89 protein-coding genes and 1 pseudogene (2 of these 90 running past the window's edge) are annotated in these 115343 nt (G+C 63.4%); 20 read left to right on the forward strand and 70 right to left on the reverse strand.

Annotated features, from left to right (window positions below; translation table 11 throughout):
• The 3 genes from ONR57_RS00805 to fgd form a co-directional block, all read right to left on the reverse strand.
• Positions 1-1088, reverse strand: the 5' portion of a protein-coding gene (locus ONR57_RS00805; RefSeq protein WP_265120913.1) for an acetate kinase. Its footprint begins 97 nt before the window's first position; 1088 of the gene's 1185 nt are visible here — the first part of the coding sequence; it begins with the start codon at positions 1086-1088; the stop codon falls past the left edge of the window.
• 16 nt (positions 1089-1104) lie between these two features.
• Entirely contained in the window at positions 1105-3177 is a 2073-nt protein-coding gene (gene pta, locus ONR57_RS00810) for a phosphate acetyltransferase (protein WP_265120914.1), read from the reverse strand.
• 89 nt (positions 3178-3266) lie between these two features.
• Positions 3267-4283 (reverse strand): glucose-6-phosphate dehydrogenase (coenzyme-F420), encoded by a 1017-nt coding sequence (gene fgd / locus ONR57_RS00815; protein ID WP_265120915.1) that lies wholly within the window; start codon positions 4281-4283, stop codon positions 3267-3269.
• Positions 4284-4490: 207 nt separating this feature from the next.
• Here fgd and ONR57_RS00820 point away from each other — a divergent pair, with 207 nt between their 5' ends.
• A complete protein-coding gene (locus ONR57_RS00820; RefSeq protein WP_265120916.1) occupies positions 4491-5057 on the forward strand; it encodes a hemerythrin domain-containing protein in 567 nt (188 codons plus the stop codon).
• Positions 5058-5061: 4 nt separating this feature from the next.
• Here ONR57_RS00820 and ONR57_RS00825 read toward each other — a convergent pair whose 3' ends face one another.
• A complete protein-coding gene (locus ONR57_RS00825; RefSeq protein ID WP_265121040.1) occupies positions 5062-6255 on the reverse strand; it encodes an O-succinylhomoserine sulfhydrylase in 1194 nt (397 codons plus the stop codon).
• 2 nt (positions 6256-6257) lie between these two features.
• Positions 6258-6671: a rhodanese-like domain-containing protein gene (locus tag ONR57_RS00830; RefSeq protein WP_265120917.1), complete on the reverse strand. Its 414-nt coding sequence runs from the start codon at positions 6669-6671 to the stop codon at positions 6258-6260.
• A 170-nt stretch (positions 6672-6841) separates the two neighbouring features.
• On the opposite strand from ONR57_RS00830, the gene ONR57_RS00835 reads away from it, so the two are divergent.
• Positions 6842-8215 carry an FAD-dependent oxidoreductase gene (locus tag ONR57_RS00835; protein WP_265120918.1) on the forward strand — a complete coding sequence of 458 codons (1374 nt, stop codon included), beginning with the start codon at positions 6842-6844 and terminating at the stop codon, positions 8213-8215.
• A gap of 75 nt (positions 8216-8290) precedes the next feature.
• On the opposite strand, the gene ONR57_RS00840 is transcribed toward ONR57_RS00835, so the two are convergent.
• Both ONR57_RS00840 and purT read right to left on the reverse strand, forming a co-directional pair.
• Positions 8291-8773, reverse strand: a complete 483-nt coding sequence (locus ONR57_RS00840; RefSeq protein WP_265120919.1) for a DUF456 domain-containing protein — start codon at positions 8771-8773, stop codon at positions 8291-8293.
• Entirely contained in the window at positions 8764-9960 is a 1197-nt protein-coding gene (gene purT / locus ONR57_RS00845) for a formate-dependent phosphoribosylglycinamide formyltransferase (RefSeq protein WP_279347309.1), read from the reverse strand. The genes ONR57_RS00840 and purT overlap by 10 nt, the downstream gene beginning before the upstream one ends.
• Positions 9961-10050: 90 nt before the next feature.
• Between purT and ONR57_RS00850 the strand changes: the two genes are divergently transcribed.
• Complete coding sequence (locus tag ONR57_RS00850; RefSeq protein WP_265120922.1) at positions 10051-10482, forward strand: hypothetical protein; 432 nt, start codon at positions 10051-10053, stop codon at positions 10480-10482.
• Positions 10483-10615: 133 nt separating this feature from the next.
• Positions 10616-11548, forward strand: coding sequence for a DUF368 domain-containing protein (locus ONR57_RS00855; RefSeq protein WP_265120923.1), 933 nt, complete (start codon positions 10616-10618; stop codon positions 11546-11548).
• Position 11549: 1 nt separating this feature from the next.
• Here the strand turns inward: ONR57_RS00855 and ONR57_RS00860 are convergent, their stop codons facing one another.
• Together ONR57_RS00860 and ONR57_RS00865 are read right to left on the reverse strand one after the other, a co-directional pair.
• On the reverse strand, positions 11550-12347 hold the full coding sequence (locus ONR57_RS00860) for an NAD(P)H-binding protein (RefSeq protein WP_265120924.1): 798 nt from the start codon (positions 12345-12347) through the stop codon (positions 11550-11552).
• 22 nt (positions 12348-12369) lie between these two features.
• The gene (locus tag ONR57_RS00865) at positions 12370-14136 is read right to left on the reverse strand and encodes an ABC transporter ATP-binding protein (protein ID WP_265120925.1); all 1767 of its coding nucleotides are present in this window, start codon (positions 14134-14136) and stop codon (positions 12370-12372) included.
• Between the two features lie 93 nt (positions 14137-14229).
• On the opposite strand from ONR57_RS00865, the gene ONR57_RS00870 reads away from it, so the two are divergent.
• Positions 14230-14790, forward strand: coding sequence for a TetR/AcrR family transcriptional regulator (locus ONR57_RS00870; RefSeq protein WP_265120926.1), 561 nt, complete (start codon positions 14230-14232; stop codon positions 14788-14790).
• Positions 14791-14859: 69 nt separating this feature from the next.
• On the opposite strand, the gene ONR57_RS00875 is transcribed toward ONR57_RS00870, so the two are convergent.
• Together ONR57_RS00875 and ONR57_RS00880 are read right to left on the reverse strand one after the other, a co-directional pair.
• The gene (locus ONR57_RS00875) at positions 14860-15582 is read right to left on the reverse strand and encodes a haloacid dehalogenase type II (RefSeq protein WP_265120927.1); all 723 of its coding nucleotides are present in this window, start codon (positions 15580-15582) and stop codon (positions 14860-14862) included.
• 63 nt (positions 15583-15645) lie between these two features.
• Entirely contained in the window at positions 15646-17028 is a 1383-nt protein-coding gene (locus ONR57_RS00880) for a PLP-dependent aminotransferase family protein (protein ID WP_265120928.1), read from the reverse strand.
• Positions 17029-17097: 69 nt separating this feature from the next.
• On the opposite strand from ONR57_RS00880, the gene ONR57_RS00885 reads away from it, so the two are divergent.
• Positions 17098-17784 (forward strand): pyridoxamine 5'-phosphate oxidase family protein, encoded by a 687-nt coding sequence (locus tag ONR57_RS00885; protein WP_265120929.1) that lies wholly within the window; start codon positions 17098-17100, stop codon positions 17782-17784.
• 220 nt (positions 17785-18004) lie between these two features.
• Positions 18005-18310 carry a glutaredoxin family protein gene (locus tag ONR57_RS00890; RefSeq protein WP_265120930.1) on the forward strand — a complete coding sequence of 102 codons (306 nt, stop codon included), beginning with the start codon at positions 18005-18007 and terminating at the stop codon, positions 18308-18310.
• Positions 18311-18313: 3 nt separating this feature from the next.
• Here ONR57_RS00890 and ONR57_RS00895 read toward each other — a convergent pair whose 3' ends face one another.
• Together ONR57_RS00895 and ONR57_RS00900 are read right to left on the reverse strand one after the other, a co-directional pair.
• Positions 18314-20041: an FAD-dependent oxidoreductase gene (locus ONR57_RS00895; RefSeq protein ID WP_265120931.1), complete on the reverse strand. Its 1728-nt coding sequence runs from the start codon at positions 20039-20041 to the stop codon at positions 18314-18316.
• Between the two features lie 6 nt (positions 20042-20047).
• Positions 20048-21100, reverse strand: coding sequence for a diiron oxygenase (locus ONR57_RS00900; protein WP_265120932.1), 1053 nt, complete (start codon positions 21098-21100; stop codon positions 20048-20050).
• Positions 21101-21444: 344 nt separating this feature from the next.
• On the opposite strand from ONR57_RS00900, the gene ONR57_RS00905 reads away from it, so the two are divergent.
• Positions 21445-24519, forward strand: a complete 3075-nt coding sequence (locus ONR57_RS00905) for an RND family transporter (RefSeq protein ID WP_265120933.1) — start codon at positions 21445-21447, stop codon at positions 24517-24519.
• A gap of 28 nt (positions 24520-24547) precedes the next feature.
• Positions 24548-25585 (forward strand): hypothetical protein, encoded by a 1038-nt coding sequence (locus ONR57_RS00910; RefSeq protein WP_265120934.1) that lies wholly within the window; start codon positions 24548-24550, stop codon positions 25583-25585.
• Here ONR57_RS00910 and ONR57_RS00915 read toward each other — a convergent pair.
• Both ONR57_RS00915 and ONR57_RS00920 read right to left on the reverse strand, forming a co-directional pair.
• Entirely contained in the window at positions 25566-26462 is an 897-nt protein-coding gene (locus tag ONR57_RS00915) for a ribonuclease Z (RefSeq protein WP_308198626.1), read from the reverse strand. The two genes, ONR57_RS00910 and ONR57_RS00915, sit on opposite strands and share 20 nt — an antisense overlap.
• Positions 26463-26508: 46 nt before the next feature.
• Positions 26509-27798, reverse strand: a complete 1290-nt coding sequence (locus ONR57_RS00920) for an adenylosuccinate synthase (RefSeq protein WP_265120936.1) — start codon at positions 27796-27798, stop codon at positions 26509-26511.
• Between the two features lie 115 nt (positions 27799-27913).
• Here ONR57_RS00920 and ONR57_RS00925 point away from each other — a divergent pair, with 115 nt between their 5' ends.
• The gene (locus ONR57_RS00925) at positions 27914-28570 is read left to right on the forward strand and encodes a hypothetical protein (protein WP_265120937.1); all 657 of its coding nucleotides are present in this window, start codon (positions 27914-27916) and stop codon (positions 28568-28570) included.
• Here the strand turns inward: ONR57_RS00925 and ONR57_RS00930 are convergent.
• The 5 genes from ONR57_RS00930 to eccB all read right to left on the reverse strand — a co-directional run bounded on the left by ONR57_RS00930 (position 28560) and on the right by eccB (position 34837).
• Positions 28560-29486, reverse strand: a complete 927-nt coding sequence (locus ONR57_RS00930; protein WP_265120938.1) for a cation diffusion facilitator family transporter — start codon at positions 29484-29486, stop codon at positions 28560-28562. The two genes, ONR57_RS00925 and ONR57_RS00930, sit on opposite strands and share 11 nt — an antisense overlap.
• Positions 29487-29656: 170 nt before the next feature.
• Positions 29657-30805 (reverse strand): aromatic acid exporter family protein, encoded by a 1149-nt coding sequence (locus ONR57_RS00935; protein WP_374116362.1) that lies wholly within the window; start codon positions 30803-30805, stop codon positions 29657-29659.
• 16 nt (positions 30806-30821) lie between these two features.
• Positions 30822-31238 carry a DUF3151 domain-containing protein gene (locus ONR57_RS00940; protein WP_265120939.1) on the reverse strand — a complete coding sequence of 139 codons (417 nt, stop codon included), beginning with the start codon at positions 31236-31238 and terminating at the stop codon, positions 30822-30824.
• A gap of 17 nt (positions 31239-31255) precedes the next feature.
• Positions 31256-33160: a CocE/NonD family hydrolase gene (locus ONR57_RS00945; protein WP_374116363.1), complete on the reverse strand. Its 1905-nt coding sequence runs from the start codon at positions 33158-33160 to the stop codon at positions 31256-31258.
• A 195-nt stretch (positions 33161-33355) separates the two neighbouring features.
• Positions 33356-34837: a type VII secretion protein EccB gene (gene eccB / locus ONR57_RS00950; RefSeq protein WP_308198627.1), complete on the reverse strand. Its 1482-nt coding sequence runs from the start codon at positions 34835-34837 to the stop codon at positions 33356-33358.
• A 104-nt stretch (positions 34838-34941) separates the two neighbouring features.
• On the opposite strand from eccB, the gene ONR57_RS00955 reads away from it, so the two are divergent.
• Complete coding sequence (locus ONR57_RS00955; protein WP_265120942.1) at positions 34942-36612, forward strand: type VII secretion protein EccE; 1671 nt, start codon at positions 34942-34944, stop codon at positions 36610-36612.
• On the opposite strand, the gene truA is transcribed toward ONR57_RS00955, so the two are convergent.
• The 33 genes from truA to ONR57_RS01120 all read right to left on the reverse strand — a co-directional run bounded on the left by truA (position 36551) and on the right by ONR57_RS01120 (position 55148).
• Positions 36551-37378 carry a tRNA pseudouridine(38-40) synthase TruA gene (truA, locus tag ONR57_RS00960; protein WP_279347325.1) on the reverse strand — a complete coding sequence of 276 codons (828 nt, stop codon included), beginning with the start codon at positions 37376-37378 and terminating at the stop codon, positions 36551-36553. The genes ONR57_RS00955 and truA overlap by 62 nt on opposite strands.
• Positions 37379-37465: 87 nt before the next feature.
• Positions 37466-38059 (reverse strand): 50S ribosomal protein L17, encoded by a 594-nt coding sequence (gene rplQ, locus ONR57_RS00965; RefSeq protein WP_265120943.1) that lies wholly within the window; start codon positions 38057-38059, stop codon positions 37466-37468.
• Between the two features lie 61 nt (positions 38060-38120).
• Positions 38121-39182, reverse strand: coding sequence for a DNA-directed RNA polymerase subunit alpha (locus ONR57_RS00970; protein WP_265120944.1), 1062 nt, complete (start codon positions 39180-39182; stop codon positions 38121-38123).
• A gap of 87 nt (positions 39183-39269) precedes the next feature.
• Positions 39270-39875, reverse strand: coding sequence for a 30S ribosomal protein S4 (rpsD, locus tag ONR57_RS00975; RefSeq protein WP_265120946.1), 606 nt, complete (start codon positions 39873-39875; stop codon positions 39270-39272).
• A 20-nt stretch (positions 39876-39895) separates the two neighbouring features.
• Positions 39896-40309: a 30S ribosomal protein S11 gene (rpsK, locus tag ONR57_RS00980; RefSeq protein WP_265120948.1), complete on the reverse strand. Its 414-nt coding sequence runs from the start codon at positions 40307-40309 to the stop codon at positions 39896-39898.
• Between the two features lie 3 nt (positions 40310-40312).
• Positions 40313-40687: a 30S ribosomal protein S13 gene (gene rpsM, locus ONR57_RS00985; RefSeq protein WP_265120949.1), complete on the reverse strand. Its 375-nt coding sequence runs from the start codon at positions 40685-40687 to the stop codon at positions 40313-40315.
• 182 nt (positions 40688-40869) lie between these two features.
• Entirely contained in the window at positions 40870-40983 is a 114-nt protein-coding gene (gene rpmJ, locus ONR57_RS00990) for a 50S ribosomal protein L36 (RefSeq protein ID WP_074390888.1), read from the reverse strand.
• Between the two features lie 73 nt (positions 40984-41056).
• On the reverse strand, positions 41057-41278 hold the full coding sequence (gene infA / locus ONR57_RS00995) for a translation initiation factor IF-1 (RefSeq protein ID WP_005443304.1): 222 nt from the start codon (positions 41276-41278) through the stop codon (positions 41057-41059).
• 229 nt (positions 41279-41507) lie between these two features.
• Entirely contained in the window at positions 41508-42302 is a 795-nt protein-coding gene (map, locus tag ONR57_RS01000; protein ID WP_265120953.1) for a type I methionyl aminopeptidase, read from the reverse strand.
• A 17-nt stretch (positions 42303-42319) separates the two neighbouring features.
• Positions 42320-42865: an adenylate kinase gene (locus ONR57_RS01005; RefSeq protein ID WP_265120954.1), complete on the reverse strand. Its 546-nt coding sequence runs from the start codon at positions 42863-42865 to the stop codon at positions 42320-42322.
• Positions 42862-44175: a preprotein translocase subunit SecY gene (gene secY / locus ONR57_RS01010; RefSeq protein ID WP_265120955.1), complete on the reverse strand. Its 1314-nt coding sequence runs from the start codon at positions 44173-44175 to the stop codon at positions 42862-42864. The genes ONR57_RS01005 and secY overlap by 4 nt, the downstream gene beginning before the upstream one ends.
• 238 nt (positions 44176-44413) lie before the next feature.
• Positions 44414-44854, reverse strand: a complete 441-nt coding sequence (rplO, locus tag ONR57_RS01015) for a 50S ribosomal protein L15 (RefSeq protein WP_265120956.1) — start codon at positions 44852-44854, stop codon at positions 44414-44416.
• Positions 44855-44856: 2 nt separating this feature from the next.
• Entirely contained in the window at positions 44857-45036 is a 180-nt protein-coding gene (gene rpmD / locus ONR57_RS01020) for a 50S ribosomal protein L30 (RefSeq protein ID WP_265120957.1), read from the reverse strand.
• A 2-nt stretch (positions 45037-45038) separates the two neighbouring features.
• A complete protein-coding gene (gene rpsE / locus ONR57_RS01025) occupies positions 45039-45680 on the reverse strand; it encodes a 30S ribosomal protein S5 (protein WP_265120958.1) in 642 nt (213 codons plus the stop codon).
• 52 nt (positions 45681-45732) lie between these two features.
• Positions 45733-46146: a 50S ribosomal protein L18 gene (gene rplR, locus ONR57_RS01030; protein WP_265120959.1), complete on the reverse strand. Its 414-nt coding sequence runs from the start codon at positions 46144-46146 to the stop codon at positions 45733-45735.
• Positions 46147-46148: 2 nt separating this feature from the next.
• On the reverse strand, positions 46149-46688 hold the full coding sequence (gene rplF, locus ONR57_RS01035; RefSeq protein WP_265120960.1) for a 50S ribosomal protein L6: 540 nt from the start codon (positions 46686-46688) through the stop codon (positions 46149-46151).
• A gap of 13 nt (positions 46689-46701) precedes the next feature.
• Positions 46702-47100, reverse strand: coding sequence for a 30S ribosomal protein S8 (rpsH, locus tag ONR57_RS01040; RefSeq protein ID WP_265120961.1), 399 nt, complete (start codon positions 47098-47100; stop codon positions 46702-46704).
• Positions 47101-47180: 80 nt separating this feature from the next.
• Positions 47181-47366 carry a type Z 30S ribosomal protein S14 gene (locus tag ONR57_RS01045; protein ID WP_265120962.1) on the reverse strand — a complete coding sequence of 62 codons (186 nt, stop codon included), beginning with the start codon at positions 47364-47366 and terminating at the stop codon, positions 47181-47183.
• A gap of 7 nt (positions 47367-47373) precedes the next feature.
• Positions 47374-47958 (reverse strand): 50S ribosomal protein L5, encoded by a 585-nt coding sequence (gene rplE, locus ONR57_RS01050; RefSeq protein WP_265120963.1) that lies wholly within the window; start codon positions 47956-47958, stop codon positions 47374-47376.
• 2 nt (positions 47959-47960) lie between these two features.
• Positions 47961-48278 (reverse strand): 50S ribosomal protein L24, encoded by a 318-nt coding sequence (rplX, locus tag ONR57_RS01055; RefSeq protein ID WP_265120964.1) that lies wholly within the window; start codon positions 48276-48278, stop codon positions 47961-47963.
• Complete coding sequence (rplN, locus tag ONR57_RS01060; RefSeq protein WP_265120965.1) at positions 48278-48646, reverse strand: 50S ribosomal protein L14; 369 nt, start codon at positions 48644-48646, stop codon at positions 48278-48280. The genes rplX and rplN overlap by 1 nt, the downstream gene beginning before the upstream one ends.
• Positions 48647-48809: 163 nt before the next feature.
• The gene (gene rpsQ / locus ONR57_RS01065) at positions 48810-49103 is read right to left on the reverse strand and encodes a 30S ribosomal protein S17 (protein WP_265120966.1); all 294 of its coding nucleotides are present in this window, start codon (positions 49101-49103) and stop codon (positions 48810-48812) included.
• Complete coding sequence (gene rpmC, locus ONR57_RS01070; protein WP_265120967.1) at positions 49100-49345, reverse strand: 50S ribosomal protein L29; 246 nt, start codon at positions 49343-49345, stop codon at positions 49100-49102. Before rpmC ends, rpsQ begins: the two co-directional genes overlap by 4 nt.
• Positions 49345-49761 carry a 50S ribosomal protein L16 gene (rplP, locus tag ONR57_RS01075; RefSeq protein WP_265120968.1) on the reverse strand — a complete coding sequence of 139 codons (417 nt, stop codon included), beginning with the start codon at positions 49759-49761 and terminating at the stop codon, positions 49345-49347. Before rplP ends, rpmC begins: the two co-directional genes overlap by 1 nt.
• A gap of 2 nt (positions 49762-49763) precedes the next feature.
• On the reverse strand, positions 49764-50564 hold the full coding sequence (rpsC, locus tag ONR57_RS01080) for a 30S ribosomal protein S3 (RefSeq protein WP_265120969.1): 801 nt from the start codon (positions 50562-50564) through the stop codon (positions 49764-49766).
• A complete protein-coding gene (gene rplV / locus ONR57_RS01085) occupies positions 50564-50971 on the reverse strand; it encodes a 50S ribosomal protein L22 (RefSeq protein ID WP_265120970.1) in 408 nt (135 codons plus the stop codon). Before rplV ends, rpsC begins: the two co-directional genes overlap by 1 nt.
• Positions 50968-51249, reverse strand: coding sequence for a 30S ribosomal protein S19 (rpsS, locus tag ONR57_RS01090; RefSeq protein ID WP_265120971.1), 282 nt, complete (start codon positions 51247-51249; stop codon positions 50968-50970). The genes rplV and rpsS overlap by 4 nt, the downstream gene beginning before the upstream one ends.
• Positions 51250-51262: 13 nt before the next feature.
• Positions 51263-52096 carry a 50S ribosomal protein L2 gene (gene rplB / locus ONR57_RS01095; protein ID WP_265120972.1) on the reverse strand — a complete coding sequence of 278 codons (834 nt, stop codon included), beginning with the start codon at positions 52094-52096 and terminating at the stop codon, positions 51263-51265.
• A gap of 51 nt (positions 52097-52147) precedes the next feature.
• Entirely contained in the window at positions 52148-52465 is a 318-nt protein-coding gene (gene rplW / locus ONR57_RS01100; RefSeq protein ID WP_265120973.1) for a 50S ribosomal protein L23, read from the reverse strand.
• Positions 52462-53151: a 50S ribosomal protein L4 gene (rplD, locus tag ONR57_RS01105; protein ID WP_265120974.1), complete on the reverse strand. Its 690-nt coding sequence runs from the start codon at positions 53149-53151 to the stop codon at positions 52462-52464. Before rplD ends, rplW begins: the two co-directional genes overlap by 4 nt.
• A gap of 2 nt (positions 53152-53153) precedes the next feature.
• Positions 53154-53813: a 50S ribosomal protein L3 gene (gene rplC, locus ONR57_RS01110; RefSeq protein ID WP_265120975.1), complete on the reverse strand. Its 660-nt coding sequence runs from the start codon at positions 53811-53813 to the stop codon at positions 53154-53156.
• A 30-nt stretch (positions 53814-53843) separates the two neighbouring features.
• A complete protein-coding gene (rpsJ, locus tag ONR57_RS01115) occupies positions 53844-54149 on the reverse strand; it encodes a 30S ribosomal protein S10 (protein ID WP_003938093.1) in 306 nt (101 codons plus the stop codon).
• 495 nt (positions 54150-54644) lie between these two features.
• Positions 54645-55148 (reverse strand): hotdog fold domain-containing protein, encoded by a 504-nt coding sequence (locus ONR57_RS01120; RefSeq protein ID WP_265120987.1) that lies wholly within the window; start codon positions 55146-55148, stop codon positions 54645-54647.
• Between the two features lie 142 nt (positions 55149-55290).
• Between ONR57_RS01120 and ONR57_RS01125 the strand changes: the two genes are divergently transcribed.
• Genes ONR57_RS01125 through ONR57_RS01135 form a run of 3 tightly spaced genes read left to right on the forward strand, consistent with a single transcriptional unit; the run spans position 55291 to position 57032 of the window.
• Positions 55291-55470: a DUF2273 domain-containing protein gene (locus ONR57_RS01125; RefSeq protein WP_265120988.1), complete on the forward strand. Its 180-nt coding sequence runs from the start codon at positions 55291-55293 to the stop codon at positions 55468-55470.
• 28 nt (positions 55471-55498) lie between these two features.
• Positions 55499-56443, forward strand: a complete 945-nt coding sequence (locus tag ONR57_RS23255; protein ID WP_265120989.1) for a DUF6286 domain-containing Asp23/Gls24 family envelope stress response protein — start codon at positions 55499-55501, stop codon at positions 56441-56443.
• Positions 56444-56447: 4 nt separating this feature from the next.
• Positions 56448-57032 (forward strand): hypothetical protein, encoded by a 585-nt coding sequence (locus tag ONR57_RS01135; protein ID WP_265120990.1) that lies wholly within the window; start codon positions 56448-56450, stop codon positions 57030-57032.
• Here the strand turns inward: ONR57_RS01135 and ONR57_RS01140 are convergent.
• Positions 57010-57813 (reverse strand): alpha/beta fold hydrolase, encoded by an 804-nt coding sequence (locus ONR57_RS01140; protein WP_265120991.1) that lies wholly within the window; start codon positions 57811-57813, stop codon positions 57010-57012. The genes ONR57_RS01135 and ONR57_RS01140 overlap by 23 nt on opposite strands.
• A 254-nt stretch (positions 57814-58067) precedes the next feature.
• Between ONR57_RS01140 and ONR57_RS01145 the strand changes: the two genes are divergently transcribed.
• Genes ONR57_RS01145 through ONR57_RS01155 form a run of 3 tightly spaced genes read left to right on the forward strand, consistent with a single transcriptional unit; the run spans position 58068 to position 60709 of the window.
• Positions 58068-59045: an ATP-binding cassette domain-containing protein gene (locus ONR57_RS01145; protein WP_265120992.1), complete on the forward strand. Its 978-nt coding sequence runs from the start codon at positions 58068-58070 to the stop codon at positions 59043-59045.
• Positions 59042-59872 carry an ABC transporter permease gene (locus tag ONR57_RS01150; protein ID WP_265120993.1) on the forward strand — a complete coding sequence of 277 codons (831 nt, stop codon included), beginning with the start codon at positions 59042-59044 and terminating at the stop codon, positions 59870-59872. Before ONR57_RS01145 ends, ONR57_RS01150 begins: the two co-directional genes overlap by 4 nt.
• Positions 59873-59875: 3 nt before the next feature.
• Positions 59876-60709 (forward strand): ABC transporter permease, encoded by an 834-nt coding sequence (locus ONR57_RS01155; protein ID WP_265120994.1) that lies wholly within the window; start codon positions 59876-59878, stop codon positions 60707-60709.
• A 354-nt stretch (positions 60710-61063) separates the two neighbouring features.
• Here ONR57_RS01155 and ONR57_RS01160 read toward each other — a convergent pair whose 3' ends face one another.
• On the reverse strand, positions 61064-61489 hold the full coding sequence (locus ONR57_RS01160) for a hypothetical protein (protein ID WP_265120995.1): 426 nt from the start codon (positions 61487-61489) through the stop codon (positions 61064-61066).
• Between the two features lie 300 nt (positions 61490-61789).
• On the reverse strand, positions 61790-63181 hold the full coding sequence (locus tag ONR57_RS01165) for a wax ester/triacylglycerol synthase domain-containing protein (protein WP_265120996.1): 1392 nt from the start codon (positions 63179-63181) through the stop codon (positions 61790-61792).
• 365 nt (positions 63182-63546) lie between these two features.
• On the opposite strand from ONR57_RS01165, the gene cysC reads away from it, so the two are divergent.
• From cysC to ONR57_RS01180, 3 genes are all read left to right on the forward strand, one after another.
• The gene (gene cysC / locus ONR57_RS01170) at positions 63547-64068 is read left to right on the forward strand and encodes an adenylyl-sulfate kinase (protein ID WP_374116360.1); all 522 of its coding nucleotides are present in this window, start codon (positions 63547-63549) and stop codon (positions 64066-64068) included.
• A gap of 58 nt (positions 64069-64126) precedes the next feature.
• Positions 64127-65080, forward strand: a complete 954-nt coding sequence (locus tag ONR57_RS01175; RefSeq protein ID WP_265120997.1) for a sulfotransferase domain-containing protein — start codon at positions 64127-64129, stop codon at positions 65078-65080.
• A 162-nt stretch (positions 65081-65242) separates the two neighbouring features.
• Positions 65243-66781 (forward strand): wax ester/triacylglycerol synthase domain-containing protein, encoded by a 1539-nt coding sequence (locus ONR57_RS01180; protein ID WP_265120998.1) that lies wholly within the window; start codon positions 65243-65245, stop codon positions 66779-66781.
• A gap of 50 nt (positions 66782-66831) precedes the next feature.
• Here ONR57_RS01180 and ONR57_RS01185 read toward each other — a convergent pair.
• The 14 genes and pseudogenes from ONR57_RS01185 to ONR57_RS01250 all read right to left on the reverse strand — a co-directional run.
• Positions 66832-81846: pseudogene (locus tag ONR57_RS01185) on the reverse strand (amino acid adenylation domain-containing protein); the annotation flags it as partial.
• Positions 81847-81972: 126 nt separating this feature from the next.
• The gene (locus ONR57_RS01190) at positions 81973-102243 is read right to left on the reverse strand and encodes a non-ribosomal peptide synthase/polyketide synthase (protein ID WP_265121000.1); all 20271 of its coding nucleotides are present in this window, start codon (positions 102241-102243) and stop codon (positions 81973-81975) included.
• Between the two features lie 448 nt (positions 102244-102691).
• Complete coding sequence (gene tuf, locus ONR57_RS01195; RefSeq protein ID WP_265121001.1) at positions 102692-103882, reverse strand: elongation factor Tu; 1191 nt, start codon at positions 103880-103882, stop codon at positions 102692-102694.
• A 169-nt stretch (positions 103883-104051) separates the two neighbouring features.
• A complete protein-coding gene (fusA, locus tag ONR57_RS01200) occupies positions 104052-106169 on the reverse strand; it encodes an elongation factor G (RefSeq protein WP_265121003.1) in 2118 nt (705 codons plus the stop codon).
• Between the two features lie 159 nt (positions 106170-106328).
• Positions 106329-106799 carry a 30S ribosomal protein S7 gene (gene rpsG, locus ONR57_RS01205; RefSeq protein ID WP_265121004.1) on the reverse strand — a complete coding sequence of 157 codons (471 nt, stop codon included), beginning with the start codon at positions 106797-106799 and terminating at the stop codon, positions 106329-106331.
• Entirely contained in the window at positions 106799-107173 is a 375-nt protein-coding gene (gene rpsL, locus ONR57_RS01210) for a 30S ribosomal protein S12 (protein ID WP_013805256.1), read from the reverse strand. The genes rpsG and rpsL overlap by 1 nt, the downstream gene beginning before the upstream one ends.
• Before the next feature lie 330 nt (positions 107174-107503).
• A complete protein-coding gene (locus tag ONR57_RS01215; protein ID WP_265121005.1) occupies positions 107504-108058 on the reverse strand; it encodes a DUF3558 domain-containing protein in 555 nt (184 codons plus the stop codon).
• Positions 108048-108581, reverse strand: coding sequence for a DUF3558 domain-containing protein (locus tag ONR57_RS01220; protein WP_265121006.1), 534 nt, complete (start codon positions 108579-108581; stop codon positions 108048-108050). The genes ONR57_RS01215 and ONR57_RS01220 overlap by 11 nt, the downstream gene beginning before the upstream one ends.
• A gap of 296 nt (positions 108582-108877) precedes the next feature.
• On the reverse strand, positions 108878-109489 hold the full coding sequence (locus ONR57_RS01225; RefSeq protein WP_265121007.1) for a TetR/AcrR family transcriptional regulator: 612 nt from the start codon (positions 109487-109489) through the stop codon (positions 108878-108880).
• A 2-nt stretch (positions 109490-109491) separates the two neighbouring features.
• The gene (locus ONR57_RS01230) at positions 109492-110295 is read right to left on the reverse strand and encodes an enoyl-CoA hydratase family protein (RefSeq protein WP_265121008.1); all 804 of its coding nucleotides are present in this window, start codon (positions 110293-110295) and stop codon (positions 109492-109494) included.
• A 12-nt stretch (positions 110296-110307) separates the two neighbouring features.
• A complete protein-coding gene (locus ONR57_RS01235) occupies positions 110308-111465 on the reverse strand; it encodes an acyl-CoA dehydrogenase family protein (protein ID WP_265121044.1) in 1158 nt (385 codons plus the stop codon).
• A 2-nt stretch (positions 111466-111467) separates the two neighbouring features.
• Positions 111468-113489, reverse strand: a complete 2022-nt coding sequence (locus ONR57_RS01240; protein WP_265121009.1) for a biotin carboxylase N-terminal domain-containing protein — start codon at positions 113487-113489, stop codon at positions 111468-111470.
• Positions 113490-113494: 5 nt separating this feature from the next.
• Positions 113495-115093: an acyl-CoA carboxylase subunit beta gene (locus ONR57_RS01245; RefSeq protein WP_265121011.1), complete on the reverse strand. Its 1599-nt coding sequence runs from the start codon at positions 115091-115093 to the stop codon at positions 113495-113497.
• Positions 115090-115343: the 3' portion of an acyl-CoA dehydrogenase family protein gene (locus ONR57_RS01250; RefSeq protein ID WP_265121012.1), read on the reverse strand. The gene runs 916 nt beyond the window's last position; the window shows 254 of its 1170 coding nt (coding positions 917-1170); its start codon lies beyond the right edge, outside the window — the gene reads right to left on this strand; the stop codon is at positions 115090-115092. Before ONR57_RS01250 ends, ONR57_RS01245 begins: the two co-directional genes overlap by 4 nt.

Raw genomic sequence — 115343 nt, forward strand, 5'->3', positions numbered from 1 at the left:
CGCGGCCCCTTCGCGCGCCGCTCGTTCGCTGCCGCATCGACCACAATCCCGAGCTCTGCCAGGTTCGCGAGAGCATCAGCCCGCACTTGTGGCGCGTTCTCGCCAACGCCCGCGGTGAACGTTATGACGTCGAGCCGGCCCAGCGCCACCAGGTACGCCCCAATGTATTTGCGCAGCCGGTGGACATACACGTCGTACGCGAGTGCCGCCTGCTTGTCCTCTGCCGCAACAAGCTCGCTGAGAGCGCGAAAGTCGTTGACGCCAGAGAGACCCTTCAGCCCGGAGTGGCGGTTGAGCAGCGCATCGAGGTCATCCACTGTCATGTCCGCGGAACGACGCAGATGCAGCAAAATTCCAGGATCGATGTCACCGGACCGCGTACCCATGACGAGCCCTTCGAGCGGTGTCAGCCCCATGGACGTGTCGACGGCGACGCCACCTCGCACAGCTGACGCGGACGCACCGTTGCCGAGGTGCAGAATTATCTGGTTGAGTTCGCTTCCCGGACGGCCCAGAAAACTTGCGACCTGCTGCGAGACGTACTGGTGTGACGTGCCATGAAAGCCGTATCGCTGCACGCCGTGCTTCTTGGCGAGTTCTGCGTCGATCGCGTAGGTGCTGGCCGCAGGGGGCAGCGTCTGGAAAAAGGCCGTATCGAACACGGCGACGTGCGGCACATCCGGCAGCAGCGCCCGCGCTACCTCGATACCAAGCAGATTCGGGGGATTATGCAACGGCGCCAGTGCGGATAGCTTGTCGACTTCCGCTATCACGGCGTCCGTGACGACTGTCGGTTCGGTGAACACCTTGCCGCCATGGACGACTCGATGCCCGACAGCGGTGATGCCGAGCGATTCGAGGGGAGCGCCGCCGCGAGCGAACATTGCGAACGCGAGCTGCAAGCCCGCCCGGTGATCCGGTATCGGCTCGGTCGTTTCGGTGGAACCAGCGCGATCCGAATGCTCGATTCGCCCCTCGGGCTCACCGATTCGTTCGACCAGCCCGGACGCCACAATTGCACCGTCGTCGGGTTCTACGAGCTGATATTTGATGGAGGAGGAGCCAGAGTTGATGACGAGGACTGCCACGGGCTGACCTTACTGCTTACTTCGCTGCGGTGATGGCTTGAGCCTGGATTGCAGTGATCGCAACCGTGTTGACGATGTCCTGCACCAGCGCGCCGCGGGAGAGATCGTTGACCGGTTTGTTCAGTCCCTGCAGCACCGGCCCGATCGCGACAGCGCCAGCGCTGCGCTGCACCGCCTTGTACGTGTTGTTGCCGGTGTTCAGGTCGGGGAAGATCAGCACCGTTGCCTGCCCGGCGACGGGGGAGCCCGGCATCTTCGACCTCGCGACCGACGGCTCAACTGCGGCGTCGTACTGGATTGGCCCGTCCACAAGAATGTCCGGGCGGCGTTCCCGCACCAAGCGGGTTGCCTCGCGCACCTTTTCGACGTCCGCACCCGAACCGGACTCCCCCGTCGAGTACGACAGCATCGCCACCTTCGGGTCGATCCCGAACTGCGCGGCCGTCTCCGCGGATGAGATGGCGATGTCGGCGAGCTGGCCGGCGTCTGGGACCGGAACCACAGCGCAGTCGCCGTAGGCGAGCACCTTGTCCGCCAGGCACATAAGAAAAATGCTGGACACAGTCGAGCACCCGGGGACTGTTTTGATGACCTCAAACGCTGGACGGATGGTGTGCGCGGTCGTGTGAACCGCCCCGGACACCATGCCATCCGCGATGTCCATATGCACCATCATCGTGCCGAAGTACGCGACGTCTACCATGAGTTCGAGCGCCCGGTCGGACGTCATGCCGCGGTGTTTACGCAGCCCCGTGTATTCCGTTGCGAACGTCTCCAGCAGCTCCGACGTCGCCGGGTTGATCACTTCGGCCGCACCCAGGTCAAGACCTAGTTCCGCAGCGCGTTTGCGAACAGGCCCCTCCTCACCGAGCAGCGTCAGGTCAGCGACATCGCGCTGCAGCAGGCGGCTCGCTGCCCGCAGGATCCGGTCGTCACTCGCTTCGGGGAGGACGATGTGTTTGCGCTCAGCTCGTGCGCGGTCGATCAGTTGGTATTCGAACATCTGTGGTGTCACCACCGAGGGCATCTCTAGTCTGAGCTGGTCAATCAGCTCAGCACCGTCGACATGTCTTTCCATCAGCCCGATCGCCGTGTCCACCTTGCGCTGGGAGCCAACACCAACGCGCCCGCGTGTCTCCGCGGCGATGCTCGCTGTCTGGAAAGTTCCGTAGTCGGTTTTGATGATCGGCAGTTTCGGCCGCAGCCCCTCCACGAGCCGCGCGATGCTTTTGTGTGGCAGCAGCCCGCCGTTGAAGATGATGCCCGCCAATGACGGAAACCCCTCCGCCTCATGCGCCATAACGAGGGATAAGAGGACGTCAGAGCGGTCAGCAGGTGCGATCACTGCCGCACCCTCTTTGAGCCGCTCAAGCAGGTGCTCAGCGGTCATCGCACCGACCAGCACCGACGTAGCTTCGCGCTGCAGCAGCTCGCCGTCTCCGGAGTACAGTTCACCGCTCAGCGCATCTAGCAGTTCCTGCATTGTGGGTGCCACCATCAGCGGAACTTCAGGCAGCGCCCATGCAGCGACACCGGTCCTCTCGAGCGTCTCTTTCACGTCATTGAGCCGGGCAGGATCGCACCGGTTCGCGATAATCGCAACCGAATGCGCTTTCACAGCACGCAGTTCAGCGAGACACAGGTCCGCTGCCTGCCGGATCGTCTCAGGATCCCGGTTACGGCCGGTCAGCGAGAGGATGACCGGTGCACCCAGGTTGACCGCGACCCGCGCGTTGAAGGTCAGTTCCGTGGGACTCTCGACGTCGGTGTAGTCCGATCCGACGATAACCACGGCATCACACTGTTGGGCCACAACGTGGTAGCGGCGAACAATTTCCGACAGCGCGCCGTCCGCGTCGTTGTGCACGTCGCCGTAAGTGACACCGATGCACTGCTCATAGCTGAGATCCGCAGTGGTGTGCTGGAGCAGCATCTCCAGCAGATAGTCGTTCTCCTGGCTGGAGCGGGCTACCGGGCGGAAAACTCCCACCCGCGCCGCCGTCGTCCCCAGAAGATGCAGCACCCCCAAAGCGATCGTTGATTTACCTGTGTCTCCCGATGGGGCTGCGATGTACACACTCGACGGCATAAGCCCCATTCTTACGTCATTCGCAGCGTCAGCGCTCGCTTAGCACCGCGATTCGGGCGGCGACACCTGGGTGCGCTCGCGACGTGCCACTACCCGAGTTCACGCAGCCGCGGTGCGAGATCCCGTTCGAACAGGTCGAGGAAGCGCTTCTGATCGTGCCCTGGGGCGTGAAACACCAGGTGGTTGAGCCCAGCGTCGACGTACTGAGCGATGTGCTTCACCGCGTCATCGGGATCGGCGGACACAATCCACCGTTTCGCGACCTGCTCGAGCGGCAACTCATCGGCAAGGCGTTCCATTTCAGCTGAACTCGACACGGAATGTTTCTGCTCCGGAGTGAGGCTAAGTGGGGCCCAGAAGCGCGTGTTTTCGAGCGCTTGGCCGTAATCGGTGTCGTACGAGATCTTGATCTCGATCATCTTGTCGATACTCGCGGCATCCCGGCCCGCAGCACTCGCACCCTCGCTGACCGCCGGAATCAGCTTGTCAGTGTAAAGTTCCATCCCTTTACCGGAGGTGCAGATGAAGCCCTCCCCCGCGCGGCCCGCGTACTTGGCGACGACCGGCCCGCCCGCCGCCACATAGACGGGAATCGGTGTTTCAGGGCGATCGTAAATCGTGGCATCCACCGTGTGGTAGTAGTCGCCCTCGAATGTGACGTTGTCTTCCGTCCACAGTTGCCGCATGAGACGAATAGCTTCGCGCAGCCGCGCGAAGCGCTCCTTGAACTCGGGCCACGGATGGTCGTCGGTGACGTTGAAGCCCGTCGCGATTTCGTTGAGCGCTTCTCCAGTACCGACACCGAGCATGATGCGTCCCGGGTAGAGCACTCCCATCGTTGCGAAGGCCTGGGCGATCACCGCGGGGTTGTAGCGGAAGGTGGGCGTCATGACCGAGGTGCCGATGAGAACACGGTTGGTGCGCTCACCGACCGCCGTCATCCAAGCGAGGGAAAACGGCGCGTGCCCGCCGGTGTGGCGCCATGGCTGGAAATGGTCACTCACCGTGACGGAATCCAGGCCGCGCTGCTCGGCATAGACAGCGAACTCGACGAGGTCGCGCGGGGCGAATTGTTCGGCCGAAGCCTTGTAACCCAACTTCAACACTCAAAGCTCCTTAGTCATGCGCACATCATGTCAACGGGTTCGGCGCTGATCACCGCGCCCCTCCTCAGCCTAGACGTGCGAAAACCCGGGAACCCGCACTCAACGGCACGACAGCGGTTTCCCGCGAGGTGTCGCGGGTAGCCGGACCGGAACGCAGACACGCCTGTACAGCAGCGCGCCCGGCAGCCCAGGAAAGGAAGCTCTGCAGTGAGTGAACAGCAGCGCGACGTCATCGAGATCCTGATGCACGACCACCGCGCAGTCGAGGAGATGTTCTCCGAACTCGAATCTCTGCCCAATACTCGAGATAACGCGACACGGCGCAAAACTCTCGCAGATAAAGTGATCATTGAACTCGTCCGTCACTCTGTTGCCGAGGAGACGGAGGTCTATCCGGCGGTAAAAGAGAAGGTCAGCGCGGAAGAGGCCGAGCGGGCCAAGCACGAGCACGCCGAGGCCGAAGAAACCATGCACATTCTCGACAGCCTCGACGCTGACGACCCCGACTTCGACGCCCAGCTTGTGCTGCTTATGCGAGAAGTTCGCGCGCACGTGGCGGAAGAAGAGAACGAGATCTTCCCGCACATGCGCCAAATATTCAGCCCGGCCGAACTCGTCGAGCTCGGCCGCAGGGTGGAGCGTGTGAAAGGCAAAGCGCCGACCAGGCCGCACCCCAGCGCCCCCGACGAGCCGCCAGCAAACAGGCTCGCCGGGCCCGCGACCGGACTGCTGGACCGCCTGCGCGACAGCCTTACCGGACGCGGCCGGGACTAGCGCGCTACTTGAGTGCCTGCTCGAGGTCGTCTAGCAGGTCATCGACGTGCTCGAGACCCACCGAGATGCGCACAACTCCATCTGACACACCGATCGCGGCCCGCCCTTCCGGCCCCATGGCCCGGTGGGTGGTTGTGGCCGGGTGTGTGATGAGAGTCTTTGAATCCCCTAGGTTGTTCGAGATGTCAATGACCTTCAGTTTGTCGAGTACCTCGAACGCCTTCGCCTTGCCGTCCGGCGCGTCAAGTTCGAATGTGACGACCGTGCCACCACCGAGCATCTGGCTTTTCGCTAGGTCATGCTGCGGGTGCGAGGGCAAGTACGGGTACCGCACCCAGCGCGTCGCGTGATGCTCATCGAGGTAACGGGCAATCTTCAGCGCCGATTCGGTTTGCTGCCGCACCCGGATTCCGAGGGTTTCCAGGCCTTTTAGCATCACCCACGCGTTGAACGGGCTCAGGGCCGGTCCCGTGTGGCGCATCAGCGTTTGCACGGGGCCGTCGATGTATTCCTTCGGCCCCAGCACCGCGCCGCCAAGCACACGTCCCTGACCGTCGATGTGCTTCGTGCCCGAATACACAACGATGTCCGCGCCCAGCTCGAATCCGCGCTGCAGCAGCGGTGTCGCGAAGACGTTGTCGAGCACGACTTTCGCTCCTGCGGCATGCGCCATCTCGCTGACTCGCCGCACGTCGACAAGCGTCTGCATGGGGTTCGCGGGCGTCTCGAAAAACACTGCGTCAGCCGGTTTCGAGAGCGCGCGCTCCCACTGATCGAGATCCTCGCCGTCGACGAACTCGGTCTCTATCCCCCAGCGCGGCAAGATTTCGTTGCACACGACAAAGCACGAGCCGAACAGGCTGCGCGCCGCGACCAGCCGGTCCCCCGCCTTCAGCAGCGCCCCCAGCGAGACGAAAACGGCAGCCATGCCGCTCGCGGTGCCAAAGCACGCTTCAGCACCATCGAGCTGCCGCAGCCGCTCCTCGAACATCGCCACAGTCGGGTTGCCGTAGCGGGAGTACACGTAGCGGTCACCGTTGATAAACGCCTGTTCCGCGGCACCTGCTGACTCGTAGACGTACCCCGAGGTGAGGTACATCGCTTCAGCTGTCTCTTCGAATCCCGATCTGGTGAGACCACCGCGCACCGCGATAGTGTCAGGGCGCACAGTGTCCGGGAGTTCCCGGCGCGGCGGCATGCTCACGACTGCCTCCACGGAAATCCGAGCGCGCGCCAGCCCGCTTTACCGCGGTGGCCGTCCTCGTCGAGCGCGCCTTCGAAGCCATCGAGCATGTTGTACGACGGCCCCAGCCCCGCCGACGTCGCAAGCTGGGCAGAGCCGATCGAGCGCTGCCCGGAGCGACAGATGAACACGATGGGCTGTTCGGGTGTGATTCCTGCCGCCGTGAGCTCATGGAGGAAATCCGCGTTGCGTGCCCCAGAAGGGAACTTCAGCCACTCCACAAGGACGGTGCGCTTACCCAAAGATGAGATATCGGGCACACCTACGTAGTTCCACTCTGCCTGGGTGCGTACATCCACAAGCACTGCCTGCGGATTATCACGCAGCAGTTCCCAGGCCTGTTCAGGGGTCAAATCACCTGCGTAGCTCACCTCTACAGGGTTTCATACGGAGGGCAGGTGATGCACATTAGGGCGCGAAAATTGTGAGCCGGAGCTGCGGAGCAAGTATGGCGATACTAACGTGCAGTGCCGCAACCCAAGGATCTAATCTACACTGATCAGTCGACTGTCCGCTTCGGAACGAGGAAAAGCGCTTGACGATGACTGACCAGAATCGGCCCTTGCGTGTGGGGATCGTCGGCTCCGGCCCGGCCGGTATTTACGCCGCAGATGCCCTGATGAAATCAGATGTCGCGTCCGATCGCGGGGTCAGCATCGACATTTTCGAACGGATGCCTGCGCCGTTCGGGCTGATCCGTTACGGCGTCGCGCCTGACCACCCGCGCATCAAAGGCATCATCACCGCGCTGCATAAGGTGCTGGACAAGCCCGAGGTCCGGCTGTTCGGCAACGTCGACTACGGCTCCGACATCGACCTCGGCACGCTGCACTCGTACTACGACGCTGTGATTTTCGCGACAGGCGCGAACGCGGACCGGGCGCTGAGTATCCCCGGTATCGGACTTGACGGCAGTTACGGCGCCGCCGATTTCGTGTCCTGGTACGACGGACACCCTGATGTGCCGCGCGAGTGGCCGCTCAACGCGGAGAAAGTCGCTGTCCTCGGCGTCGGCAACGTGGCCCTCGACGTGGCCCGGGTGCTCGCCAAGACCGCCGACGAACTGCTCGAGACCGAGATCCCGCACAACGTTTACGAAGGCCTGAAGACGAACAAGGCCACCGAGGTTCACGTCTTCGGCCGTCGCGGGCCCGCCCAGGCGAAGTTCACGCCACTCGAACTCAAAGAACTGTCCCACTCGCCGAATGTCGAAGTGATTGTCGATCCCGAAGACATCGACTACGACGAGGCGTCCGAGGTGGCGCGCCGCTCATCGAAGATCGTCGATCAGGTCGCGAACATCATTCAGGACTACGCGATCCGTGACCCGCAGGGCCTGCCGAACAAGATCTACCTGCATTTCTTCGAGAACCCGACCGAGATCCTCGGCGAAGACGGCAAGGTTGTCGGGCTACGCACCGAGCGCACCGAACTCGACGGCACCGGCAATGTCCGCGGCACCGGCAAGTTCAACGAATGGGAAGTAGGCGCCGTCTACCGCGCGGTCGGTTACTTGTCGGAGAACATCGCCAAGCTGCCGTTTGATGAGCAAGCAGGAACCGTGCCGAACGAAGCCGGCCGCGTCATCGGTGACAACGGCGAGCCGCTCAACGGGATTTACGTCACCGGCTGGATCAAGCGCGGCCCGATCGGCTTGATCGGCCACACCAAGGGTGACGCCAACGAAACGATTGCCTGCCTCATCGAGGACATTCCGAATCTCGATACCCCTGAATATCCTGGCAAGGATGACATCATCGAGTTCCTCGACAAGCAGCGTGTCCCCTACACCACGTGGGACGGCTGGTACCGCTTGGACGCGCACGAGCGCTCACTTGGCGAGCCGCACGGCCGCGAACGGATCAAAGTCGTCGAACGCGACGAAATGCTCCGCGCCAGCGGTGCCGAAGGCTGACTTTCCGCAACCTCCCGCTTTACGCACAAAACACCCGCTCTGCGCAGAGCGGGTGTTTTGTTTGGCGGAGCGCAGTCAGATCACCCACGCGCCGATCACCCACGTGGCCGCTGCCGCCAGCGCACCGAGCAGCTGAATCAGCGTGGACACCACAACAGCCTTGGTAGCGTGAATCGTCGCGTGCCATGCCGCGCTGGGCTCTCGCATCCGCGCCGCCTCGGCCAGGAAAGTACCGCCAATGAACCCGATGAACAGGCCGATCACCGGAATCACGAAGAAACCGATCACCGCCGCCACCAGCCCGGCGACAATAGATCGCATCGGGATCCCGGCCGCACGCAGAGACCGGCCCGGCCAAAGGTACTGCAACACACCGGTCACGACCAGAAAAGCAGTGGCGACGAGGAGCACGATCCAGCCCGTCTGCGTGCCCTCGACCAGCGCCCACACCAAGATCGCACCGAAGACGACAAACACGCCAGGCAGCACCGGCAAGATAATGCCGGCGATGCCGACCGCGATGACGAGGGCGACAACAATCTCGCCAGTCAGCCCCATGCGATTGTTTTCACGCAAGCTGCCGCGTCACGCGCCAGCTTCCGGGCCGTGTCCACAGTGTCAGCACTCGCGACAGCCACCCCCATGCGCCGGAACTCATAGCTTTCCGGTTTCCCGAAAAGCCGCACATCCACGCCGGGCATTGCGAGCGCTTGCGGCACCCCCTCGAAACGGACGGTCTTCGCATCAACGCCCCCGTAAATCACCGCAGAAGCGCCTGGCGAGCGCAAAGCCACATCAACAGGTAAGCCCAGGATCGCGCGCGCATGCAGTTCGAATTCGGAGAGGCGCTGCGTCGCCAGGGTAACCAGTCCTGTGTCGTGTGGGCGGGGGCTGACTTCAGAAAAGTACACGTCATCGCCAGCGACAAACAGTTCGACTCCGAAGATGCCGCGTCCACCGAGCGCAGTGGTCACTTTCTCCGCGATATCCCGCCCAGCGGCCAGCGCAGCCTGGGACATCGGGTGTGGCTGCCACGACTCGACGTAGTCGCCGCGCTCCTGTTTATGGCCGATCGGCTCACAGAAGTACGTTCGCGTTTCACCCTCGTCCAGGGCACGGACAGTCAGCTGTGTGATTTCGTAGTCGAAGTCGACGAAGCCCTCGACGATGACCCGGCCGCCCTTCACACGTCCGCCCGCCATCGCATAATCCCAGGCAGACTTCAGCATGTCAGGATCGCTCGCGACCGACTGACCCTTGCCGGACGACGACATGACGGGCTTCACCACGCATGGGTAGCCAATCCGCTGGACCGCCTCCTCCAGTTCAGCGAAGGAATCCGCAAATGCGTACGGAGACGTCTTCAGCTCCAGTTCTTCAGCCGCGAGACGGCGGATGCCCTCACGGTTCATCGTGAGCTGCGTGGCGCGCGCCGTCGGGATGACTTCTGCGAGACCGCGCCGCTCCACCTCAGCGAGGGTGCCCGTCGCTATCGCCTCGATTTCCGGCACGACGTACGTTGGGCGCTCCCGCTCGATGAGCGCGAGCAGTGCGTCCGCGTCCGTCATGTCAATGACGTGCCCGCGGTGCGCCACATGATGGCCGGGTGCGTTCTCGTACCGGTCCACAGCAACCACTTCGATCCCAAGCCGCTGGAAAGCGATGATCACTTCCTTGCCCAGTTCGCCGGCGCCAAGCAGCATGACACGCGTGGTGCGCTGACTAAGGGGCGTTCCGATGATCAACGTTGACTCCTCCGCGACGGCCACATCGACGTGTCGAGACTAGCGCCTGTGGTGCGTGGATGTGAGGCCCGGTGAGTTATTTTCAGGGTGATGGAAATCCAGCTTGCACTCGAGACACAAGTGGCCCTCACAGCGGCGGGCCTCATCTTTCTGGGCGCGCTCGTGTTAGGCGTGTGGAAGTATGCGCAAATTGCGAAGTCGCCCCGCCATCAAGCCCACCCGTACGTCGACATCGCGCATCGCGCCGCCCTGATGTACGCATTCGCCACCTTGCTGCTCGCGCCGTTTGCGGAACTCAGCGCATGGCCGACGGCGGTCAACCTGGCGAGCGTGCTGGCAGTGGTGTTCTTCTTCGTCGCGGCGATCACGACGTACGCCGTTCACGGCTGGCGGCAAGACACGGACAATCAGTTCGCCGCACCGGTCCGCGGTACTCACGCATTCATGTTCGCGCTGATCGCCGTGGAGATCGGTGGGTTCGCGATCCTGTTCGCTGGTTTCCTCAGCAGCCAGTTTCTCTAGCCAGCTGAGCTAGACGTCACAGCGGACGAAATCGCAGGTGCGACAGGCCAAAGCGGGTATATGACCGCGTCGCCGGGGCTGTGCGTGACACACATCCCACCGATTCCGCCGCTCGCCGCATACCCTAGACGCCATGTCGAACGGTACGGGCACCCACCTGTTGAATGTCGCCCGCGGTGGTCTCATGGGCACCGCGGAGGTGATCCCCGGAGTCAGCGGCGGCACGGTCGCGTTGATCACGGGCATTTACGACCGACTGATCACGTCCGCTGGGCACGCGGTAAGCGGCATTCGGATCGCCGCCACTGACCTTCCGCGCGGTAAAGGCAGCGAGCGCGCTCTCACCGAGTTCCGGCGAGTGCACTGGCAACTCGTGATCGGCGTCCTGGCTGGGATGGCTGTGATGCTTGTCGTTGCTGCCCGCGTCGTCGCTCCGCTCGTGGAGAACTACCCGCAGTATTCGTTCGCCCTATTCTTCGGGCTTGTGCTGGCCTCCCTCTGGGTTCCGTACACCGGCTCGGGGCGGCCCTGGACTGCGGCGAACTACGGCGTGGCATTCCTCGCCGCAGCGGCCGCGTTCTTCCTCACGGGGTTGCCACCAACCGAGATCACCGATCCCAACCCGTTGCTCATCATCGGCGCGGCAGCGGTCGCCATCTGCGCGCTCGTGCTCCCGGGTGTTTCGGGCTCGTTCATGCTGCTGGCCTTTGGCATGTACACCGTGACGATTAACGCCGTGAACGAACGCGACTTTGGATATCTCGCACTGTTCGCGTTCGGCGCCGTCATCGGCCTGTCGCTGTTCGTAAAACTGCTGCAGTGGCTGCTCGAGCACTACCACCATCTGACGCTGGTCGTCATGACAGGTCTGCTGCTCGGGTCACTGCGGGCGCTGTGGCCGTGGCAGCCGTGGGAAGAGGAGCGCCGCGAAATCCTCGCCCCCACCGACAATGTTGTCGCCACGTCGGGTTTGATTCTGCTTGGCATGGCGATCGTTATTGGCATTCTGATAGTCGCGCACCGGCACGCAACGCGTGAGCACGAGCCGGGCGCGATCGTTCAGTAAGCTACCGGAATTGTGCGACGTTGCGCCGCGCCCATGCGGCGAACGTCGTGCCGGGGCGCCCGAGGATCTCCTCGACCACACCGGAAGGCTGCTGGGGATTGCCGACGAGCTCCCCATGAGTGTCGACGAACCACTCCGCAAACTCCCCCATGCCGGGCCGCAGCCGCTCGATTGCTTCCTCCCGGCTGATCTTCACCATCGGGATGTCGCGTCCGAGGGCTGCAGCGATGTGGCTGAGCATCTGCGCGCGAGTGAGCGTTTCGGGGCCCGTCATGTCGTAGTACTTGCCCACATGCCCGTCCTCGAGCAGGGCGGCCGCCGCAACGTCAGCGATGTCGATTTCATCGATCGGGGCGTTGGCTGCCTCGGGGTGCGGGTCACGTACCTCGCCGTCCGCGCGAATTTCGTCAGCCCACATCGCGAAGTTCCACATGAACTCACCGGGTCCTAGGTGTGTCCACGGGATACCGGACGCCTCCACGGCGTCTGCCATCTCCTGCCAGTGGCCGCCGCCAGAGAGATCGACGACACGGGAGACACCAGCGGTCCGGGCCACCTCCAGCGCCTGAGCTGCAGTCTCTGGGACCGGCGCGAGATACATGCGCTCGACCCCTTCGAGCGCGGCAGAGAGCGTCTCGGGTTTCCCCACGTAGCCGCGTGCGACTTCGACCCCAGGCGGCAGCTGCGCCCGTTCCGGATTAACTGTCAGCGCGCGGATGCCGGTGGCGCCGCGCCGTATCAGTGCGTCCACGACGAGCCTCCCGATCCCTCCGGTAGCTCCGGTCACGAGAATTGTCATCTGTTGATCCTCCCTTACTCGGCTAAACAGTGGCCCCTTCGAGCTGGGCTGCGGTCACCAGTCCGCGGTACAACTCATCGGTGCGGAGCAATTCATCGTGCGTCCCACGGGCACGGATCACCCCGTCGGCCAGGACGATGATCTCGTCAGCATGCTGAACCGTGGACAGCCGGTGAGCAATCGTGACGACCGACCGCTCCCGCGCGATCTCCTCGACACAACTGACGATCGCGGCTTCCGTCAAAGCGTCCACTTGAGCAGTTGCTTCATCGAGAATGAGGAGATCAGCGGGGCGGAGAATTGCCCGAGCCATCGCGATGCGCTGCCGCTGTCCGCCAGAGAGCGACGAGGCGGTGAGCATTGTGTCAAGACCATCCGGGAGTTCCCGCACGACATCTGCGAGGCGCAACCGCTCCAGCGCCAGCCAGATCTCCTCATCAGCGGCGTCCGGGTAGGTGAAAGCGACGTTGTCCCGCACCGAGCCCGGAATTACTGGCGTGTCCTGTTCGACGTAGGCCATGTGGGCGCGGATCTCGCGGTGTGACAGTGTCCCGTATTCGCGCCCCGCGAGACTGAGTGATCCGCTGGCTGGTTCAAGCAGGCGCAGCAGAAGCGAGACAAGGGTCGTCTTTCCTGCCCCTGAGGGGCCGACGATCGCGAGATGACCGCGCCGCGGGACTGTCAGCGTGACCTTCTCCAGCGCATTGCTCGCGGCGCCGTCGTAGCGGTGCGTGACGTCGTCGAGTTCGACGATCCCCCGCCCGCCGCGCACACCGGCTGGTGTCGCTATCGAACGGCCAGTCGTTGCATGTTCAGTCTCCTGAGTAAGGGCGTCCATCTGCCGGATCCGCACGGCAGCGGCGATCCCGGACTGTAGCGACGAGACGTTCTGCGCGAGCTCGGAGACCGGGCCGAGCAAGGTGAACGCGTAGAGCAGGAAGGCGATGAGCGTCGAGACGGATAGCTCCCCCTGCCCTACCCGCCACGCCCCGAAGCCGAGGATCACGATGACCGCAGCTTGCACACCGGTCCAGGCGATGGTCCACGCCGTGGCCGTGACTTTCACCGCCGTAATCGAATGCGTCCGTGCGTCCTCCGCATCGCCGCGGGCGCGCTGCAAGATGCGCTGTTCAGCGCGTGACACTTTGACGGTGCGGATCGCACGCAAGCTGCCTTCGATAAGTCCGCCGAGCCGGCCAACAGATTCCTGCGTCTTCGCCTCCGCGACGGCGATCCGCGGCATCAGGACCCCAAACATCACGATGACGACGGTGATTGCCGCAGCCGTCGTCGCGAGCAAGGTCAGGTCGAGCACCGCCATCATCACCAGCGTGCCAATGCCGAGCACCACGGCGTTGATGATGCCGACGATTGATGATGACGCGGCTTCCCGAAGCAGTACAGTGTCCGACGTCGTCCTGGTCACGTACTCTCCGACGCTTCGTTTCTGCAGCGCCGGGACTGTTGCGCCGAGGAACCGGCCGATCAGCGTGGTGCGCGCACCGAACACAACGTGCTCCGCAGCGGAGCCTAGTACGACCCATTGCCCCCACCCAAAGGCAGCACCGAGCACCAGCAATACGAGCAGTGCGAGGATCGGCGCCCGGAGGGAGACGCCTGCCTCCAGGGAATCCAGCACCCATTTGGTGATCATCGGCGTCGCGAGTTCTGCCGCTGAGCCACCGAGGGCAAGTAGCAACCCCAGAGCTAGCGCGCGTGACTGGGGGCGTGCGAACGCGATCAACACGCGCAGGTTGCTCCAGCGCTCCTCTTTACCGAACGAAGTCATACCCCAATGGAACACTATTGTTCCATTAGGGTCAATCAATTTACCTTACAGAGATGACATGTTCCGCTTTGAGAAGCCTTTACACTATGACGTGTGCAGACAACATCCGGGAGCCGGGTTCGAACGCAGCAGGCAATCGTCGACGCTGCGATCCGCGTCCTCGCCACCAGCCCGACCGCATCGCTCGGCGAGATCGCCGAGGCGGCACAGGTTGGGCGGACCACTCTGCACCGGTACTTCCCCGATCGTGCTGCCCTGATCAAAGAACTCAGCACGAGAGCAGTGAGCGCGATCACCGACGCCACCCATCAGGCCCGGCTGGAGCGAGACACCGGACGCGAGGCGGTCGTGCGCTTGCTCCAAAGTTACTTCGAAATCGGTGATCTGCTGAAGGTCCTGCTGCTGACGCCGGGCGTCTATGAGGAAGAGGAGTGGGCCCAGCACGGCGACGTCGACCAGGAACTGATCGACGTCGTTCTGCGCGGGCACCGCGACGGCACAATCGACCCGGAACTGAGCCCTGAGTGGGTGCAGAACCTCATTTGGGCGCTGCTCTACACCTCTATCGATCTCGTGAATCGCAATCAAGGCCCAGCGTTTGCGGTACTCAGCCAGGCGGTGACGAGTCTTCGTCGGGCGGTAACCCCGGATTGATCTCTCCGTCTCCCAAATCTGCCTCCGTAAGTCATCCAAAACCCCTCGATTTCGGGGGTTTCCGTTGACTTACACAGATGAATTGGGGAGGGGCGGGCAATCTAGCTGGTCCGCCAGGTCGAGGAAGTCCCGCGCATTGATGTCGAACTCATCTTCGAACTTTGTGTCTGCGTGCACGCTGGGACCGTACTCGTGCGGCCGAGCGACGAACGCTGTCCGAAAGCCGAGTGCTGCCGCTGCCCGGATGTCGTACTTATGGGACGCGACCATCATGATGTCTTTCGGCGGCAGGCCGAGAAACCGCGCGGCTTCGAGGTAGATACGCGGATGTGGCTTGAACGTCCCAAACATCTCGGCCGCGAAGATCACGTTCCACGGGATGCCCCCGCTACGAGAAATCCGCACAACCGCGGAGACATCGGCATTCGACAGCGTCGCCGTCACGAATCGCTCGTTAAGGCGCCGAATTCCTGGCACCACGTCGTCCCACGGCGTGAGCGTCTGCCAGGCACCAGCGAGCTTCTCACACTCCTCATCGCTGAAAATGGTGATGCTGTACGCCATGAGGAGCTCATCAAGCGCTGCGCGGTAAACGGCGTGGACGCTCACCCAGTCGTCCCGGGACTGCTGGATATCATCGACCGCTTCGAAATACATCGACCGCCACTCGTTGACGAACGCGCCCCAGTCCGTCTCCGGGCTGCGCCCGCCACTTGCCTCTTCGAGGGCGGAAAGGACGGGTGTGTAGAAGTCGGTGGCCGTCCCCTGGACATCAAACATGAGCGCCTTCATCGCCCCAGCTTCGCACTCCACCGCCCCAATCCGCCTATGCAGGTCAAGCAAAACCTCGTGATTTCACGGGTTCTGGTTGACGTACGCAGGTGGATTTGGGAAGTCGAGGGCGGCTTTCACCGCAGCCAGACCGCGCTGAAGATCGTCCCTACTCACCCCGGCATACCCGAGGACAAGTCCGCCCGGCGGCTCCCCCGCCCCAGACCAGTAGTGCGCCAGGGTGTGGACCAGCACTCCCTGACGCTCCAGTTTCGCCGCAATCGGCGCAGCGAGGCGAGACGGTACGGGCACAACGACGTGTGAGCCGGACGACGCCCCAGTGACTCGCCCGGCGCCAAGGGATCGGAGGAGTGCGTCACGCCGCCACGCCAGTTCAGTACGCACACGCTTGAGGTGCCGATCAAGGTCTCCGTGCACGCCCAATGCGGCGATCACCCGCTGTCCAAGCACAGCGGGACGGAAGCCGGTGCGCACTCGATGGTCACGCAACACCGCCATGACGCTTGCTGGCGCCAGCAGCCATCCAGTGCTGAGTTCGGGACTCAGAATCTTACTGAAACTCCCCAGATGGATGACGCGGTCGGGCGCGAGCGAGATCAACAGCGGCAGCGGCGCTGAGTCGTAACGGATTTCGCCGTCGTAGTCGTCCTCCACGATCCAGGCCTCGTGCCGCCGGGCCCATTCCACCAGCTGGCTGCGGCGCGGCGCGCTCATACGTACACCCGCCGGGAACTGATGCCCCGGCGTCACGACGATGGCATCGAGTTTTCCTGTTGGCACCGTGGCCCCGTCCTCATCCGCGGGAATGGGTATGGCTTCATGTCCGCAGCGCCGCAGGATACGGGCAACCCGCTGCCATCCCGGATTTTCAATGCCCACACGGAGGCAGCGCCCCGCTGCCAGCGCAAGTTCATGGATCACGGCGGCGGTCCCCGCTGTCGCAAACACCTCGGACTGCGCGTACCCGCGGTGCCGGATGAGTTGCTGGCTCACCACGTCCGCGAATTCCGGCAAAGCAATGTCACACGGCCAGGGCTGAGCCGCGGTGTCGGCCGCCGCACGGAGGGCGCGCCTCCAGGCTGCTTTCGCAACCCCGCCCGGCAGCGCAGCGCCAGGCACAAGCCGGATCAGCTGTGCGGTCTCTGACTCACCAGCGGCCTGAACAGGTCGTGACGCTGGGGCGGGCGGCTGCGGCGAACGTGCATCAATGAATGTCCCGGCTCCGTGCTTCGATACAACCCAGCCTTCAGCTATGAGCTGGTCGTATGCGGCCGCAACAGTGTTGCGGGAGACGCGCAGCGCATCTGCGAGCCCGCGGGTTGACGGCAGCTTGTCACCGAGCTTGAGCACTCCGGCAGTACAGAGGCGATGAACCTCAGAGACCACCTGCGCGGGCAGGGGCGTGCCAGACGATCGATCAATGGCTATGGGTAAATCCACCGGCATAAGTGGCCCCCTGAAATAGCGGCGAATTGGCCCGTGCACAGCACCACTGCTGCTTGGGAAGGTTAGCTTATGACGACGAGTTATACGCCGCTCTCACCTACTCCCCGCAGCACGCCACGCCGGCGTGACCGCACCCGCACGGACCGGAGGGAGCTTTATCGGCTGCTCGATGACGCAATAGTCGGACATCTCGCGGTTTGCATCGACGGCGCGCCGCTCGTACTCCCCACCATATTCGGACGCAACGGCGACAGTGTGTACATTCACGGCTCGAGCGCGGCACGCAGCTTGCGTGAGGGAAGTGCACCCGGCGCCGCTGTATGTTTCACGGTGACTCACCTCGACGGGGTCGTGTTTGCCCGCGCCGCCGCGCACCACTCGATGAACTTCCGCTCAGCTGTCATTCACGGGCACGCCCGCGCGGTTACCGGGCGAGAGCAGAAGCTAGCCGCCCTCGAGACCATCGTCGAGCATGTGACTCCCGGCCTATGGACGCATTCACGACCGCCCACGAAAAAGGAGCTTGCCCAGACACAAGTGCTCGAACTTGACACTTCTGAAGCGTCGGTAAGGGTTCGGCAAGGACCACCCGCGGATGACCTCGCCGATGTCGAAGCCGACGATTACTGGGCAGGGGTAGTCCCAATGCGACCCGTGTTCGGACCGGCCGAACCGAGCCCTGACCTGCGGCGGCACCGCGCTGCACCCGCATATATCAACAGTTGGTCGCAAAACAAGTCTCGGGTGATTTGCTGAGCGCGAGTCGTAAGACGATTCTGTGGATTATTGAAGAATCGTTATCTAGCCGTTGTGCAAGAGGTCCCTGACAGTTAAAACTGAACAAAGCAGGCCGCATTTTGTTGTTGAGTACGACAAACGGCGGCGTGTCACTGCAAGACCTGAAGCGGACGAGCGCAACAATGAAGGTGCGCGCGACTGTGAATGGAAATGAACACTCTGAAGTCAGGCGAAGCGTATGCATGTCGGCGTCTACACATCCCCAGGCTCCCTTGCCTGTCACCGGACCAAAAAGGCACTGGACAGGTACGGGGTCCACTACGAGGTTTACGACGTCACCGAGGACGCGGCTGCGGCCCGCATGGTTCAGTCCCTCGGCTACTCAGAGCTGCCCGTCGTCTACGTCCGCGACACGCTCGCTGAGCCCGAGCATTGGTGCGGCTACCGGCCGGAAGAGATCAATGAACTCGTCCGCTTCGCAGCCGATACCGCACTTTTCGCACCGCTGGATAAAGCCCACGGGAGCCTATCCGTCGCCCAGTGACCGTCAGCGGCGCGCCATGCGCTGCACGAACCTGCTCACGCCGCGCGTTTCGGCACCACGAGCGGACTCTACCAACTCGGCGACATCCGTGATCTTCCATCGGATAGCGCCCGCAGCCTCGCCACGTGCGCGTTCTGCCTGATCAATCCGGGCCCATCCGTCACTATCAATGACGTTCGGCTGTCGCCTGCGGAGGATCCGCTGAAACTCCCTTGGCGCTGAGGCTGGCTCTGGGAGCAGGCCAGCGTTGAAATCGGCGATCAGGTTGTCGACGGTTTCTTTCGCGCACGACTTGTTCGTGCCAATGAACCCGGACGGGCCGCGCTTGATCCAGCCACACGTGTACTGGCCGGGCACAGGCGAACCGCCTGGCCGTCCGAGAACCCGTCCGCCCTCGTTCGGGATCACAAACCGCTCGTCGTCGAACGGCACGCCGTCCAGTCGCTTGCCGCGATAACCCACGGAGCGGAGAACCAGACCGGTTTCGATCACCTCGCTGGTCGCGGTTGGCTGGGCGCGGACAGTCCCGTCGTCTGCAGTGACGAGCGTGTTGTGGACAACGCTCACCCCAGTAGCATGGGAATCGCCCAAAATGCCCGTCGGTGACGTCAGATAGCGGAAAACAATACGGCGATCGCGGTCCGTTCCAGGAACATGGAGCGCAACCTCTTCAGCCAGGCTGAGTTTCCGTTCGAGTTGGGGGTCGAGCGCCCCTTCGCTGCGCAGCCGTGTTGTCTCAGCGTCGAGGGCGAGTTCATCTTTGTCGATGACCAGCGTGGCGTTGTGCTTCCGGATCAATCCATGAAACTCCGGCAGGGTGTATGCGGCTTGCGCGACACCGCGGCGGCCGAGGATCACAACTTCGCGAATCTTGGATTTGCGAAGCGCGGCAAGCGCGGGGCGCGCGATGTCCGTGGCTGCGAGTTCCTCCGGATTGGTGGTGAGGATGCGCGCGACATCGAGCGCGACGTTACCGTTGCCGATGATAACGGCGCGTTCGGAACTGAGATCGAACGTACGGTTGGCATGTTCGGGGTGTCCGTTATACCAGGCGACGAACTCGGTCGCGGCGACGCTCCCGGGCAAGTCTTCCCCCGGAATAGCGACGCTGCGGTCACCCGAGGCGCCGTAGGCGTAGACCACCGCGTGGTGATGCTGAGCAAGTTCCGCCGCACTGACGTCTTTGCCGACCTCAACGCCCAGGTAGTACTCAAAATTGTCCTGGTCGGCGATCTGAGCGAAGAGCTTGGTCACCTTTTTCGTCGACTGGTGGTCGGGGGCGACACCGTAGCGCACCAGGCCGTGTGGTGTCGGAAGCTTCTCGAACAGGTTCACCTGCACACCGCGCTGTTTGAGCAACTCGTCTGCGGCATACAGCGCGGCGGGTCCGGATCCGACGACAGCAACTCTCAGATTGGCCGCGGGATCCGATTTCACCTCGGAGATCGGTATCAGCGCCAGCGGTGTCCGGGAGCGCGGCTCACGATAGAACTCCGCATTAATGCCTTCGTAGTCGCTGAACTGTGGCTGGAGCTTCGTGTGCGGGACGATCGCGTCGACGGGGCACGCTTCAGCGCAGGCTCCGCAGTCGACGCACGCCTCCGGGTCGATGTACAACATCTCCGCCTGGAGGAAGTCCGGTGCATCGGGAGTTGGGTGAATGCAGTTGACTGGGCATGCGTAGACACATGACGCGTCACTACAACACGACTGGGTGACGACGTGGGGCATTCGCTATCACGCCGCCCGGGTGATGTTGGCGATATGGGCTTGATCGCGTGACGGCTCGCTGCGAAAGCGAGATTCGCGACCGTCAATGCCGAGCACCTTCCACACAACCTTGCCGACCGGCGTCATCAGTCCTGTTTTTTTCGCAAGAGCGCGCACGTCGCCAAAGATTCCGCGCAGTGTCTCTCCGGACTCCTCCGTGCGCCAGTAGAGGTCTTTGATCACGGATTTCGGGATATCGAATTCTTTGCGGAACTCGGCTGGCGGCACGAGGATCATGTCGCACATCACACGCATGGTGGCAGGGAACAGCACGGAGAGGACTTGCCGCTTGATAAAGCTGCTTTGCGGGATGCTGCGGGTCAAGTGCTCATGCGCGAACGAGATATGACGAGCCTCCTCGGCGACGTGAATCTGCATGATGCGCTGCAGCATCGGGTGCAGGTCACGCTCCGCGCGCAGAACCGACTTCTGCATGTGGTCGATCGGCTCTTCGCCACCAAGGACCATGGTGAAGAACCAGTCCGGGTAGTAGCGCACAGCAGGCCAGATCGCGAGGGTCAGTTTGCGCGTAACGCTATCCATGCCAGGCACGTCCGCACCGATCCGGTTGATCGCTTCCTGGAACATCTGAGTGTGGTTGCACTCTTCGGTGGCCTCGTGCGTGAGGTAACGGTATTCCGGATCACCGTTGGGCAGGTCGAAAACGTACTGCATGATCCCGCGGATCAGCAGATTCTCGAACTGCAGGCCCACCTTCATCATGTTGGCCTGCCGCCACATACCGATGGCGATTTGCTTGTCCTCCGGCTGCGCGAGGTACCACGGGTGGCGCCCCAGCGGGTCAGCTTTCGGCAGTATCCAGCGCCGGTCGGTCGGGTCGACCCGGAAGTCCGGCGAATCCCAGTCGATGTCTTCGAACGGGTCGAAGTGCTTGCGTACGGAACCCTCAGAGAGGGTCTTTAGCGTCTCTGCGTACGCGTCGCTGGGTGCCGCAGCGTCCTTGCTTGCGGCTGCCGGGTACTGACCGGTGTTCACAGCGTTCTCCATGGAAAGCGTCATTGCTACCCCTCGCAGTGTATTGGTCACGATGTCCCACATTGGACTGACTACGAGAGTAGGTTGCCGCGACAACCGTGTCAACGCACATTGGCACAATCTGGATTGCCTGTAATCGGATCGTGCCCCGAGCCTGTGGGAGGCCCGCAGTTTCGCACCTGGCAAGCCTCATCCCTGTGAGCCCCGACACTCTCGTGTGGTGCTTGTGAATCGCGTTCCGATTCCGCTCGCAAACACGCTACCCGAGCCCCCATTTCATATGCTGTCCAACATACTATGCAGCGTCGCATAGTACGCGGTATTGGCTGTGCGAGCGGATGCCGCCTCCTTCCCTTCAGGAGACTTCTATGGTCAGCGCTCTTAACTCCGCCTTCCGCAGCCTCGGCAAAGCCGCTGCCCAATTCGCCTGGTGGATCGCCGCCTTCTGGGTTGTCGCACTGATCGCCCTGAACGTCGGGTTTCCCCAGCTGGAGCGGGTCATTGCCGAAAACTCCGCAGCATTCATACCGGAGAGCAACCAGGCCAGTATCGCTATCACAGAAATGTCACGTGACTTCGGAAACCCAGACTCCTCGGCGGTGGGTTTCTTCGTCATGGCAAGCGACGAAGGTTTCGGCGATGCCGAGCGCGCCTATTACAACCAGCTCGCGCAGCGCCTCCTCGACACCCCTGAACATGTGGCGTACATCCTTGATCTGCAGACCACGCCCGAAGCGCGCGAGCTTACTACTAGCGCAGACGGCAAGGCAGTCACACTCATGACCGTTCTACACGGGGACAATGGGACAACCGAAGCGACCCAAGCTACCAATGCGGTGCGAGATATCGCGGCGTCACTCGACAAGCCCGAGGGCCTAGAGGTGAAGTTCAGCGGTCCGGTCGCGACGACGTCAGACCAGCTCCAGGCAGTCGAGCACAGCATGGCGGTGATCACCGGGGCCAGTGTCATTCTCATTAGTATCGCGCTCCTCTTCGCGTACCGGCGCACCTTCACTGTTGCCTTCGCACTGCTCATTCTCGGTTTTAGCCTCGGTCTCGCGCGGCCGGTGGTGGGGCTGCTCGGCGCAGGCGGCATCCTCGAGATGTCGATGTTCACCGCAGCACTGATGACTGCGCTCGTCATCGGAGCAGGTACCGACTACGCCGTATTCATCGTCGGCCGGTTTCATGAAGCGCGCCGGCGCGGACTCTCGCTGACTGACGCCATCGGCGATGCCATTGGGGGCATATCACCGGTCATCATCGCGTCCGGACTCACAATCGCCGCGGCATGCATGGCGATGCTGTTCACGGAAGTTGGCATCTTCCGCACCGCTGGACCGCCCATCGCGGTGGGCATTCTGGTGTCGCTCGTGGTTTCACTTACGCTTGGACCGGCGCTGCTCGCGATTCTCGGTCGGCGCGGGCGCCTCGACCGGCGTAATACAGCAAGCACCTCAGAAAGCCGGTGGCGCCGCCTCGGCACGCGCGTGGTCCGCCACCCGCTGCCCGCTTTCTTTCTTTCCATCGCGGTAATGCTGCCGCTTGTTGCACTCGCGTTCACCCATCAGACCAACTTCGACGAGTTCAGCGCTCAGCCTGCAGATTCCGAAAGTAACCAGGGCTACCAACTCGCGAGCAAACACTTTCCGAACAATGAACTTCTGCCGGAATACATCATCGTGCGCTCCGACCACGACATGCGGAACACGGCGGACCTCGCTGCGCTCGAACTCATCGCGCAATCCGTGGCTCATGTCGACGGAGTAACCGTCGTACGGTCGATTACCCGTCCCGACGGCACGCCGCTCCCCGCGGCTTCGCTGGGGTACCAGGCCGGGGTCGTGGCAGACGGACTCACGGAGGCATCCAGCCGGATAGCGGCATCACGCCCCGATCTGCTCCTCCTTGCTCAGGGAACCACCGAGTTGGCTGAGGGCGCAGGTTTGGCGAATCAGCGCATTCCCGAACTCGTCGCGGGTACGGACGAAGTCACCGCGCTCGCACATGATGTCCTGACGACGGTCGACCTGCTTGAAGTGACAATCAGCGAAGCTTCCGGCGGTGACATGGACCTTCGCGGCGCCGTCAGCGAACTCCACACGACGGCCTCGGCACTCTCCGGAATCTCTGCGCTACTGACCGAAAATGTCGCAACAGTTTCCAGTGCGTCGACCGCGCTCGCCACCGTCTTCGGTCCCGCGCTGAACGGCGACTGCGGTGACACCGTTGGATGCAGCGCGATGCAAGCCGCGCTGCGCGGGGTCGACGACGTGACCGGCGGTGCCGCATCCCAGGCACTGCGGTCAGCGATAGCAGCAGGTCCCGGCCTGCGAGACTCAGCGGCACAAATGTCCGCGCTCGCCGGGCGAATGCACCAGGTAGCCGACCAGTTCGGCGCTTCCCTCGACAACCTAGCCGCCCAAGGCTCAACCGCAGGCGCACGTGAACGCCTCAGCCAACTCACCGACGGCGTCCGCGAGCTCGCGGACGGTATCGCCGCGCTTGCTGACGGCGCACGCGAGATAGCAGCCGGTACCCAACGGATACCGGGAACGCTCGACGAACTCGCCGAAGGGCTCCAGCTCGCGACAGACCACCTCGGCGGAATGCACGCGCATGCCCTCAACGGGCCTGGCTCGGGCTTCTATCTGCCGGAGTTCGCGCTCAGTGATCCTCGCTTCGTCACGGCCAGTCAGTTTTTTCTGTCGCCCGACGGGAAGACAGCACGCATGGTCGTGCTGACGGAAGGAAGTGTGCTGACTCGCGAGTCGTTCGACCGAATCGACGCGATGCGAGCAGCCGCAAAAGCTGCCACCGACAACACGGTGCTCGCCGACGCCGACATCACATCAACCAGCTTTGCGGCTGTTTACAGCGACATGGAAGGCGAAATCAACCGGGACTTCATGCTGGTCGCGCTCACTGCGCTCGCTGCGGTGACGCTGATCCTCATCGCGATGCTGCGCAGCGTCGTTGCACCCCTGGTAATCATGGTGTGGGCACTCGTCTCGTACATCGCGACGATCGGCATCGGGGTCGCTGTCTGGCAGCACATGCTCGGTATACCGTTGCACTGGTCGGTGATTCCGATTGCGTTCGTCGTTCTCGTCGGCGTCGGGGCCGACTACAGCATGCTGGTCATCACCCGTATCAGGGAAGAGTCCGCCGCGACGCTGCGGGGTGTACGCTCACGCAGCGGCGGGCTGGAACTTGGGGTGATCCGTGCGCTCGGCTCAACCGGCGGGGTGATTACGACAGCGGGAATCGTGTTCGCAGCGACAATGTTCGCACTGATGTCGGGCGGTCTATACCTGCTGGCGCAGCTTGGTTTTGTCGTCGGAATCGGCCTGATTCTCGACATCCTGCTTGTGCGTGCCGTGCTGGTGCCCTCCACATTGTTGCTGCTGGGGCGGCTTTCCTGGTGGCCTGCTAGAAGTTAACAAGAAACAGGTATAGAGAAAGGAGCACATGGCAGGCGAAAGCACAGTCCGGGTCGGCGTTCTCGCGGATCCGGGCATCGCTGCGCGGCTGGCGCACAGCGTCGAAGATGAGCTTCCCGGCCTTCTCCGGGAGCGGATTGACGGTGCGCACAGCTTCACCGTGGAAGTGGTTTCACACGCCGTCCCGTTAAGTCCGGAAGGCGAAATCGACCTCCGCGAGGCGGCGACAGAGACGGCTCGCGACAACGAGTGGGATCTCACCATCGTCGTGACGGAACTCCCCCGGCGGTCCGGCACACGGCCTCTTGTCGTCGACGCGGAACCTGCCCTGCAAGCCGCGATCGTGTCAGTGCCTGCTCTTGGTGTCATTCGGCTGCGGACGCGGGTCAGGGCCGCGATCGTGCGCGCCGCGGCAGAACTGCGAATGGCGAGAATACCATCGGCACCATCAGAGGACACTCGGGTGTTTCGGACATCGTCACGCGTCCTGGGACGTACCCGGCTGGTTCTGGGGATGATCCGGATCAACCGGCCGTGGCGGCTAGTACCCAGCCTGTCGACAGCGATGGCCGCGGCAGCCGCAGCCTCAGCGTTCGGCATCTTCTATTCGAGCATCTGGGAAATGGCTGTTTCACTCAGTCAGCTGCGGCTCGCATTCATTTCAGTCCTCGCGATTACCGCCATGGTCGCATGGCTCATTGTGTATAACCGCGTGTGGGAGCGCTCGTCCGCCTACCGCAGCAAGGGTCAGGCCACGCTGTACAACGTCGTGTCCGTCCTCTCAATCGGGACGGGGGTCGCCCTTATGTACGCGGCGCTTTACGTTGCGACGGTCGCGGCGTCGCTCACGGTTATTTCGGAAGATTTCCTTGGTACCACGCTGGGACGGCCAGCCCAGTTCAGCGACTACCTCGTCTTGTCCTGGCTTTCCGCGTCCCTCGGCACGGTGGCCGGTGCGCTCGGTTCAAGCGCCGAGGACGACGAGGACATCAAACGCGCAACGTTTGGGCACCGGGAGTGGGAGCGTCGCAAGGTGCGGTCTGAGACTAACGAGCCGGAAAACTGACCCGGTCAAGGTCGCTGGCCACAACGATGTCACCGCTGAACTCTCTGGCGGCTTCCTCACCGAATCGTTCGAAGCCGCCCGCGGTGTAACGCTCCGAAAAGTGTGTAAGGACCATCTTCCGCACTCCAGCTTCGGCCGCGATCTCACCAGCCTGGCGGGCAGTGAGGTGCCGGTACTTCGCGGCCAGCTCACTTTCAGACGACAGGAATGTTGCCTCGATGAGGAGCAGGTCAACACCGCGGGCCAGTGCGATCGCTTCGTCACACCACCCGGTGTCCATGACGATCGCGAATGACCGGCCCGGCTCGCGGACGCAGTAGTCATCGAGGTACAGCGTCTCGCCGTCCGGCAATGTCAGGGCGCCGCGTTCCTTCAGTTCACCAACCGGCGGGCCGGTCACCCCCTTCGCCGCGAGAGCCCCGGCGCGCATATGGACCCGTTCGGGCTCTTCCACCCGGTAGCCGTAGACGGGGATGCTGTGCCGCAGCGGCAAGGCGGTGACAAGTGGCTCACCGAATGGCGCTGGCGCCGGACCGGAAAGTGGCCGCGGCACGACCACACTCGTGGGCACGAACTCACTGGCCCAGCGGAGCTTTTCGAAGAAGGCTTCGCCCGCCGCGGGATACGCGATCTCGACCTCATGGGTGACGCCGTCGCGCGCGATGCGCTGGATGACACCAGGCAGCCCGAGGCAGTGGTCGCCGTGGAAATGGGTGATGCACACCCGAGTGATGTCGTTCGCGGACAGTCCCGAACACAGCATCTGCTGCTGTGTGCCTTCACCTGGGTCGAACAATATGCCTTGCGCACCCCATCGCAGAAAGTAGCCGTTGTGGTTGCGCTGACGCGTCGGTACCGCACTTGCGGTACCGAGCACGAAAAGTTCCCTGGGCGACACGCTGAAAGCTCTCGTGCCGGGCGAGTCAGCCGAGGATGTCGCGGCGCACGATCGTCTGGTCGCGGCCGGGCCCCACACCGATGCACGAGATGTGTGCACCCGAGAGTTCCTCGAGCCGCAGTACGTAATTCTGCGCGTTCTTCGGGAGGTCTTCGAAGCGGCGTGCCTGCGAGACGTCTTCCCACCAGCCCGGCATCTCTTCGTAGATCGGCTTGGCGTGGTGGATGCCCGTCTGCGTCATGGGCATTTCGTCGCAGCGTTCCCCGTCGACGTGGTAGCCGACGCAGATCGGCACCGTCTCGAGCCCAGACAGCACATCCAGCTTGGTGAGGAAGTAATCCGTAATCCCGTTGACACGCGTCGCGTAGCGGGCGATGACAGCGTCGAACCAGCCGCAGCGCCGGGCGCGGCCGGTTGTCACGCCGACTTCGCCACCGTGCTTGGCGAGGTACTCACCGAACTCGTCGAATAGCTCTGTCGGGAACGGGCCGGAACCCACACGTGTCGTGTACGCCTTGAGGATGCCCAGCACCGTGGTGATCTTGGTCGGCCCGATACCCGAACCGACTGCCGCACCACCCGCGGTCGGGTTCGAGGACGTGACGAAGGGATAGGTGCCGTGGTCGACGTCGAGCATCGTGCCCTGTGAACCTTCGAGGAGCACGATCTCGTCGCGCCCAAGCGCCTGATCGAGCAGCAGACGAGTGTCAGCGATCCGGTGTTTGAAGCCTTGTGCCTGCTCGAGCACACCGTCGACGACCTGATCTGGATCCAGAGCCCGGCGGTTGTAGATCTTGGTCAGAATCTGGTTCTTCACCTCGAGTGCGGCCTCGACCTTGCGGCGGAGGATGCTCTCATCGAGCACATCCTGTGCTCGCACGCCCACCCGGGCAATCTTGTCCTGGTAGCACGGCCCGATACCCCGGCCCGTGGTACCGATCTTCCGGTTGCCGAGGAATCGCTCCGTCACCTTGTCGATCGCGACGTGATAGGGCATGAGCAGATGCGAATCCGCGGAGATCAGCAGCCGGGACGTGTCGACGTCCCGCTTTTCCAAACCGGAAAGCTCCTCGAGCAGCACCGCGGGATCGACGACGACACCGTTGCCGATAACGTTCGTGACACCAGGCGTGAGGATTCCGGACGGAATGAGGTGCAGCGCGAAGTGGTCACCATTCGGCAATACGACCGTGTGCCCCGCGTTGTTGCCCCCTTGGTAGCGGACCACCCATTGGACCCGCTCCCCGAGCAGGTCCGTTGCTTTGCCCTTACCTTCGTCACCCCACTGGGCGCCGATCAGGACGATTGCCGGCATTCCCTCACTCCTGTTGTTAGCATCTGGCTGCTGCCACGGCCCGCCGCTTCCCGGTCAGGCATTAAGGTCGTTATTCGCACACAACCAGACGTCAACCTTATCCCAGGAGTGCGTGTTGACCATTGTTGTCCTCGCATGCGGCGAAGTACCCGTCCCTGCAAACCTATCGGCGCTGCCGCATCATGCGCTCGACACGGTACCAGGGCGGGCAGCGATTGACCCACTGATCGCCGACGCCAGCCGATTCATCGTCGCCGGGAACGACGCGGCGTTCGCGGCCGTCGTCACCCGGCTGATGCGCCGCGAACGGCTCGACGTCGAAGTCGCCTACGTGGCGCCCCGGCGGACTCCTGCGACACGGCGCTATGGTCTGCCAATAGGTACTCGCGCCGCAGCGCTGGCTCTCACTGGAGAGGCGCACAAGCTGCCACTCATCCGCGATGATGCGGGAATAGCACTTGTCGGCCAGGCCAGCGTGTCTGGCCCGCATGGCGCCGAACTGTTCGGTGAGGCGTACGTCGACGATACTCGGCTATTCCTGGGCGAGATCGCTGGTGTAGAGATCCACCCCACCGCCGAGATGCCTGGGTTAAGGGCTTGTGTCGTCCGGAACCGGCTGATGCGCCGCCGCTGGGTCGCTGGACGCGCCATCCAGATGGGCGCCCACGAACTGGCCTTAGTGCGCGATGGTGTTCCGCATCCACGCATCGTGACTCGCTCCACGTTCTACCGCCACACGGAGGCGCTGCGCCTGGTCCTGCCTACCAAGTGACGGTCTCCTCGCACTGCTTCGTTTCCCCAGGCGAGTCGATTTGCACCGTCGCGTGGTCGAGGCCATAGCTGCCGAGCAGCTCCTTCGCTGCGCGAAGCACAGCCTGGTTATACGAGCGGGTCGTCAAGTGCACGGTAACCACATCCATCCCGGTCGTCAGGGTCCAGACGTGCAGGTCGTGCACATCGTCGACACCGGGAAGTGCCCGCAAATCCGCCTCAAGCGCTGCGACGTCAACGGTCTCAGGTGATGCCTGAGTGAGAATGCGCAGCGCAGTGCGGGCGAGTGCCAGCGCCCGGGGCACAATCCACAGCGAAATCAGCACACCCACGACAACGTCCGCGTAGACCCAGCCGAACGACAGGGTAAGGATGCCCGCGACAAGAACGCCGACACTGCTCACCGCATCCGCAAGCACCTCCATGTAGGCGCCCTTCATCGCGATGCTCTCTTTCGAACCACTTCGCAGCAAGCCGAGGACGACGATGTTGGCCGCGAGCCCCGCGAGCGCAACGAGAATCAGTGGCAGTCCGGGCACTTCCGGGGCGTCACCGATGCGGCCAATCGCTTCGATGAAGATGTAAACAGCGATCCCCATCAGCAGTGCGGCGTTGGCGACGGCAGTCAGCACCTCGGCGCGATGCCAGCCGAACGTCCGTCCAGGCTTGCGGCTGCCGCGGTGGGCGAGCATCAGGGCCGTCACACCCATCAGCAGCGCAACCACATCGGTCAGCATGTGGCCCGCGTCCGCGATCAGCGCGAGCGAGTTGATGAGCAGACCGACAGTGAGTTCGAGCGCCAGGAAAACCACGAGAATCGCGAGACCGATGAGCATCCGGCGAATCCGTGCACGGGTCGGCTTTTCTGCGGTTCCCCCGCTCCCGAGCCCGTGCCCGTGGCCGTGTCCGGCACCCATGCAGCCTCCTCTGTCGCGGTTCAGATCTTGACCCAAGTATGCACAGATGCGCATTAATTTATCAATGCTAGGGTGCTAGGCGTCACTACGCGGCCCAAAACGACATTGAGACCAGGGAAGCCCCCTGCCGCGTCGTTTAGCGCTGCAGAGTGCGGAAAGGGACCGGACCCCTAGTCTGGCCTTTCCTCCGGCTCAACCGCGGGATGCGGGACGGTCGGCGGCAGCGTCGCAAGCGCCGAAATCCGCGACATTCCGGATACCTGGAAAAGGTCGACTAGCACGGAACGTGTCTGAGCCAGGACAACACCGGCGGAGAGGCCGCCATCTGCGACGATTTCGTGCTTGGCACGACGCGCCACCGTGCGCAGGCGCCGTGCGGCCTCCGCCTCGTCGGGGGGCTGACCAGGATCAGCAAGCACCATGCGGCGTACGACATCCGTCGCTTCGGCAAGTTCGCCAACCAGACGCACCATGTCGGGGTTCAGCGCCTCGCCGTCCTTGACGAGTGTCAGCGCGCGCCGCGTGAGGACGCGGATATTGCGCAACGCCGCATCGATAGGATCAGCGGTGTCTGCAAGCCGCTTGTGCCGCTCACGGGCACCCCAGTAGATGGGAGCGAGACGGCTGATATCCCGCCCGCCCTTGAGGTCAGACCGCAACTGGTCGATACCCGGCTGGGTGGCCCTCGCCTCCCGCAGCGCCTTTTCGAGGACGGCTTGGTCCATCCGTTCGAGGCCGTCCGCCACCTGATGCAACACGTTCCCCGCGACCGCGAGGAGTGCGCCCGCATCGCGCCGGGCGCGTCGCACGGGGTGGGTAGGAACGAGCGCAACCACGACCACACCCACCGCGCCGCCGATGAGGGCGTCGAGCATCCGCGTATAGCCGGCCTCATCGCCCGGCGGTATCAGTGTGACAACGAGGACGCCCGATATCGCCGCTTGCATAGTGATGATCGGCCCGCCATCTACCAGCACAGCCACCGCCATCGCGAGCCCGACGACAAGCGCAATCTGCCACGGCCCCGAACCGATCCACGTCACCAGAACATCGCCGACACCGATCCCGACGACCACACCGGCCAGCAGTTCGAAGACACGGCGAATCCGCGTTGCGAGCGTCAGCCCCAGTGATACGACCGCCGCGATCGGTGCGAAGAATGGCTGTGGATTGCCAACGATTTCCGTCGCGAACCACCACGCCAAGCCTGCCGCGATCGCGCATTGCAGGATCGGCACAGCCGAGAGCACAAACCTCCGCGCTGGGACGCGCAGGGGCCGCGGCAAGCGGGTCGCGACGCGCGTCGCGACCCGGCGAATCAGCCGATCCGCGTCGCTAATCGAGACCAAGGTGTCCGGCCGCTCGAGGGTCACAGTCTTCGAGCAGATCGAGGCAGCGCGCGTACTCTTCGTTCTCACCAATTCCCTGCGCTGCCCGCGCCAGCGCACCTACCGCACGAAGGAAGCCCTGGTTGCCCTCATGGCTCCACGGGACTGGCCCGAAGCCTTTCCAGCCATGCCGGCGCAACTGATCGAGACCGCGGTGGTATCCCGTACGAGCGAACGCATACGCCGTCACATTCTGCCCATTGTCGAGGGCGCGCTCAGCAAGCGCGGCCCACGCGATCGATGCAGACGGGTGCGCACCCGCGACCTGCTCTGGGTCCACATGGTTGAGCAGCTGCGATTCCGCCTCTTCGTCCCCAGGCAAGTACACCGGCTGCGGACCAAGAAGATCACCAAATGAAGTCATGCACTCATGCTATGCGCCTACTTCTCGGTGAACAGCAGCCAACTCGGCTCAGCCGGGTCGAGGTCGATGTGCTGGGGCCGCAGGCCGGTCGCTGCGAGGTCCGGAATGAGCGGAATGTAACGCACAAGACTTGACGCGAAAACGCTGACCCGCAGCCGATGGCCGGGTTTGAGCAGCGCGTCGGTGTGCCGCAGGTCGATGTCGAGAACGGTCCGCTCCCCCGGAACGACCGGCAGCCGTGACTCGCGGGTTAGTGGGTGCACCGCGTCGATGTAGTCGCCGTCCGGCGTGGTGGTGCTGCGCGCCTGATCGATGGCGCGCCGAGACGACACAAGGCCGCCACTGGTCACCGTGGTCGAGGTTCCGTCTGGCGCAACATCAGACACCGTGACGTGCCAGAACCCTTCGGGCGCGTCGTGCCTTGTCACCAGCCGCAAATTCATCGGCCCGGATATCTGGGTGGGCTGTGCGACCGGCGCCGTGGTGAAGGTGACGGCATCGCGTTCGGCCGTCCGTCCGTCTCGAGTGCACTGCGAACCCAGCAAGGCCAACAGGCCTGCCGTGCCGAGCGCGGAGTCGCGCGAACACACGTTTTCAACACCCGGAGCCACACTCAAACGGGCCTGGCCGCTTGCTGTCTCTCTCAGCGAGCCGTCGTGTGCGGAATGTCCCGCCGAACCGCTTGGCGCCGCATCCAGAAACAGCTTGCGGTACTCCGAGCCCGGGTGCGGGATCGACGTGGTCGTAACCCAGCCACCACCCATCTGATCCGACACCACCGGGCCGTAGTTGTCGATTCCGTTCGGCACCCCTCGAACCCAACGGTCGAACCACGCCCGCGCCAGCACATCCAGCCGCGGTGGCTGGCCCGCTTCTCCCATCCGCCAGCCTGGGTTAGCGTGATAGTTCTCCCCCATGACGAGCTTCTTGTGGGTGGGAGGCAATTGGAGCCGGTCGAAGATCCGCACCTGCCCGCGCGCAAAAATGTCCTGGTACGAGCCGAAAACGAAGGTCGGCACCTGGATCCGCTCAACTTGCGGATTTATGCCCGCGAAGAAGGGACCGTCATAAGCGGCGATACCTTCAGCCAGGAAGGTAGCTTCCAGGAATTCCTCGCCCAGCACGTATGGTTCAGCCATCCTGTCCGCAAGCCACGCTGGATCGAATTGACCCGTCAGCAACGCTTCGAGGGATGGCAGAAACTTGAGCGTGTTGACCAGGGTCAGCCACAGCGGCATGAAACCAATGCCGCCGGCGCCGCCGGTCATCACAATGTCGTGCGCGAGGTCCTCGGCCGGTTCCACCGCAAACACTGCTTTGAGTGACGGCGGGCGGTGTGAAGCCGCCTGCAGACCGTTGATCGCCGAGTACGAGATCCCCGCGATGGCAGCGTCGCCGTTGGACCACTCCTGCGCACTGATCCAGTCCAGAATCTCCACACTGTCCTGCTGCTCGCGCGCCTGCAACACCTGCCACACGCCCTGCGAGTAACCAGTGCCGCGAACGTCGGCGACGACCTGCACGTACCCGTTCTGGATGAGGTTGCGGTTGATTCCGAGCAGTCGCGCTCCACCGCCGAGCAGGACGCTCGCGACCTCTTCGACCCCGTCGAATGGGGTTCCTGTGAGGTCAGCGTCGCGAACCACGGCCTGCAGCAACGGGCCTAGCTCCGGGTGTTCGCTAATTGCGTCGACGAGCGTGTTGACAAGCCGGGTGTAGGGCGTGAGGTTGACCACCACCGGCAGCGGCTCATTGATCGGCTGGCCAGACGCATCCGCGGGACGGTAAACAGTGGCCCGGATCGTCACGCCGTCACTCATCGTGATCGGCACGTCTTCCTGCGCGACGATCGACGGGTACATCGGCGCAGCATCCGTGGTGCTACCCCACTCGGCGCCTGCTCGACCGCCATCGGCAGGCATCGCGGGCTGCGCCTGTGCGGGCACAACCGGAATGAGCAACGCCACGATGAGAAGCAAAGCCCCCCTGAGACTTACCGCAGTGACAACGCGCCGCACGCTCAGCCTTTCGCCGGGGATGCCACACGGTTCAGTCACAATTTGACGTCATAATGGCATCGATCACAGAAAAAGATAGCACGCGCTCTCTAATGACGGTTAACGAATGGCCCGACTATGTGGGCGAAATGCACTGACACTGTCGTGGGCCACCATGGCCTCGCCGTGCCCGAGAGCAGGCCCCGGTACGAGCAGCCGCAACATCACCCCCGGGGCCGGTGCCGATTCCCCCGCAAGGCCAAGGGATTCCGCGTCCGCACGGGAGTTCAGCCCGAAGCGCACGCCTGTGTCGGACACGAACACCGCGCTGCCCGCTGGCCTGCCCGCATCAGCGCTGCGAATCGCCACGGGATGGACGAACCTGCCGCCACCCGGCGCAACGTACACATCATCTGCGAGACCTTCCTCCGCTGCTGTCGGACTGACGCGAGCAACCATCCTGGAACCAGCGGGCACTGGGACCCCCGCACCAGCGAGAACAGACACTCGCCCGCCCTCGTCAGGCTGCCACGACAGGCAGATCACCGGGGCGTCTACCACTTCAGGCGCGCTGCGGGGGTAGGTCTGCACAGGTAATCCAGCGCCAGCCGGGACGTTTTTTAGCGCGTCCGGCGGAACGACAGGAATTTCCCCCGCACCGAGCGAATCCGCGAAGCGGATCAGATCAGCCACAGCCTCCCCCACCGGCTGCACGCCGTCACGCAGAACGACGTAGTGCTGCACGCGGTCCGCCTGAACTACCCGAACAACCGTGCCGACTTTGCGGCCGCTAAGAAAGGGGGAGGCCTCGCCGCTCGCCTGAATCACCGGCGGCGTAATCGGCGGTGCTTCGGGAATCGCGTTGAGCAGACCGGCGCTGACCATGTTCGGCCGCAGTCCCTCAAGCCCGAGTGCGCGTACCACCGCCAGGTCGGACAGATCGATTCGCGATCGCGCGCCGTTGTACACAAAGTAGTCCTGGCTGTCTCGGCGTACCAGCATGGCCTGGCTTCGGGTGAGCGCACGGGCCTGACCACCCGCGGGCGCGCCAACGACGACGGCGGTCCGCGGCGAATCACCGATGGTGTCGCACACAGTCCACGCGGAACCGTCAGACTCATCAACTCGCAGCGTCTGCGGTGCGCCAGGGATGCCCAGTAACGGGCCGCGCGGATACTTCGCCAAGTCATCTTCGCTGACGATCGACGGCTCGGCTGGGTCCTGCAGAATAAGCCGTGCAGAAGCCAGGTTCAGCACGGGGTGAAACGTGTCATCCACACGGACGAACATCGCGCCGGAATCCCGTCCGACAGCGATCACCGAGTCCTTGACCTTGTCTTGCGGCTTGAGAAGCGCGAGTATCCCCGCACCGCCGATACCCACCATCGCGAGTACCAGTCCCACCGCGAGCGCGCGGTTCTGAGAGCGCAGCGGATCTGCGAGCATGCGTGCATCCCGCCGGACAAGTGCATGCTCCATGCGCCGTAGAAGAAAGCGATACCCACTGATTTGGGTACGCGTCGTAACCTGGCCCGCCACCGTTCCTCCCCTGAACTTGCGGTTGACGCCCGCGAACCCCGATAATTCCCCCAAACGAGGCACGCTCGTAGCGAGGGTAGAACGCTGGGGGGCGATTTACCATTCGCGCAGGTCACTTGCCGTGGTGGCGGCGCCGAGCGCGAACGTGTGCCATAAGGGGGGAACATATGGACGCGCTCGTCGCGCGCCTCATCCGCAGAGCACCTCTGCGCAGCGTCGTCGCCGCGCAGGCCGCGGCGCTCAGCGTAGCGCTCGCAGCCGCACTCGCGGGGTGGTCGACGGCCGCTGTCGCCGCATCCGCCTGCGCCGCCGCGGGCGTGTGTTTCGTGACCTGGCGGGCCCGCCTCCTGATCGACCTGATACCGGGCGCCCTCGCCAGCCCGCTCACCGCGCCCGGTTCCGCGCATCTTCTGGACTTTCCGCTATCCGCGGTCACCAACACGACCGATCCGTACGCAACCCACCGCATCGGCGTGTGCTGTTCCGGCACGCAAGTTTCCGCCGCGCTCGAAGTCACCGTCGCGCCAATTGCTCCCACCGCGTTCGGCCGCGATTCCTATGCGGGAGCAGTCTCGCTGCCCGTGGAGCTACTGGGCGAGTTTCTGCACAAGCACAGCGAGACCCTGCACGGCATCGACATTGTCACCCACGGCTTCAAGAGCACGACTGCGCATGCCGCGGGCACCCCCTACGCCCGGCTCATCGCGCCGCTCCCAGCGGCGTCACACCGGAGCACGTGGCTGGTTATCACGGTCGACCTAGTGGCGGCGCAGAGCGAGATAGACCGCCGCGGCGGGGGTGTGCGGGCGGGCGCGCAACTGCTCGCGCTCGCGGCACTGCGGCTGCATCGGCACCTTGCGGCCAGGGGGTTTCGGTGCGGTCCACTGACCTCCAGTGAACTCCGCACCATTGAGCAGACAGCACCGCACTGGGACCACAGCTACGCAATCAGCGGCTCTGGACTGACAGCGGAACGGCTACTCCCCCTGTGGCAGCCGACAACCGCGCTGACAGCCCTCGCGGTGCAGGTACGCCGGGCCGAACCCGGCGCTGGGGCGCGCTTCACGCTGAGCGCAGTCGCCGGGCACGCGTCGCTGCGCGGCGTCAAGCCGTTTGCAGCTCCTGTCAGGGGCGCGGTGGCGCTTCCGCGCCGCAGCCCGGTTATCCAGCGGGCACTGCTACCACTCGGCGCACCTGACATCAGTCATCTTTCGGCGACGGCTGGCGCGCTGCTGTGCACGGCAGAAGAACTGCACGATCTGCATCTTCCTGCGTCCGGGTGCGGGCAGCTGATCGGCACCGACGCGAGTGGCCGCGCAGTCACCGTACCGATCGCGGCACCGTCGGTGTCGCGATGTGTGGTCTCCGGTCACATACAGCTGGCACAGCAAATCGTGCTTCGCGCGCTCGCGACGGGAGCTCAGGTTCGCGTCAGCACCAACCGTCCCCACGCGTGGTCTCAGCTAGTGCATCCGTCCGATCCGCAGCGCGCCACATTCGCGGATGAACCCTGGCAGCCGCGCACTGGCTCAGCGGCGCTGGCTGCACCGCGCTTATTTGTCATTGACGACGGCGAAGACGGCGACGGTGCGTGCGTCACCGCGCATGCAGGTGTGACTGTGCTCGAGGTCCGGGGTGTAGGCGCGCCACCACCGCGCGTCGAACCTGATGTCCGGATCGATCAGTCCTGGCAGACACCGAGCGAACTGCGCCTCACTATCGGCACCAAATCGATGCAGCTGACCGCAGTCATCCTCCCTGAGGAGCGCGATTACCTCACTCGGACGACGGCGGCTGGAGATCCCCCAGCTGGACAGGTTCTCGTACCCGCCGGGTAGCCTCCGAGCGGGCCTGCAACTGATCGTTGGGCGGGTAATCGACGGCCCGCAAACTCAAACCGTGCGCCGGAGCGACAGTGACTGCACTCGATCGCTCGCGCTGCGTGACCAGTCCAGCAATCCAGTCCGGGTCGCGGCGCCCCTCCCCCACAGCCAGCAGCGCGCCGACCAGGCTGCGAACCATCGACCAGCAAAATGCATCCGCGCTGACGTATGCGATATGCAGGTCGCCCCGCTGCTCCCATTCAAGACGCTGGATCTCCCGCACAGTCGTCGCGCCTTCCCGGTGACGGCAGAATGCAGCGAAGTCATGCAGACCGACGAGATGCTGCGCGGCACGCGCGATGCGTTCGGTGTCGAGGCTGCGCGGCCAGGCGAGAGTATCGCGAGCTCGCACCGGGTCCGCGCCATACGGCGCGGTAGTGATTCGATACTGGTAGTGGCGCCGCAGAGCTGAGAACCGCGCATCGAAACCCGGCGGCGCCACAGTGATGTTTGTGATCCGGACGTCGACGGGCAGGAGCCGCGCGAATCGCCGCACCAGGCGCGGCAGGTCGTCCGGCACCGCGTCAGCCGGAACATCCGCGTGGGCCACTTGGCCTGCGGCATGCACGCCCGCATCAGTACGTCCAGCGCACGTGAGTTCGGTGCGGGTGCGCAGCACCAGTGACAGTGCTTCTTCGAGCACGCCCGCCACGGTGCGCTGGTCACGCTGGCGTGCCCAGCCTGCGAAGTCGGTACCGTCGTAAGCGATGTCGAGACGCAGCCGCACAGCGGAAAGCCCGCCACCCCCAGCATTTGGGGAGGCGGGCTTTCCTTCCTGAAACTCTTCAGGTGTCACGCCGAGTCAGTCCTACTTGGACTCGCCGGACTCAGTTGCCTCGGCAGCCTCGTTGGCGTCAGCGGCGGTAGCGTTCTGGTCCTCGATCGCGTCCTCAACCGCTTCAGCATTCTCGACAGCCGCATCGTCGGCTGCTTCGATCGCTTCCTCGGCAGGGTTCTCGACCACAGGTGTCTCGGCGGCCTCAGCAGCAGGCTCAGCCTGTGAGGCGGCAACGCGACGGGCGCGGTCAGCCTCGGAGGTTACAGTCTGCTCCCGCACCAGCTCGATCACTGCCATGGGGGCGTTGTCGCCCTTGCGCGGCAGCGTCTTGACGATGCGCGTGTAGCCACCGTTGCGCTCCGCGAAGTGGGGACCAATCTCCGCGAAGAGCTTGTGAACGATGTCTTTGTCACGGATGATCTTCAGCACCTCGCGACGGTGAGCCAGGCCACCCTTCTTCGCGTGGGTGACGATCTTCTCCGCGAACGGACGCAGCCGCCGGGCTTTGGCCTCGGTGGTGGTGATGCGGCCATGCTCGAACAAAGATGTTGCGAGGTTCGCCAGCATCAGCTTCTGATGCGAGGCAGAGCCGCCAAGGCGCGGCCCCTTGGTGGGCTTGGGCATGGTGATGCTCCTCTAGTATCGCCCGACCCGGTCAGTCCACCGAGGGCGGGAGAAAGTGGATTTACAGCTGTTCTGTTTCGGCGTAGTCCTGCTCGGCGGAGTAATCGCCTTCGCCGTCAGCATCGGTGTCGCGCCAGGTGCCGGTAGCGGCGTCGTAACCCGCAACCGCCGAAGGATCGAACGGTCCAGGGCTGTCCTTGAGAGACAGGCCGAGGGTGTGAAGCTTGACCTTCACCTCGTCAATGGACTTCTGGCCGAAGTTGCGGATGTCAAGGAGGTCTGACTCGGTGCGGCCAACAAGCTCGCCAACCGTGTGCACGCCTTCGCGCTTGAGGCAGTTGTAGGAGCGAACGGTGAGGTCGAGCTGCTCGATCGGCATTGCATAGGCAGCGATGTGATCCGCTTCCTGTGGCGACGGCCCGATCTCGATGCCTTCAGACTCGACGTTCAGCTCACGGCACAGGCCGAACAGCTCAACAAGGGTCTTGCCAGCCGACGCCACGGCGTCACGCGGGCTGATCGAGTTCTTCGTCTCGACATCGACAATCAGACGATCGAAGTCGGTGCGCTGCTCAACGCGAGTCGCCTCGACCTTGTACGTCACCTTGAGCACCGGAGAGTAGATCGCGTCCATCGGGATGCGGCCGATCTCGGCGCCGGTCGCCTTGTTCTGCAGCGCGGGAACGTAGCCGCGGCCACGTTCGACCACGAGCTCGATCTCCAAACGGCCCTTGTCGTTGAGGGTCGCGATGTGCAGGTCAGGGTTATGCACTTCCACGCCAGCAGGCGGAACGATGTCACCAGCGGTGACAACACCGGGGCCTTGCTTGCGCACGTACATCGTCACCGGCTCGTCCTCTTCGGAGCTCACAACAAGGCTCTTCAGGTTGAGGATGATCTCGGTGACGTCCTCCTTCACACCAGGAACGGTGGTGAACTCGTGGAGAACACCGTCGATCCGGATGCTCGTCACTGCCGCGCCGGGGATCGACGACAGCAGCGTACGGCGAAGGGAGTTGCCGAGGGTGTAACCAAAACCGGGTTCGAGCGGCTCGATCATGAACCGTGACCGGTTGTCGGCGACGACGTCTTCAGTCAACTCGGGACGCTGAGAGATGAGCATGTGTTCCAGTTCCTCCTTGGCATCCGCTATTTGATGCCGATTGGGGTGTTGTGAGGGTGCCTACCGAAGTAGACACCCTCACACCGATTACTTCGAGTAGAACTCGACGATGAGCTGCTCCTGCAGCGGAATGTCGATCTGCGCGCGATCCGGTTCCTTGTGGACCAGGATGCGGAGCTTCGACGGAACCACCTGCAGCCAGCCCGGAGCCTGACGCTCGGTGATGAGCTCGCGTGCGAGCTGCATCGGCACGGTCTCAAGCGACTGCGGACGAACATCGATGATGTCGTACTGCGAGACGCGGTAGCTCGGAATGTCGACGCGCTGATTGTTCACGAGGAAGTGACCATGCGTCACAAGCTGACGTGCCTGACGGCGCGTACGGGCGAGCCCAGCGCGGTAGATGACATTGTCGAGGCGGGTCTCGAGGATACGGAGCAGGTTCTCACCCGTCTTACCCGGACGGCGCACAGCCTCCTGGTAGTAGCGGCGGAACTGCTTCTCCATGATGCCGTAGGTGAAGCGAGCCTTCTGCTTCTCCTGCAGCTGGAGCAGGTACTCGCTCTCCTTGATCCGCGCGCGGCCGTGCTGGCCGGGCGGGTACGGGCGACGCTCGAAAGCCTGATCGCCACCAACGAGGTCCACCCGGAGACGACGGGACTTGCGGGTTACAGGACCGGTATAACGTGCCATTGTTTGACCTTCCCTTCCTGCTAGACCCGGCGGCGCTTCGGCGGACGGCAGCCGTTGTGCGGCTGCGGCGTGACATCAGAGATCGTGCCCACCTCGAGGCCGGCGGCCTGCAGTGAACGGATCGCGGTCTCCCGGCCAGAACCAGGGCCCTTGACGAAAACGTCGACCTTCTTCATGCCGTGTTCCTGTGCCTTGCGGGCAGCGTTCTCAGCGGCGAGCTGAGCGGCGAACGGGGTCGACTTACGCGAACCCTTGAAACCAACGTGGCCGGACGACGCCCAGGAGATCACGTTCCCCTGCGGGTCGGTGATGGACACGATGGTGTTGTTGAACGTGCTCTTGATGTGCGCATGACCGTGCGCGACATTCTTCTTTTCGCGGCGGCGGGACTTCTGCCCCTTCTTACCACCGGTCACTCGTGACTTGGGGGGCATTTCTTACCTTGCCTTCTTCTTGCCGGCGATCGTCTTCTTCGGGCCCTTGCGGGTGCGCGCGTTGGTCTTCGTGCGCTGTCCGCGGACCGGGAGGCCGCGGCGGTGACGCAGACCCTGGTAGCTGCCGATCTCCATCTTGCGACGGATGTTGGCTTGAACCTCGCGGCGCAGATCACCCTCGATCTTGTAGGACCCTTCGATGTACTCGCGAAGCTTCGCGATGTCATCGTCAGTCAGGTCCTTCGTACGAAGGTCAGGGCTGATTCCGGTCGCAGAAAGAATTTCATGCGACCGGGTGCGGCCGACGCCGAAAATGTATGTCAGCGCGATCTCCATGCGCTTATCGCGCGGCAGATCAACGCCCACAAGCCGTGCCATGCGGCTGTTTCCTCTCACGTAGCGGAGGTCTGCTCCCAGTCCGTCCCGAACAGGTGTTCAGGCCCCGGCCTCCGTTCCGGGGGAGTCTGCCCGCGTATCGGGCAGGTGGCGCTGGGAGGTCTTCTTGTGCTGTCTGGCAAGCAGATCGCGAAAAGTGCGGCAGTCATGCCCCCGCAGTCAGGTCAGCCCTGACGCTGCTTGTGGCGCAGGTTGTCACAAATGACGAACACGCGCCCCTTGCGACGGACAACCTGGCACTTATCGCAGATCTTCTTGACGCTTGGCTGAACCTTCACGTCCGTCCAATCTGTTCGGTTGTTTCATCGCACGGCTCGATAGCCCCGCGATGTGCTGGCATTACCAGCGCGATTACTTGTAGCGGTAGACGATCCGGCCGCGCGACAGGTCGTAGGGCGAGAGTTCCACCACTACGCGATCCTCAGGGAGAATCCTGATGTAGTGCTGTCGCATCTTGCCGCTGATGTGTGCAAGGACCTTGTGACCGTTTTCCAGCTCAACTCGGAACATTGCGTTGGGAAGCGGTTCGATGACGCGTCCCTCGACCTCAATGGCACCGTCTTTCTTAGCCATGTCCTCCGCTATCCCGGGCAGAGCTCACCCCGGCCCCTTGTTACCTTTTCATCTGATCCACTCAAGGCGCTTTACGCACCAACGCACCATCTTACGCAGGATCACCGGGGACACCAAATTCGCGCAGTTGAGAACGCCTCCCGCTTGGGGTAAGCGCACGAGAAACGGGACAGACTCACGGTTTGTGCGCGTGAGTCTGTCCCGTTTCTCGTGATTCTGACGGAGGCCCCTATTCCGGTGGGCGCACAGTGAGGATGCGCGGCCCACTGTCGGTGACTGCCACCGTGTGTTCCCAGTGCGAGGCGCGACTGCCGTCCGCGGTGACCACGGTCCACTCATCGTCCAAGATCTCTGTGTCGACCGTGCCGAGCGTGAGCATCGGCTCAATCGCCAAGACCGAGCCGACGACGAGGTGCGGCCCTTTCCCTGGCGCTCCTTCGTTGGGCAGGAAGGGATCCAGGTGCATCTCGTTTCCAATGGCGTGGCCGCCATAGCCATCGACGATCCCGTAAGCGCGACCGTGCTCGCGTTCAAGTTCGCGGGTGCGCGTTTCGAGTGCATGGGAGACGTCGGTCAGCCGGTTTCCCTCGACCATTGCAGCAATTCCCGCGTCCAGGGTGAGCCGAGCCGCCTCGTTGAGGTCGCGATCCGCTTCGCTCAACTCCCCTGCCCCGAACGACCAGGCCGAATCGCCGTGCCATCCGTCCAGGATGGCACCGCAGTCGATAGACACCAGGTCACCAGCCTGAATCACCCGGCTGCCAGGGATACCGTGCACGACCTCTTCATTGATGGAAGCGCAGATCGAGCCGGTGAACCCGTGGTAGCCAAGGAATGACGGCACTGCACCGGCTTCCCTGATCGTGGTTTCCGCCAGCTCATCGAGCTCTTTAGTGCTGACCCCCGGTTTCGCCGCGTCGCGAACGGCTACGAGCGTGGCACCGACGATCGCCCCAGCAGCAGCCATGGCATCGAGCTCACCCGGCGTCCGGAAAGGAACGACCTTACGCTTCCTCAATCGCACGTTCGATCAGACCCGTATCACTTGCCGAGGGCCGACATGGCCCGCTGATTGATCTCTTCGACCTCGCCGATGCCGTTAACCGACTTCACGATGGACGCATAGTGTTCGAGCAGCGGCGCTGTCTCATCGCGGTATACGCGCAGCCGGGTACGAATAACGTCCTCGTTGTCATCCACGCGCCCGCGACCGAGCATGCGTTCTACGACGATGTCTTCGTCGACCACGAAGGAAAGCACGGCATCGAGTTTGGTGCCGAGATCATCGAGGATCTGCTCGAGCGCCGCAGCCTGATCGACCGTGCGTGGATAGCCGTCGAGCAGGAAACCATTTGCCGCATCGGGTTCGCCGACGCGCTGCTCAACCATCCGGTTCGTGATCTCGCTGGGCACGAGTTTGCCGGCGTCCGTGTACGCCTTGGCCTCAAGTCCAAGCGGAGTGCCCTGGCCGATGTTGGCGCGGAACAGATCGCCTGTGGAGATGTGCGGGATGCCCAGCTTCTCCGACAGGATCGCTGCCTGCGTTCCCTTGCCGGCACCGGGAGGACCAAGTAGTACGACTCTCACTTCAGGAACCCTTCATAATTGCGCTGCATCAGCTGGCTTTCTATCTGCCTTACTGTATCGAGTGCCACGACAACCATGATGAGTACCGCCGAACCACCGAACGGAATGCTCTGGACGTCGCCCTGCCCCGCATTGAGGAAGACATTCGGGAGAACCGCGATGGTGCCCAGGTATATGGAGCCTGGAAGCGTAATCCGGTTCAGCACGAAGGAAAGATATTCGGCGGTGGGACGCCCTGGCCGGATGCCCGGGATGAAGCCGCCGTACTTCTTCATCTCCTCGGCGCGATCATCCGGGTTGAAGGTGATCGACACGTAGAAGAATGTGAAGAACATGATGAGCAGGAAGTACACGATGATGTACACCGGGCTGCCGGGATTCATCAGGTGTTCTGTCATGAACCGCTGCCACGCGGGCGGCTCTTCCTGCCCCACCGTCAGCTGCACCACCAAGAACGGCATGTACAGCAGCGACGACGCGAAGATGACTGGGATAACGCCGGCCTGATTGACCTTCAGCGGCAGGTACGTAGAGGTGCCGCCGTACATGCGGCGGCCAACCATCCGCTTGGCGTATTGAACCGGGATCCGCCGCTGCCCCTGCTCGACGAACACGACACCTGTCACGATGACCGCGGCTGCGATACACACCAGGGTGAAGGTAACCCCACCACGGCTCTGCAGGATGTTGTTGCCCTCGACCGGGATCATTGCGGCGATGCCCGCGAAGATCAGCAAGGACATGCCGTTTCCGACGCCGCGCTCAGTGACGAGTTCACCGAACCACATCAGCAGTGTTGCACCGGCCGTCATCACGAGAACGATCACGAGCAGGCCGAAGACGCTCGTGTCGGCAATGATGTCGAGTTCACAACCCTGAAGTAGCTGGCCACGCGACGCGAGCGCGACGATACCTGTGGCCTGCAGCATGGCCAGCGCCACCGCGAGGTAGCGCGTGTACTGCGTCATCTTCGCCTGACCGCTTTGGCCTTCCTTGCGAAGCTGCTCGAACTTCGGGATAACCACAGTCAGCAACTGAACGATGATGCTCGCCGTGATGTACGGGATCACGCCGATCGCGAACACGGAAAGCTGAAGCAGTGCGCCGCCGGAGAAGAGGTTGATGAGCGAGTACAGGCCAGCAGCATCACCGCCGGTAGCGCGCTCCACGCAAGTCTGGATGTTCGCGAAGTCAACTCCGGGCGAGGGAACCTGCGCGCCAAGCCGGTATAGGACAACAATCCAGAGCGTGAAGAGAATCTTCCGCCTCAGGTCTGGTGTCCTGATGGCCGTAACGAAGGCGGAGAGCAACGATCCTCCTGGCTAGGACGGAAATATCGGGCAGCGAGATGTCAAACAGGCAGGTGCATGTCTCGCGAGTCTGGTCAACTCTAACAGCATCTGGGGACGCACCTCCGGCACCGCAGCGAGTGCTCACCGTGGCAGCCTCGGAAGCCCCCGCTGCGAGACCGCCGCAGACAGGCCAAGAGGCCGTCAGGGATGTCCCTCACGGCCTCTCGTCATGTCTATAGGCGGTCCGGGTGGAGTATCACAGCTCCGTGACGGATCCGCCTGCAGCAGTGATCTTCTCCTTGGCGGCACCGGAGAACTTGTTCGCGGTGACCTGAACAGCCACCGAGATGTCGCCCTCCGCCAGCACCTTCACCAGTTCGTTCTTGCGGACCAGACCGGCCTTCACGAGATCCTCGACACCGATGGTGCCGCCCTCGGGGAAGACACGAGCGATGTCGCCCACGTTCACAACCTGATACTCAGTGCGGAACCGGTTCTTGAAGCCCTTGAGCTTAGGCAGCCGCATGTGCAGTGGCATCTGGCCACCTTCGAACATCACGGGCACCTGCTTGCGAGCCTTGGTGCCCTTGGTGCCGCGACCCGCGGTTTTACCCTTCGAGCCTTCACCGCGGCCCACGCGGGTCTTGTCCTTCTTCGACCCCTCGGCGGGACGAAGGTGGTGCAATTTGATCGGCATGATCAGACCTCCTCAACTTCTACGAGGTGGCGCACCACGTGGATTAGCCCCTTGTTTTGCGGGGTGTCCTCGCGAACCACCGACTGGCGGATCCGCTTGAGACCAAGGGTGCGCATGCTTTCGCGCTGCTTAGGGTTAGCGCCGATGACGCTCCGCACCTGGGTGATCTTCAGTTCGGCCATTGTTATGCCCCCTGCCCTGCGCGTGCGCGGAGCATACCTGCGGGTGCAACGTCTTCGATGGGAAGACCGCGGCGGGCGGCAACTTCTTCCGGACGCTGCAGCTGCTTGAGTGCTGCCACCGTCGCGTGCACAACGTTGATGGCGTTGTCGCTGCCCAGCGACTTCGAGAGGATGTCGTGAACACCAGCGCACTCGAGAACGGCACGCACCGCACCGCCGGCGATAACACCGGTACCGGGGCTTGCCGGGCGCAGGAGCACGACGCCCGCTGCGGCTTCGCCCTGCACCGGGTGGGTGATGGTGCCTGCGATGAGCGGCACGCGGAAGAAGTTCTTCCGGGCCTCTTCGACGCCCTTCTGGATGGCCGCGGGAACTTCCTTGGCCTTTCCATATCCAACGCCCACGACACCGTTGCCGTCACCGACGACGACAAGGGCGGTGAAGCTGAAGCGGCGACCACCCTTGACGACCTTGGCGACTCGGTTGATCGCAACTACGCGCTCAAGCTGGTTCGACTTCTCGGCTGCCTGGCCGCGCTGGTTGTCGCCACCGCGGCGGTCGCGGCGCTCCCTGCGGTCGTCACCACTTTGATTTGAACTACCGGCGGGTCCGCTGCCGCCGTCACGCCGACCACGTCCCGGCATTAGGCTTTCCTTCCGTTCGTACGATTTGGTGTGTTTCGGGTGGTCATCATGATCAGAACTTCAGTCCACCTTCACGTGCAGCATCTGCCAGGGCGGCGATGCGGCCGTGATAGTCGTAGCCACCCCGGTCGAACACCACCGTATCGACTCCGGCTTCCTTGGCACGCTGTGCGATCAGTTCGCCGACCTTCTGGCTGCGAGCCTTCTTGTCGCCCTCGACCGCGCGCACGTCTGGTTCCATCGATGACGCGGCGGCCAGCGTGCGGCCGGCTAGGTCGTCGATGACCTGAACGTGAATGTGACGCGACGAGCGGTGCACAGCGAGACGGGGACGCTCCTGGGTTCCAGACACCTTCTTCCGCAGGCGGAAGTGGCGGCGGGCACGCGAGATGCGCCGCTGCGTCGAAACATCGGTGCCGAGCGGCTTGCGCTTCGGCTGGCCTGTTGCTTGTGTTGCCTGGCTCATGGTTACTTACCCGTCTTTCCTTCCTTGCGACGGATTTGCTCGCCGGCGTAACGGATGCCCTTACCCTTGTACGGGTCCGGACGGCGCAGCCGACGGATGTTGGCAGCGATCTGCCCCACCTGCTGCTTGTCGATACCCGAGATCGAGAACTTGGTGGGTGACTCGACCTTGAAGGTGATCCCTTCAGGGGCCTCAATCGGCACCGGGTGGCTGTAGCCGAGGGAGAACTCGAGGTTGCTTCCCTTCTGCTGCACGCGGTAACCCACGCCATGGATCTCCATGTTCGTGGTGTACCCCTCGGTGACACCGACGATCATGTTGTTGATCAGTGTGCGAGAGAGTCCATGCAGTGCACGGCTCTTGCGCTCATCGTCGGGCCGTGACACCGCAATCGCACCGTCGTCATCACGCGCGATCGAGATCGGCTGCGCAATGGTCAGGTTGAGGGTGCCCTTCGGTCCCTTGACGACAACGGACTGTCCGTCGATGTTGACGTCGACACCGGAAGGAACTGGTACGGGGTGCTTTCCAATACGTGACATGTCGTGGCCTCCCTCACCAGACGTAGGCGAGGACTTCCCCGCCTACACCCTGAGTCGCAGCCTGACGGTCTGTGAGCAGGCCCGAGGACGTGGAGATAATCGCCACGCCCAGGCCACCCAGCACCTTCGGCAGGTTGGTGGACTTTGCGTACACGCGCAGACCCGGCTTCGAGACACGGCGCAGACCAGCGATCGAGCGTTCACGGCTGGGGCCGTACTTCAGCTCGACTACCAGTGACTTCCCGACGCGAGCAGGCTCGGTGCGGTATTCAGCGATGTATCCCTCGCGCTTCAGGATCTCGGCGATGTTCGCCTTCAGCTTCGAGTGCGGCATCACGACGGTGTCGTGGAATGCCGAGTTTGCGTTGCGCAGACGAGTCAGCATGTCTGCGACCGGATCGGTCATGGTCATGGGAGTGACCTACTCACCTTTCTCGCCACGGTTCCCAGCAGGGGCCTGCAGCGAAGTGGAAATTGATAATTGTTGCAAGTTCACCAGGACGACTTGTGCACGCCGGGCAGTTCACCCTTGTGCGCCATCTCGCGGAGGCACACACGGCACAGTCCGAACTTGCGGTAGACCGAGTGGGGACGGCCGCACTTGTTGCAGCGCGTGTACGCACGAACGGCGAACTTCGGCTTGCGAGCGGCCTTGATTACCAGTGCTTTCTTAGCCATTGGATGCTCAGCTCTCCTTGAATGGGAAGCCGAGGTGCTTCAGCAGCGCACGGCCTTCTTCGTCGTTGGTCGCGGAGGTCACAACAGTGATGTTCATGCCGCGAGGGCGGTCGATCGAGTCGACGTCGATCTCGTGGAACATCGACTGTTCGTTGAGACCGAAGGTGTAGTTTCCGCTGCCGTCGAACTGCTTCGGAGAGAGACCGCGGAAGTCCCTGATGCGCGGCAGTGCGATGGTGACCAGGCGGTCCAGGAATTCCCACATGCGGTCACCGCGAAGGGTGGCGCGCGCACCAATGGGCATTCCTTCGCGCAGCTTGAACTGCGCGATCGACTTGCGGGCCCGGCGGACCTCAGGCTTCTGGCCGGTGATCAGTGAGAGGTCACGGACAGCACCGTTGATCAGCTTGCCGTCACGCGCAGCGTCGCCGACGCCCATGTTGACGACAACCTTGACGACGCCGGGGATCTGCATGACGTTGGCGTACTTGAACTCGCTGTTCAGCGCGTCCCGGATCTCACTGCGGTAGCGGGTCTTGAGGCGCGGCTGTACTTCGGCCTTGTACTTTTCAGTGTGCGAGGGAGCAGTCATGATCAGATGTCCTTCCCGGTCTTGCGGGAGATCCGAACACGCTTTCCGGTCTCCTCGTCAGTGCGGTATCCCACCCGGGTCGGGTTGCCATCAGCATCGAGCACCATGACGTTGGAAACGTGGATCGGCGCTTCCTGGGTGACGATGCCACCGGTCTGCGCGCCGCGCTGGTTTGCCGAAACGGGGGTGTGCTTCTTGATACGGTTCACGCCCTCGACGAGGACTTTTTCGGTCTTCGGGAAAGCCTGAATGACTTTGCCCTTAGCTCCTTTGTCCTTGCCTGAGACGACGAGCACGGTGTCGCCCTTACGTACCTTCATCACAACACCTCCGGCGCAAGCGAGACGATCTTCATGAAGCGCTTGTCGCGAAGTTCACGACCAACGGGTCCGAAGATGCGGGTGCCACGCGGGTCCGTCGCATTCTTCAGAATGACGGCGGCGTTCTCATCGAAGCGGATGTACGAACCATCCGGCCGACGACGCTCCTTCTTGGTGCGAACGACGACAGCCTTGACGACCTCGCCGCGCTTGACGTTGCCGCCGGGGATGGCTTCCTTCACCGTCGCGACGATGACATCACCCACACCGGCGTAACGGCGTCCAGAACCACCGAGAACGCGGATGCACAGAATCTCCTTCGCACCCGTGTTGTCGGCGACCCGAAGCCGCGATTCCTGCTGGATCACTGTTTTCTCCTGAACCTGGATTTACACGTGGCAGATTTCCGACCTGGCCACGCACGGTCCTTCTCTGCCTGTTGGCCCGCTGACGCGGAGACTGTCGGCGCACTGCCCGCCACGGCTTTCACCGGGGCGGGCAGCACGCACGTCGCAGTCATTTGACCCACAATCACTTGGCCTTTTCGAGAACCTCGACGAGGCGCCAGCGCTTGGTCGCTGACAGCGGACGGGTCTCCATCAACTGCACGCGGTCACCGATGCCGGCGATCCCGTGCTCGTCGTGCGCCTTCACCTTGCTGGTGCGGCGGATGACCTTGCCGTAAAGCGGGTGCTTTACGCGGTCTTCGAGCTCAACGACGATTGTCTTCTGCATCTTGTCCGAAACCACGTAGCCGATGCGCGTCTTGCGGCGGCCACGGGGCTTCTCGGAAGCGGCTTGATTCACGCTCTTGTCCTCACTCATGCTGCGTCACCAGCGGTCTCGGTCTCCGGTCCTGAAGCGAGCCCGAGTTCACGCTCACGAAGCACCGTGTAGATCCGTGCGATGTCCTTGCGGACGGTGCCCAGACGACGGTTGTTGTCGAGCTGCCCGGTTGCCATCTGGAAACGCAGGTTGAAGAGCTCTTCCTTAGCTTCGCGCAGCCGCTCCACCAGCTCTTCTTTGGTGAGTTCACGAAGCTCTGAGGCTTTTGTTCCGGTAGCCATCAGAACTGTCCCTCCCTCGTCACGATCCTGCACTTCATCGGGAGCTTGTGGATCGCGCGGCGCAATGCCTCACGAGCCACCTCCTCGTTGGGGTATGACATTTCGAACATCACGCGACCGGGCTTGATGTTCGCGACCCACCACTCGGGCGAGCCCTTACCTGAACCCATGCGGGTTTCGGCTGGCTTCTTGGTCAGCGGCCGGTCGGGGAAGACGTTGATCCACACCTTGCCACCACGACGGATGTGCCGGTTGATCGCGATACGTGCCGACTCGATCTGCCGGTTCGTCAGGTACGCAGGCTCGAGCGCCTGAATACCGTAGTCACCGAACACAACCTGGGTACCGCCCTTGGCGAGACCCGTGCGCTTGGGCTTGTGCTGCTTGCGGTGCTTCACCTTGCGTGGGATCAGCATCGTCAGGCCTCCTTGCTTTCACTTGGCGCAGACGCAGCACCAGCAGTCGCATCAGCGGTCTGACGCTCCGCACCTGCGGCTGGTGCACCTGCACCGCCACGGCGGGGACGCGACGGACGCTCGCGGCGCGGGCGGCGATCCTCACCGGGGACGACGACGTCGGCTTCACGGCGGCCGCCGACCACATCGCCCTTGTAAATCCAGACCTTCACACCGATGCGGCCGAAGGTCGTCTTTGCCTCGTGGAGGCCATAGTCGATATCGGCACGCAGGGTGTGCAGCGGTACACGGCCTTCGCGGTAGAACTCCGAGCGCGACATTTCCGCACCGCCGAGACGGCCGGAGCACTGCACACGGATGCCCTTGACGTGCGGGTGGCGCATCGCAGACTGGATTGCCTTACGCATGGCGCGACGGAACGCGACACGGTTCGACAGCTGCTCCGCGATTCCCTGCGCAACAAGCTGAGCGTCGCTGTCAGCGTTCTTCACCTCGAGGATGTTGAGCTGAACCTGCTTGCCCGTCAGCTTCTCGAGCTGGGCGCGGATACGGTCCGCTTCGGTGCCGCGGCGGCCGATCACGATGCCCGGACGCGCGGTGTAGATGTCGACACGCACACGGTCACGGGTGCGCTCGATCTCGACCTTCGAGATACCGGCCCGCTCAAGTCCTGACTTGAGGAGCCTGCGGATCTCGACGTCTTCTTTCACATAGTCCGCGTACTGCTTGTCCGCGTACCAGCGTGACTTCCAGTCCGTGGTGATACCGAGGCGGAAGCCGTGCGGGTTGATTTTCTGGCCCACTACTGAGCTCCCTTCCGGCGGTTGCGGTTGCCTGAGGCCTTCGACGGCACGCTTTCGACCACCACAGTGATGTGGCTGGTGCGCTTACGGATCCGGAAGGCCCGGCCCTGTGCGCGCGGCTGGAAGCGCTTCATCGTGGGGCCTTCGTCGACGTAGGCCTCCGAGACCACGAGGGTCCGCGGGTCGAGACTCAGGTTGTTCTCGGCATTCGCGACGGCACTTGCGAGCACCTTGGCGACCGGTTCGCTCGCCGCCTGCGGGGCGAACTTGAGAACGGTCAGCGCGTCAGCAGCATCGCGGCCGCGGATCAGATCCACGACGCGACGCGCCTTCATCGGCGTCACGCGCACGAAGCGAGCCGTTGCCCGAGCGGTCGGGTTCTCGGTCGCAGTGTTGTTGTTGCTCATCGGCGCTTGCTCTTCCGGTCTTCCTTGATGTGGCTCTTGAATGTCCGGGTCGGCGCGAACTCGCCGAGCTTGTGACCGACCATGTTCTCGGAGACGAACACCGGAACGTGCTTGCGGCCGTCGTGGACCGCAAATGTGTGACCGATGAAGTCCGGGATGATCGTCGAACGGCGTGACCAGGTCTTGATGACCTGCTTGGTGCCCTTGTCGTTCTGTGCGTCCACCTTCGCGAGGAGGTGGTCATCGACGAACGGGCCCTTCTTAAGGCTGCGCGGCATCTTTCACTCCCTCCTAGCGCTTCTTGCCTGTGCGGCGGCGACGGACGATCATCCGGTCGCTTTCCTTCCGCCGGCGGGTACGTCCCTCCGGCTTGCCCCAAGGGCTCACCGGGTGGCGGCCTCCAGAGGTCTTGCCTTCACCACCACCATGCGGGTGGTCGATCGGGTTCATGACCACACCGCGGACGGTTGGGCGCTTGCCCTTCCACCGCATGCGGCCGGCCTTGCCCCAGTTGATGTTGGCGTGTTCGGAGTTGCCGACCTCGCCGATGGAGGCGCGGCAGCGAACGTCCACGTTGCGGATTTCACCGGACGGCATACGCAGCTGCGCGTACGGACCATCTTTAGCCACCAGCTGAACCGAGGCGCCCGCACTGCGTGCGATCTTGGCCCCACCGCCAGGGCGGAGTTCGATCGCGTGGATGACGGTACCGGTCGGGATGTTGCGCAGCGGCAGGTTGTTGCCTGGCTTGATATCTGCGTTTGGCCCGGACTCGATGATGTCGCCCTGCTTCAGCTTCGCGGGAGCGATGATGTAGCGCTTCTCACCGTCGACGTAGTGCAGCAGCGCGATCCGCGAGGTGCGGTTGGGGTCGTACTCGATGTGAGCGACCTTCGCGTTGATGCCGTCCTTGTCAGCGCGGCGGAAGTCGATGACGCGGTAGGCGCGCTTGTGTCCACCACCCTTGTGCCGGGTTGTGATCCGGCCGTGAGCGTTACGGCCACCAGACTTGGTCAGTGGGCGAACCAGTGACTTCTCCGGAGTGGAGCGCGTGATGTCAGCGAAATCTGACACGCTCGCACCCCGGCGGCCCGGGGATGTCGGCTTGTACTTACGGATTGCCATGAGTCTCGTCCTCTTTGTTTCTTCAGTCCCAGTCGCTTTGGCCCAGCGGGCTTAGGCGCCTGGACCTCCGAAGAGCTCGATGGGCTTGCTGTCTGCCGTCAGGGTGACGAATGCGCGCTTGGTGCTCGCACGCTGGCCGAACCCAAAGCGGGTGCGCTTCGTCTTACCCTGCCGGTTGGCGGTGTTCACGCTCACGACCTTCACACCAAAGATCTTCTCGATGGCGATCTTGATCTGCGTCTTGTTCGCATCCGGGTGCACGAGGAAGGTGTAGGTGCCTTCTTCGATCAGCCCGTACGACTTCTCCGAAATGACGGGCTTAAGGATGACGTCGCGAGGATCCGCGATTGTCTTGGTGCTGCTAGTCACTTCCACTCCTCCTCAGCTGCTGCTGCACCCGACTTGGCGGTCCGTGCGGCGACAAACGAATCGAGGGCCTCAACGGTGAACACAACATCGTCGCTGTCCAGCACGTCATACGTGTTGAGCTGGTCAGGCGCGATGGGGTGGACGTTGTCGAGGTTGCTCACGCTCAGCCAGGCAGCCAGATCTTCACGGCCGGCGACAAGGAGGAGCTTCTTCCGGTCGCTGATTTCCGCGAGGAACTTCTTGGCAGCCTTGGTCGATGGCGCCTGACCCGGAACCAGTTCTGTGATCACATGGATGCGCTCGCTGCGTGCACGGTCGGAGAGTGCGCTGCGCAGTGCTGCTGCGATCATCTTCTTGGGGGTCCGCTGGCTGTAATCACGCGGCTTCGGTCCATGCACGGTGCCACCGCCCACGAACTGCGGCGCGCGGGTCGAGCCCTGACGCGCACGGCCGGTGCCCTTCTGGCGGTATGGCTTCCTGCCACCGCCGCTGACCTCACCGCGTGTCTTCGTCGAGTGCGTACCCTGGCGTGCTGCCGCGAGCTGAGCGACAACAACCTGGTGCATCAGCGGGACGTTCACAGGGGCACTGAAGATCTCCGCGGGGAGGTCAACCGTGCCGTTGGTGCCGCCCTCTGGGGTACGGACATCCAGGGTCAGGTTGGTCGAAACTTCTGTGCTGGTCATGTTCACTCGCCACCCTTCACAGCGGTCTTGACGACGACAAGGCCGCCTTTACGACCCGGGATGGCACCCTTGATGAGGAGCAGACCAGCGTCGGTGTCGACCTTGTGAACCTTCAGGTTCTGGGTGGTCACGCGCTCGTTGCCCATACGGCCAGCCATGCGCATGCCCTTGAAAACCCGGCCCGGGGTGGCACAGCCACCGATGGAGCCTGGGCGGCGGTGCACTGCCTGCGCACCGTGCGAGGCGCCCTGGCCGCGGAACCCGTGACGCTTCATGGTTCCCGCGAAGCCCTTGCCCTTGCTGATGCCGGTGACATCGACGAACGTGCCGTCCGCGAAGACGTCTGCCGTTACTTCCTGGCCAACCTCGTACTGCGACGGGTCTGCGACTCGGAGTTCAACGAGGTGGCGACGCGGAGTGGCGCCTGCCTTCGCGTACTGCCCAGCAACCGGCTTGGAAACCTTGCGGGGGTCGATTGCACCGTATGCGAGACGGATGGCGTTGTAGCCGTCCTTCTCCTCGGTCCGCACCCCGACAACAACGCACGGCCCAGCCTTGACGACGGTTACCGGCACAACGCGGTTGCTGTCGTCGAAGACCTGGGTCATGCCGAGCTTGCTGCCCAGGATGCCCTTGATCTTTGCTTCGTTTTGCTTAGCCATTTCAGGGTGTCTCCACTGCGTCTTTCACGATCACTGGATGTTGACGTCGACGCTCGCCGGCAGGTCGATCCGCATGAGCGCATCAACCGTCTTCGGCGTCGGGTCGAGGATGTCGATGAGACGCTTGTGAGTGCGCATCTCGAAGTGCTCGCGCGAGTCCTTGTACTTATGCGGCGAGCGGATGACGCAGTACACGTTCTTCTCGGTCGGCAACGGCACCGGGCCGACGACCCTAGCACCCGTACGGGTCACCGTCTCGACGATCTTGCGCGCTGACGCATCAATCGCCTCATGGTCGTAGGCCTTGAGCCTGATGCGGATCTTCTGTCCCGCCACGCTTGTGTCCTTTTCCTTGCCGCTGTCGCTGTGACCCGGTGGGTCACACCTCTTCGATGTTGTGGCCACCGGGGCCACCCCTTCGATGTCGTGCGAGCCGTCTCCAGCTCACAGACGCCATTCCAGACGAACCGCAGTACGCGGGCGCGTGCCAGATTCGATCCGCTGCCGCTGTTCACCTGTCATGGTTCTCCGGTCCACGCGGTCGGGCGTGTCGCCCCTCCGCGCATTCGAATGCCCTGATGGGCATGCCGAACTCGGTCCGGATGCGCCCATACGGGCGCTCGGTTGTCTCTCGTTACTAGCTGCACCGCACATCACCTCGCGGTGACACCCGGCTGACTCGCACAATCGCGCGAATCGCAGCACTGACTAGTGCCTGAATAACACCGGGGCACGCCCGGGCCACTCAAGGCAACCCGAACAGTATGCCTCACGAGCCGTGATCAGCCAAATTTGGGCTCCGACCTGCGACCCACGCTGGCCGCAACCGCCCTATCGAGGACGCACCCACGTCGTGATGCGAGCATTCACGACCTCGACGCCGTTCTTGTCCGCGATGGATACCGTCACCACGATATCCGTGCCTTCCGTAAGCGCGGCGAAATCCGTCGGATCGATGGTGGCCGTCGCGGTGAGACCGGAAGGCGCTTTGGCGAGGTAGTCCACGGCCATGCCCTTGGGGATCCATTGGTGAGTCGGGGGCACCGTCACTTCCATCAGCACGCCCATCGCGGCCTCCGCGAGGTTACACATCGCAATGGCATGAAATGTGCCGAGATGATTGTGCACACCCAGCCACTTGGGCGAGCCCATGACGACGCGGCCAGGTTCGGCACTCTGCACCACCGGAACGACCGTCACGAAGTATGGCGCCTTGGCCCACACACCTGCCGAGAATGCAAGCCGCCCCACACGGTTGCCCCGCAGTTTCTTCCAGAGGCCGAACACCTTCGTCTCGGACGTGTTCGTACCTGCAATCTCACCTGGTGTGCTCACGAGCGAGAGCATACGCCGCAATAGCGGCGCAGGCTAGCGGAGATTAACTTCATGACGGGGCTCACGCGGTGGGCGCGCGGAGTAGCCTGATGATCAGCAGCGGCAGCGGACGACAGCCGATGCGGTGATGAGGGAGGCATGGATGAACAGCACTGCGGTAGGGCTTTTCACTGGTCTGCTCCTCGCTCTGGCGTTCATACTCGGCGGCGGCAGCGGCCTTTTCCTCGCGTTAGCGTTCGGCGCCGCCGGACTCGTGCTGGGCGCCCACCGGGACGGCTACATCGACCTCGGCGCGCTGCTGCGGAGCCGCGGCCGTGGGTGAGCAGGCTCCCCCACCGCGCGAATTGGCCGTGACTGATACGACGCTGGACGCCGCGGAGCGCGGGGCGCTGATACTCCGTGATCGCGTCTTCACGCGCGTTGCGGTAGCCACCGCTCGCTCCATGCCGGGCGTGGTGACGCATCGGGCGCGTTTTGCGCGACGCGACTTGCCCCGGGCTACTACCACCTTCGACAGCGCCTCCCGCAATACACCGGAAGGCGCGCATGTGACGCTTGACCTCGCAATGTCATGGCCAGCACGCGTCTCGCAACTTACGCACGATCTCCGCGCCCGAGTCTCCAGTGATATCGCCCGAGTCGCCGGAGCCCCGCCCCGCCGCATTGATATCCGGGTAACAATGTTCACGGGTGCTGGGGCCGAGCACGCCGCGACACTGGACGGGCCTGAGGAACACCCTCCCCATCCCGCAACCGTGCCCCGTGACCCGCTGTCCGCCCCTGCCGCACGCTATTTCGCACTGGCCGTCGGCGCCGTCCTCATCGTGCTCGGCGCGATCGGTATTCGCGATTACCTCATCGTGCGTGAAATCCTGCCCGGCGACGTGTGGATCACGCCGGCGCTCGACGCCGTGCTAGCCGCGGTCTGGCACCCGTGGATGTACGCGGTGGCGGGCACAACCCTGGTGATCGGCGTGTTCTGCCTGCTCGCCGCTGTCCTTCCGCGACGAAAGACGCACAGGCGGCTCACCACCGCAGACCCGGCGTGGATGCGCCCCACCGATATCGCACGCCGGTGCAGCGCGCTCGCCCGCGAGGTATCCGGAGTCACGTCCGCCCGTACGGAGGTGACGCGCAAGCGGGCGACCGTCACCGTTATGGCATTGAACCCTGGCGCCCCAGGGCTCGCACAAGCTGTCAAAGACCGTGTGACCTCCGGCCTCGACCTGCTTGAATCGCCGCTGCAGGTGAAGGTCCGGCTGCGACCCGCACTCAAGCGCGGCGGAACACGGTAACGAGATGACCACCGCCGTCGTGCTCACCAATCGTTTCATCAGCGCATTCGCTGGCATTCTGCTAGCCGGGGCCGCCCTGCTCGCGCTGGGCAACCAGGCAGGCTGGATGTGGGCGCGCAATGTCCTGGCTACCGTTGACACGACCGCGCTGCTCGGCGCGACGGACGAAACCTGGTGGCCGCGCGCAGTATTCGGCGTGTCGGTGGCGGCGCTTCTCGCTGGCGCCGTCATCGTGGCGTTTGTGTTCTGGCCCGACCGCATCGGCCCGGTCGACCTGGACCCAGACAGCTCCGGCGGACACTTGACGATCGATTTGCGCGCACTAGCCAGCGCGGCGGTGCGGGACCTGCACGGGCGCCTGCCGTCCGCGATCGACGTGCACGCGCACCCGTTTCTCGACCGTGGGGTGCCGACGATCCGGCTCACCGTCGTCTTGCCCGGCACAGCCGACCTTCATCGGGCCGCTGATGCTGTCGCAGCTTCGGTGGACGACATCGTGTTCGCTCTCGACGCGGCGCCGATCGCGGTTCCCGTGTTCTTCGAGATCAGCCGTCCAGGCAGCAAGGTCAGGACTTCAGGAAGTCAATGATCAATTCGTTAACTTCCTCGGGCCGTTCCAGTGCGCCATAGTGCCCGGCGTCTGCCACTTCGGCATAGCGCGCACCCGGGATCGCATCAGCGACTTCCTTCGCCAAATGCGGCGGGATCAGCCGGTCATCCAGGTAACCGACGGCGAGCACCGGAACGGTAATCGCGCGATACGCTCCGAGGCGGCTCGGGAAATCAGCCAGGCCCATTTGCGCGCGCACTCCCGGCGATGTTGCACCGCTCGAATATTCGATAATCGCGAGCCAATCCTGCGCCCTCTGATCCTCGCGCAATGTGGCAGGTGAAAGATTCATGATTGCGTTCACCGCCGCGTGGTAGGCCGGGGGCAGCGTCACATTATTGTCGTAAATCTCACGTTCGCCCTGCGAAAGCGACTTGATAACCGGGTCAACGCGGGCATGGGCGGTCAGCAGCACCGCCTTCTTCACTAATTCAGGACGCGCAAGGCACAGTTCCTGGGTGATGCGTGATCCCAGCGAGGTGCCCACCACGTACGCGGGGCCGTCGCCAAGGTGCTCGATCAGCGCAGCAGTATCGTCGACCATGTCGTCGATGGTGAATCCGGCTGCGCATTCATCACTCGGTGCGATCCCGCGGTTTTCGAAGGTCACCGCGGTATAGCCCGCTTTCACAAGCGCGGGCACCTGGTACATCTCCCATACCCGGCCTGGGCTGCCGGTGCCCATCACGAATACCACGAGCGGGCCGTCACCGTGGACTCGATAGCTCAGCCGGATTCCATTCAGCTCGGCAGTTGGCATAAGCCGCATTTCTCCTTAGAACTTTGCTGTGCGGTGAGCGACACTCGTGACCGGCAAGTAACGTAGGCGCCGAGGGCTACGATAAGCCCGTTGCCTGTCCGATCAATACATCTTGTAGATGGTCTTCCGGTCAAGCAACGCGCGGTCTCTTAGTATTGGCCGCAGGCGCTGCCCAGCAGAATGCCGGATGGCACTCCAGCCGGACACACTGTGTGGGGACTTGCGCCACACCTGACCGCTAAACAGGAGTTTGGATGCGTTCATCGCCGGAGACCGCCGTGCTCGTCGACGACGTGGTCAAGACGTTCGGTGACGTCACCGCCTTGAGCGGAATCAGTTTTTCCGTGCCCAAGGGAACCGTCCTCGGTGTGCTCGGCCCCAACGGTGCCGGGAAAACCACCACAGTCAGCATCCTTTCCACACTGCAGCGCCCCGACTTCGGTAAAGCCTGGGTCGCCGGGTATGACGTCGTCGAGCAGGCCGCCCAGGTGCGTCGTTCGATCATGCTCACCGGCCAGTACGCCGCGCTTGACGAAACACTGACGGGACGCGAAAACCTGCAGCTTTTCGGCCGCTTGATGGGGCTCAACCGAAAGGCAGCGAAGGCGCGGGCAGACCAGCTTCTCAGCGCGTTTGAGCTCGAATACGCGGCCAACCGCCGGGTAGGCGGCTACTCCGGCGGTATGCGCCGCCGCATCGACATCGCCTGCGGCCTCGTCACGCGGCCTGAAGTCGTGTTCCTCGACGAACCCACAACAGGTCTTGACCCGCGCAGCCGCCAGGCCGTGTGGTCATTGGTGAGCGAACTCAAGAACGAGGGCATCACCGTGCTGCTCACCACGCAGTACCTCGAAGAAGCCGACCTGCTGAGCGACAACATCATTGTGATCGACAAGGGCACCGTCATCGCGGAGGGCACAGCGAACGAACTGAAGGAGCGCACCGGCGGCACGTTCTGCGAAGTTGTGCCGCTGGAGCCGAGTCAGCTGCGCAAGATCCAGCTGCTCGTCGCGGACCTCTACCCCGCTGGCACCGTTCCCGCAGATATCGCCGACGATGCCGACCGAATCGCGATTCCGGCCGAGGACGGCCCTGCCACCCTGAGTGAAGTCCTGCGGCGGCTCTCGTCAGAAGGGATCGAACTTGAGGATGTGGCACTGCGCCGCCCCTCACTCGACGACGTGTTCCTCGCACTCACCGGTCATGCCAGTGGGCAGAAGGACAGCAAATGACATCTGGAGTCATTTCACTGTCACTGGACTCGGAAGAGAGCCTCGGGCATCGCGCGGCGCCGCTGCGTCAGTGGGCCGCGCTGAGTTCTCGTTCGCTGCGGGAGATGGCCAGAAACGGTGACTTCATCATCGCGCTCATCACTCCTGCGATCTTCACGCTGGCGTACTACGTTCCGTTGCGCACGATGCTTGAGCTGCCGAGCTATATGGGCGGTGGCGGCGTCCGGAACTACGGCCAGTTCGTCGTGCCGCTCATCGCGTTCGGCGCAGTGGCTCTCACCATGCAACAGGCCGCGCTGAAGGCGGCGAAGGACGCCAAACAAGGGATGACCGCGCGGTTGTACACCATGCCGATCCCGCGGGTCGTCCCGCTGATGTCTCGGATGAGCGGAAACTTCCTCCGCGCCGCGGTGGCGCTGACCGCTGCAATTGCCTACGGACACTTAATCAACTTCCGGTTTGAAGGCGGCTGGTTACATGCCGCGTTTTTCGTGGCATTCGTGTTGTTCGTCGGTGTCAGTCTGATACTTGGCGCGGACGCACTGGGCACGCTCACCGCGAACCCGCGGGCGGTGACGCAAGCGCTCACACTCCCCATCCTCATCTTCGGCATGATGTCGACCGGTTTGATTCCAGAAACAGGATTCCCCGAGTTCGCGCGCCCGTTCGTCCGCAACCAGCCCGTGTCACAGTTCGCCGAAACGATGCGCGCTTTTGCTGGCGGAACCGCCACTCTGGAAACAGTGGGACCGGGGCTCGCATGGGCGGTCGCGGTCTTTGTTCTGCTCGGCGGCCTTGCCGTGTGGGCAGCAGTGCGGAGGAGGTGACGCATGGAAAAGAACCCCCGTTTGCATGAAGCCACGCGGTTCCCGAGTCTCGACTACACACATCCCGAGGGATCGCTGCGCGCCTACGTGCGGCACAGCCTGCTGATGACCCGGCGCCTGCTGGTCATCTGGAGCCGTGATCCGCTCACGATGGTCCAGGCGGTCGCTTACCCCGCGATCATGCTGGTGATGCTGTGGATGGTCATCGGTATCACGATGGAAGGCTTCTCCAACGAGCCTGCGGCGTACCGGTTCGCTCCCCTGATGTCGCTCGTCGCGGCAATGGTCGGATCAATCGCGGGTGTAGTCCTGGTGATCCAGGAACGGGAGAATGGGGTCCTCAGCCGCTACTGGTCGTTGCCGATCCATCGTGCTGCCGATCTGACCGGCCGATTGCTGGCAGAAGCTGTACGAATCGTGTTGACGACCGTCCTGATCCTCCTCGTCGCCTATCCCCTCGGCTTCCGCCTTGAAAGCGTCACGTCAGCGCTGGCGTTCCTTGCCGTCCCGCTGATGTTCGGCATTGGCTTCGCCACCCTCGCGACCGCCTGTGCGCTGATAACGACGAAACAAACGCTGATTGCGGCACTGCAACTGTTCATCATGTTCGGAATGTTCTTCAGTTCCGGGTTCGTGCCGCTGCAAGCGTTCCCCTCGTGGGCACAGCCGGTGGTGGAGAACCAGCCGCTTTCGCATGCCGTTGAGGCGATGCGCGCGATCGCGCTGGGACAGGATTACGGGTCGCCGCTGATACGGTGCGCCCTTTGGTCGGGTGGCCTGGTGGTGCTGTTCGCCGTACCTGCGATTGTTGGGTACCGGAGGTCCGCCGCAAGCTGAGCGCTTCCCGGCACCGCATGTGCGCACAAACGAGCAGCAAACGAGCCTAGAACCTGCACTTCCGTGCACACATGCGGCGCCGCGCGCGCCATCACCATCGCTTCCGCACCACTGCCCAGGTTCGCGCCGGTGGCTAGCACATACCGAACGGGACATGTCACGCGTACAAGCAGCGGACCGAGCCAAGCGGAGGTCTCGTTGATCTCGGCGACTTTCTGCTTCACCAGTGAGGCCGTGGCACGGGAGTTCCACCGTCGCAGACATTGGGCCGACGCCACTCGTGTGCACAAACGAGCAACTATCGAACTGAGAAACTACGCTTTCCTGCACACATGCGGGCCGCGCGGGCCGTACTCACATAGAAGCAGCTGCGCGGCTGTAGCGCGGGAGTTCCGCGGCCGGTGCGCCAGTCGCTTGCTGGCGGCGCGCAGCGGCGGAACACAGCCGCTCTTCGAATAGCCTGAGGACGATTGCTTTGCGCTCTTCCCCAGCAGTTTCCGTGCGCTTTGCGGTCTCCGGATCGGCCCCATCGGGCGCACTGATCGCGGCAACGATGCTGGATAACCGTGTCGCGAGTTCCTGGGCGCCGTTATCGCCATCCCCGGAGAACACGGTGGCCGCGAGCGCGAGCAAAACGGCAGAACCCTCGTCGATGTCGCCCTCAAAGGTTTGTGTCCAGATATCTCGGGCAGCGTCAATAAGCTTGGCAAAGGAGACTTCAGCCCCTTGTTCGCCCACTGATCCGGAATTCGGCGCGACCGCCGCGGCAGTAGAGATCAAGCGGTGAAGTGTCCACGTCCTCACTTCGTCATCCACTTGCAGACCTACCTCATTCGACCGTGCGAACAACAACGAATTCCAGTAACCAGCTTTCTCGAGTGTTCCGACATGGCAGCTGCCCGTTCATATCTCGGAGCGCGGCCGTAAACGCAAGCCGGGATACAACGGTCAAGCACTGGTCCGAGACTACTGGCACGCGTGGCTGAAGTGACCCCTGTTGTTCATACGAAGTGGTTACGAAACGGGTACAGGCAGTTACATTTCCGGATCTGCGCAGCCACCGGTGACGCTGTTCCGAGGTCAGACCCCAAGTTTGACGAGTTCCGACAGCTCAGATTCAAGGAGCGCGATGTATGTGTCGCCGTCGCGGATGGACGCTGAGTCGTACAGCGCATTGACAGTGACGACGTCACCGAGAGTCGTGACGGCATGTGCCAGCGGCACACCATCGGTAAACGGCAACCCGAATGAGGCCACGGAGCGAGCCTCACCGAAATACATAGGACGGCTGCCGCGCGGTACATTCACAACCGCGGCATTAACTGCAGCCCGGCCTCCCGAGAGCATGGCCAGCACCTTCGGAATGAACAGCGGCGGAATGCTCTGAAGCGCGCGTTCAACCGGTACCTTGGGACCGGTTCGGATTCGATGCTTTACGGCGGCCGTCTGACCCGCGACGTAGGCCAGTCGGTCACGACTGCTCTCAAGGTGCACACCGAAAGGCACTGCTGCCATGGTGAAGTCATTGCCCACGAACGGTGAATGAGGACGCTGGGCGGTGGCGACAGTGATAGCGCAGCGCAGGTCCGCATCAGGCAAGGGGCCGGATTCGCGCAAGTACGTCCGCAACGCGCCGCCTACTGCCGAAATCAGAACATCATTGATCGTGGCTCCCGGTACGGTCGCACGGGCGCGCTGAATGTCTTCTAGGGACGCGGCGAATGCACGGTAGCCGAGCGGCCCACCGGCGCTGTCGATGGCCGTCTGTGGGGCCGGACCGCGCATTGGCGTCATCTCTGTGGGAGCTCTATCGTCTGCACTTGCGTTCTTGCCGCGCGCCGCTACAGCTTCCCTGAGATTCCGGGCGAAGCGCGCCGCTCGGCTCGGCGCCTGAGCGACTGCGTCAGCCAGCAAGCCAACGTTCCCGCCTGACGGGGTCAGGATCGCCGCCTTACGGCCGACACCAACCTCAGTTACTGGCGCCTCAGGGAAGAGCAGGCGCCCGAGCGCCACGCTGCCGGCGCCGTCTGTAACCGAATGGTCAAGCTGTGTCACGACGCCGAGGAACTCCCCCGCCGCGCCGGGGATTTCACGGATACCTGTGAACACAGTGATATGCCACGGCGGCAGATCAGGATCGAGCGACGTTTCGCGGATACGCGCGAGCTCATCTCGCAGCTCTACCCAACCGCCCGAGCCCGGGGCCGTTCGCAGCGTGACGTGGTTGGCGACGTCGAAGTCGGCAACGGGCACTAGGCGGCTGCTGCCTGCCGCGAGCGGGGTACGTGCGACACGGCACTTGAAGTAGGGAAGCCCACTAATCCGCGCGGCGACATAGTCGCGAACGGCGTCGGCGCTGGGCGGTGCGCCATGGCGAAAGCCAGCATCAAAAACGGTGAAATTCACCATCGTGGTGCTGCCCACATGCTTACCGATGTGTGTGATCCAAGTTCCGGCGTCATCCAGCTTCACGGTCAATCCCCATTAGTTGCGTGCTTACCTGTGCCGAATGCCCTCTTGCGGCCCAGTCCTTCACCCAAGATCGCACCAGCTCGCACTAGACCCTAACGGCGTGGCCTGGCCTTCGCGCAGCGGCGGGGATTGCCGTCCAATATGCGGGGTTTGAACCCGGGCTAACGCCGCAAGGGCGACACGCCGGACAACCAGTAGCGCACCGCGGACGGCGCGAGTAGCGTCACCGGCAGTACTGCGACGGCCGTCACACCTGCCGCGCAATAACCCTGGGGAGCCCAATGCCTGAGGACCAGAGTGAGTCCGGGTGTCACATCACGTGGCATGAGGCTCGCGTAACGCGCGCAGACAGGCCTTCTCGGGGGATGACTGTATGGATAACGGGCCTGTCCGGTGCGGGCAAATCCACACTTGCGTGCGAACTGGAATGGGCGCTAGTCCAGCGCGGACAGCCCGCATATCGCCTCGACGGCGACAACCTGCGGCACCACCTCAATGCGGATCTTGGCTTCACAACGGCAGATCGGGCTGAGAACGTCCGCCGCCTCGCCGAAGTCGCACGCTTATTCGCCGACGCTGGCACTGTCGCGATTGTGGCCGCGATCAGTCCGCTGCGCGAGAGCCGAGACGCTGCACGAAAAGTCCATGCGTGTGACCAGCTGCCTTTCTGGGAGGTGTACGTGGACACACCACTCAACGTCTGCGAGCAGCGGGACCCCAAAGGCCTGTACGCGAAAGCGCGGTCGGGGCAGCTCGCCAATTTCACCGGAATTGACGCCGTTTACGAGGCACCTATCAGCCCCGAATACACCGTCAAGGGCGGCACTCGCGATCCTCACGAAGCCGCCGAACGGCTCAGCGGGCTGATCAGTGATTCATTGCGCTGATGCCGCGATCACATCACCTGAACCTCGTGAGAACTCAACTTTGCATCGGAAGGCCCTAATGACCACCAACCTTGATGACGAACGCCTCGTCGAATGTTACCGAATCGTCGAGGAAGAGCTTAAAATCCGGTATCGGGGCGAATACAAGCCACGCGATATCGCACGCCTCGCGGAGAACGCGGTGCGGGCCCAATTCTTGCCTCATTATTTCTCATATGTTCCGGGCTGGCGCAGGCTTATCCGATCGTTCAAAAAGGACCGCGTACTGCCCGACTTTGCTTGCGTGGGGGCAATCAAGTCGGGCACCAGTGAGTTAGCCACCTATCTGATGCAACATCCAAACATGCTGGTCCCCCTGTCAAAGGAACCAAATCGTCCCGACGCCGAGAAATGGCGTGTTTTCTACCCCACCGCAGAAGAGAAATCGGAAATAGAAAGTAAGATCGGCAAAACTCTAGCGGGCTACTTTGAGCCCCGCCTGCACCAGGTCACCGTCCTTGATACCTTTCACGACGCGCGACCCGACGCGAAGGCCATCATCGTTCTCCGTGACCCAGTCCGGCGCATGTACTCACATTTCAAATGGGACATCCTCATGGCTGGGCAGAACAAGCTGCTCCAGCGTTACACAAAGTCATACCTTGAGTACGTCACCCTGGCACTCGAAGTGTATCCAGCGCACGGTTTTCCCACCGCAATCACCGGCATGCCGCCCCTTCAAGCGGGAATCTATGCCCCTTCCGTGAAATTGTGGCTCGAGCGGTTCGGGCGGAGCAACATCCACTTCGTGTTCGCCGAGGACTTCTTCGCCGACATCAATTGCACGGTAAACGACATTTACGAATTCCTGGGGCTTTCACCATTTAGGCCGGTAATCCGGGAGACAGTCAACCAGAATCCTATCGCCACGCCGCACGAGAATCCTGAGGCCAAAGCCCTGCTGCAGGAGTTTTATCAGCCACACAACGAAGAACTTTTCGGCATCATTGGCCGTTCCGGCAACTGGACCTGACGCGAACGTGACGGCCTGTCGCGTCTCACGGCACATAGCCCGCTTTATCTTTTCTTGAACCCAGCCTTACCGTGCAATAGTCATTTAATTACGACACGGCGACGGATCAGTAACAATATGTTCTTATTGTGATCAGAAATACTAAAGCAGTGCCCCTGATGCGTGCATTCGCTTCAGTTGCATGCCTACCCTGGCTGTGGACCCGAAATCGCCGCCATCGCCAAACAGGCGCTACCGCGGCGTATCGAAGCGATTGCCCGGGAGCGCCAGATGCAGCAGATTGACCCTGTCAGCAGCGTAATGTTTTTGCGCGAACAAGAACATTACCACCCGAACCTCGTTGGTATTTATTTTGTTGAGGGCGATCTCGCGGAGGAGGATTCGGTACTTACCAACCTGATACTCACCCGGCTGTCGCAAAGCCCCGCATTCTCGGCGCTGATTGCGCCTACCCCTTTACAGCTCGACCACCCCTACTGGGTGACAGCATCTGAAGTCAGTGCTGAACGACACATCACCTTCCAGCGCGTGCAGGGCGCAGGTGATTGGAATGCTTTACGGACGCAACTCGTCGCATTCGCGGAAGAACCCTTCGACCTGGCGCGCCCGCTGTGGGAGGTCACCGTGTACCGCGGTTTCCGAGATGACAAGGTACCTGGAACTGCAGCCGCTATTGCCGTCAAAGTGCACCACGGTGTCCTCGATGGCTTAGGGCTGTCGAAATTCGCTGGCCAACTCTTCGATCTGCAGCCGCAGTCCCCAAGCGAACGGCGCCCGCGGGGCATCATGACCGCGGGCTCGCCAACAGAAACCGGCCCGCGAAGGGCCGTCAGCTTCGGCCGAACGGCGCGTGGTGCGCTGACAAGATTGCTGAACCTGCCTGCCGAGGTCAGATCGATGCGGCAATCACAGCGGGCGTACGAAAAGAGCGTGGCCAGCGGCGAACGCCCGCGCCTCCGCAAAGTCGCTCCGAGCACGATATTCAATGCACCCACCCGCGCCCACCGTGTCTTCGACGCTGAATGGTTCCCGCTCGAGGATATCCAGAATTTGCGGACGCTCGTGCCGGGGGCAACAGTCAACGACGTCGCACTGACGATCATCGCAGGCGCTCTGCGCTCGTACCTCGCCGCAGAATCAGCACTCCCAGCCGATAGCCTCCTCTGCGGGGTGCCGATGTCCCTGCGTGACAACGACGATCCAGCACTGGGCAATACCTTGACGGGACTCTGTGTCGACCTCTACACGACCGTATCCGATCCCGTGGAACGCATGCGCTTGATCAGTGCAGCGAGCTACTGGGAAAAGCAGCGGGTGCGGCAATACGGCGCGGTGATCGGCGCCGGCGCAGTTGCGATTCAGCTACCGCCTGCCTTGCTCCGAGAAATCCTGCGTAGTGAAGAACGCTCGGCTTCCGAAGGAAGCACCGTCACGGGAGCGAACGTCGCCGTAACCAACATTCCTCGGGATGCACGCGTTGCCTACTTCGGACAGAACCGCGTTGTTCGCACCTGCGGAATCGTGTCGCTGAATCCGGGAATCGGACTCAAGCACGAAATATCTTCCCTTAACGGTGAACTCAGCATTTCGGTGCTCGCCAACGCTGATCAGCTTCGCAGACCGGAGGAGTATATGGCGGCTTTGCGCGACGAGTTCAGCCTGCTGCGCAACCACCAGTTCGTCCACTCAGCGACTCGCTGACCCACGCCACGTGAGGTTCTCACGGTGAACTCGTGGGAACCTCACGTGCGTCAACTCTCGAATACAGCACTACCCCGCAGTACCTCGGCAATTTCGTCGAGTGCGGATTCGCTTGTCATTTCCCAGTGAGTAACCGGCAGCGCATAATCCGCAATCTGCCCGTTCACCGCTGACTGCCACGAGTGCGCCGCCGCTGATGCGTCATCCCGATCCTTCACCGCAGTGAAGAACGTCAAATCGCCATGGAAGACACCCGGGCGATAGTTACGCATCGCCTGAGCAGAGCGCTCTGCGACATCGAGCATTCGCTGCAACGCCTCGCGTGAGACGGGTGTCTGAGCGGCTATCCCATCAAGCACGGTCTCCAGGTCCATTTCCGGTGCCGCCGTCATTTCACCAATTCCGAAAGCACCGAGCACTTCTTGAACGGTAACGTCGGTCGCACCGACGTTATCCCCTGCGCCATCGGCGAAGCTATCCAGCATGACAAGTAGCTCGACTTCTTCACCGTCCGCCTGCAATTGCACCGCCATCGCGTGCGCGATCACGCCGCCGAGCGACCAACCCAGCAACCGGTAAGGCCCACTTTGCTGGACCTTGCGTATTTCGTGGATGTACTGGCCCGCGATGCCATCGATCGAATCAGGGACGGGTTCAGTCGACGAGGCAGCGGGTGTTTGGACCCCGTAGATCGGCATGCCAGCCGGAAGTCTGGGCTTCAAGCCGCTATAACACCACGCGAGCCCCACGATTGGATGGATGGCGAAGAGGGCGGGCCCCGCGCCGTCCGTGCGGATCGGGAATATGACGTTCAGTGCTTCGTCGTCACGGATGCCGCCAGTAGCCTTCGCTTCATCAACAGCCTGGGCAACTGCCTCCACGGTAGGTGTGCCGAACAGCGCATGCAGCGGGACAGCTACGCCCAGTTCCGCGGACAGCTGAGAGATGGCTTTCACAGCGATCAGTGAGTTGCCGCCCAGTTCGAAGAAGCTGGCGTCAACGCTCACCCGTTCTGTGCCGAGCACCTCAGCGAACACACGCGCGACCAGGGTCTCGCTTTCAGTCCGGGGTGCGATGAACTCCGCCCCACCACTGAAGTCCGGGTCAGGCAGCGCCTTTCGGTCCAGTTTGCCGTTAGCGGTGAGCGGCAGTGCATCGAGAACGACCACCGCGGCGGGCACCATGTGTGTGGGCAGGTGCTGCGCTGCGTCCTGGAGAACCGCAGCACCGTCGAGAGCTGCGCCCGTCTCAGCGACTGCATACGCCACCAGCCGCTCGCCGAGTGTCTCGTGGTCTTTGACGAGGACGACGGCCTGCGCTACTCCGGGGAACCGTCCAATCACGGTTTCGATCTCCCCAAGTTCGATGCGGAAACCGCGCAACTGGACTTGGAAGTCGGAGCGACCGAAGTATTCGAGTTCACCAGTACTGCTCCACCGCCCGATATCACCGGTGCGGTACATTCGCTCGCCTGGCTCCCCGAAGGGATTCGCAACGAAGCGCGAGAACGACAGGTCCGGGCGGCCGAGGTAGCCTCGCGATAGCTGCGGGCCAGCCACATACAGTTCGCCGGTCGACCCGACAGGCATCGGCCGCAACCGGTCATCCAAAACATAGACACTCAGGCCGGGGATCCCCCGGCCAATCACGGACGCGGAAGCGCTGGCCGCGAACGCCCGGTCGAGTTCCCGGTGCGTGACGTGGACGGTCGTTTCCGTGATGCCGTACATGTTGACGAGTTTCGGAGCGTCCTCAGGATGCCGTTGATACCACCGCTCGAGTTGCGACAGGTCAAGCGCCTCACCACCGAAGATGACGTAACGCAGCGCGAGCTCCGCGCCACCGGCTTCGCGGTCCGCTTCGACAAGCTGATAGAACGCTGTCGGAGTTTGGTTCAGCACAGTCACGCGCTCATCACGCAGCAGTGCCAGGAAATCAGCCGGTGAGCGGGAGGTGAGGTAGTCGACGATCACCACAGAGCCGCCGTAAAGCAGGGCGCCCCAAATTTCCCACACCGAGAAATCGAATGCGTACGAGTGGAACAGTGTCCACACATCCGACTCGGTGAAGCCAAACAGAGCGTCAGTGTTGGCCATCAGCGCGGTGACGGTAGCGTGCGTGACCGCCACGCCCTTCGGTTTACCGGTCGATCCTGAGGTGTAGATGACGTACGCGACGTTGTCGGGACGCAGCTCGCCACGCCGGTCGACGGCGGTCAGCGGCTTGTCGTCAAAGCTCTGGAGTTCCAGCTTCGTGCGCTCGTCATCCAGAACGATCCGTTCATAACCTTGTGGAAGCACATCTTGCTCCTCCGAGGTTGTCAGGACAGCGACGGGACGCGCATCGCCGAGCGTGTACTCGATCCGCTCCGCCGGGTACGACACATCCACGGGCACGTATGCGGCGCCCGACTTCAAGACACCCAGAATTGCGATGAGCAGTTCGTGCGAACGCGCAGTCGCCACCGCGACAAGTGACTCCGGGCCGGCGCCCTTTGCGATCAGCAGGCGCGCAACCTCGTTGGCCCGCCGGTCGAGTTCCCGGTAGGTGACGTCGACACCCCCGGCCCGGACCGCGACGTTTCCTGGTACTCGCCGCACCTGATCCTCGAACAGCGACACCAGCGTCGTTCCTGCGGGCGCTCCTGGCCCCGCAACATTCCAGCCATGCAGAACGAGTTCGCGCTCTTCGGGATCGAGAAGGTCGATCACTCCCACGCGGCGCTGCGGATCCACAATGAGAACCTCTATCGCGCGCACGAGCCGGTCCAGCATTCTCGCGACAGCTTGCTCCCCGAGGATCGAGGGGAAGTACTTCAGCTTCAACCGCAAGTTCGGCTCGGTAAACGCGAGCAGGGTCAGCGGATAGTGAGTGGCGTCGGTGCCCTCCGCTCCGAGCAACCGCATTCCAGCGAAGTCCGCGCTCCCCTCACCTGCTTGGTCGATCGGATACGACTCGAACACCGCGAGTGTGTCGAACAGTGCCCCGGCCCCTGCGATGCGCTGGATGTCGGTGAGGCCTACATACTGGTGGTCGAGCAGCGCTCCTTGCTCCTGCTGCAATCGCACGAGTAGACCTGTGAATGACTCGGACTCATCGATGCCGACGCGTACCGGCAGAGTGTTGATGAAGAGACCGATCATCTCCTCGATGCCCGTGATTTGCCCTGGGCGGCCAGAGACGGTTGCACCGAAAACGACTTCGCTTCGGTTAAGCTGACGGCTGAGCAACAAACCCCAGGCAGCCTGCACAATCGTGTTCAGCGTTATGCCAAGGCGGCCCGCGAGCGTCGTCAGCGCCTCTGTCTGCTCGGCGGACAGCTCGCGGACGACGTCAGAGGGCTCGCCGTGCGATCCCTCGGTGACGCCTGGTGCAACCAAGGTCGGCTCATCGACCGTCCGGAGCGCATCCCGCCACGTATCGAGCGCCGCACCATGGTCTTGAGCTGCGAGCCACGTGAGGAAATCGCGGTACGAACGAACGGCTGGCATATGCGAGCTGTCGCCGTCCAGGACGTAGAGGGCGATGAGTTCCTTGAGCAGCAACGGCATCGACCAGCCGTCGAGGAGCACGTGATGATTAGTGATGAGGAGTTCGTACTCGTCACCGGTGACCCTGATCAGGTGCATGCGGATGAGCGGTCCCGCATCCATGCGGAAACCGGCAGCAAGGTCCGCGTCGAGTATCCGGCGGACCTCGGCTTGCGCGTCAGTCGCTGGGCGCGCGCTCAGGTCCGTGAAATGCCAGGGCAGCGGCGCCGTCCGCTGGACCACCTGAATCGCATTCCCGGCCGCGTCATGGAGGAAGCTCGAGCGAAGGTTCGGGTGCCTGTCGACGAGTGCTTGTCCGGCTCGCCGCATACGCTCCGGGTCAACGTCACCGCCCAACCGAATCTTCGTCGGCGTCGTGTACACATCGAGGGCATCGCCGGCCAGGAGGGCGTGGAATAGCAAGCCGTTTTGCAGAGGCGTAAGCGGCCACACATCTTCGACATCGCCGTATCGCGCTTCGATGGCGTCGATGCGCGGCTGGTCAATGTCTACCAGCGGAACGTCCGATGGTGTCAGACCGCCCGCACTGTCGGACTCCGCATGCCACGCGAGACCGACGAGGGCTGCGACCCACGCGTCCGCAAGGTCACGGACCTCGGCTTCCTTGAGCACGCCTGAGGCGTAAGCGAAGGAAGCCTTGAGCTTGGGCCCAGACGGTGAGTCGAACACCGTCGCACCGATACTCAGAGTTGACGTGGCTGGCATGTCAGCGTCCGGATCGGTAACAAGCTCGATGCTTCCGTCTGGGAGCCACCCAATGTCACCGAATGCAGCGGCGTCCGCCTGGCCGAACCGGCCGAGGTAGTTGAATGCGATCTGGGGCTCGGCAAAACGCTCGAGTTCTGCTCGACTCTCAGGATGGAGATACCGGAGCATCCCGTAACTGAGGCCCTTGTGCGGTACAGCCAGTAGCTGCTCCTTGACCGACTTGACGAGTTCGCTCGTCTTCGGAGCGCCGGAGCTTACTTCCGTCAGCGTGACATCTGCGGCGTCGAGGCGTACCGGATACATGCTGGTGAACCAGCCGACGGTGCGCCCAAGGTCAGCTCCTGGAAGTATTTCCTCTTCGCGGCCGTGCCCTTCGAGCGCTATGAACGCCGACGATTGCAGCACACCTCGGTCTTCGCGCCACTGTTTGAGTGCCACGGCGAGCGCGGCAAGCAGCCCGTCGTTCACGCCGCCGCGATATTTGCGCGGCAGTGTCGTCAAGAGCGATGTTGTCGCTACCTCCGGAAGCTCCACCGTGAAACGCTCGACCGTAGTCATGGTGTCCGCTGAAGGATCAACGGGACGGCTCCCCAGCTGGGGATCTGGCGTGGACGCGATGTCCTTCCAGACGGGCAGAGTCGCGATGACGTCAGCATCACCGGAGCGGTCCGCCAGGCCGTGTGCCCACCGGCGCACCGACGTACCCACCGGCTCCAGAGCAGGCTGTGCTCCAGCACCGATTGCTGCCCCAGCCGCCGCGAAGTCCGGTATCAGAATGCGCCACGACACACCGTCGACAGCGAGGTGGTGGATGGCCACAATCAGCTTGCCACCGCTGCCCTGCCGCGAAATCCAGGTGAAGCGCACCATCACACCGGCCTCGGGATCAAGCAGCTTCACCGCGGCTGAGAACTCGTCGAGCACAAGGCGTTCGAGCGCCGCAGTGTCTTGGAACGTCTCGTCTGGCGCCGACACTTCCGAAATAACATCGTCGGCGTGGACGTCACCGACCGGCAGGACTTCGTAGTGGAGGGTCTCACCGGTGCGGGCGAACCGGCTGCGCAGGGCATCGTGGTGATCAAGTATCGCCTGGATCGTTCGCACAACGTGCTCGCGGGTTGCTTCCGCTGGAAGCGTGAGCAAGAGGGACTGCTGGAATCGGCGATATCCGCCGTCCGGCCCCACAAGGTCCGCGAGCCAGTGCATGATCGGCAGGGGCTCTGCCGCACCAATGCCGCCGCCCGAAAGCTCCTCCAGAACGGCGACCGCCTCGCTGCCTTCTTGGGCAACTTCGGCGAGCCCCGCGACAGTCTTGCGCTCGAAAACGTCTCGTGCGCGGATGATGACACCCTCGGCCTTCGCGCGCGCAACGAGCTGAATGGAGACGATGCTGTCGCCGCCGAGCGCAAAGAACGACTCGTCGACACCTACGCGTTCGAGGCCCAGCACGTCGCTGAATACCCGAGCGAGCTTTGCCTCCAGATCATTTCGCGGTGCCACATACTTTCGGGTGGCAAACACAGGCTCGGGCAGCGCCCGACGATCGATCTTGCCCGTCGGCGCAATCGGGACCTCATCGATCACCATGATCGATGAGGGCACCATGTAGTCGGGCAGCTTCTCAGTGACGAACTCAGCGAGCTCAGCGTTGTCGAGGGCGGCACCCGCGACCGCTGTCACGTACGCAACGAGCACGTTCTGGCCTGTCGCGGCACGCTTGTGTCCCATTGTGATCGCGAAATCCACGTCGGGGTGAGCGCGCAGCGCAGCGTCAATCTCGCCCAGTTCGATGCGGTACCCGCGGACTTTCACCTGGAAGTCGGTGCGGCCAATGAACTCGAGCACGAGGGAGCCACCCGGATCACGCACCCAGCGGACCAGATCACCAGTCCGGTACATACGCTCACCGGGCTCGCCGTACGGGTTGGCGACGAAGCGGTCCGCCGTCAACCCGAACCGGCCATGATATCCGCGCGCTAGCAGCGCCCCCGCGATGTAAAGTTCGCCCGGGGCTCCTGCCGGTGCCGGGCGCAGGTGCGCGTCGAGGACAAGTGCGTCGACTCCAGCGACTGGACCCCCGATATCGACCGGCCGGTCCGCCTGCATCGCACTGCTGGCGGTGCTCCAGATCGTCGCCTCGGACGGACCGTACAGGTTGAAGAGCGACGCGTGGCCCGCCCACCTCTGGACGACCTCCGGCGGACATGCCTCGCCGCCGGTGGCGATGACTGCGAGATCTGGCACCTGCGCCGGATCTACAGTCCGCAAGGCTGCGGGCGTGATGAAAGCATGGGTGACGCGGTTGTTTCTCAGGACTTCTTCGAGGTCCTCACCACCGTGAATCCCGGGAGGTGCGATAACCATGGTCGCACCCGCACCAAACGCGAAGAGGCTTTCGAACACTGACGCGTCAAAGCTGGGGCTCGCGAAATGTAAGACCCGGTCGTGCTCGACAACGTCGAAGTGCTGTCGCTGCTCAGAGACCACACTGGCCAACCCGACATGCGATACGACCACACCTTTCGGCAGTCCGGTCGAACCCGACGTGTAGATGATGTAGGCGGGGTGAGCCAGATCCCGGGCGCTTCGCAGTTCCGAATCTGCTAGTGCCGTCTTCGGCAAATGCGAGACATTGATGGTCGTCTCTTGTTCACTGAGAACGATCCAATCGGTCGTTTCGGGGAGCTTGCCGCGCGACTCCTGCACCGCCAGCCCGAGCGTGGCTCCAGAGTCTCGAAGCATGTGCTCGATGCGATCCGCCGGATACTCCGGATCGATCGGCAGGTACGCGGCACCCGTTTTGAGAATGGCCCAAATGCCGAGTACTGATTCGACGGAGCGTGAAATACCGAGCGCAACGTAGTCTTCAGGCCCTGCTCCCCGGCGGATCAAGTACCGCGCCAGCTGGTTTGATGTTTCGTCAAGTTCGCGGTACGTGACAGTGCGGTCGCCGCTCACGACCGCAGCCGCGTCCGGGTTACGAGCGGCAGCTGCGCTCAGAATATCCGCGAAGTGACGTGGCTCGGCCGCAGCCGCGCCACGCACAGGAACAAGGAAGTCCTTTTCCGCGGGCGTCAATACATCGACGTGAGCAAGACGCGCACTGCTGTCCGCGACGATCTGCTCGAGTACCGATACTGTTCGGCTGGCCAGCGCGCGAATCTGCTCTTCTTCGAAGAGGTCCGGGAAGAACTTGAAACGGATATTCAGCTTCGTGTCTACGGATGACACCACACCGATCGGATAGTGTGCCGCGTCCTCGCCATCGAACCCGGTGACGCGCATGCCAGCGAGATCGGTTTCTGTGGTGAGGCCGGCCTGGTCGACGGGGTACGACTCGAACGCGGTGAGCGTATCGAACTGGGCGCCTGGCCCCACAGCCCGCTGAATGTCCGCTAGCTGCAAGAAGTGGTGATCAAGCATCGCGGCTTGCTCAGATTGCACCCGCGTCAGGAGATCGGCAAGCGTCTCTGCCGGGTCAAGCGAGATGCGTACTGGCACCGTATTGATGAACAGGCCCACCATGTTCTCGACACCGGCTAGCTGCGGCGGGCGGCCGGAGACGGTCGCGCCGACAACGACATCCTGCCTCGCCGTTTGGGCAGCAACCACGGTTGCCCAGGCAACTTGCACCGCCGTGTTGAGCGTGACACCCAACTGTCGTGCAACTTCCTGCAGGCGCTGGGTTTCTGCCTCAGAGAACGCGTGCTCGATTTCGCGCGAGCGAACATCGTGCTGGCGTGCCTGGTTCAGCGGCGCCAGCGTGGTCGGCTCATCGATACCGCTGAGCGCGGCCTGCCACGCACGCAGCGACTCCTCTGGATCGTGCTCGGCGAGCCACGCAAGAAAGTCCCGGTACTGCCGCACGTCCGGCAGGTGGGTCGGATCGGCGTCGAGTACGTACAGCGTGAGCAGGTCTTTCAGCAGCAGCGGTGTCGACCATCCATCCATCAGGATGTGATGGTTCGTCATGACGAGGCGGTACTCGCCGCCACCCACATCGACGAGCGCGAATCGCAGCAGCGGTGCCGTCGACATGTCGAAGCGCTGGGCTTTGTCCTCTGTCAGCCACGCGCTGAGCGCGGCAGCAGGATCCTGCGCGGCCGAGAGGTCGACCGTCTGGAACGGCACTGCCGCGGCGTCGTCGATGACCTGGACGGGCCGTCCCGTGGCGTCTGGAGTGAAGGCGGCACGCAGGTTCGGGTACCGGTCGACGAGTGCTTGCACGGTTCGGCGCATGCGGTTGGCGTCGACTGTTCCGCGGAGGTGCAGCACCAGCTGCACGACGTACGCGTCGACGCTGTCTTCGGCGAGCGCGGCATGGAACAGCATTCCGCCTTGCAGCGGCGAGAGCGGGAGGACGTCCGACAGCGCGGGATAACGAGCCTCGAGCTGGTCGATCGACTCTTGACTGACGCGGGCAAGCCGAACGTCTGATGGTGTGAGGCCCGCCTTCTCGATCTCCCGGGCATACCGGGCAACCGAACCGAAAGCCCGTTGCCACGTTTCGGCGAATTCGCGCACGGCAGACTCGGTGAGGAGCGTGGACGGGTAGAGAATCAGCACCTTCATTACTGGCCCGTCAGCGCTTTCCGCCACGCGGGTCGTGATGTCGAGCGCTGCTGGCGCGGCCATGTCGGGGCTCAGCGTGTAGCCTTTTTCGCCGCCGTCCGCCGATGGCATCCAGCCGAGGTCGCGTAGTTCCTCGGGTATTTCACCCGACGCACCCCGGCCGAGGTAGTTGAACATCACCTGAGGCTTCGGCAGCGCCGCGAGCTCCTCAGCTGTGTCACTGTCCAAGTAGCGCAGCATGCCGTAACCGATGCCGCTGTCCGGCATGGACAGAAGGTGTTCCTTCGCGCGCTGTACAGCGCGCCCGGCAGCGGGACCGGCGTTGAGCGCCTCTTCGATATCGAGATCAGCCAGATCCACGCGTGCGGGAACGATCGAGGTGAACCACGCGACCGTCCTGCTGAGGTCAGCGCCGGGGACCGCCCGTTCCTCACGCCCGTGCCCCTCCATACCAACGAGTGGCGCAGCGTTGCCGCGCCAGGCAGCAAGTGCGAGCGAAAGCGAGGCGAGCAGACCGTCGTTGACACCGCCCCGGAAAACGTCAGGAACCCGGGTGAGCAATGCCTCCGTCACATCGGCCGGGAGGTCGAAGGTGAGTTGCTCGATGGTGTCGTTCACGTCGGTCTGTGGATCGAACGGCCGGGGACCGACCGGCGCCTCGGCACGATCAAGAATCGTGCGCCACAGGTCGAGTTCACCCTTCCGTGCCGGAGCGTTTTCCGCCAGGCCAGTTACCCAGCGGCGGAAGGAGGTGCCGACGGGCTGGAGCTGCGGCGGCTGCCCGGAACTCAGCTGGGCCCACGCCGAAGCGAGGTCAGGGATCAGGGCGCGCCACGAGACCCCGTCCATCACCGTGTGGTGCGCGACGATCCGGATCCGGCCTGGAGTCTCGGGGCCGCAATCGAACCAGGTCACCTGGACCATGACGCCGGTTTCGGGGCTGAGCCGACCGGCAGCGGCTTCGAGTTCCCGCTGTGCTAGCTCGACGAATTCGGCTGTCCCTGGAGCGGCGTGAACGAGGTCGACCTCCACTCGCGTGATCAGGTCTTCAGCCCGGACCGCACCGGGATCAGCCACGATCATCGTGTGGCTGGCCACGTCAATCCGCGCTCGCAGCAAGTCATGATGGTCGAGCACCGATTGGAGCGTCGACGCGATGCCCGTCTCGTCGACTCCTGTGGGGAGCGTCAGCAGCGCAGACTGCGTGTAACGCCCGAAGCTGCCACCGCGTTCGAGCATCCACTCCATGATCGGGCTCAGCGGCATCGCTCCGACTCCCCCGCCGGGGAGTTCGTCCAGTACGGTTGGCGCGTCTTCCGCGGCGTACCGGTCAGCGACACTCGCGAGGCCCGCGACGCTGCGCTGTTCGAAGACGTCCCGCGGCGTCAGATGCAGCCCGCTGGCCTTCGCTCGCGACACCAGGTTGATCGACATGATGCTGTCGCCGCCGAGCGCGAAGAACGAGTCGTCGACGCCGACTGACGGAAGGCCGAGGACTTCCGTGAACAACTGGGCGAGGATGCGTTCGGTTTCCGACGCCGGGGCACGAGATTCGGTGACCCGTGCCGCGAAATCTGGCGCGCGCAGCGCTCGGCGGTCGATTTTGCCGCTGGCGGTCAATGGGAACGCGTCGAGCACAACGAGCAGCGCCGGCACCATGTACGCAGGCAGGAACTCGGCGACATGGCTGATGACATCATCCGTATCGACCGGCCCCCCGTGGCGAGGGACGACGTACCCCACGATCCTGTCCGCACCGTCGCGGTTGACCACGACAGTCGCCTGCGCAACCTCGCGGTGAGTGAGCAACGCGGACTCAATCTCCCCGAGCTCAACGCGGAAACCGCGGACCTTCACCTGGAAATCTGTCCGGCCGATGTAGTCGAGTGTTCCGTCCGGGAGCCGCCGCACAAGATCGCCCGTGCGGTACATACGGGCACCTGGCGCGCCAAACGGATCCGCAACAAACCGCGCGGCGGTGAGACCGGGCATCTTTCCGTAACCGCGCCCGACACCGGTACCTGCGACATACAGTTCACCGCTCACACCAGCTGGGACTGGGGTGAGGTCACGATCGAGGACAAGGAGGTCGATGTTCGGGATCGGGCCGCCGATCGGCACAGAACCTGCGTGTCCGCGGGCGATCTCGTGGAAGGAAACGACGTCCGACGCTTCGGTCGGTCCGTAGCTGTTAAAGATCCGGACACCCCGCCCGAGGAGCTGCTGCAGCGGCCGGGGGCGTACTGCTTCGCCACCGAGGAAAACTTGGCGGATGGCCCCAAGGGCCTGCTCTGTGTCGCTGTCGACCAGGGCCTCGAACGCGCTCGGCGACATATTCGCGAGCGCCACGCTGTGTGTCGACGCCAGCGGCAGGATTTCCGCAGGGTCAAAACCTTCAGGCGCTAAGACGATCGTCGCCCCCTGAGTCAGGGCAGCCCATACGTTCTTCTGCGTGAGGTCGAACCCTGGCGACGAGGCGATAAGCACACCGTCCCCGGGCTCAAGATCGGTGCACTGCTGATACCAGGCCAGTGTGTTGGCGATACCGCCCATCGGAACAAGGGTGGGCTTCGGCCGCCCCGTCGAACCGGAGGTGGAAATGACGTAACCGATGCGCTGGTCGGCGCCGGGATCATGCCAGCGATCCTCGTGTTGCTGGAGCTCGACCGGCTGACCGGGTATGACGTCAAGTGTGATGAGGCACTGTTCCGCGGCCACGCGCGCATGCTCCCAGCCTGGCAGAGCGACGACAGCGTTCGCCTCGGTGTCGTTCAGGACAGCGGTGAGGCGGTCTTCCGGGAACGTGGGGTCGACGGGCGCATACGCGGCACCCGCTTTCCAGGCCGCGACCATGCCGACGACCCATTCGAACGAGCGTGGTACCGCAAGCGCGACAACATCGTCTGGGCCGACTCCCGCCGCGATGAGGTCCCCTGCAAGAACAGAGGCGTAACCATCCAGTTCGGCGTAGGTGAGGACTCGTCCGTCGGCGACGACGGCGGCCGCAGTGGGGAGGTGGGCGGCACGCGCGGCAATCATCTCGATGACCGACTGCGCTGGCGCTGCCTGCACCATCCCCTGGGAGGCTGTGATGCTCCACTGGAGCTCTTCCTCGGTCAGCCAGCCGATTGATCGAATTGGCTGGCGGGAATCGTCCGTAATGCTTTCGAGGATTCGCACGAATCGGCTGGCGAAGGATCGGATGGTCTCCGCGTCGAAAAGGTCGGTCGCGTAGTTGAAAATCAGTTCGCGCGGTGCGCCTGAGTCCTCGGCGAAGTCGACGACCGTCACACTGAGGTCGAACTTTGCGGTGTCGGCACCCGGATCGACGGGGGAAATTTCCAGTCCATGCAGTTCGAAGGTGGGGAATTGCTGGTTCTGGAATGTCAGGAGCACTTGGAACAGCGGTGAGTGCGCTGTGGACCGTTCCGGGCTCAGCACCTCGACGAGCCGCTCAAATGGAACGTCAGCGTGGGTGAGCGCGGCGAGATCTGTCTCTCGCGCGTTTGCGAGCAGGTCGCCGAAGCTCGCCGAGCCGTCGACATCCGTTCGCAGGACGAGCGTATTCACGAACATGCCGACCAGGTTGTCGAGGGCGCGTTCGCCGCGTCCCGCCACTGGAGTGCCGATGGTGATGTCACGCTGACCGGACAGTTTGGCAAGCAGCACCGCGAGCGCCGCGTGGACAACCATGAACGGAGTCGCGTTGTAGCTCGATGCGAGTTCCCCGAGCCGGCGGTAAGTATCACCGTCGATCGTGAAGTGCTCGGTAGCGCCGCGCAGGGACTGCACTGCTGGGCGCGGGCGGTCGGTGGGCAGCTCGATGAGTTCGGGAGCGTCGGCGAGCTGCTTCTTCCAGTAGTCCTCTTGTTGCGCCGCGAGGGAGCGCGGGTCGCTCTCATCGCCGAGCACTTCTCGCTGCCAGATGGCGAAGTCAGCGTATTGGACCTCAAGCGGGGCCCATTCCGGTTCGCTGCTCTGCGCGCGGGCAGCGTATGCGGTCATCACGTCCGTGGCGAGCGGAGTCATCGAAAAGCCGTCTGCCGCGATGTGGTGTACCACGACCCCGAGGACATGATCAGCGCTGTCGAGACGGAATACGCGCGCCCGCACTGGCAGTTCTCGCACGACGTCGAAACCCTGGCCCGCGAATTCTCCGGCCTGCGCCGTCACACGTTCTAGGCAAGAGTCGACAAGTTCGAGCTCAGTTTCGATCTGATGCATCTCCAGCACGACCTGCGAGGGCTGGCCGGCGAACTCCGGAAATACCGTGCGCAGCGACTCGTGGCGCAACAGCACGTCGCGGAACGCTGCTTGCATCGCGGGCACGTCAAGGGGTCCGCGCAGGCGCAGGACCATCGGGATGTTGTATGCCGCTGAAGCCGGATCGAACTGGTTGAGGAACCACATCCGCCGCTGTGCGAGCGAAAGCGGAATGTGTGCGGGCCGCGGCTGCGGGAGCAACGGAGTTCGGCCCGTGCCTTCGGCAGCATCTTCGGCACGTGCAGCGAGTTCTTCAACCGTGGGCGCCTCGAAAAGCACACGCATAATCAGGTCCGTACCCATCGCCTCGTTGATGCGGGCAATGGCGCGCGTACCCATGAGGGAGTTCCCGCCGAGTTCGAAGAATGAATCGCGAATGCTGACGTCGGAGAGACCGAGGATCTCCCCGAAGATCGCGGCGACCTTCTTCTCGGAATCTGTGGTCGGCGGGATGATCTCGCGGTCCCCGCTCAGATCAGGCATCGGCAGCGCACGCCGATCGACCTTTCCTTGCGGAGTCAGCGGCACCTCGTCGATCGTGACAACAACACTCGGGACCATGTAGTTCGGCAGACTCTGTGCGGCATGGCGGAGCAGTTCGGCCGTATCGAGCTGAACATCCTCAGCCGGCTGCACATACGCAACCAGGATGTTTTCACCTGCGGGTGACTCGTGAGCGAGAGTGGCCGCGAATTGCACCGCATCGTGATGGCGCAGCACCGCGTCGATTTCGCCGAGTTCGATGCGATAACCGCGCACCTTGACCTGGAAGTCGGAGCGCCCGATGTAGTCGAGGTGCTCATCGCTCGTCCACCGCACCAGATCACCGGTGCGGTACATTCGCTCCCCCGCGTCACCGTAAGGGTTCGCCACGAAACGATCCGCAGTCAGCCCTAGTCGGTCGTGATAGCCGCGCGCGAGCCCCGGACCGCCGATGTACAGCTCACCCGTTGTGCCGATGGGGACAGGCTTAAGGCGTGAATCCAGAACCATCGCGGTGGTACCGCGAATCGGTCCCCCGATCGTCACCGGGGCGCCAGGCTGCATCGGTCCGGCGATACTCGCCACGATCGTGGTTTCCGTCGGACCGTACCCGTTGTACATTTCGCGGCCCGGCGCCCATTGCGACACCAGTTGCGGTGGGCACGCCTCGCCACCCACGATGACAACACGGACATCTGAAAGCCCAGCCGGATCCACTGTGGCCAGGGCGGCAGGGGTGACGAACGCGTGCGTGACGGCGTGCTCCCGCAGCAAATCAGCCAGTTCGGCGCCGCCATACACGCTGGTCGGCGCGATCACCATCGCAGCCCCGGATGGTATCGCGAGGAGCAATTCCAGTACTGACGCGTCGAAGATCGGCGACGCGAAATGCAGGGTGCGGGCCGACGCATCGATCGAAAAACGTTCCCGCTGCTCCTGCGCGAACGCGGCAAGGCCAGAGTGGGTGACAACGACACCCTTCGGCAGACCCGTCGATCCAGAGGTATAGATCATGTACGCGGGATTCTCCGGCCGCAGGACGCCGAGGCGATCGAGGTAGGAGATTGGGGCAGGAGGATGTGTTTTCAGCTCCGCCTTGACGGCCTCATCGTCGAGTTCGATCCACGCGATAGTGTTAGGCAGCGTCGCCCTGGTCTCGCTGGTGGTGAGTCCGATGGTCGCGCCGGAATCGGAAACGATGTGGGCGATGCGGCCTTCCGGCGCTGACGGGTCCACCGGCACGTATGCGGCCCCGCTTTTCGCGATTGCCCACAAAGCAACGACTGATTCAATCGACCGGGACATCCCGATGATCACGAATGACTCGGGGCCCACGCCACGCGATATCAGCAGCCGCGCGAGGCGTGAGGAACGCTTGTCCAGCGCCGCATACGAGACAGTCTTCTCCCCCATGATGAGCGCCGGACCGGTGGGGTTGGCCTCCACCGCCGTCGCCATCAGCTGCGGAAGCAACTGCACACGCACGTTCGCGCCAGAGCTCATCGAACCTTCCCATCCCAACTAGACGGCACCACAAGGGATACCGGATCGCTGTCAGCGACTGTTACATCGTAGGCACTTCGCTGGTGCGCGTTTCCGACTCGGCACATCCGATCAGCGAGATTCCGCCTGACCCCGATCGAGGTATTCGATGACCCCGCCAGTGCCCCACCGCACTCGCACGCCAGTCCGGTACATGCGTTCACCGTGGGTATCGGTCGGATCCGGGACGAAACGCGCCGCTGTCCGCGCGGTTGCGCTCACGTAACCCCGCCCAAGCCCATTGCCAGCGAGATAAAGCTCACCTTCGCCACCTTCGGTGACTGGGCGCAGCGAGTCGTCGAGAACGACGATCTTGGCTCCTGGCACTGGTTCGCCCAGTGCTGGAGCACCATTCGCGATCGTGCTTGCGGGTGCCCCGGCAGACCCGATGATGCGCAACGCGGCACTCGGAGCGGCCACCTCGACCGGGGTGTGACGCCAGTCAGGTCCCTCCGCGGCGCCGCCGATGGCGAGCGACGCAGATGACGATGCCGCAAGCACCAGACGCAGCACGGAGTCGTGGACGTCAGCAAAATCGCTGAGTGACACGGGCTTTTCCGCAGCGGCACCGAGCCGTGCACGCAACGCGGTAACTGCTCCAGCGAGGGCACGGTGTGTTACCGCCACGGCACTCACACCCTCTGAGTCTGTGCTCAGCGCGATGTAGGCCGTGTTGTCAAGACGGACCTGCCCGAGCCGGTCATAGAACGACACCGGCGCCGGGGACATGGTCTTGAGTTGTGCCTTGACGGACTCGTCATCCACTTCGATCCATGTGCCGAGTTCTGGCAACCCTTCGCGCAGCTCCACGGCGGTGACGCCAATCGATGCGCCGATTGTGGCCAGCGCGCGAGCTGACTCGCCGGAGACCGACTGTGGATCGAGCAGGACGATCGCAGCACCGGTTTTAGCGACCGCCCACTGCGCCACCACTGCCTGGATCGACGGCGGCAGCGCCACGACTACGGAGGCCTCTGGACCAGCACCGTTCCTGATCAGCAGACGCGCGAGACGCGACGACCGTTTGTCGAGATTCATGTATGAGAGCGGCTTCTCACCGGTTAGCACTGCAGCGCCGGCCGGGTTTGCTTCAGCAGCATTGGCAAACACTTGTGCGAGCGTCTCGCTCGGTGGCGCCTCCCCACCTGTGAGCACCCCTGCCGCAGCGGTTGCCGCGCTCAAAGCCCCGGCGCCACCGCGCACGATCGAACCGCGTTCGGACGCATCGGCAATCTCGATATCGCCGATGATCGCGTCCGCATCGGCGGTGACCGCGTGAATGACGCGTTCCAGCCGTGCTCCGAGCCTTTCGATCGATACCGCATCGAAGATGTCGGCCCGATACACGAATCTGGCTGTGAGTCCCGCCGGTTGCCCGTCATCACTGAAGTGCTGTTCGACACCGAGCAGGAGGTCAAACTTCGCGGACTCGTCACCTTCGAGCGGTGACACGGTGAGGCCGGCGAGCTGCAGCTTGCGCTGCTGCGGGTTCATCAGGGAGAGCACGACCTGAACGAGCGGAGCGTGCGCGGTGGAGCGCTGCGGCTTCAGGACGTCGACAAGCTGCTCGAACGGGACGTCCGCGTGCTCGTACGCGCCGAGATCGACGTGCCGCACGTGCTGAAGCAGATCGGTGAAGGCGGCCGCGCTGTCGACCTGCGTCCGGAGTACCAGAGTGTTGACGAACATGCCGATCAAATTGTCGAGCGCAGCCTCGCCGCGGCCTGCCACTGGGGTGCCAATCGCAATATCGCGGGTGCCGGTGACGCGAGCGAGCACGACAGCGAGGGCCGCGTGCAGCACCATGAACATCGAGCCGCTGTGATGGTCCGCGAGCCGCACCAATCCGCGGTGCTCGTCGGCCCCTAGCTCGACCGTGACGTGGCCCGCCTCGGAGCCCGCAACGGCAGGGCGTGGCCGGTCGGTCGGGAGGTCCAGCAGTTCTGGGAGTCCCGCGAGCGATTCCTTCCAGTACGCAATCTGGCGGGCCGCCAGCGAGTCCGGATCTGACGGTTCGCCCAGCACCTCTCGCTGCCACAATGCGAAATCTGCGTACTGGACATCCAGCGGCGTCCATGCAGGCGCTTCGCCAGCAACGCGCGCCGAATAGGCAATCATCACGTCGCGTGCCATCGGGCCCATCGATTCGCCGTCACCGATGATGTGGTGCACGACGATCGCGAGCACATGTTCCTGCTCGGCTATCTGGAAAAGCGCCCCCCGCAGCGGCACTTCCTTCGTCACGTCGAAGCCCTTGGCGACGAACGCGGTGACGTGGTCGACGATGTCTGACTCCGGCACGGCGCGCGGCGCCAAGTCGACAGCGACCGCGCGCGGCGGCACAATCTCCTGCCGCGGACCAAGGTCTGCGTCTGGGAATCGTGTGCGCAACGACTCATGCCGCGCGAGTACATCGTTCACTGCAGCTTGCAGCGCGGCCGTGTCCAGCTCTCCTGAAAGACGCAGAACCAGCGGCATGTTGTACGCCGCAGAACCTGGATCGATGCGGTTGAGCAGCCACATACGCTGCTGCGCGAGCGACAGCGGAATGTGCGCCGGACGCGGCGAGACGGGCGCGAGTGGGTGCGCGGCGCGGGCATGCGACTGCGCATGCTCGACTCGCTCAGCCAGTGCGGCGACCGTCGGCGCGTCAAACAGATCCTGCACACGCACCCGCACGCCCAGCGCTGAACTGATTCGTGCGATCGCTTTCATCGCCGCCAGCGAACTGCCGCCAAGGTCGAAGAAGGAGGCGTCCGTGCTCACGCGATCTGCACCGAGAAGTTCGGCGTAGATGTCCGCGATGATCTCCTCGATCGGGTTTTGCGGCGCCTGGAAGGGCCCGGACTCGGCGTCGAAGGCCGGCACCGGCAGCGCTTTGCGATCGAGTTTGCCGTTCGCACTCAGCGGGAACTCGTCCAGGACAACGACCGCGGCAGGCACCATGTAGTCCGGAAGGTGCGCGGCGACCGCTGCGCGAATCTCGCCGCCATCTGTTGCGCTCCCCGCCGGCACTGTGACATACCCAATAAGCTGGTCACCGCGGTGCTCGTCTTTACGGAGCACAACCACAGCGCCCGTGACGCCGGGAAAGTCGCGCAGCGCCGTTTCGATTTCGCCGAGTTCGATGCGCTGACCGCGCAGCTTCACCTGGAAATCGGTTCGGCCGAGGTACTCGAGTGTCCCGTCTGGCAGCCACCGCACCAGATCACCGGTGCGGTACATACGCTCGCCGGGAGCGCCGAACGGGTCAGCGACGAATCTGTCGGCGGTGAGATCTGGCCGGTGGACATACCCGCGGGCCAGCAAGGGGCCGGCGACGTACAGTTCGCCCGGCACCCCGACGGGAGTCAAGCGCAGCGCTGAATCGAGGACGAGAACTTGCGTTCCCGGCACGGCACGGCCGATCGGCACCGATTTCACGCCCTGCGAACCTTCGCGCCACAAATGCGTGTGGGTGCGGATCGTGGCCTCTGCCGGACCGTACACGTTGTATAGCCCAGCAGTCGTTGCGCGGCTGAACCGGCGAGCCAGCGCAGCGGAAAGTGCTTCACCCCCGCTGAACACGATGCGCAGGTGCTCCAGCCCCTCCCCGGCAGTCACCCCGAGGTACACCTCGAGCATTGACGGCACAAAGTGTGTCACCGTGATCTTCTGCGCGGCGATAACCTCGGCCAGGTACTCGGGATCGCGATGGCCGCCCGGCTTCGCGAAAACGATGCGAGCGCCGGTTTGCAACGGCCAGAACAGCTCGGCAACTGAGGGATCGAAGGTGACTGATGTCTTCTGCAGTACCGCATCCGTGGTCCCGATCGGGAAGTCGTGCTGATGCCACGCGATGGAGTACGCCAAAGCATGCCGACTGACTTCGATGCCCTTCGGGCGTCCCGTGGAGCCTGAGGTGAACAGGATGTACGCGGTGTTCGCAGGGTGCGTTCCCGCCGGTCGTGCCGGGTCAGTCAGCGGCTCACTGGAATACCCCGAGAGATCGAGCGCATCGATCCGGACTTCCTGGCACGCCATCTCCGGCAACTGCGGTGACGTTTCCGCGGTCGTCAAGACGAGGTGCGGTTCCGCTGCCCCGAGCATGTAGCTAATCCGGTCAGCTGGATACTCAGGGTCGATCGGCACATAAGCACCGCCCGCCTTGAGAATCGCGTAAATCGCCGCAAGCAAATCGACCGACCGGTGGATCATGACCGCCACGCGCGTTTCGGTAGCCACGCCCTGATCACTGAGATAACGCCCGAGCCGGTTTACCTGCGCGGCGAAGTCTGCATACGAAACCTCGGCATCGCCCGCGACTACCGCGATCGCGCCGGGAGTCTTCGCCACTTGCGCATCGAACATGTGCATCACATCGAGCGGCGGCGCTTCGAGTACCTCTTCGGACGAGTTCCATTCCAGGAGCACCTGGGTTTGCTCGTCGACGGACATCACGGCGATGTCGTTCAGCGGCACTGTCGGCTCCGTGGCGACGCGCTGGATGACGCGTTCAAAACGTCGCGCGAACGTGGCCATCGACGCCTCGTCGAACAGGTCGGTCGCGTACGTCAAGCTGAGCGTCATACCTGCTGGGGCGCCGGTGTCGTCCCAATCTTGGAGCACCCCGAAGCTGATATCGAACTTCGAAGTGTGGGTGCTGATCTCCAGCGGAGAGATCGTCATTCCCGGCAATTCAACGGTGGGCGACGCATCGTCTTGCAGGGACAGCATGACCTGGAACAGCGGCGCGTGCGCGCGGCTGCGGGTGGGGTTCAGCACCTCGACGAGCCGCTCGAACGGTACATCCACATGGGTGAAGGCACCGAGATCGTTTTCCCGGACACGCGCGAGCAACTCCTCGAACGTGAGCGTCGGCTCCACCTCGGTCCGCAGGACGAGGGTGTTCACAAACATGCCAACGAGATCGTCGAGGGCACGCTCACCGCGACCCGCGACGGGCGTTCCGATCGGAATGTCCGTGGTTCCGGAAAGCCGTGCCATCAGTACGGCGAGGGCAGCATGAACCGCCATGAACGTCGTGACATTGTGCTGGCGGGCGAGCTGCACAAGCTTCGTGTGCACTTCCGGGCCGATGCGATATTCGTAGTTCGCGCCGCGCAGGCTTGCCACGGCGGGGCGGGGCCGGTCCGCCGGCAGTTCGACTAGTTCGGGAAGGTCAGCAAGCGCGGTCTTCCAGTACTCGAGCTGTTTCGCTGCGAGCGACTCCGGGTCAGTCTCATCGCCGAGCAGTTCGCGCTGCCAGATCGCGAAGTCACTGTACTGCACCTTGAGCGGGTCCCAGCTGACCTCTTGCCCCGCTGCGTGCGCGGTGTAGGCAACCATCACGTCACGGGCTAGTGGACGCATCGACTCGCCGTCGGCCGCGATGTGGTGCACCACGATGACTAGGACGTATTCAGTGTCGGTGACTTGGTAGAGACCGGCCCGCACGGGCGGTGCGATGGTGACGTCGAAGCCGCGCTGCGCAAGCTGCCGGATCGACTCTGCTAGTTCGGCTTCCCCGCTCACGGGCTGTGGCGTAAGTCCGAGCGGCACTTCACGTGTGGCGACGACCTGCTGTACTGGCCCGTCTGGCGTCTCCGGATACATCGTGCGGAGCACTTCGTGACGCGCGACCACGTCGGTGAGCGCAGCCTGCAGCGCGGGTACGTCGACGGTTCCCGACATCCGGAGCATAAGCGGGATGTTGTATGCCGCGGATTCTGTATCGAGTTGGTTGATGAACCACATCCGCGATTGCGCGAGCGACAGCGGGGCTGCGTCAGTGCGGGGCTGCGGCGTGAGTGCCGGCCGTGCCTGACCGTCGGCGTCGGCGGTTTCTACGACGATGGCGAGTTGCGCCACGGTGGGCGCCTCGAAGAGTTCGCGAACACCGATCGCTCGGCCGGTCGCCTCGCTGAGCCGCGCTGCGACCCGTGTAGCAGACAGCGAGTTGCCGCCGATGTCGAAGAAGTCATCGTCGACCCCGACCCGTTCGCGGCCCGTGATTTCGCTGAAAATGCCAGCAATGATTTCTTCAACCGGGCCTGACGGTGCACGGAACTCCGCGTGCATGGCACCGGCGATCTCCGGTTCGGGCAGCGCTTTGCGATCGATTTTGCCGTTCGCGGTGAGCGGCAGCGCATCAAGCTGAATGAACGCCTGCGGCACCATATGCGGCGGCAACTGTTCCGAGAGGGCGTTCTTGACCGTGGGAACGTCCGCGGTCTGTCCGGTCGGCACCACGTACGCGACGAGGACATCACCGGCGTTGGCGTCATGGTGTACAGATGCGACAGCTTGGTCGATCGACTCGTGCCGCGCCAAGGCTGCTTCAATTTCACCCAGTTCGATGCGCAAGCCGCGGATTTTGACCTGGAAGTCGGTGCGGCCCAGATATTCCAGGACGCCATCCTTATTCCAGCGAACGAGGTCCCCGGTGCGGTACATCCGCTCGCCGTTGCCGCTGAACGGGTTCGCGACGAAACGATCGCTCGTTGTCCCTGCCCTGCGGTGATAACCGCGCGCGAGTGCCACGCCCGACAGATACAGCTCACCCGCGACCCCGACTGGCACCGGATGCAAACGTGAATCGAGAACCACCACGTCGGTGCCACGCACGGGACGTCCGATATCGATCGGCTGCCCGGCCACCATTGGCGTGCTACTCGTCGACCAGATGGTCGCCTCGGTGGGGCCGTACAGGTTGAGCATGGTGCGGCCGGGTGCGAATTCGCTGACCAGTTCTGGCGGGCATGCCTCACCGGCGACGAGCAGTGTGCGGACGTCCACGACATCGCTGCGGTCGAGCGATGCGAGCACCGATGGCGTGATCACCGCATGGGTGACGCGGTGCTCACGCAGCACCGCACCGACCGTTCCGGCAGCTTCACGTCCACCTTCGACAACGACGAGAGTGGCCGCGGAACCATACGCCATCAGCAATTCGAAGACGGACGCATCGAAGCTCGGGGACGCGAACTGCAGCACCCGCGCGGTGCTGTCCAGTCCGAAGCGGCTGATCTGTTCATGCACCACGGAGGACAGGCCGCTGTGCGTCACAACGACCCCCTTCGGCAAGCCGGTGGAGCCTGAGGTGTAGATCATGTACGCGGCGGCGTCCTCGCGGATCGCGAAGCCGCGCTCACTATCGGTCAGCGGCGCCGCGCTCAGCGCATCGAGCTCGTTTTCGAACCCGCCCGAACCGAGAGCCAGCCACTCGATGCTCTCCGGGAGCTTGGTGACGTCGTCCGCACGTGCGATGCCGATCGCTGCCGCCGAGTCCGACACCATGTGGAGCACACGATCCTCGGGGTACGACGGATCGACGGGAACGAATGCCGCGCCCATCTTGGCCACCGCCCACACTGCGACGACCAGTTCCGCAGAGCGCGGCAGCGCGATCGCCACCACTGGCTCCGCAGCGGTTGCCTGGCGTGGCAGCCGGGCCGCAAGCATCCGCGCCAGCTGGCTTGAGCGGGCGTCAAGCTGCTCATACGTCAGTGTGGTGTCACCCGCGATCACGGCTGTGCGCTGGGGGTCAGCCGCAGCCGCGGCCGCGAAGATCTCGGGCAGCGTTTGCAGCGACGGCGCCCCGTCTCCAGCGACGGGCACCAGCGCCGCATGCTCAGCGGAATCGAGCAGCACGGCGTCACCGACCGGCTGTGCTGGCGCGGCAACGAAATGCTGCAACAATTGGACGAACCGGCGCGCGAACGACTCGATCGTGTCCGCGTCGAACAGATCGGTGGCGTAGACGAAGTGGCCTTGGATACCGGCAGGGTCACCGGCGTCATCCCACGTCTCCGCCAGATCAAGCATCAGGTCGAACTTCGTGGTGTGAACATCCACGGTCTGGAATTCCGCCGCGATGCCGTCGAGCTCGAACGCGATCGCCTCGGTGTTCTGGAATGCCAGCACTACTTGGAACAGCGGCGCGTGCGCGGTCGAGCGGTGTGGCTTCAGGACGTCGACAAGCTGTTCGAACGGAACATCGCCGTGCATGAAAGCGGCCAGGTCACGGTCACGAACCGTGCTGAGCAGATCGGTGAACGACTCCGCGCCATTGACTTCAGTACGCAGCACAAGCGTGTTCACGAACATGCCGACAAGCGGGTCGAGGGCACGTTCACCACGGCCTGCGATCGGGGTACCGATCGTGACATCGTCGGTGCCGGAAAGCCTTGCCAGCAGCACCGCGTACGCGGCATGCATTACCATGAACAGGGTCGCGCGGTTGCTGCGTGCAAGGTACTGCAGGTCCCGCTGAAGCTGGGCATCGATCGAGAAAGACATCGTTGCGCCACGCTGCGACTGCCGCGCCGGACGGGGCCGGTCAGTGGGTAACTCGAGCAGTTCCGGAATGCCCGCGAGAGATTCCTTCCAGAACTCGATCTGCCGCCCGGCGAGCGACTCGGGATCATTCTCGTCACCGAGCAGCTCCCGCTGCCACACCGCGAAATCGGCGTACTGGACCTGTAGTGGCTCCCACGCGGGCGCGTCACCGTTCGCGCGCGCGACGTACGCACCCACCAGGTCGGTCGCCAGTGGCTTGAGCGAAGCCCCATCTGCGGCAATGTGGTGCACCACGATCAGCAGCGTGTACTGCTCCGGCGCGGTCCGCAGCAGCGCCGCACGAATGGGCGCTTCCGCCGTGACGTCGAAACCAACCGACGCGAGCGCGAACAGCTCCCGGTGTAGCTCGGCCTCAGCGATGTCTACCGGCGAAATGTCAATGCCCACCTTCGACGCCGGGAGGACTACCTGGACCGGTCCCTGATCGGTCGCGGGGAACACAGTGCGCAGCGACTCGTGGCGGCCGATGACGTCGAGGATCGCCTCTTGCAGCGCCGAGACGTACAGTTTGCCAGTCAGCCGCAGCACCAGCGGCATGTTGTACACCGCGGATGCGGTGTCGAAGCGGTTGAGGAACCACATGCGCTGCTGTGCGAGCGACAGCGGCAGCCGGTCCGGCCGGTCACTGGCCTCAAGTTTCGGCCGGGACGTGATTCGGGAACCTTCGTGCTCGAGCATCGCGGATAGTCCCGCGACTGTCGGCGACTCAAAAAGATCCCGAAGGGTCAGTTCCGCACCGAGCGCGTCGTTGATTCGCGCCGTTACCAGCGTCGCGCTCAGCGAGTTACCGCCGAGATCGAAGAACGATTCGCTGACGCTGATGCGGTCACGTGCCGTAACTTCCGCGAAGATGCCGGCCACGATTTCTTCAACCGGCCCGGAGGGGGCGACGAAGCCCTTAGGGGAGCCGCCGAGGTCCGGCGCGGGCAGCGCTTTGCGATCGAGCTTGCCGTTGATGTTCAAGGGCAGTTCGTCGAGCACCATGAGCGTCCGCGGAACCATGTATTCGGGCAGCTGGCTGCCCGCGTCGCGTTTCACGTCATCGAGGTCGATGACTGCGCCCGGCTCCGTTGTCAGATAACCGACGAGCTGCTCACCGCCCGAAGGATCGTTGTACAGGGTGACGACGGTCTGATCGACACCCTGGTGCGAGCGCAGCACAGCCTCGATCTCGCCGAGCTCGATGCGCAGCCCGCGCAGCTTCACCTGAAAATCGGTGCGGCCTATGTACTCGAGTTCACCCTTCGTGGTCCACCGAACGAGGTCGCCGGTACGGTACATCCGCTCACCGGGTTCTCCGAACGGATTCGCGACGAAACGGTCAGCGGAGAGATCCGGACGTCCTACATAGCCGCGCGCCAGCTGAATTCCGGCGAGATACAACTCTCCCTGCACGCCGATCGGCACGAGGCGCAGACGCGAATCGAGCACATACACCTGCGTGTTCCAGACCGGCGCACCGATTGGCACCGTGACCGTGTCGTCCGCGGTGTACTGGTGATACGTGACGTCGACGGCAGCCTCGGTTGGCCCGTACAGATTGTGCAGTTCCGCGGTGGTCAGCCGGGTCAAGCCTTCCGCGGCGGGCGGCGCGAGCGCCTCACCGCTGGCGAAAACGAGCCGCAGCGTCGCCAATTGCTCCTTACGGCCGCCTTCGGCTGCGGCCGCCACGAACACCGCGAGCATCGACGGCACGAAATGCAGCACGGTCACGCGCTGCTCGCCAATCAGGTCGCAGAGGTACGCGGGGTCGCGATGCCCATCTGGCAGCGCGATCACGAGGCGCGCACCGATTTCGAGGGGCCAGAAAAACTCCCACACCGACACGTCGAACGTGAACGGGGTCTTCTGCAGCACGACGTCGCGGGGGGTCAGCTGGTACTCGGCCTGCATCCACAACAGCCGGTTGACGATCGCCCGGTGGCTTACCGCCACGCCCTTGGGACGCCCAGTCGAACCGGACGTATAGATCACGTAAGCGGTGTTGTCGGTATGGATCGGCCCGCGCCGCTCCCTATCAGTGATCGGTTCCGTGTCGTAGCCAGAAAGGTCGAGTCGGTCGATCTCCAGGGAATCCACGGGGCTTTGCATCGCAACGCGGTCACGGCTGGTGGTAACGACACACACGGGTTCGGCTGAACTCAGCACCCAGGCGATGCGGTCTGTGGGGTGATCCGGGTCCACTGGGACGTAGGCACCACCGGCTTTCACGATGGCGTACATTCCCACGACCATTTCCAGGGAGCGCCGCGCAACCAGCGCGACCCGCGACTCCGGGCCGACCCCGCGGTCAATCAGCAGCCGCGCGACCTGGTTTGCCCACTCGTCGAGTTCCCGGTAGGTGAGTTCGCGCTTGCGATAGACGAGCGCCACCGCGTCGGGCGTTTTCGAGACTTGCTCTTCGAACAGCGCGACGAGATTCGAGTCCGGCACCCAGTGCGTTGTGTCGTTCCAGCCCGATGCTTCGTGCGTCCCTGCACCAATCTGCGGCAGCAGGCTCGCTGCACCGATGGTTCCGAGGGCGAGTTCCGCGTCACCAGCGACCGCGTCGAGAACCGGCAGCAAACGGTCCATCAACTGCATTGCGGCGGGCTCGCTGGCTGCGCCCGCAGCGTACGTCAGCAGGGCTAGCGCGTAGTGACCTTCGCGCCGCACCCGCTGATCACCCAGCCGCGCGCCGATGTCGCGGGCACGGGACGTCACCTCCGCATAGGTGATGTCCTGGCCTTCCACCGTGAATGCCGTGGCGCCGGGGCGCTCGTGGGCAGCGGCTTCAAGGCGATCTTCAAGGCCGCCTGCCGCTGCCTGGCGGCTGGTGAAGAGGTTCTGCTCATGCTCGCTGAGAATGTTGACGTCACCGATCGGAACATCCGTGTCCGTGCACGCCGCGTCGAGCAGTCGCGTGTAGCGGTCGGTGTACTGCTCGATCGTTTCCCGCTTGAACAGGTCGGTGGCGTAGGTGAGCAGCGCCTTGATTCCTGCGGGCTGGCCGTCTTCGTCGTGGGTTTCTTCCAGCGTCAGCAGCAGATCGTATTTCGCGGTGTTGACGTCGATCGCATCCGCAATCACTTCCAGTCCCGCGATGTCGAAGCGGACCGGGTCGGTGTTCTGGAAGGCGAGCATTACCTGGAAAAGCGGCGAGTGGTCAGCGGCCCGCTCGGCACCCACCTCACGCACCACGCGCTCGAATGGCACTTCCGCGTGCTGGAACGCTGCGAGATCGGTTTCCCGTGCCCGGGCGATAAGGTCAGCGAACGTCGCATCCGATTCGACGTGGGTTCGCAGCACCAGCGTGTTCACGAACATACCTGCGAGCCGCTCGAGTGTCGCTTCCCCGCGCCCGGCGATCGGTGTCCCGATGGTGATGTCCGGCGTCCCTGAGAGGCGCGACAGCAGCGCCGCGAAGGCGGCGTGCGTCACCATGAAAACCGTGGCACCACCGCGCTTCGCCACTTCTTCGATGCGCCGGTGCAGGTCAGCGTCCAAGTGGAACGCTACCGATTCCCCGCGCAGGGACTGCTCCGGCGGACGCTGATAATCGGTGGGCAGCGGCAGGAGTCCAGGGGCCCCAGCAAGCGTATGTGCCCAGTACGCGAGCTGGCGCGACACTACGCTCTTTGGGTCGGTGTCCTCGCCGAGAACGGAACGCTGCCAAATCGCGAAGTCCGCGTACTGGATTCCCAGGGGGTCCCAGCGCGGGGCCCTTCCGTCGGTGCGGGAAGCATACGCGGTCATCAGGTCTGTCGCGAGTGGTGCCATCGATGCGCCATCAGCCGCGATGTGGTGCATCACCACGGCCAGCACGTGGCGCTCCGGGCTGAGCTGGAACAGCGTGACGCGGATCGGGATGTCCTTTGTCACGTCGAAACCACGTGTCGCGAACGACCCAGTCGCGGTGTCGAGTTCGGCAGCGCTCACCTGCATAACAGGGATCGTGCCGACAGCCTCCTCGGGGGCGAGGATGCGCTGATACGGCCCTTCCACATCCGATGGGAAGACGGTTCGCAGCGCCTCATGCCGCGACAGCACATCATTCATGGCCGCTTGCAACGCGTCTGCGTCGAGCGTGCCGGTCAGCTCCAGCGAGAATGCGATGTTGTAGACCGCGGAGGTGGGGTCAAACTGGTTGATAAACCACATTCCCTGCTGTGCGAGGGAAAGCGGAATACGTTCCGGTCGTGGTCCAGCTGACAGTGCCGGGCGCCCACCTTCGCCACCACTGGTGGGCGCGGCCGCCGCCCGCTCGGCTAGTTCCGCTACGGTCGGCTTCTCGAACACCTCACGGACACCGAGCTGGCAGCCGAACGCATCGTTGATACGGGCGGTCACCTTCGTCGCCGTCAGCGAGTTACCACCCAGCTCGAAGAAACTGTCGTGGATTCCGGCGCGTTCGATGCCGAGCACGTCCGCGAAGATTTCTGACACCGTCGTCTCAGCCGGGGTGCGGGGGCCAACGTAGGCCTCCTGCCCTGCACCGAAATCAGGTTCGGGGAGCCGCCGCCGGTCCAGCTTGCCGTTGACGGTCAGCGGGATCTCGTCGAGCACGATCAGCGCGGACGGCACCATATGGGATGGCAGGCTCGCAGCGACGTGTCCGGAGAGTTCGGCCGTGTCGATGTCCCGGCCGGAGACCGGCTTCACATAGGCAACCAGCCGGGTGATGTTGTTCGGTCCGGTGTGCCCGATCGTCACCGCGAAATCCACGTTCGGATGTGTGCTGAGTGCCGCGTCGATCTCACCGAGCTCGATGCGGAAACCGCGCACCTTGACTTGGAAGTCAGTGCGGCCCAGATACTCGATCTCGAGGTCTCCGGATGGCCCGTCGGTGGTCCACCGAACAAGGTCACCGGTGCGGTACAGCCGATCGCCCGCGGCACCAAACGGGTTCGCAACAAACCGCTCCGCGGTGAGCCCGGGCCTGGCGTGGTAGCCACGGGCCGCGCCGAGACCGGACACATACAGTTCGCCGGGGACGCCGACCGGTACGGGCCGCAACCGCGAATCCAGGACGAGTGCCTCAGTACCGCGGATCGGCGGTCCGATCGTTACCGTCTTCTGTCCCGGCGACATCGGGTCGGAAATCATCACCATGATGGTGGTTTCCGTCGGCCCGTAGCCGTTGTACATGCGGCGCCCTGGCGCCCACCTCGCCACCAGGTCGGCGGGGACGGCCTCGCCACCGGCGACCACATGCTGGAAGCTGTCTAGTCCGTCGGGGTCTACTGATGCGAGCGCTGCGGGGGTGATGAAGGCGTGCGTCGCGCCGTTCTCGCGGATCACCGCGGCCAGTTCCGCACCACCGTATGTTCCCGGCGGCACGACCACCATGGTCGCCCCTGTGCCGAACGCGAGGAGATACTCGAGCACCGATGCGTCGAAGCTTGGTGACGAGAAGTGCAGCACCCGCGAATCCTGCGTCACGCTGTAACGCTCACGCTGTTCTGCCGCGAAGTTCGCAAGGCCGGTGTGGGTGACAACCACGCCCTTCGGGACGCCAGTCGACCCTGACGTGTAAATCATGTAGGCCGTGTTCTTCGCCCGGATGGGCTGGCGCCGGTCCGCGTCCGTGACCGGTGCCGCTGAGTAGTTCGACAGTTCCGCGGCCACCGCCGGGTCGTCGAGCACGATCCAGTCGACCGTGCTGGGCAGACTAGTCACCTGCGCCGCGACTGTCAGACCAACACGTGTGCCCGAGTCATTCAGCATGTGCTCGATGCGTTCACGCGGATAGTCCGGGTCCACCGGTACAAACGCGCCGCCAGACTTAGCCGCCGCCCAGACGCCGAGGAGGGATTCCGGCGATCGCGCCATACCCAGAGCGATAAAATCTTCGGCGCCGATCCCCCGGTCGATGAGGAGGCGTGCCAGCTGCGAGGAGCGGTCATCCAGCTCCCGGTAGGTGAGCACGCGATCACCGTCGATCACGGCGGCGTTATCGGCTGCGGCAGCGGCGGACTGGCTGAAGATGTCTGGCAGCGGCACCGGCGGCGTCCCCGCTGGACCTGCCACCGGAGCGAGTTGAGCGTGCTCACCCGCTGTCAGCACGTCGTACGACGCGTAACGGCTGTCCGGGAACTTGGCGATCGCGGTGACAGTACGCACCAGCCGGTCGAGCATCGCCCGCAACCGGCTGCCATCCAGCAAGTCCGGGAAGTATTTGATGATGAGCTGCAGTGCGGGCTCGGCGTGCGCAATCACCGTCACCGGATAGTGCGCGGCATCGAGACCGGAGACGCCCGTAATCCGCATTCCCGCTAGGTCGTTGTCGGCACCGAGGCCGGCACGGTCTACGGGGTACGACTCAAATACCGTCAGCGTGTCGAAGATCGCGCCCTGACCGGCAGTCCGCTGAATGTCCGCCAGCTGTACATAGTGGTGTTCGAGCAGGCCCGCCTGCTCGTGCTGGACCCGGATGAGCAAATCAGCAAACGTTTCGGTCGGCTCCAGCCGCACCCGGACGGGCAGCGTGTTGATGAATAGGCCGATCATGTCCTCGACACCGTCGAGCTCCGGTGGCCGCCCGGAAACCGTCGCACCGAAAACGATGTCGTCCCGTGCGGTTTCCGTAGCGAGCACGATGCCCCAGGCAGCCTGGATCACCGTGTTTACAGTGACCCCTAGCTCACGCGCAACGTGCGCGATGTGTCGTGAGAGCTCGGCGGAAAACTGGTGTGTGATCTCCTGCGGCGCTGCCTCGTGCCTGCGCGCGCGTTCCAGCGGAACCAGGGTGGTCGGCTCGTCGAGACCCGACAGTGCGCCTCGCCACACGTCGAGTGACGCCTGCGTGTCCTGCGCAAGGGTCCACTCGAGATAGTCCTTGTAGGAGCGCACTGGTGGCAATTGCGCTGCGTCACCATCGAGCACGTACAGCCCGATCAAATCCCGCAGGTACAGCGGAGTCGACCAGCCATCCATCAGAATGTGGTGGTTGGTGAGAACCATGCGGTACTGCCCGGGAGCAACCGTGAGGATCGTGACGCGGACAAGCGGTGCGTGCGCCATGTCGAAGCGCCGAGCCCGATCATCCGCGAGCGCGTCGGCCACTGCGGCGTCGATGTCTGCTGCGTTCGACACGTCCTTGAAAGTGATTACCGGCTCGACGTCGTCCAGAACCACCTGGATCGGATCGCCAGTGCTGTTCGTAGCGAACGCCACTCGCAGGTTCGGATACCGCGCAAGCACGCCATTAAGCGCGCGGCGCAATCGCCCAGCCTCGATAGTGCCCTCGATCGTCAGTACAAGCTGCACCATGTAGGCGTCGACGCTGTCCTCAGCAAGCACCGCATGGAATAGCATGCCGGCTTGCAGTGGTGAGAGCGGCCAGATATCGGTGACACGCTTGAATTGGTGTTCCAGGGCGCTGATCGTGCGCTGGTCCACCCTGGCGAGCGGCAAGTCGGAGGGCGTTAAACCGCCCGCGTCGGGGCGCTGGGCGTAACGGCTGATCGCGCCAAGTGACCGCCGCCAGATGTCCGCGAACTCCTCCGCTTCCGCGCCGCTGAGCACGCCCGACGGATACAGCACGACAATCTTCAGGACCTGCCCGGCCGCTGTCGGCGAAATCATCGCCGTGATATCCAGAACTCCCGGTGCCGCCATGTCCGGCGCGAACGTGAACATCAGCTCGTCCGCGTCGTCAGACGGCATCCAGCCGAGATCCTTGAGTTCGTCTGGTATCTCGCTCGTCACAAAGCGGCCGAGGTAGTTGAACATCACCTGCGGCTGCGCCTGCGAGCCCAGACGCTGCGGCCCGTCCGGATGCAGGTACCGCAGCATGCCGTAGCCGATGCCGCGATCCGGCACGGCCCGGAGCTGTTCTTTGACCGCCTTCAGCAGTACACCGGCAGCCGGACCCCCGGCCATCGCATCAGCGGTGTCGGAGTCAGTGGTGCCGAACCGGATCGGCGCAACGGTGGTAAACCAGCCCATCGTCCGGGTGAGGTCCGCGCCAGGCACTGCGGCTTCCTCACGTCCGTGGCCCTCGAGCCCGACAATCGGCGTGGTGGCTCCGCGCCATTCGGAGAGCGCGAGAACCAGCGAGGCGATAAGGCCATCATCCACGCCGCCACGGATGACTTCTGGAACCCTCGTCAACAAGACGTCGGTGACGTCCGGACTGATTTCGAGAGTCAGACGCTCGAGTGTGGCGTTGATGTCGCGCGCAGGATCGAGTGGTCGCGACCCCAGTGGTTCCTCGGGTGCGTCCAGAATCGCTTCCCACAGCCCGAACTCGCTAGCGCGCGCCTCCGCTTCCTCCACGAGTCCATGCGACCACCGCCGAAACGATGTGCCGACCGGGGCGAGTTCGGGTTCTCGGCCAGAGCTGATTTGGGCCCACGCGGACGCGAGGTCGGGCACCACGATGCGCCAAGAGACCCCATCGATCGCAACGTGGTGAATAACCAGGAGGATCCGGCCCGGCGTCCGCGCGCCAGTGTCGAACCAGATAGCGCGCAGCATCACCCCGTTTACGGGATCAAGCTGGTCGGCCGCGGCGACGAGCTGCTGGGAAACGATGTCCTGAAACTCCGTGGTTCCTGGTGTCGCACGCACCGCCACTCGAGTGAGAAGCGCGGCGGCGTCGACCGCCCCCGGCGCTGGCACGACGAGCGTGTGGCCCGTCACACGCGCGCGCAGCAGATCATGATGATCGATGACGGCCTGCAAGGTCTGGGCGATGCCCGCCTCAGTGATGTCTGGCGGCAGTGTCAGCAGTGCGGCCTGCGAATACTGCCGGTAATCGCCGCCTCGCTCTGTCATCCACGCCATTACCGGCGTGAGCGCCATGTCTCCGGTGCCGCCACCTTCGAGTTCCTCGAGAACAATCCCGGCCGTGGTGTCCGCGGCACGCGCCACCCGTGCGAGCGCCGCAACCGTGCGGCGCTCGAAGATGTCCCGCGGCGAAATAATGATGCCGGCAGCTTTCGCCTGCGACACCACATGAATCGACATGATGCTGTCGCCGCCGAGCGCGAAGAACGAATCCTCCAGGCCAATCGCGGGCAGCCCGAGTGTGTCAGCGAAGATCTGCGCCAGTATGCGCTCAGTTTCGTTGGCCGGCTCCCGTGACGACGACACCATCGACCCGAAATCCGGGACGGGAAGCGCTTTGCGGTCGATCTTGCCGCTAGGTGTCAGCGGGAACTCGTCGAGCACCACCAGCGCGGACGGCACCATGTATCCGGGGAGGTAGTCAGAGACGCCCACAAGCACATCGGTTTCGTCGATCGCTGCCGTATTCGCTACGACATATCCGACAAGCCGGTCCGGTGTGCCATTGCCGCGGTGCACCACCGCGGCCGCCTGGGCCACCTCGGGCCGGCTAAGTAGCGCGAGCTCGACTTCACCGAGTTCGATGCGAAAACCGCGCAACTTCACCTGATAGTCGGTGCGGCCGATGTATTCGAGTTCACCGTCCTCACGCCACCGAACAAGGTCACCGGTGCGGTAGAGCCGCGTTCCGGGCTCGCCGTATGGGCTGGCTACGAACCGGTTGCACGTGAGTTCCGGGAGTCCACCGTAACCTCGGCCAACACCAATGCCCCCGACATAAAGCTCACCAGCAACGCCGACAGGCACCGGTTCCAGACTGCGGTCGAGTACGTACAGGTCGATGTTCGGAATCGGGTGACCGATGGGCACCGACTGGGTGTCCTTCAGCGACATGGCCGCGAACGAGACGACATCTGACGCCTCGGTTGGGCCGTAGCTGTTCACGATCCGGACGCCGGAACGAAGGAGTGCTGACAGTGGCCGCGGACGGATCGCCTCACCACCGAGGAATACCGTCCGGACCTTCTGAAGTACACCGTCGGTGTCGGACTCCACGAGCGCTTCGAACGCGCTTGGAGACATGTTTGTGAGAGTCACCGCATGCTCGGTGACGGCGGGCAGGATCTCATCCGGATCGAAGCCATCCTGCGCGAGCACGATTCGGGCGCCACTCACGAGCCCCGCCCATACGTTCTTTTGGGTGAGGTCGAACCCTGGCGACGACGCAACGAGGACGCCTTCGCCGGGTTCCAGGCGCACATCTCGCCAGTACCAGGCGATCGTGTTGGCGACGCCAGCCATCGGGACAACTGTGGGCTTCGGGCGGCCGGTTGAACCCGAGGTGGAGATGACATACGCCGTACGCGCCCCCGCGTCCGGCTCGAGCCATGGGTCCGTGGGGTCCGGGTATCCAGCAGCGTGAGTTTCGCTAGCGAGGACCGCGATGTCACATTCGACGAGCAGCCCAGGCGGGACTACACCCGCGTGTTCCCAGCCGGGACGGCTCACGACGGCGGCAGCGCGGGTATCAGCCAGAACCGCTTCTAGCCGCTCCTGCGGAAACGTGGGGTCCACCGGCGCGTAAGCGGCACCTACTTGCCAGGCGGCAACCATGCCGGCGACCCACTCCCGGGAACGCGGCACCGCGAGCGCTACCACATCGTCACGCCCGACCCCGCGCGCTTTCAATTGCGCTGCGAGGGCGGCGGCACTGCGGCCGAGTTCTCCGTAGGTGAGCGTGCCCTCGGCGCTGACCACCGCGACCGAGTCGGGCGCCTCAGAGAGGCGCTGGCGAACCGCTCCGATGATCGACGCAAGTTCAGCAGGCTGCTCGGTGCGCGGGCCCTTCGCCCACGCGAGTACCGCGTCACGTTCCTCGTCATCCAGAATCGATATCGAGCGGATCGAATCGGTATCGCCAAGCTCAAGGAAGCGCTGCAGGTAGGCGCGGAAACGCGCGTGGTGACGCTCTAGTTCTGCGCGTGAATACCGACCTGGGTTCGCTTCGAAATCCAGGTGAATCCGTTCCGGTCCGGAACTCGGGTACAGGTTGACGGACAGATCCTCGACCGGTCCTGTACTAAGAATGTGGATCTCACCGGTGATGTCGCCGAAGCGCAGCTCCGGCTGGAACATCATGATGTTGACGGTGGGGCCGAAGAATTCGCGATCCGCCGAAACGCTGCCCATGTCTCTGCGGATGTCTTCATAGCGGTAACGCTGATGGCGCAGTGCCGCGAACAGCTGGCTCTGAACGAGATCGCTGAGCTGCTTCGGAGTGTGATCCGGTGTTGCGGTGATGCGCAGCGGCACCACGTTAGAGACCATGCCGCCCGAGCGGCGCATCGTTTTCGTCACGCGCGCAGACACCGGGAGGCTCAGCACGACTTCATCGTTTCCGGTGACCCGGGCCAGGTAGGCGCCGAACGCGGCGATCGTGGCGGGTGACCACGAACCGTTGTAATTTTGCGCTGATTCTTCGAGCAGCTGGTCTGTTGCTGTTCCCACGGAGGAAGACGCAACGAGGCTGTGCTTTCCGGCGGGCGCCGAACGCTGCGCCAGGGAAACTCGGTCGGGCAGACCTTCCGTATAAGCACGCCAGAAATCGCGGTCCCGGTTGAACCGCGAGGATTCGCGATACGCGGCCTCGGATTCGTAGATGGCGTAAAGCTCTTCGACGGGTGCTGCGGGGGCTGATTCGCCAGCGGCGGCGGCTGAGTAGATCTCACTCGCGCGCAGCAACGTGTTCATCGCGCCGAAACCGTCGACCGCGATGTGGTGGATCCGCTGGTACCAGAAGTAATGCGACGGGCCGACCTTGATCAGGGTAGAAACCGCGAGCCGGTCTCGCGCGATGTCGATCGGTGCCGAGTAGTCTTTGCGCATCCACTCGCGGGCGCGGCCCACAGGATCCGCCTCACGTGTGAAATCGCGAAGATCAACGCTGTCGTCGATGGATCGGTCGACAAACTGTGCTGGTTTGCCGTTTGCGTCGACGACGCGGATATATCCGGAGCCGGTTTCGCGTCCTGCCTGCTTCGCTGAGCTGTTGAGCAGCTGGTGATCGATATCGCCGTGAATCTCTACGTACTGCGCGATGTTGACCGGCGTCTCTGGATCTAACTGCTGCGCCATCCAGATGCTGTACTGAGCAGACGACAGAGGGAAGGCACCAGCGGCAAGCGGCTGCCCTTCCACACGGTCGATCTCCGGCACATCACTAGGACTCACGCGTCATCTCCATTTGCACCAGCACAACCACAGCTGTGCGCTGCGGGGTCGCTTCTTGGCCCCAGCGGCGCAGCATGTGAATTAAATGCTCTAAGAATCTGCCAATCGTCAAGAGGCTGCAGAGAGTGAATCAATCGGCGATTAACACTCCGCTGGTTACATCGCTGTAACCGCACCTCCTGTTACCTGTAGCTACCTAGATCAACCTACCTCCAATGACCAATACCTCCCTCATGATATGGCTTCCATCCGGGCCGGAAGACACCACCACGAAAGCCGAGTGCCGACATTACCCGGTGGTAATGCATCAAGAGAGCCTACCGCCTTGCGCCCCGAGAATTTGGTCAAGAACGCCCAGCATCGGGAAAACATGTCCAGACAAAAAGTAACGGCACTCACCCCACATGTGAGGTGAGTGCCGTTACTCAGTAAGGGTGAGCCCGTCAGATCACTTGACGATCTTGGTGACTCGGCCGGCGCCGACGGTGCGGCCACCTTCGCGGATAGCGAAGCGCAGGCCCTCGTCCATGGCGACTGGCTGGATCAGCTTGACGCTCATCTCGGTGTTGTCGCCCGGCATGACCATCTCGGTGCCCTCAGGAAGGGTAACGACACCGGTCACGTCCGTGGTACGGAAGTAGAACTGCGGACGGTAGTTGTTGAAGAACGGCGTGTGACGGCCACCCTCGTCCTTGGACAGGATGTAGGCCTGGCCCTCGAACTCCGTGTGCGGGGTGGTCGAACCCGGCTTGACAACAACCTGGCCACGCTCGACGTCTTCGCGCTTGATACCGCGGAGCAGCAGACCAACGTTGTCGCCAGCCTCGCCGTAGTCGAGCAGCTTGCGGAACATCTCGATGCCGGTGACGGTGGTCTTGGTGGACTTCTCGCGGATGCCGACGATCTCGACTTCCTCGTTCACATTGACCTTGCCGCGCTCGATACGACCGGTAACAACAGTGCCACGACCGGTGATGGTGAACACGTCCTCGATCGGCATGAGGAACGGCTTGTCGGTCTCACGAACCGGGTCCGGAATGGACTCGTCAACAGCGTTCATGAGCTCGAGGATCTTGCCGGTCCACTCCGGGTCACCTTCGAGGGCCTTGAGGCCGGAGACGCGGACGACGGGGGCTTCCTCGTCGAATTCCTGCGCAGCGAGAAGCTCACGGACCTCCATCTCGACGAGCTCGAGGATTTCCTCGTCGTCGACCATGTCGGCCTTGTTCAGCGCCACCAGGATGTAAGGAACGCCAACCTGACGAGCCAGCAGCACGTGCTCACGTGTCTGCGGCATCGGGCCGTCGGTGGCAGCAACCACGAGGATTGCACCATCCATCTGCGCTGCGCCGGTAATCATGTTCTTGATGTAGTCGGCGTGGCCGGGTGCGTCGACGTGCGCGTAGTGGCGCTTTTCCGTCTGGTACTCGACGTGCGAGATGTTGATGGTGATACCGCGCTGCTTCTCTTCAGGAGCCTTGTCGATCTCATCGAACGCAAAGCTCTTGTTCAGCTCTGGGTACGTATCGCTCAGAACCTTGGTGATAGCAGCGGTGAGCGTGGTCTTGCCGTGGTCAACGTGACCGATGGTGCCGATGTTGACGTGCGGCTTCGTCCGCTCGAACTTCGCCTTCGCCACTTGATGTCCTCCTGGACTAATTAGTGCTTGCAGTTTGCAGCAGTGCGGTTGTTCTAACGAGGTGGTCGTGCCGATAACCCCGAGGCCGGGGTCCCCCAAGGGGTTCCCAGAGAAGCGGCTCCTAGGAAGGCTACCCGGAGATACTACCTATGGGCGGCGCTTGGTGAACTTACTCGCCGGTGGCCTTCGCGATGATCTCCTTCGCCACGTTCGCAGGAACTTCAGCGTAGGAGTTGAACACCATTGAGTAGTTCGCCCGGCCCTGAGTCTTTGACCGGAGGTCGCCGACATAGCCGAACATCTCCGACAGCGGAACCAGTGCCTTCACAACACGAGCACCGCTGCGCTCCTCCATGGCCTGGATCTGACCACGGCGGGAGTTCAGGTCGCCGATGACATCACCCATGTAGTCCTCAGGAGTAGTGACCTCAACTGCCATCAACGGCTCGAGAATCACCGGCTGCGCTTTCTTGGCAGCCTCCTTGAGGGCCTGGGAACCGGCGATCTTGAAGGCCATTTCCGACGAGTCGACTTCGTGGTACGCACCATCGAGGAGCGTGACCTTGACGTCGGTTAGCGGATAGCCAGCCAGCACGCCGTACTGCATGGCGTCCTGTGCGCCAGCGTCCACCGAAGGAATGTACTCCCTCGGCACACGCCCACCGGTGACGGCACTCTGGAACGCGTAGTGCTCACCATCTTCGCCCTTGAATGGCTCGAGCTTGATGATGACACGGGCGAACTGGCCGGAACCACCGGTCTGCTTCTTGTGAGTGTATTCGTGCTTCTCGACCGTGCCGCGAATCGTCTCACGGTAAGCAACCTGCGGCTTACCGACGTTCGCCTCGACCTTGAACTCACGCTTCATACGGTCGACGAGGATGTCGAGGTGAAGCTCACCCATGCCGCCGATAACGGTCTGGCCGGTTTCCTCATCGAGGTGGACCTTGAATGTCGGGTCTTCCTCGGCGAGCTTCTGGATGGCGGTGGACAGCTTCTCCTGGTCCGACTTCGTCTTCGGCTCGATAGCAACCTCGATAACCGGATCGGGGAAGGTCATCGACTCGAGGATGATCGGCGCGGAACCGTCACTCAGCGTGTCGCCAGTAGTGGTGTCCTTCAGACCGATGAAGGCGTAGATGTGGCCAGCTGATGCGTTCGGAACAGGATTCTCCTTGTTCGAGTGCATCTGGAAGAGCTTGCCCACTCGTTCCTTCTTGCCCTTGGTGGAGTTCTGCACCTGAGCACCTGAGTCGACCTTGCCTGAGTACACACGGACGTAGGTCAGCTTGCCGAAGAACGGGTGCGCCGCGACCTTGAACGCAAGCGCCGAGAACGGCTCGTCTGCGCTGGGCTTACGCGTAAGCACTTCGCTCTCGTTGTTGGGAGCGTGCCCTTCAACGGACGGAACATCGAGCGGCGACGGCAGATAGTCGATAACCGCGTCGAGCATCGTCTGGACGCCCTTGTTCTTGAATGCGGAACCGCACAGAACGGGGTAAGCCTCGCCGTTAACCGTGAGCTTACGGATCGCGCCCTTGATTTCCTCGACCGTGAGTTCCTCGCCACCGAAGAACTTCTCGAGCAGCTCTTCGTCAGACTCCGCGACAGCCTCGATAAGCTCCTGGCGGTACTTCTCGGCCTTGTCAGCAAGATCTGCCGGAATGTCGATGATGTCGAAGAGCTGGCCCTTCGCATCGTTGCCGTGCTCGTCCTTGTCCTTCCAGACGATTGCACGGTTCTCGACGAGGTCGACGACGCCGGTGAATTCGCTTTCCGCACCGATCGGCAGCTGGATGACCAGCGGCCGCGCACCAAGGCGGTCCTTGATGGTCTGGACGGTGAAGTAGAAATCCGCGCCTAGCTTGTCCATCTTGTTGACGAAGCAGATACGCGGAACGTCGTATTTGTCAGCCTGGCGCCAGACCTGCTCGGACTGCGGCTCCACACCCTCTTTGCCATCGAAGACGGCAACCGCACCATCGAGAACGCGGAGCGAACGCTCCACCTCCACCGTGAAGTCAACGTGACCCGGTGTATCGATGATGTTGATCTGGTTGTCTTTCCAGTAACAGGTTGTCGCAGCCGAGGTGATGGTGATACCCCGCTCCTGCTCCTGCTCCATCCAGTCCATGACAGCGGCGCCGTCATGAACCTCACCGATCTTGTAACTGATACCGGTGTAGAACAGGATTCGCTCGGTGGTTGTGGTCTTACCGGCGTCGATGTGCGCCATGATGCCGATGTTGCGCACCCGGTTCAGGTCGGTCAGCACGTCAAGTGCCACTGGAATCTTCCCCGCTCGTTTCTTGTCGTTATGTGCGGTTGCCTTGCCTGTACGCCGGGCCCGGTTCGGGTGATAGGCAGTGCACGGTGGTCACCGTTACTTTATCGAGCCCAGCGTGTTCTCTGGCAGTTGCCCGCTCGCGCAGACACCTGCCCAAGATCACCAGCGGTAGTGAGCGAACGCCCGGTTTGCCTCGGCCATCTTGTGCGTGTCTTCACGCCGCTTGACCGATGCGCCCAGACCGTTGCTGGCGTCGAGAAGTTCGTTCGCAAGCCGCTCAACCATCGTCTTCTCGCGGCGCTGCCGCGAGAAGGTGACGATCCAGCGCATCGCAAGAGTCGTCGCGCGGGCCGGACGAACGTCAACGGGAACCTGGTAGGTCGCGCCACCAACGCGGCGGCTGCGGACCTCAAGGGCCGGACGAACATTGTCAAGGGCACGCTTCAGCGTGACAACCGGATCCGTGCCGGTCTTCTCACGAGCCTGCTCGAGAGCGCTGTAGACGATGCGCTCAGCGGTTGACTTCTTGCCGTCGAGCAGGATCTTGTTCACAAGCTGAGTAACCAGCGGTGACCCATAAACAGGATCAGCGATGAGCGGACGCTTCGGTGCTGGGCCCTTGCGAGGCATTAGCTCTTCTCCTTCTTCGCGCCATAACGGCTGCGTGCCTGCTTGCGGTTCTTCACACCCTGAGTGTCAAGGGAGCCGCGGATGATCTTGTAACGAACACCCGGAAGGTCCTTCACACGACCGCCGCGCACGAGCACCATTGAGTGCTCCTGAAGGTTGTGCCCCTCACCGGGGATGTATGCCGTGACTTCAATCTGGCTGGTCAGGCGTACACGGGCCACCTTCCGCAGCGCAGAGTTCGGCTTCTTCGGGGTGGTGGTGTACACACGTGTGCACACACCGCGACGCTGGGGGCTCCCCTTCAGGGCCGCCGTCTTGGTCTTGGCGACCTTGTCCTGGCGCCCCTTGCGGACCAGCTGTTGAATCGTGGGCATAGACCGGCTTTCCTCTGGTGCTTCTTCACTCTCTTGGTCAAGAGCGGAACGTATTCAAAGTTTGTGGGTTCTACCGGGCTCCACAGTACAAGCCCAGCCCCCGCTATCCCGAGGTCGGGAGTGTCGCACTCCTGACCAGCGAAGACAATAACGCAGCTACCACTATGGCACCCGCACCAACACCGGCGGACAGTCTTCTGCCGCCGGAGTCACTGGATTCAGGCTTGCGATTCGACCCGAATGATCGGGCACGACCGGCAACAATACCTCTATATCACCGCCCAGGTCAAAGTGAGCGCATGGTGGACCAAAGGACTGGTCGTTCGCGCGTCAGAAGTTCATCCGGACGCTCATTTCCGCAAGCTCCAGCGCCGCATCGCAGCTGTTAACTCCCGTGCGCTGTGTCTGCGGATGCACCCACCAGGTCAGCGAGCCGCCGTCCCCCGCCCGGGTTGCGACGCCGCACGCCGACGGATCATCCGGGATCCGCACTTCGAACCCGCCCTGGCCCGCGACCGAGACGTTGGAGATCTCGTAGCCCAGTTCCTCGGTGGCGCGCCGTTCACGCCACAGTGAGCCGTCCTCAAACCACGCCAGGGTCACACCGACAGTTCCGGCCGGGCCGAACACGTCGTACCGGCAAATCGCCCCGAAAAAGGTATTCGTGACGCCGTCGGCGTCGAACACCTCCGCAATATCCTCAGCCGCCAGAAGTTCGCACTCGTTCAGGATGTTGTGGTACTGCTGCCGATCGAACACCTCGACGGAGCCATCGGCGCGCGGGTTCCCCTCGATTTCGCGTGTACACCCCAGCAGGCCCGCTGCGAGAACCGCACCCCCCGCTGTCAGGACCGCGGCACGGCACCATCTACCTCTACCCGGCACGGCTCACCGTCATTTCCGCGAGAGTCTGCACACGCTCGCACATATCGGCAGGCGGATTCAACTGGTCAAACACCACCGACCACACGAAGAAATCCGCCCCCGATTCAATTGACACCTCGCAGATCCCGGTCCCCCGGCCAGCGAAGCCCGTCAGCTGCCCAGACGCTCCCTCAACGGTGACCTCGAAAACATCACGCCCAGCGAATTCAACCAGGGTCCGCTCGCGCCCGATCGGACTCCCCCGGTACCAAGAGAATGACGCTCGTGCGCCGAAGAAGTTTGGATCCTCCCACCGGCAGCCCACCGAGTTCCGTTCAATGAGCCGGACGTTCCGAACGCCGGTTACCTCCATCAGTTCGTCCCCCGAGACGCCACCACACTCACCAAAGAAAAGGCCCGGGGGCGCACTCTGCGGGGTTTCTTGCGCCGGCTGCTCAGGCTCGTCTCCGGGGGCTGTACACGCGGCGAGGAGAACCGCGAGCACACCCGCTCCCAGCCCGCGCCGCAACCCCCGGATGTCCACGCTACGGATGCTACCTTCCGCGGCCGATCCGCACCGGGGACGTGCTTTTCTGCTGCGTGCGCTGATTGTGTCAATCTACCTCCGGAAACCGGGGGTAGATTGACACGGACCAATCTGGGGAGAGGCAGCACCGCGGCTTCGCACGTTCCGTCCACGAGGCACCCCAGGTGCACGTTATCGCTGCTGTGGCGTGTGCGGCGCTCTACCTTCTCGCCAGGGGCTGCTCGATCACCGTCCGTGTGGCGGCATCCTGCAATTCCGGCCGGGCACGCGTGGTGCAGACCATCGGGAGCGCTTCACACATCTGCCGTCGCTCGCGCCAGCGCAATGCTCAGATGCTGTGCCCATACCGCCACGATCTGCGAACGCCGCCGCGAATCGTCAGTAAGAACATCTGCAAGCCCCAAACCGCGCGCCATGTCAAGCGTCGCCTGCACCAGACGGTGCGTATCGGGGTCCGAGTCGTCGGCACCAAGCAGTTCAATCGCGATCTGGTGGACGGTGCGGCCAAAACGGAGTTCCAGCGGAACCACGCGCTCCTTGAGTGCTGGATCCGCAGCGGCCGCCGTCCACACTTGCAGAGCCGCCTTGAACAACGTCCCGGTGAAGTAGTCCACGAGCCGCACCACCACCGCTTCGACCCGCTCGTCGCCCTCCGGAATCACAGCGGCGGCAGCGCGAACCTCAGCCATGCGCTGATCGAAAATGAACTCCAGCGCAGAGGTGATCAAGTCTTCCCGGGTGGGAAAGTGATGCTGGATCGCGCCGCGGGACACGCCCGCCTGCTTCGCCACCACACCGACCGTCGTGCCTGACCAGCCGCGCTGCGCCAGGCACTCAATAGTGGTTTCGAGCAGTCGCTGATGCGTTGCGCGGCTGCGCTCCTGCTGAGGTTCACGAATTGTCACTGCTAACGGCCCGCCGTTTCGAACTCCCCCGCCCACCGGGGCGGACGTTTCTGCAAAAAGGCAATCATGCCCTCCCGTGCCTCTTCGGACGCAAAGAGCCGCGCGGAGAGTGCCGCAAGTTCATCGCCGCGCTGATCAATACCTGCCAGGACGTCGCGGGTCGTAAGCGCTTTCGACTCCGCGAGCCCCTGCGGGGAGCCTTTGCGCAACTCCGCGCACCACGCCGCAACCGTCTCCGCGGGATCCGCGGAGGCTTCGGTGATCAATCCGATTCGCGCCGCCTCGGCCGAGCCGAACTTCTCACCCGTCAGGAAGTACCGCGACGCAGCGCGCGAATCAAGCTTCGGCAGCAGCGTCAGCGAGATAATCGACGCTGCCAAGCCAAGTCGCGCTTCAGTCAGCGCGAATGTGCTTTCGGGCCCCGCCGCAACCAGATCACACGCCCCCACAAGACCCATGCCACCGGCCCGAACATGCCCGTTGACCTGCGCCACGATCGGTTTCGGGTGCGCGACGATGCCACGGAGAAGATCACGCATCTGCCGGGTGCGCAGCTTAGCGACTTCCATCGGGTCGAGCTGGTCACCCGCCGTGTCAGACGCCTCCTGAAGGTCCGCACCCGCGCAAAACGTGCCGCCGGTGTGCGTCAGAACGACCACACGGACGCCGTCATCGTGCGCGGCCTGCTGCAAACCGTCGACGACCCCCTGCACCAGCTTGGTCGAAAGCGCATTGCGGTTGTGCGGCGAGTCGAGGGTGACGGACGCTATTCCGTTATCGGCTGTGTACTGCACTAGTTCGCTCATTGGCAGCTCCGCTCAGTACGACTTGGGCAGACCCAAGTTGGCCTGCGCGATGAAGTTCAGGATCATTTCCCGACTCACCGGGGCGATCCGCGTGAGGCGCGACGCTGCGATCAAGGGGACCAGCCCGTATTCCATCGCCAGCCCATTACCGCCGTGCGTTTGCACGGCCTGGTCGACAGTTTTCGTGCTGACCTCACCGGCGGCGTATTTTGCCATGTTCGCCGCGGAAGCCGCACCCCAGTCGTCGCCGGAGTCATACAGCGCGGCTGCTTTCTGCATCATCAGCTTCGCCAGTTCGATCTCTATATGGCACTGCGCAAGCGGGTGCTGAATCGCTTGGTGCGCCCCAATCGGGGCCTTAAAGACCTGCCGCTCCTTCGCATAGTCCGTCGCCTTTTTGAGGGCGTACCGTGCCATTCCGAGCGCCATCGCCGACGCCATGATCCGTTCCGGATTCAGTCCAGCGAACAGCTGCATCAAACCTGCGTCTTCCGACCCGACGAGCGCGTCGGCGGGCAACCGCACGTCGTCGAGGAACAGGCTGAACTGCTTCTCCGGGCTCATGATGCCCATCTCGATCGGCTGGTACTCGAAGTTCGGCGCATCCGTGGGGACGATGAACAGCGCGGGCTTCAGCTTCCCGGTTTTCGCATCTTCGGTCCGCGAAACGACGAGCACGGCCTGCGCCTGATCGACCCCGGAAATGTACGTCTTCCGGCCACTTAACAGCCACTCATCACCATCTCGCCGCGCTGTGGTGATGATCTGGTGCGAGTTCGAGCCAGCGTCCGGTTCCGTAATCGCGAACGCCATCGTGATCGACCCGTCCGCAATACCGGGCAGCCATTTCTGCTTCTGCTCCTCGGTGCCGTAGCGAGTGATGATCGTCCCGCAGATCGCCGGGGACACGACCATCATCAACAGTCCAGTACCCGCGGCAGTCAGCTCCTCAAGCACAAGGGACAGCTCGAACATCCCGGCTCCCCCGCCGCCATACTCTTCTGGGATGTTGACGCCGAGGAACCCCAGTTTGCCGGCCTCTTCCCACAGTTCAGTGGTCTTCTCACCGGCTTTCGACTTCTCAAGCATGTATTGCCAGCCGTACTTCGAGCCGAGTTCCGTGACGGCCTTCCGCAGTTCGCGCTGTTCGTCGGTTTCCACGAAGTCCATGGTCATTCCCCTTCACCTGATGTTGAGTCTTCTTCGCTGACGACAGCCAGCACCATGCCCACGTCCACCTGCTGGCCCGCCTGTACCGGCAGTTCGGTCACAACACCATCGGTGGGGGCCGAAATCGTGTGCTCCATCTTCATCGCTTCTAGCCACAGGATCGGCTGACCAGTGCTGACGCGGTCGCCCACCGCGGCCGCGACCCGAATCACCGATCCGGGCATGGGGGCGAGCAGGGAACCCGCGGCGACTTCCGCGGAGGGGTCGACAAACCGTGGCGCCGCCGTGAACGTGGCGTGGCCGAGCGGGGAATCCACGCAGCGCACAGCCCCGTACCGGGACACCGCGAAGCGGCGCCGCACGCCCTCTATGTCGAACACGACGGCATCCGGGGAGACTTCCACCAGCACCAGTTCCTCGTGTCCCTCCACGCTGAGACCAGTTCGGGTGAAGCGGTACTTCACTACGTGCTCGGCAGCAGGCGTGGTGTACACCCGTTTCTGATGCTGCGCAGGCAAATTGCGCCAGCCGCTGGGAATCCGGCGCTGCACCCGAGCCGCAGCCCGCGTGTGCTCAGCGTCCGCGACCGCAGCAGCTATCGCCGCCCACTCGAGCGCCTCCGGGGCGGTGATCGGCGCGGCAAGGGCGTCGAGCCCGTGCGTTGCGAAGAACGCGGTATCGGTGTCACCGGCAAGGAAGGCGGGGTGACGCAGCACGTTCACCAGCAAGTCCCGGTTCGTCACCAAGCCATGCAGCCGCATGCCGGACAGCGCCGATGCGAGGACCTGCGCCGCCTGCCGTCGCGTCGGGCCAAACGAGATGACCTTCGCCAGCATCGGATCGTAGAAGACGCTTACCGCGGAGCCATCAACGACACCCGAGTCGAGCCGCACACCAAGTTCAGTGAGTACCTCGAATTCGGCCCGCGTCCCGGGCACGTCAAAGTGGTACACGGTGCCGCTCTGCGGCTGCCATTCGTTGGCGGGGTCTTCGGCGTAGAGCCGCACCTCGATCGAGTGGCCGCGCATCGCCGGTGGTTCCGCCTCCAGGGCCGCGCCCGCGGCAACATCGAGTTGTATCTGGACGAGATCAAGCCCTGTGGTGCATTCGGTGACCGGATGCTCGACCTGCAGGCGAGTGTTCATTTCAAGGAAGTAGAAATGCCCCGACTCATCGGCAAGGAACTCGACGGTGCCAGCCCCGACGTAGTCGATCGCTTTCGAAGCGAGCCGTGCAGCCTCGAAGAGCCGGTCGCGCATGCCGTCACCTTTGAGCCGCTCCACCAGCGGCGACGGGGCTTCCTCGACCACTTTCTGGTGACGGCGCTGGATCGAGCACTCCCGCTCACCCACTGCCCACACGGTGCCGTGCTGGTCAGCCATCACCTGCACCTCGATGTGGCGACCGGTCTCGAGGTAACGCTCGCAGAAGACAGTCGGGTCACCGAACGCCGACTCGGCCTCCCTGCGGGCCGCCTCGATTTGATCCTGCAGCTCGCCCAGTTGGCGCACCACGCGCATCCCGCGGCCACCACCGCCCGCGGAGGCTTTGATGAGCACGGGCAGCTCGGCTTCAGTCACCGCATCGGGATCGAGCTTGCCCAGCACGGGTACGCCCGCGGCGTCCATCATCTTCTTGGACTCGACTTTCGAGCCCATCAGTTCGATGGCTTTGACGGGCGGCCCAATCCAGGTGAGTCCGGCGTCGATGACCGCGCGCGCGAATTCGGCGTTCTCCGAGAGGAACCCGTAGCCGGGGTGTACCGCGTCAGCACCGGCTGCCTGAGCCGCCGCGATCAGCTTCTCCGCCCGCAGGTACGTCTCCGCTGGGGAGTTGCCCGGCAGGCGCACAGCCGCGTCAGCTTCTTTGACGTGCGGCGCGTCGGCATCGGCATCCGAGAACACAGCCACCGTGCCCACACCGGCGCGGCGGCACGTCGCGAACACTCGCCTGGCGATCTCGCCGCGGTTAGCCACAAGAACGCGAGTGATGTCCTTCATTTCGAGCATGTCGTCTCCGTTCATGGCGCTCACATCCGGAAGACGCCGAAGTTCGCGGTGCCTTCGACTTCGTTGGTGTGAATCGCGGACAGGCACAGGCCGAGGATCGTGCGGGTATCGCGCGGATCGATCACGCCGTCATCGAAAAGGCGACCGGACAGGAACATCGGCAGTGATTCAGCTTCAATCTGCGCTTCGACCATGGCACGCATGCCCTTGTCGGCTTCCTCATCAAACGCCCGGCCCTTGGCTTCCGCCGCGGCGCGCATGACCAGCGAAATCACACCAGCTAGCTGCTGGGGTCCCATCACCGCGGACTTGGCACTGGGCCAGGCGAAGAGGAAACGCGGCTCGTAGGCGCGGCCACACATGCCGTAATGGCCCGCACCATAAGACGCGCCCATCAACAGCGAGATGTGCGGCACCTTCGAGTTCGATACCGCGTTGATCATCATGGAGCCGTGCTTGATGATGCCTTTCTGCTCGTATTCCCTGCCCACCATGTAGCCGGTGGTGTTGTGCAGGAAGAGCAGTGGGGTGTTCGACCGGTTAGCGAGCTGAATGAACTGCGTCGCCTTCTGTGATTCCTCGCTGAACAGGATGCCGCGCGCGTTCGCGAGAATCCCCACCGGGTAACCGTGGAGCTGCGCCCAGCCCGTCACCAGCGACGAGCCGTACAGCGGCTTGAACTCGTCGAATTCGGAGCCGTCAACAATCCGGGCGATCACCTCGCGCGGGTCGAACGGAATCTTCAGATCGCCCGGGACGACCCCCAGCAGGTCCTCGGGATCGTGGACGGGATCGGCGTAATCGGTGTTCGGCCCCGGCCCCTTTTTCTTCCAGTTGAGACGTCTGACGATGTCTCGCCCGATCCTAATCGCGTCCTGTTCGTCGAGCGCGTAGTAGTCAGCGAGACCCGAAGTGCGGGCGTGCATATCCGCACCGCCGAGCGACTCATCGTCGGACTCCTCCCCCGTCGCCATCTTCACCAGCGGCGGACCGCCGAGGAAAACCTTCGACTGTTCCTTGATCATCACCACGTAGTCCGACATGCCGGGGATGTACGCGCCACCCGCGGTCGAGTTGCCGAAGACCAGGGAGATGGTGGGAATACCGAGGGCGGACGCGCGGGTGAGGTCACGGAACATCTGACCACCCGGAATAAAGACTTCCTTCTGGGTAGGCAGGTCAGCGCCACCGGACTCCACCAGCGAGATCACCGGAAGCCGGTTCTGGAAAGCGACCTCGTTGGCCCGGAACGACTTCTTCAGCGTCCACGGGTTGCTAGTGCCGCCCTTCACCGTGGGATCGTTCGCAACGATCAGGCATTCGACACCATTGACGACGCCGATACCAACGACGATGCTCGCACCGACCTGGAAGTCGCTGCCCCACGCGGCGAGCGGGCACAGTTCGAGGAACGCCGAATCCTCATCGATGAGCAGCTCGATACGCTCCCGGGCCGTCAGTTTCCCGCGTTTGCGGTGCCGCTCGACCTTGTCCGGTCCACCGCCGCCAATGGCTTTGTCGTACTCTGCCTCGACCTCGCCCAGCTTCGCCAGCATCGCGTCGCGTGACGCAACGAAGTCTTCCGACGAGGTGTCGAGGGTGGTCTGCAACACTGTCATGCTTTGAACCCCAATCGCTTCGCTGCAAGCCCGGTGAGAATCTCGTTAGTGCCGCCGCCGATCCCAAGGATCCGCATGTCGCGGTATTGCCGTTCGACTTCGCTTTCCCGCATGTAGCCCATACCGCCAAACAGCTGGACAGCCTGATGCGCCACCCACTCGCCTGCTTCGACCGCGGTATTCTTCGCGAAGCACATCTCGGCGATGAGGTCACCGTCGCCGTAGGTGAACCGCTCGATGAGCTGGTGTG

The sequence above is a fragment of the Hoyosella sp. YIM 151337 genome (genome assembly GCF_026041215.1).
In the GTDB taxonomy this organism is placed as follows: Bacteria; Actinomycetota; Actinomycetes; order Mycobacteriales; family Mycobacteriaceae; genus Hoyosella.

Coding starts and splice junctions, on each gene's coding strand:
- pta (WP_265120914.1), bottom strand. CDS start 3,177: ATGCCGTCGAGTGTGTACATCGCAGCCCCATCGGGAGACACAGGTAAA.
- ONR57_RS00825 (WP_265121040.1), bottom strand. CDS start 6,255: ATGCCGCCGCGCCGGGAACTCCCGGACACTGTGCGCCCTGACACTATC.
- ONR57_RS00835 (WP_265120918.1), top strand. CDS start 6,842: ATGACTGACCAGAATCGGCCCTTGCGTGTGGGGATCGTCGGCTCCGGC.
- ONR57_RS00840 (WP_265120919.1), bottom strand. CDS start 8,773: ATGGGGCTGACTGGCGAGATTGTTGTCGCCCTCGTCATCGCGGTCGGC.
- ONR57_RS00850 (WP_265120922.1), top strand. CDS start 10,051: ATGGAAATCCAGCTTGCACTCGAGACACAAGTGGCCCTCACAGCGGCG.
- ONR57_RS00855 (WP_265120923.1), top strand. CDS start 10,616: ATGTCGAACGGTACGGGCACCCACCTGTTGAATGTCGCCCGCGGTGGT.
- ONR57_RS00860 (WP_265120924.1), bottom strand. CDS start 12,347: ATGACAATTCTCGTGACCGGAGCTACCGGAGGGATCGGGAGGCTCGTC.
- ONR57_RS00865 (WP_265120925.1), bottom strand. CDS start 14,136: ATGACTTCGTTCGGTAAAGAGGAGCGCTGGAGCAACCTGCGCGTGTTG.
- ONR57_RS00875 (WP_265120927.1), bottom strand. CDS start 15,582: ATGAAGGCGCTCATGTTTGATGTCCAGGGGACGGCCACCGACTTCTAC.
- ONR57_RS00880 (WP_265120928.1), bottom strand. CDS start 17,028: ATGCCGGTGGATTTACCCATAGCCATTGATCGATCGTCTGGCACGCCC.
- ONR57_RS00885 (WP_265120929.1), top strand. CDS start 17,098: ATGACGACGAGTTATACGCCGCTCTCACCTACTCCCCGCAGCACGCCA.
- ONR57_RS00890 (WP_265120930.1), top strand. CDS start 18,005: ATGCATGTCGGCGTCTACACATCCCCAGGCTCCCTTGCCTGTCACCGG.
- ONR57_RS00895 (WP_265120931.1), bottom strand. CDS start 20,041: ATGCCCCACGTCGTCACCCAGTCGTGTTGTAGTGACGCGTCATGTGTC.
- ONR57_RS00900 (WP_265120932.1), bottom strand. CDS start 21,100: ATGACGCTTTCCATGGAGAACGCTGTGAACACCGGTCAGTACCCGGCA.
- ONR57_RS00905 (WP_265120933.1), top strand. CDS start 21,445: ATGGTCAGCGCTCTTAACTCCGCCTTCCGCAGCCTCGGCAAAGCCGCT.
- ONR57_RS00910 (WP_265120934.1), top strand. CDS start 24,548: ATGGCAGGCGAAAGCACAGTCCGGGTCGGCGTTCTCGCGGATCCGGGC.
- ONR57_RS00920 (WP_265120936.1), bottom strand. CDS start 27,798: ATGCCGGCAATCGTCCTGATCGGCGCCCAGTGGGGTGACGAAGGTAAG.
- ONR57_RS00930 (WP_265120938.1), bottom strand. CDS start 29,486: ATGGGTGCCGGACACGGCCACGGGCACGGGCTCGGGAGCGGGGGAACC.
- ONR57_RS00940 (WP_265120939.1), bottom strand. CDS start 31,238: ATGACTTCATTTGGTGATCTTCTTGGTCCGCAGCCGGTGTACTTGCCT.
- ONR57_RS00945 (WP_374116363.1), bottom strand. CDS start 33,160: ATGCCTGCCGATGGCGGTCGAGCAGGCGCCGAGTGGGGTAGCACCACG.
- ONR57_RS00955 (WP_265120942.1), top strand. CDS start 34,942: ATGGACGCGCTCGTCGCGCGCCTCATCCGCAGAGCACCTCTGCGCAGC.
- rplQ (WP_265120943.1), bottom strand. CDS start 38,059: ATGCCCAAGCCCACCAAGGGGCCGCGCCTTGGCGGCTCTGCCTCGCAT.
- ONR57_RS00970 (WP_265120944.1), bottom strand. CDS start 39,182: ATGCTCATCTCTCAGCGTCCCGAGTTGACTGAAGACGTCGTCGCCGAC.
- rpsD (WP_265120946.1), bottom strand. CDS start 39,875: ATGGCACGTTATACCGGTCCTGTAACCCGCAAGTCCCGTCGTCTCCGG.
- rpsK (WP_265120948.1), bottom strand. CDS start 40,309: ATGCCCCCCAAGTCACGAGTGACCGGTGGTAAGAAGGGGCAGAAGTCC.
- rpsM (WP_265120949.1), bottom strand. CDS start 40,687: ATGGCACGGCTTGTGGGCGTTGATCTGCCGCGCGATAAGCGCATGGAG.
- infA (WP_005443304.1), bottom strand. CDS start 41,278: ATGGCTAAGAAAGACGGTGCCATTGAGGTCGAGGGACGCGTCATCGAA.
- rplO (WP_265120956.1), bottom strand. CDS start 44,854: ATGCCGATCAAATTGCACCACCTTCGTCCCGCCGAGGGGTCGAAGAAG.
- rpmD (WP_265120957.1), bottom strand. CDS start 45,036: ATGGCCGAACTGAAGATCACCCAGGTGCGGAGCGTCATCGGCGCTAAC.
- rpsE (WP_265120958.1), bottom strand. CDS start 45,680: ATGCCGGGACGTGGTCGGCGTGACGGCGGCAGCGGACCCGCCGGTAGT.
- rplR (WP_265120959.1), bottom strand. CDS start 46,146: ATGAGCCAGGCAACACAAGCAACAGGCCAGCCGAAGCGCAAGCCGCTC.
- rplF (WP_265120960.1), bottom strand. CDS start 46,688: ATGTCACGTATTGGAAAGCACCCCGTACCAGTTCCTTCCGGTGTCGAC.
- rpsH (WP_265120961.1), bottom strand. CDS start 47,100: ATGACCATGACCGATCCGGTCGCAGACATGCTGACTCGTCTGCGCAAC.
- ONR57_RS01045 (WP_265120962.1), bottom strand. CDS start 47,366: ATGGCTAAGAAAGCACTGGTAATCAAGGCCGCTCGCAAGCCGAAGTTC.
- rplE (WP_265120963.1), bottom strand. CDS start 47,958: ATGACTGCTCCCTCGCACACTGAAAAGTACAAGGCCGAAGTACAGCCG.
- rplX (WP_265120964.1), bottom strand. CDS start 48,278: ATGAAGGTACGTAAGGGCGACACCGTGCTCGTCGTCTCAGGCAAGGAC.
- rpsQ (WP_265120966.1), bottom strand. CDS start 49,103: ATGAGTGAGGACAAGAGCGTGAATCAAGCCGCTTCCGAGAAGCCCCGT.
- rpmC (WP_265120967.1), bottom strand. CDS start 49,345: ATGGCTACCGGAACAAAAGCCTCAGAGCTTCGTGAACTCACCAAAGAA.
- rplP (WP_265120968.1), bottom strand. CDS start 49,761: ATGCTGATCCCACGCAAGGTGAAGCACCGCAAGCAGCACAAGCCCAAG.
- rplV (WP_265120970.1), bottom strand. CDS start 50,971: ATGAGCAACAACAACACTGCGACCGAGAACCCGACCGCTCGGGCAACG.
- rpsS (WP_265120971.1), bottom strand. CDS start 51,249: ATGCCGCGCAGCCTTAAGAAGGGCCCGTTCGTCGATGACCACCTCCTC.
- rplB (WP_265120972.1), bottom strand. CDS start 52,096: ATGGCAATCCGTAAGTACAAGCCGACATCCCCGGGCCGCCGGGGTGCG.
- rplD (WP_265120974.1), bottom strand. CDS start 53,151: ATGACCAGCACAGAAGTTTCGACCAACCTGACCCTGGATGTCCGTACC.
- rplC (WP_265120975.1), bottom strand. CDS start 53,813: ATGGCTAAGCAAAACGAAGCAAAGATCAAGGGCATCCTGGGCAGCAAG.
- ONR57_RS01125 (WP_265120988.1), top strand. CDS start 55,291: ATGAACAGCACTGCGGTAGGGCTTTTCACTGGTCTGCTCCTCGCTCTG.
- ONR57_RS01135 (WP_265120990.1), top strand. CDS start 56,448: ATGACCACCGCCGTCGTGCTCACCAATCGTTTCATCAGCGCATTCGCT.
- ONR57_RS01140 (WP_265120991.1), bottom strand. CDS start 57,813: ATGCCAACTGCCGAGCTGAATGGAATCCGGCTGAGCTATCGAGTCCAC.
- ONR57_RS01145 (WP_265120992.1), top strand. CDS start 58,068: ATGCGTTCATCGCCGGAGACCGCCGTGCTCGTCGACGACGTGGTCAAG.
- ONR57_RS01150 (WP_265120993.1), top strand. CDS start 59,042: ATGACATCTGGAGTCATTTCACTGTCACTGGACTCGGAAGAGAGCCTC.
- ONR57_RS01155 (WP_265120994.1), top strand. CDS start 59,876: ATGGAAAAGAACCCCCGTTTGCATGAAGCCACGCGGTTCCCGAGTCTC.
- cysC (WP_374116360.1), top strand. CDS start 63,547: ATGACTGTATGGATAACGGGCCTGTCCGGTGCGGGCAAATCCACACTT.
- ONR57_RS01175 (WP_265120997.1), top strand. CDS start 64,127: ATGACCACCAACCTTGATGACGAACGCCTCGTCGAATGTTACCGAATC.
- rpsG (WP_265121004.1), bottom strand. CDS start 106,799: ATGCCTCGCAAGGGCCCAGCACCGAAGCGTCCGCTCATCGCTGATCCT.
- rpsL (WP_013805256.1), bottom strand. CDS start 107,173: ATGCCCACGATTCAACAGCTGGTCCGCAAGGGGCGCCAGGACAAGGTC.
- ONR57_RS01230 (WP_265121008.1), bottom strand. CDS start 110,295: ATGAGCGAACTAGTGCAGTACACAGCCGATAACGGAATAGCGTCCGTC.
- ONR57_RS01235 (WP_265121044.1), bottom strand. CDS start 111,465: ATGGACTTCGTGGAAACCGACGAACAGCGCGAACTGCGGAAGGCCGTC.
- ONR57_RS01240 (WP_265121009.1), bottom strand. CDS start 113,489: ATGAACGGAGACGACATGCTCGAAATGAAGGACATCACTCGCGTTCTT.
- ONR57_RS01245 (WP_265121011.1), bottom strand. CDS start 115,093: ATGACAGTGTTGCAGACCACCCTCGACACCTCGTCGGAAGACTTCGTT.